The following is a 115,343-nucleotide window of genomic DNA, read 5'->3' as shown; positions in this document are numbered from 1 at the left end:
TTCAGCACTACAGCTACTGCCAGTATTGAACAGGGACGGGCAGAATTTGAAAAAGGCAATCTACGCCTTGCGCAGTCTCTTTTGCTGCAACAGCAGACCTCTGATTATCACAAGCCGATGCTTTTGGCACGTATTGCGCTGAAAAGCGATAAAGATGAAGTTGCGCTACGACATATAGAAGATGCACTCGCTCAGCACCCAAACAATCCAGAGCTCTATTTTGCCCATGTTGAAGTGGTCGCCAAAATTGCCGAGCAAGCAAGTATTTTCAGTGTCTCTGGTTATATTAAAAAGCTCAAAGCATCGTTCATCAAAGCTGTGGAATTGGCCCCGGAAAATACAGAATATCGCACTGCACTGATCAAGTTTTATATCAATGCCCCTTCCATGTTTGGTGGCGATGAACAGGCCGCTCTGACACATATAAACGAATTAGAAAAAATCGCCCCTTCTGAAGCCTTCCTTACTCGCTTGCATCTGTTAGGTAAAACAGGTGAACATGATGAGTTCGCTCGCTTAATTGCCATCGGACAGAAACAATATGCTGCAGAGCCTAGATTCTTTTACACTCTGGGTCAGGTATATCGCGAGCTTGACCAGAGCGAAGAAGCTTTACGCCAGTTCCGCAAAGCTGCGACCATGAAAACAGCGACCACTCAGCAGGAAAAGGCCAGAAACCATTCACTGGTGCTCATTGGTGTACTCAGCCAGCAACTGGGTAAACACCATGATGAGGGTGAAGCGGCATTACGGCAGTATCTGGATGAAGCGTCGCACCACTACGATATGCCAGATAAAAGCCAGGTCAAATTCAGACTGGCCGAAATTGCGATAGATCGCAGCAAAACCGCAGTTGCAAAACAGCTTTTGAACGAAGTCATTACTGAAACACTGAGTGAACGCCTCAAGAAAAAAGCCCGCTCTGCGTTGAAGAAACTGGCCAGAGCATGATGTCACCGACCATCACAGGCTCCATTATGGAGCCTTTTTTCAAACTACAGTAACCCCGATACAAACAGAAACATGGAACCACATCCGGTTAGTATCGCAGGAATGGCGTCTTTGAATGTGTCATATTTGAAATGGAAGTAACATGCACCAACAGAGGTTATCAGGATCAAAGCCGAACCTAGCTGTAGTGCTATTTCGTGATTGGTCAGTATGGCAAAAATGATCAATCCGGCAGCGGTTGATTCAATGATACCAATCCCATACATGTGTCCTCTGCCAAGCCCGTATCGCCTGAAAAATTCACTTTGTATTTTGAACACGGCAGCGCTCCAGGCAAAAATCTTTTGAGAGCCGGCCAGAATAAAGAAAATAGCCAACAGAGTAGCAATTATAACCATTAATATCCTCCTAATAGGGTTAAGGAGATATATTAGAGCATTCCAATTACACACAATGAATAGTATTGTTTACCTAGATGGTATTCCAAAATGGAATGGGTATGGACAAACTTACTTGTATTAAGCTATTTACCGAAGTGGCTAAAAGAGGCAGCTTTACCCACACAGCAAATACACTCAATATGACACAAAGTGCGGTAAGTAAAAAAATCGCCTGGCTTGAGCAACACCTTGGTTTTACTCTTTTCCACAGGACATCTCGCGCTATTTCACTGACCTCGTCAGGAAAGGCATATCTAAAATACAGCCAATCGCTGCTTGATACTATGAGTGAAGTGGAGCACCAGATCCGTGATGAGCAAACACAGATCAGTGGCCATATTAAAATCTCTGCTCCCAGCGCTTTTGCAACGCAGCGCCTGGCGGAGCCGCTTTGTGAGTTTATGCGCCGTTATCCTGAAGTCACTCTGGATATCAGTGTGAGTGATCAACACGCAGACCTGATAAATGACGACGTAGACATCGCAATCCGGGCTTCAGCGTTAAAAGACTCAGGGCTAAAGGCAAAGAAGTTGCTGGACCACAGCGCTTGCTACTTCGCAGCGCCTCAATACCTAAAACGTTATGGCACGCCATCTACTCCGCAAGCCCTTAAAAACCATCAATGCATCACCTATTCTCTCAGTAAGCCCTCTAATATCTGGCAGTTAGATAACAAACACTACACTGTTAATGAACATATCAGATCTGACAGTCCGGAAATGATTGTTAAATTAGCCCTTTCAGGATTAGGCATTGCTGCCATGCCAAACTGGATGGTTGATGCACATCTCGCTGACGGCACGCTCATTAACTTATTTGAAAACAGGCAAGGTCACACACTGCCGATGTACGCGCTCTACAAGAACACCGAGTTTATGCCAACGAGATTGCGCACTATGCTTGATTTTCTTCATGAATATTTTACCAACTAAATTGCCAAATTTTTAATTATCAGAACCGCGCTGGCTCCCTACTCCTTTCACCTACCCGTCAAACCTCCCCACTTGTCTCAGGCCCTTTGTACTTTTGTTAAAGATGAGATTACAATCCGACAACAATCAAGCTAAATACATTTGAGCACCCGCTCATTTTACTGACCAACCGGGGCACACCCCGAATGTCAAAAAGGACAGACATGACAACTCTCAAATTCAGCGCCATTGCAGGTGCGATTATGCTGGCCAGCGCGTGCAGCCAGACCGTGACAGAGCAAAACACAGACACTCAGGTAAGCCAGCAGCAAGTTCAGCCTCCAATTGCACAAAAAATTCCTCACGTCACCCTGATCCATGGCTATGAACTGGTTGATAACTATCACTGGTTACGCGACGACACCCGTAGCTCAGAGAAAGTGCTGTCTCATCTTGAGCAGGAAAACCGCTATGCAGATGCAAAGCTGGCCCCCATAGAGTCATTACGCAAAGACTTATTTGAAGAAATAAAAAGTAAAATCGCGAAAGATGACCGCAGTGTGCCGTATAAACGCGGTGACTACTACTACTTCAGTGAAGTAAAGGGCAACCAGGAATATCGCATTTACTACCGCAGTAAACATGCGGACGGTACCGAACCAACTCAGCTTTTTGATGCCAATCAACGGGCTGAGGGCCAGTCTTACTATGGCCTCGGTGCACTAAGCGTCAGCCCGAATGGCAAGCTCATGGCTTTTGCAGAAGATACGCTAAGTCGTCGCATCTATACGGTCAGTGTGAAAAACCTTGAAACCGGAGAGATTTACACCGACAAACTAGAAGGCGCTGCCGACAGTATCCAGTGGGGCAATGACAACCGCAGTATTTATTACATCAAGAAAGACCCTGTGACTTTACTCGGTTATCAGGTATATCGCCATGTGCTGGGCCAGGACCAGTCACAGGATGAACTGGTGTATGAAGAAAAAGACAATACCTATTACACCTACCTGGAAAGAAGCAAAGACGGCAGTGAAATTTACATTGTCCACGACAGCACAGAAGCCAAGGGCCTGTCCGTTATTGATGCCAACAACGAACAAGCACAGCCGTATCGCCTGCTGCCTCGAACCAAAGGGCATGAGTACAATGTGCTCAAACAAGGCGACTATTATTTTGTCTATACCAACGACAATGCCGTCAACTTTAAGCTTATGAAAGCGCACAAAGATGAAGTGTCGGATAAACGTAAATGGAAGACCATAATAGCCCACAACCCTGAGGCGAAGCTGGAAGACGTTGAACTGTTTGACAATCACCTGGTGTATCAATCGCGGGTTGAGGGCGTAGGCACCCTGAACGTGCTTGATTTAAAAACTCGCTCACATAAAACCCTGTCGTTTAATGATCCGGCCTATATGGCTGAGATGGCTGGCAACCGGGAGCTGGGTAGCAGTTTTGTCAGGGTAAGCTACGAGAGTATGACAACGCCTGAGACCATCTATGACATCGACCTGAAAACACTGGAAAAAACGCAGCGTAAGCAAAAAAAGGTACTGGGCGATTTTAATGCCGATGAATACGCTTCCGAGCGCCTGTTCATTACAGCCAGAGATGGCGTGAAAGTCCCCGTCACACTGGTCTACAAAAAAGCCATGTTCAAAAAAGATGGGACCAATCCACTACTGCAATATGGTTATGGTTCTTACGGTTCAACTCGCGACCCTTACTTCCGTGTCAGTACGTTAAGCCTGCTGGACCGGGGCTTTGTTTATGCCATTGCTCACATTCGTGGCTCTCAGGCGTTAGGCAGACCTTGGTATGAGGATGGTAAAAAGCTAAACAAAATGAATACCTTCAACGATTTTATCGATGTCACTAAGGAATTGACTAAGTCAGGCTATGGCGATCCAAAACGTTTATATGCCCGCGGTGGCAGCGCAGGCGGTCTGCTAATGGGCGCAGTGATCAACCAGGAACCTGAGCTGTACCATGGCGTGCACTCGGCAGTGCCCTTTGTCGACGTGATCAACACCATGCTGGACGAGTCGTTACCACTGACAACCAATGAGTATGACGAGTGGGGTAACCCGAATGACAAAGTCTATTTTGACTATATGCGCTCTTACTCTCCTTATGATCAGGTCAGTGCACTAAATTACCCGAACATGCTCGTCACAACCGGTTTGCATGATTCTCAGGTGCAGTACTTTGAACCTGCCAAGTGGGTTGCCAAGCTTCGCGAATATAAAACGGACAACAACACTTTATTGTTAAAAACCGATATGTCTGCCGGGCACGGTGGCGCATCGGGCCGTTTTAAGCGCATTCATGATACCGCACTGAGCTATGGCTTTATCATTGGCCTGGCTGAGGGCAAACTGTAATACACGCGCTTCCCCGGGTGTTCAACCGGGGATACATGCCATAGCCCGTATCTAAGGTTATGGCATGCCTCTCCTATTCAGATTCGCTGCACTTTTTTTGACAGTCTGTGACACATTCAGGTCCTGAGCACTACTAACCTAATAACATCAACAACAAAAAGCAGGGACATAGTGAACACACAACCTTCATTCGAACAAATGCTCACTGAAAACGACGGGCGAATACGGTATATCGCTTCACGCTATGGCGGCCCCCTAGAGCGCGATGATATGTATCAGGAGATCCTGCTGCAATTGTGGCGCAGTTATGAAAGCTTTTCGGGGCAGTCCTCCATCGGTACCTGGGTGTATAAAGTGGCGCTGAATACGGCCAACACCTTTGTCAAAACCAGAATTAAGCACAATGACATTAAACAATCCGTTTCGAGGCACTTTGGACAGCAACCTCAAGCTGAACATGCCGGCTGTCAGGCCGATATTCTTAATCAATTTATGGACACACTCAGTGATATCGATGCCGGCGTGCTGATGATGTATCTGGATGGCCTCAAGTCGGAAGACATTACACACGTATTAGGGATAAGCGACAACGCGGTGCGCTCGCGGATAAAGCGCATTAAACGTGAGTTCGAACAAAACTTTGTAGGAGACGAGTCATGAAACTGGATGATCTAAAGCACAACTTTGAACAGCAAATTGAAACCAGCAGCTCAGAAGCAAAACTGGCGTTGCAGGTCGATGAGCTTAAGACTAAAACAAAGAAATATCAGCGTGATATTAAAGTGCGCGATTTTATGGAAATCTCCATTTCATTGTTGCTTATCCCTGTCTGGCTGTACGGCCTCACCATTAGCTTAAACTGGGTCCAGTCTTTAGGCTGTGTTCTGGCCACCCTGACAAGCCTGTATATCCCTTATAAACTGCTCAAAGCCCGACGTATTTCCCCCTGCAAAGATGACAGCATCCGAGCATATTTACATCAGGAGCAGCAAAGGCTGGCTCAGCAAAAGCAACTCCTGGAGGGCATAGTATGGTGGTACATTACGCCCATTTTTGTCAGTGTCATGCTGATCACGCTGGGCGCCAATATGGATGACAAAGGGACTATTCAACTCGATACGCACATGCAATTGTATTACCTGATCGTGCTGTTTGGCATGGTGGGGATCTACTTTTGGAATAAACGCGCCGCCGAGAAAAGGTTTGGACCTTTACTGGCGCGCGTCGAACAGCAACTTAGTGAACTCAATGACGAATAAGCACAAGCCCCGAAGTGCTTGCGCAACGGGGCTCAGCTCACTAGATTTCCTGAGCGGGCTCCGTCTGATATGCCCGATGAAGAAGCGCAGATAAGGACTGAGACTCTCTCAGGCTGTGGCCTGAAATTTCTGCCACCGCCACACCCGGTGTCCAGGAGTTCATCACCACAGCGCCGCGCAGCGATGGCAAACTCGCCAATGTCACAGGCTCGGTGCGCTGCTCGATATTAAGTAAGCGTAGTTGCCGCTGGACCATACTCATCATGGTACCTTGCAGTTTTGGAGCCTGTGGCCAAATCACCGCTTCACCATCCCAAAACGCCAGATTCCAGATGGTCCCTTCACTCAGGTAACCCGCGTCATCCACAAATACCGCGTCATCATAGCCCTGCTGCGCGGCCCTATGAAGATAGTAAGTTTTACTGATTTCGCCGACATGTTTAATTTCAGGTAACGGCCGACTATATTCCGTGGCCAGCAGTTTCAGCGGTCCGCCCGGTCCATTAGCAGGTTCACCAGTGCGAACCAGTACATTCGGCTGGCTGTTCATACTTTCCAGGGTGAACTCACCATGAGCAGAATACAAGGTAACCGTTAAAGACAAGTCCGTGCCCGCCGCAGCGATGGCAGCACGAACAGATGTCAGGATTTCGGCATCAGACAATGCCTGACCAAACAATTCGACTGAAGCATGACGTAACCTGTTCAGATGCAGATCCATGCCCTTTACCCTGCCATCACGTACCTGCATGGCGGTAAAATGTGCAAAACCAGAGAAGGCCAGCTGGCTCATCTGTGGCTCCTGAAGTAGCGTGCCGTTGACCACACTTTGCGATGTAAAGGTATTTTCTTTCATACAATTAACTCCCGGTTTGAAACCCTTTTTGGAAGCCAGTACTATAAACCCTGACAGCACTGTGAGAGTCAAGAACGCATAATGAAAATAGGCGAATTATCGAAACAAACAGGGATCAGCATTCGCATGCTTCGGTATTACGAAGAGCAAGGCTTGCTTCATCCCATGCGGACCCAGTCAGGCTATCGCAATTACACACCAAACGATGTACAAACGCTGACCCGTATTCAGTTACTAAGCGCGGCAGGCATGACACTCAATACCATTTTACAGTTTTTACCTTGTATTCGCGGCGACAGACCCATTTTTGAGCCCTGTGACGAACTTAGAAACCTGTTGTACAGCGAAATCAAAGTCGTTGATGAGAAAGCCGCGCGACTGGCTGAAAGCAAAGCAATACTCTGCCAGTTTTTAGCAGAGATTGAGCAGGGGTAAGTCAGCGCCCATACCCATTGTTGTTAAATCAAAGTAGTATGTTATACCAATTTCACTTAATACCTGTTCAATTTGAAGGAGCAAATATGCCGCTAACGGTGTTAAAAATTTCTAATTTAGAACAACTAAATAGCGAATTTTTTGCCTTATTATCGACGATATTTTCTCGCCTCAAAATAGAACTCTTAATTAAGCAAATTGGTATTACTCATCTTGCTCAACGGGAATTGTGAATGAAGTGCCCTGACTGTGCCCAAAACGGGATTTCTCCGCTGCAGAAATCGCTTCTTATCTTTGATACAAAAGTCCGTTGTAAACTATGTGGTTCGCTACTTTATCTTCACAAAGGCGCTTTATGGACGATAACAGGCGCAATGAACCTGAGCATTATGCTTGTATCAATCTTTGCTTTTACCATACGGTCTGTCGACATGATTTTGTTGGGCGCTGTAATAACTCCACTGTTGGCCGCTGTTGCTGCATTGTTGTGCCCGATGAAAATCAAATCCCAAATAGGCACTAAACGAAGAACCGCGCGTCGCATTGCCTATGCGCGGAACAAAACGAAATAAACTCGTTTACGAATTGTCTGCTTAATTTTTGATATCAAAATCCAGCTGCACCTTTTGGTTGGTTTGTCTGACGGGTGCGCCATTTTCAATTTTAGGGTTATATTTCCATTCTTTTAGTGAGCGTATGGCTTCTTGGTCAAATAAACCATTGTGGCTTGACTCAATAATACGGATGTTCTCGGGCCTGCCTTGCTCGTTAATATCGAATTGCATCTGGACATAGCCATTTTTTATCTGAGGATCTGACTGCTGAGTTGACGTGCAGCCACCGATAAAAATAAGGGTAAACAGGGCGGTTAATAAGTATTTCATTTGAAGTTGCTCTTATTATTATGATGAGTTTTGAAAGTCGCAGTGTGACTCGCACACTGCCACAGTACTTTCTACCAGACCATTACGCTTTTCGCAATTGTTTGCAAGATTTTCCGCCCAGATGCAGACGAATAAGCTTCACTATCTTGTCTTTTAACCAGACAGGGCCAAAGTCAGCAATATCATCATGGCGCGCTTTGGGAATGGTCACCACGCAGCTGCCAAGCTCGACTTGCTCCGCTTCGCTGGGCAGCACGCCCGAGTCTGCCGGAAAGTCGCTGGCACGTATAGACAGCACCTTTATATCATTAGTTTTTGGTAATGGCACACGACGATGGTCTAAGGTAATGATCTGTTTAACATAGGGCTTGCCTTCATTACCCAACCAGGCAGAAATATCGCCCCCATTTGAGTGGCCAACCAAAGTTAGACTATTAAAATCGTACCCAGTTATGCTGCTTTGCAATTCACCGTGTAGAAACGCCAGTGTTTTTGCACCACGCTGCCAGTTTTCACTGCGCGTTTCAAACAAATTACCAGAGACAGACAGCGGCGGATCGCCCGGCAACTCATGCCCGATTGCAACCACCAGATACCCATGCTTATTCAGCACTTTGGCTAAGAAGGTGTAATCGGTATGCGACATACCGTAGCCAGCGCCGAGGAACGCCACCGGGCAAGGAGCTTTTTCACTGCACTGTGCCTGAGATTCGGGATAAGTGATCTCAACCGGAATGGCTCTGTCACGGGCTTTATCGTAAACACTGGCAGGTTGAACGTCGGCCGCGGCGGTACTCAGCCAGCAGGCAACTACCAGAGCAAATCCTTTTAACAATTTCATTAAAACTCCTGAACTATATCGTTATAAACTGCCGCATTATGCGGCCTTAAAACGTCCAATGTCACATTTTTGTAACCGGCTCCAAACCTGCCTCCTTTGCTTATGCTGGACATTTTAACAAGTATCGACAAACTTCAGTGTCAGCAAGGTGCTTTGACGGTATTGTGGACATTGAACTGGAAAAATAGGCGCTTTCGTCAAAACTGCATCTTTTGATAGCAAGATTTTGCGCATGTGCTCCCTTTTTGCCGTGCGTGACGATCAGGGAGGCACTTGCGGGAAGAAACAGTTACAGAGTATCTATTTTGTCCTTTATCTGGGCCAGCTGATATTCGTTACCAACGACCTTAGCGACTTCTTTGAGCGCCAGTTTATAAGCCGTATTGAAAGCCGTCTCACTGGTCGTGACTATGTCCGGCTTCACGCCGACACCTTCCCAGTTGCTTTTGGTTATAGGATTGACAGCCTTGGCAATAGGAATGCTGGCCCGGAAACCGTTACCCAGCTCGTAATATTGCCAGGGATTTGCGCCCCCTTTGGTAACTTCACCCACCAACGTGGCTCTGCTCAGGTGCTTCAGGTTGTAGGCAAACTCTTCGGCTGCCGAGAAGGTTTCTTTGCTCGTGAGCACATACAACGGAATGGTCAAATTCGCCTTCGCAGCTACCTCTTTTATGGTGTAAAACTCGCGCGTGGTATTGGTGGTGCGCCAGTAGATGCTATTTAAATGCGTATCGGGCTTTAAAAAATAGCTGCTGATCAGCTGTACCATTTCACCGCTGCCACCGCCATTTTTTCTCAAGTCAACGAGCAATGCATCCGCATTGGCCACAAACGTCATTACCCCTGCCACGGTGCGTTTTGATTCATCCGTAACATTATCAAAGCCCCAGAAGTCAATATACCCGACGTTGCCGGGCAAGATCTCGACCTTGTTAAAGCCAGAGTTGTTGCGCGCCAGTTTAGCGAACCAGGATTCATTTTTTTTCTGTACCACAACACCGCTCGGATCGCGCCACTGCACGCCAAAATGCGGGTCGGTTTTTTTCAGCTCTGTGGACAACAAAGCGGCAAATTCATCCTGAGTAACAGCGCCGTGAAAGGCTGGTTTATCTTGGAGTTGATGCAAACTCTTTGCCAGACCGGGAATTTTGTCTGTTTCAACATAACTGTTTTCAATTTCATTCACTAAAGTGCTGACAACTTCCTGCTTGTTAAGCGCCTCATTGGCACTGCTGATACAAGATAGCATCGCCAGAGGTAAGCCAAAGTACTGAATAAGCCTCATTTGTAATTCCTTCTAATTATTAATTATCAGGCAGTTAAGATGCCCAGTTCAGGAAAACGTTCATTTTTTCTCGCTGTTCAGGCTTTTTTCAGCGCATCGCAGGACTCTTGGACAAAATAAAGGCGCCCCAGCAGGGTTATTGTGTCTTTTGCTAACAGGCATTAAAAAGCCGCATTACGCGGCTTTTCCGTTATTTTTTATATTTTTCGAACCACGCAAGCGTGTGCTCTATTTTGCTGATCATCCGCGAAGGACGCCCGGCGATACCATGCGGTGCACCCGGTATTTTCACCAGCACAGAGTCAATTTTACGATGTTTTAGTGCCTGATAAAACTGCTCTGTTTCAGCCATTGGGGTACGCAAGTCTTCCTCGCCCGTCATCAGCATAGTCGGCGTAGTGACATTGCCAACCAGAGACAGCGGCGAGCGCTCCCAGTAATGGTCAACATGCTCCCATGGCATCCCCGGGAACTGAGTGGGGATCTGCACCAGGCCACTGTCAGCGGTCAATACTTTACTTAACCAGTTGATCACCGGCTTAACAACAACAGCAGCATTAAAGCGGTCGGTCAGGCCAATGGCATAGGCAGTCGCGATACCACCCGCTGAGCCACCAGCGATAAACAGGTTATCCTGATCAATAAAGCCTTTGGCAATCATGGCGTCAACACCAGAGTTGTGATCGGCAAAGTCTTCTTTTGAACTGTACTTGTATTTGAGCAGCATGGCAAAACGCTCACCATATGAGCTACTGCCACGATGGTTGTCGTAAAACACCACATAACCCTGTGCTGCGTAGCGTTGTAACTCAGCCGAGAAATGTGGGCCATAAGCCAGGTGTGGACCACCGTGGATCTCCATCAACAATGGATACTTCTTGTTCGGATCAAAATTTGGTGGCGTGATGTACCAACCCTGGATCTGCTCACCATCAAACGATGATTTGTATGTGATTTCGTGCACTTTACCCAGTGTTTTGTATGCCAGTAAGTCCTCGTTCAGCGCAGTCAGCGACTTCACTTTGCCTTTACTGGTTGTCACTGCGACATCAGCCGGACGCGAGCTTGAGCCCTTAGTAAAAGCAATCTCACCATCAAAATTGGCGCTGAACTGACCGCTCAGATAAGGGCGGCCCAGCGTGGTGCCTGACAGCGTATTGGTAAGATCTTTAATTTTGCCTTTAGTAGTAATGGTGGCCAGTTTGCGCATGCCATGGTCGTCGTAAGCCATTGCCAGCTTAGCGCTGCCTATCCAACTTGGGCTTTGGATTGAACGGTCAAAGTCTTTCGCAATCATGCGAGATTGCTTGCTTTGCCAGTTCATAATATTTAGTTTGTGATTGCGATACGGGTTCAGCTCGCCCGATGAGCTCAAGAACGCCAGCTGCTTGCCATTTTCTGAAAAGCTCGGAGAGTGCTCGCGACCCGGTGCATTGGTCAATTGCGTGATCTTACCCGCGAAGTCAACTTCAAACAGGTCACCCTCCAGGCGCTTATATTCCCAGTCTGCAATGCGGTTTGCCGAGAACACGATGCCCTTTGAATCGCTGCGCCAGGCTAGTTTACCACTGTGGTGATAGTTACCTGAAGTCAGCTGACGAGGCGTGCCGCCTTCACTGGGCAATACAAAGATCTGTCGATATCCGGGCTTAACCAGACCGCGTCCATCCGCCTGATAATAGGCCTTATCAATCACAATGGCCGACTCGGACCATTTTGCGCCTTTCGGTTTTGCCGGCATCTTGGCAATCACCGCTGGCTTTTCCTCAACTTTTTGGCTAAATGCCAGCCATTTACCATCAGGCGACCAGGTCAAGTCACTGATCCCGGCCTGTAACTGAGTCAACAATGCTGTGCGATTTTGCGCAATGTAATGCACGTGCACCTGAGTGCTGCCAGACACATCACTCAAAAAGGCGATCTTGCTGCCATCGGGTGACCAGCGCGGCTGATAGTAGCGGTTTTCGTCTGAGAACAACGGAGACTGTACGCCCGTTTTTGCATCGACCAGCCACAAGTTTTGTCTTTTGGCATCTTTCATCACGTCGTTGCTGTTACGTACGTACACCACTTGCTCGCCGTTGGGCGATATTTGCGGATCGCTTGCATATTCAAGCTCAAAAATATCTTCAGCCTGTAGCCCGGCATTTGCCTGCGCCAATACGGGTAGTGTTGCAATCGCCAGTAAAGAACATTGCAAAGTACGTTTCAGTCCAAAAGGCATGGGCAGCCTCCTATTGTTATCATTTTAATAAAGGCCACATAGTTATTCAGCTCACAGCAGATGTCATCCAATACGCGATAAAAGCAGATAAAAACCCGATGTGTTATAAGGTCACACTGTCAACGGGCTTTCTGACAATCAGTTATACCAGCCATCAGCCAGCACCTCGGCTTGTTCAAGCACGAGTTTTATCGCTTCTTCGGCCATATTTGGCGGGTATTTCCAGCGTCGCAGTAAACGGCGCACCAGGTTACGCATTCTTGCCCGCACACTTTCGCGTTTTTGCCAGTCAACCGTTGCTGATTTACGTAGTTGTTGCGTCAGTTCGATGGCCAGTTGACGCAGGTTATCGTCGCCCAGCGTTCTTACAGACGCTTCATTGGTTACCAGTGCCCGGTAAAATGCAATTTCATCGCTCGACAAGTTCAGCTTATCCATCATCTCGCTATCGGCCTGCATTTCTTTGGCCCACTGGATCAGCTCTTCAATGACCTGAGCGGTTTCGATATTGCGGTTATGGTACTTTTGCAGTGTCGACATGATACGGTCAGAATACTTTTTCTCCTGCACCACATCGTTTTTCATCCGTGCTTTTATCTCATCCCGCAACAACTTTTCCAGCAGTTCAACGGCAAGGTTTTTCTCCTTCATATGCTTTACATCTTCAAGGAACTCTTCTGATAGTAACCCTATGTTCGGCTTATCTAACCCGACCGTTTTAAAGATGTCATCAACGCCATCTGCCACAATGGCGTTATTGAGGATCTGCCTCAGGGCAGAATTGCGTAGCTCGTCGTTACGTTTTTTGTCTACGGTCGAGTGCTTTAAGAAGGCTGTTTTTATCGCACCATAAAAAGCAATTTCACTCTTATATCCGCCCACCTCGTCCAAGGTATTACACAAAGAAAACGCTTTCATCAATGCCGCCATCACATCCAGGAACCGGCGTTTACCATCACGGACTTCCTCGCCTTTGCTGTTGCGATTACAGAGCCCTGAAATATGGTTTACGGCGCCCGGAAGCAGTTGCAGCGGTTTGGTTTCAAAGTCCGGACGATAATGAAAGACTGCCCCATCCACGGGGGTGGCAAACATCCCCCGGATGATATCGACTTTTTCCATAAAGACAGCGAAAGCTTCAGCGGTATCAACGGTTGGCTTGCCTTTGCCCTGACTGTTGGTATAGGTCTTAAGTGCGTTCTTAAGCTCATTGGCAATCCCAATATAGTCAACCACCAAACCGCCGGGTTTATCCTTAAACACCCGGTTCACACGCGCTATAGCCTGCATCAGGTTATGGCCTTTCATTGGCTTGTCGATATACATGGTATGGCAACAAGGCGCATCAAAACCGGTTAGCCACATATCACGGACAATCACCAGTTGCAGCTCGTCACTGGTATCTTTATAGCGTTTTTCGAATAACTTCTTGGTTTTTTTATCATGAATGTGAGGCTGCATTTTGGCTTTGTCGGCAGCACTGCCTGTCATCACAATTTTAATTACGCCTTTGTTTGGGTCGTCGCTATGCCACTGGGGTTGGATGGCCACAATGGCATCGTATAAATCCACACAAATCTCGCGACTCATGGCAACGATCATCGCCTTGCCCGGAAAAGTTTCACAGCGGGTGGTAAAATGCGCGACCAAATCCTGAGCAACTTGCTCGATGCGCGGCTGCGCACCAACCAGTTTTTCAAGCGCTGACCACTGTGATTTTATTTTCTCACGACTTTGCGTTTCTTCGTCTTCGCCTATTTCCTCTTCGACCTGTTCGTTAAGCGCTTCAATTTTATCCTGGTTAATATCCAGTTTGGCCAAGCGAGATTCGTAGTAAATGGGCACGGTGGCACCATCATCCACCGCATCCTGAATATCGTAAACAGACACATACTCTCCAAACACACCCCGGGTGTCTTTGTCATCTTGCGCAATCGGCGTGCCCGTAAAGCCAATAAAAGCGGCATTCGGCAACGCGTCACGCATGTACTTGGAGTAGCCATACACATAACGCTGAGCGACCACATTGCCATTGCCGTCTTTCACATCAACAAGGCGCGCTTTGTTGCCATACTGGCTGCGGTGCGCCTCATCCGACACCACCACGATATTCGAGCGCTCCGAGAGCACCGGATGCGCCATTTCTTCATCGAGCAGCGCAAATTTTTGTACCGTCGTAAAAATGATGCCACCGGACTGACGATTAAGCAGTAAATCGCGCAATGAGTCGCGGTCTTCTGCTTGTTGCGGGATTTGCTTCAGGGTTTCCTGCGCCATCGTGAAGGTGTTAAACAGCTGGCCGTCGAGGTCATTGCGGTCTGTCACCACCACTAAGGTTGGGTTATTCATCTGTGCTTGTTGCAGCAATTTGCTGGCGTAGCAGACCATCGAAATGCTTTTACCACTGCCCTGGGTATGCCAGACTACGCCGGCTTTTTTACTTCCGGGCACCACGGTATTGACATAATTTGCCCGTGGCTCGGCGATTTGGTCAGCGGCTGTAGCCGCAATAACCGTCGCTTTTACCGCAGCACGCACGGCATGGAATTGGTGATAACCCGCGATTTTTTTGATGATGGTGCCTGCGCCCGAGTCGCCCTGGCCGCCATCATGTTCGAACAACACAAAGTAACGAATATAATCAAGCAACAGCTCTGGCTTAAAAAAGCCCCGCACCAGGGTTTCCAGTTGGAATTCGAGCAGTGGTTTATCGTCTTCACTCTCTATGGTCTTCCAGGGCAAAAAGCGCTCTTTGTTCGCAGTCAGCGAGCCAACTCGCGCCGTCCAGCCATCAGAAATAACCAATGCCTCGTTGAACACAAAAAGGTCAGCAATCTCTTCTTTGTAAGTTTGAATTTGATTGTAGGCATGCCAAATGTCGGCATGATCATCGGCAGGGTTTTTGAGTTCAATTACCGCCAGCGGCAAGCCATTGATAAACACCACCATATCAGGGCGACGATTACCTTTGGTGCCCGAGATAGTGAACTGATTGACCACTAAAAATTCGTTATGCTCGCGATTGTCAAAATCAATTAACCGGACATGCGTATGTTTGGTCACCCATTTGTCGTGCTCCATCACCGAGTATTCAACGGGCACACCCTCAATGAGGTATTGGTGAAAAGCTTTGTTGTTTTTAATCAGGACTGGCGTTTGCGCTGTGGCGACCGTTTTCGCCACTTCGATTAAGGTGTCACTGGGGACATTGGGGTTTAAGGTTTTCAGCGCCGCCACTAACCGCGCCACAAGCAAGACCTGCTGATAGTTTTCACGCTCGGGGACGCCCGTGGCTGGATGGAGCGGACCATCCGGTGCCAAATCATAGCCGTTTTGGTATTGATACCCTAACGCTTGAAACCAGTCGAGACATTGTTGTTCTAGTTGGTCTTCTGTGATCATTAACCCTTTATCCTTATTATTTATTCCATGCGCTCTTTATTAACCGCCCGGTTTGGTTGTAAATGCCAACCTGCTCAATGTAATGGTGAAAATCCTTGTTTTCAGCCACGATCCGGTTTGCAGATTGCCAATCTACGTTGACTCGCTCCTGAGCAGGAATAAGTATCTGGCTGTCAAACAAAGATTCGGTATCCAGGAGCAGCACGCCAATCCCGTGCAAGCTCGAGAGCATTTGCAGCTCGCCTTCAACGTCGCTGTTTAAGCCCGTTGCCACAAGGTAGCCAAAGTTAGCCCAGCTCGAATTCGATACCGCCTGAAAAAAGTATTTTCGTACATTACCTTTGGTAAGGTGTTTCTTCACCTCAAAAGACCACAGCCGCACCGAGCTGTGATTACCGCTGCGCACACAACTTCTGACAATTTCATCCCACCCCTGGTCGAGCGGCTCCAGCGCTACCACATCGGGATGTAACCAGTGATTGCCACCGCTGCCATGAGCGTTTTTAGATTTACGCTCATCAATACGCTGACAGTAAAGGCCCAGATCCTTACTGAGGTACTCAATCAACATTGGGTAGAGGTCCTGCTCGCTTAAGCTAGACGGCGCAAGCGGCGTATCGACGTCTGATTCATCGGTGTCGCTAAGGTCGTCCTCTTTATCAGCAGGTTTAGGCTCCTGCTCCCAGTAGTAAACCCGGGGTCTTGGTTTGTCACGTGTAGCAACATGAGAACATACCGCTTTCGCTCTTTGTGTTCGCTCCCCGCCAATTTCTGCCGCCAGCTGGGCAATCAGCTTGTCTTCGGTGTTGTAGCGCGGGTTTTCTTGTTTTTCAGCGATTTCTTGTGGATATCGAAGCACAAATTCTTTGGCTAACTCCCGAGCAGTAAACTTCTTGTCGGGGTTCGCCTTAAGCGTGTCGATAATCATTTCTACTCGGGTTGCCATTATTTGACCTCTGCTAATTCTTGAGTCTGTTCTAACTCGATTTCGCCGGAAAGTAATTTGGGAACAGCTTTGTTACTTAGTAGACATACTTTCCACAGCTTTGCTCATATCTGCGGCTTTTGAAATTAATGCATTTGCTGATGGTGAAATAAAATCATCAGGAAAATTTGTTTTTCTCAATTGTCGACGAACGATGTTTCGCAAACGAGCTAAAACCGGCTCTTTCTTATACCAATCAACTCCCGCCTTTTGGTTTATAAATTCAAGTAAATCATCTACCACATTACTTAGCTCACTAGGCGAAATTTTCCCTCGGATTGATTCTTCAATAATTAGAGACTCGAGCAGTATTGACTTCGTTGTAGTCGACTCTAACCTATGTTTATCCCAAGATGGTGTTGATACACTGACCACTGGTGCTTCAACAATTGCAGAGTTGTCTTCATCTGTTGATCTAGCTTTACGTGCAAGTAATGCCTCTCGAATTAAATCATTGCAATAACCAGAAGCTCCAATCAAATCAGGAAATAGACTTGCGTGATGAATATTCATCTTGTGTAGCTTTTTCAAACATTTATTACGAGTATTAGGCTCATTGGGAATATGAATGCGACAAATATATTCCGATAACACTGCAACTTCATTAGTATCTACACCTGAGTCAATTAAATGCTGCTCTAATGCTGACTCTAAAATTTCACCGTATGGAGCAAAGGTAAACAAGCCAGCCTGATTAACGAGTCGACCATGATCATCTATAGATGGTTCAACGATCTTAAGTACTTCTCCATCTTCGGAGCTCTCTATGTCGTTAAGATCCTGAATAAATGATTTGTTTAGTACAAAAATCGTTCTACTATAGTTAGATACTTCACCATTGTCGTCAATCCATGTTGGATCATCTTCACCTTCAAAAGCAAAAAATAAAGCCACATATGGAGATAAACTCCAGTCTAGTAAGGGGGTTGCTAGTCCATGATGTTGCCCAAGCGCCCACAACTCACTATCATTACGTAATATCGCTTTATCATTGATCCGTCCTCTAGTTGAAAGACGAAAGTTATGCAACTGTTTCTCAGCAACATCTCTGGTCACAGCACCATTTACGAGTCGATCTAACGTCGGCTCTAATTGCCATTTGTAATGTTTCTGCCCTCTAAATACATAACTTCCTTCTGTATCATTATCGCAGTAGTGTTTCACAACTTGATCAAAATCCTCCCAAGACTCAACTCTGCAAGAGGGTATCATTCCATCAATAGTTTTATTATGGATAGCGAACTTAGGCCACAGAGGAAGGTTTAGATAATACTTTTCATCTTGGTCCTCGTAATGCTCATCCGAGGTATATATCGAACTCATTTATCCCTCCTTGGTCACGGTATTAATAAATTTCCAGAAAGCAGCTCTGGCAGAAGTGTGTCGCGCAATAAAGACAGGTTAGTACTTTGAACATTATTAGCGTCTATCTGGCATTGGAAGGACTGCATAATAATATTAAACTTATTGAGTACAACTGGACTTGGAGTTAATACACCCAAGCGGTATGCATTATTGCGGTTTAACCCCGGGACAGCTGCATCAGTATTCATGTTTTTTAACCCAAGATTTTGCAGAACTAAATGGCAATACTTCAGTGAGTAACCTGCTTTGGGCTTAACATAGAATACTGTATCAATTGGAAAAAACGCTTTAGGTTCCCAGTAGACAGAACCAACTGTCCCTTTACGGCCAACGATAACTCCAGGGCCTTCAACAAGACTTTGGTTGTGGAAACCAGTCAATCCGCCAGAGCCATATACAGGCACTTTACCTTCTACACGGTCTGTTTTCTTTAACGCTTTGCCATAGGCCAATTCGAGGATGTCTTTTAGCTGCTTCGGTTCCCACCCCTCAGGAATCAACCCCAGCTCAGATTCAACGAGCTTGTCGGGGAATAGCGAGGCAGTCGCCGCATCCATACCCTCTGGGTGTTCGCCATTCATCTTGGCTTTCACGGGGTCAAAATCGACAAACCATGATTTAAAGATGGTTTGCGCCATTTCTTCTAGGGTTTGGTTTGTTTGAGAATTAAGAATAAGTTTCTTTTCTATATCTCTAATGTTCTTTGTAATTAAATCTCTTTCACTTGCTGGAGGGAGAGGAATTGGCAGCTCTTTAACATCTTTAAGGTTTAGTGTTTTCTGAACTGTTGTGTTCAAACGAGCATCTATTATGTGCTTTGCAGGTCTGCTTAATAACACATATCTAAGCCACTCTCGCAGCTCCAAATTTTTCAACCTTACTACTGCAAGCGCTCGTGCAGCATTCCAGTCTTTCATTTCCTTTGTAACTAAAACGCAATCCCCCGGATTGCCTACCAATGTTATGAGCAATTCAGTTCCGTTTAATCTAGTTCTCTTATACTCTTCATCAACCTCAGCACTGATACAAAAATCTGGTTTTCCAACAAGGACACCATTTTTCACATCAGATACTTTTATTAAAGGAACCCCACCTTCGGTATCAGATCCCGGATACATAACACCTACAGAGACCGACTTTGGAGTTTCGAGCAACTTTTCTAATGTTGTAAAATCCCAATGCGCAGGAGCTTTACCACCAACAAGTTCCCACATTGCACGAACATCACAACTCATATCCCAACCCCGCTAAGTTCTTCTTGTTATCAACTTTTATCACTACCAGCTCAACCTTATTATTCTGCTTCATTGTTTTTTTCCTGCTGTGCCAGTAATGCTTGCTGTGCTTTATCGCGCTCGCGCTGCAATTCTTGTTTAAGCTCTTCTTCGCTTGGTAAGTAAGGGAGATATTTGGCTGCAAACAACTGTTTTTGGTCCGACAGCACCGAGTATTTCACTACCGCTTCGCTCTTTTCGCTGCACAACACCAGGCCGATGGTGGGGTTGTCGTCGTCGCCTTTTAGTTTGTTGTCGTACAAACGCACATAGGTGTCCATTTGCCCAACATCCTGATGTTTGAGCTTGCCTATTTTCAGGTCCACCAGCAAAAAGCACTTAAGTTTGAAGTTGTAGAACACCAGGTCGATATAAAAGTCTTCATCATCAAAGCGAATGCGCTGCTGACGCTCAACAAACGCAAAGCCTTTGCCCAGCTCCAGCAAAAACTGCTGCAAGTTTTCAATAATACGCTGCTCAAGCTCTGATTCCTGATAGGTTTTATCTTGCAGGTTTAAGAAATCCAGCACGTAGGGGTCGCGCAGGTAGTCTTTGGCTGTTTCAGCTAAAGGCGCTGTTTTTTGCGCCGCTTCAGTTTCTACCAGCGCCTTGTCTTTACTGGCAAGCAAGCGCTCGTAATACAACGCGCCAATTTGTCTTTCTAAAGCTCGCACGCTCCAACTCTGCGCGATGGCCTCTTGCTGATACCATAAGCGCGCGCTGTCTTTTTCTATCCGCGATAGCTGGTTGTAATGAGACCAACTCAATTCGAGAGACACTGTCTCTCGTTTTTCAAACGCCAGATAAAACCGGCGCATATTGCGCAGGTTAGTCACATCAAAACCTTTACCAAACTCACGGGTCAGCTGCTCAGAAAGCTGCTTTAACTGCGCCTTGCCATACTCTGCGCGGTTATTGCCTTGCTGTTCATGCTCAACGATTAAACAGCCGATCTGCCAGTAGGCTTGCACCATCGCCGCATTAACCGTCTGTTTAACTTGCCCTCTGGCCTGCTCAACGATTTGTTTGATGTCGTTTAGCAATGATGCACTGCTTAACTCAGAGCTCATAGCCCAGTCCTTTGAGGTTCTTTTTGATTTGAGCTTCCAGCTTTGCAGATTCCGCAAACTGCTCACTCAGTTTAGCGGTTAGCGTTGCCATTTTCTCAGCGAAAGGCACACCGTCATCCTCTTCTTCAGCGGCGCCCACGTAACGCCCCGGCGTCAGCACACAATCGTGTTTTTTAATCTCTGCTAAGGTTGCTGATTTGCAAAAGCCCGCCTGATCTTCGTAAGTCACGCCGTTCACAGCTTCCCCTGTTTTCCAGGCGTGGTACAGGTCGGCGACTTTCTGGATATCATCTGGGGTAAAATCGCGCAGTACACGATCTTTCATATAGCCAAGGTTACGCGCATCAATAAACAGCACCTCGCCTGTGCGATCACGCAGCTTGCGGCCCGACTTATCCGTGCGTGCTTTCTTGTTTTTGGTTAAGAACCAGATACAAGCCGGGATCTGAGTATTGGTAAACAGTTGTCCTGGCAGCGCCACCATACACTCGACCAGATCCTGCTCAACTAAGGTGGCGCGAATGTCGCCTTCGTTGTTGGTGGTTGAACTCATAGAGCCATTAGCAAGCAACAAGGCCTGAGAGCCATCCGGGGCAAGGTGATAAAGCATGTGCTGCATCCAGGCAAAGTTGGCGTTACCTGAAGGCGGTTTGCCATATAGCCAGCGCGGGTCGTTATCATCCACCCCCGTATTCCACTCTTTCATGTTGAAAGGCGGGTTTGCCATGATGAAGTCAGCGCGTAAATCGGGATGCTGGTCATTGGTGTAGGTACTGGCAGGCTCTTTACCAAAATCGTAATCCAGACCACGAATCGCCATGTTCATCGCAGCCAGCTGCCATGTGGTGTAGTTGTATTCCTGACCGTAAATCGAGATCCTTTGTTTTTGCGTAAGCGGGTCGATGTCTTTTTGGTGTGCGCGGCGCTCAATAAACTTCTCAGATTGTACAAAGAAACCGCCGGAGCCCATTGCCGGGTCATACACGCGGCCTTCGAACGGTTCTATCATCTCAACAATCAGTGAAACGATAGACGCAGGGGTGTAGAACTGACCGCCCTTTTTACCTTCGGCAAGCGCAAACTGACCTAAAAAGTACTCGTAAATATGGCCCAGAATATCTTTACTGTTAAGTGACTTATGATGAAACGGAATGGTCGCAATGAGGTTGATCAGCTCGTTCAGTTTTGCCTGATCAATTTTTAAAGCGGCGTAGTGCTTATTGAGTACGCCTTTTAGCTTTTGGTTGTCGCGCTCGATGCCTTCCAGCGCGTTATCAATCAAATGCCCGACAGACGTGATCTTCTTGGTGATTTTTTGCTGGTTTGGGCCATCAAACTCTAACTCAGCGCCCCCAATAACCAGAGGGCCGTTGTCTTGCAGGAACTGCCAGCGAGACTCCGTTGGCAACCAGAATACGTTTTTCTCTTTGTAGTAATCGCGCTGCTCCAGCTCAAGTGCGATTTCCTGCTCAAGCTCCTGCGGCGTGAACCCTTCGGGGTCAAGATAATACTCGTGTTCCGGGTCTGCAAATTCCTGTTTTAGTTCTTGCTGGCGCAGCGAGAAGGCGTCGGACACGTATTTAACGAAAATTAACCCCAGCACCGCATGTTTGTATTGAGAGGCATCCAGTGATGCACGCAGTTTGTCTGCGGCCGTCCAGAGCTTACTTTCCAGCTCTTTGAGAAATCGTTGTTCTTGTTCGTTCATTTCGGGTTTCTTGAGGTCGAAAAATTGACCCTATGATACCAGTAAATCAGCAAACCCAGTCAACCTTAGTATTAACTAAGGCGGGGTTTTAAATACAAAAAATACATTTTAATAAAGGCCACATAGTTATTCAGCTGAATACAGATGTCATCCAATACGCGATAAAACGGAATAAAAACCCGATGTGTTATAAAGTCACACAGATATTGAATGTCGCTTAAGTCAGCCAAACCTATGTCTGGCTGTTAATCGGTTGAGCTTGATACGCTTTTGTTTGTATCCCTTGATGGGCACTATAGGTTCACTACGCTGATTTTTCTAACAAATGGGCAACCACCTTGGCAGCCTCTTCAAATTCAAAATCTTCAATCAAATCAATAAGCCGCTTACTGGTCGTCTCGTCCAATTTATGGCTGGCGGCAAGCTCACGCACCTGTTCAACTGATTGCATATCACAACTAAGCAGCAGTGCTTCAAGCTGAGTAAAATCCTCTTTCGTTACCTTTAAACTAACCACATTTGTTCGCTTAATTAAAGGCGTATCTTCCTGATTTAGTTCACTCAGCTGCTTGTGTAGCCCCCTCAGAAATTCAGTCAGATGCTCTACCTGCTCCAACTCGACTTGCTCACCGCTGCCAATCGCTTTTTCAATCTCTGCGGCGCGTTTTGATAAGTCATCCATGCATAAATTGGCACTTGCGCCTTTCAGAGAGTGGGCAATACGCTCAGCATGTTCCAGATCACCTATGACCAGCGCCTGATTCAAATTAATGCTTTCCTCAATTTGGTTTCTGGCAAATTTCTTAATAATGCTCCAAAACGCCTTGTCATTGCCGCCCAGCCGCTTAATAGCGCGCTCAACGTCCACACCTGCTATTTCGATTTGCTCATCGTTTTTCACTTCCTTACCCGTATCCAGCTGGGCTTCAGTTTGCAACGCAACAGGATCAGTAGGCTCAGATTGCTTATATAAGTGGCTGCGTATTGTTTCTGCCATTTGATTGAAGTTGATTGGTTTGCCAATATGGCCATTCATTCCGGCAGATTGACACTTTTGAAGATCTTCCTTCATAACGTTTGCTGTCATTGCGATAATTGGTAAGGCATTAAACTGACTGAGCTTTCTGATGTACTTTGTTGCAGAATACCCGTCCATAACAGGCATTTGTATATCCATCAGTACAATGTCAAACGCTTGTTCCTTAATCATTTCGACCGCAACCTGACCATTCTCAGCAATACTTACCTGGAGGTTTAACGATGACAGCATTTCTGTGGCGATTTCCTGATTTGTGCTGTTGTCTTCAACCAAAAGTACATGCTGTTGCTCAAATAAAAGCGCGGTGTTGTCGATCTTTCTATATGACTCACTCCCCCCTTGCGGCTCCGACAACTGAAAAGACTCCATGATCGAATTGAGCAGTACAGACGCATTCACAGGCTTCAAAATGACCGAGTCAATCAGTTCATGCACCTCTGAGTTCATGCCAATATCTGTTCCATATGCTGTGACAAGCACATATTTAGGTTCTGTTTCCAACTCTAATGCCCGAATATGTTTAATCGCATCAATACCGCTCATATGCGGCATTTTCCAGTCCATAAAAATAATGTCATAGCCCCCGGCTTGTGCCAGTTCAACGGCGCCTGAACCACTGGCAGAGCACGTCACCTGAAACTTCATTGCTTTAAGCAAATTAGTTAAAATAGCCCGTGCACTTTCATTGTCATCAACAACCAGCGCTTGCTTACCCGCAAGCTGACTGTCAGGGCAAATTACATTAGTGAGTTTAGCCGACTGTAAGCCACTCTTTATGGTGAAAAAGAACTCCGAGCCTTTCCCTTGCTCACTGTGAACACCAATAGAGCCCCCCATGAGCTCCACAAGCTTCTTGCAGATACTCAGACCAAGTCCGGTACCACCATACTTACGCGTGATTGAACCATCTGCCTGCGAAAAAGCCTGAAACAACTTATTTTGCTGCTCGCGAGACATGCCAATGCCCGTATCTTTCACCGAGAACTTTAAAGTTACCTGGTCTTCAATTTGCTCGGCGGTGGTCACGGAAATAGTAATTTCACCCTGCTCAGTGAATTTAATGGCGTTACCACACAAATTAATCAGGATCTGCCCGAGGCGCAGGGGGTCGCCAACCAGGCTAATTGGTACATCAGGGGCGATATCTAGCAACATCTCCAGGCCTTTCTCCTGCACCCGAATCACATTGATGTTGACCACATTGTCCAGGACCTCTTGCAAAGAAAAGTCGATGTGTTCAATTTCAAGCTTACCTGACTCAATTTTGGAAAAATCTAATATATCGTTAATGATCCCCAGCAAACTTTTCGCGGCTTGATCTATTTTATTGATATAGCCCATCTGTTGCGGGGTAAGATCGGTTCTGAGCGCCAAATGGCTCATACCGATTATGGCATTCATCGGGGTTCGGATCTCGTGGCTCATATTTGCCAAAAACTCCCCTTTTGCGGTGCTCATTTCATCGGCTTTATCTTTAGCCAGCCTTAGTTCTTGCTCCATTTGTTTGCGTTCTGTCACGTCAAGCAGCAAACCTACCACGCCTGCCAGCCGATTTTCAGCATTGGTAAATAACGCCTCATACACAATAAAATTTCTGGGGTCGCCTTCTGCATTCTCGATCGTTATTTCATAATGGTGGTTTGACTCTCTGTCGATTAAATCCTGATGGGATTGCTCAAAAACCTGAGCAATTTCATAATCGAAAATATCCTCAGCCGTGGCGTCCAGCACATCGGCATCGAATGTCCCAAAGTATTGATTAAAAACACTATTTACGCCTAAATATTGGCCTTCGCTATTTTTGTAGTACATTGGGCTGGGGATGGCGTCGAGAATCTTCTTATTCAACTCAAGCTGCTCGACAATGCGCTTTTCTGCTTTAGACTGTAGGTCAATATTCTGGGTCAATTGCAAACTCACCGCCAGGTCATTAATAACCGATTTAACCCACTTGTAGTCCTGCTCTGTCAGCTCAACCAGGCTGCCTAATTCCAATAACCCAATACTGTCGTTACTCACCACCAGCGGGAAGTAATACAGCTCACTAATAGAGAGCTTTTGTCCGTTCAACTCGATAGCATATTGCTCTTTTTCAAACTTCATAGAGTAAGGCTTTTGAGTGCTAAGAACATGAAAGTGAATGGAGTCATAATTGCTGTATGTTGTGGCGCAGCTGCTGCTATAGCCTGTTCCGGCAACTCGGTTGAGTGCTTTCTGATCTTCAAACACATATAAGCCAAGTAATGGCACAGATAACCGCTGCTCCAGAAACTGTAACAGCTCTTCACCAAGATCATGCGGACTTTTCTTGCCTCGCAATGCAAGGCCAAAATCCTTCATAATGGTGTTAAACTCAAGTTGCTCAGATAAGTCATTAAGCAGCTTGTTCATAGACATAGAGAGTTCAGACAGCTCCCCTTTTACGGATTCATCGAGCGTAAAATTATAGTTACCTTGCTCCACATTGCTGACCACCTGCTTTTGGATGGAGGCAACGGGATTAATATACAATTTCCACAGCAGATAAAATGACAATGCGATATTAATGAGTAAAATCAGGTTAAATACGTTTCTGAACATATAAGCAGTGCTGAGGCTTTCTTGATGGCTATGCAATTCATGATTAAGGCGTGTTGCAATGGCCCTATGCGCCTCACCAATTGCGGTCATAATTTTGGATTTTTCGGCTAAAAACGTATCGCTGAATAAAATTTTCTGCGCGCTTGTTAAATCGGGCTCCCCGCCTTCCACCCAATTCCCATACTCATCCCGGTAGATCCCCTGAATGGCATTAAAAGCCTGTCTTTCTAACCCCACTAATCCATTCGACGTGGACAGGGCATTTTGCATTTGCAACAGCTCAAAATCTTGTGCCCCAAGTTGTTGGAAACGCTCGATAATATTATGCCCGTTTTCTATCCACTCTAACTCTGGTAAGCTGGCATGAGGTGACGCGAGATTATCCCAATAATCAAAAGTATTGGCGCTTTGCGCTTGCACTTTGCCATCCCGTACAAGCAAAACAAACTGAAACAACTGCTGCCATTTTTCATCGCCGGTTACTGCATAGGCCCGGGCAAAATTCGTTAAGTTATCCGAGCTGAGTTTCAATTCATGGGCAAGTTCCGTAAGCTGAAATAACTGTGCTTGCTTCTGTGATAAGGCATTGACCTCTATCCTGACAAAATGCGACATCAAGCCAATCCCAAAACTCACAACCAGCATCATTAAAAAAGTGATAAAGAAGCTAGCTCTCAAGCTTTTCATTTTACTCAATCCCTATTTGGCGTTTCACTAATAATAGACCTATATTTCTGAGTACGTCGTGCAATCGTGCAACATAGTGGTAACAGAGGCTATGGAAGAACTAAAGACCGTGCTGGTAGTAGATGATGTGAAAGAGAACCTGGCTTTCATGGCGGAAATTATCAAAGACAAATATCGTGTGTTGGCAGTAAAAAGTGGTGAAGCCGCGATTAACCTTGTTGAGAATAATCAGATAGATATCATTTTGCTGGATGTTGTGATGCCACAAATGAATGGCTACGATGTCATCAAATATCTGAAGTCACATGAGTCTCACTGTGAAATTCCGGTCATCTTCCTGACCGCAAAAACCAGCGTCTCGGATGAAGAAAAAGGTTTTATGCTAGGCGCATGTGATTATATCAACAAACCAATTAGCCCCCCCATCCTGTTGGCTCGCCTAAATACGCATCTGCTAAACAAAGAGTCTAAAGATATTCTTAAAAACAAAAACAATTACTTAGAAGAAGAAGTCCAGAAACGGACCGAGCAAATGTCGCAGCTGCAGGACGTCACCATTCAGGCAATGGCAAGCCTTGCAGAAACCCGGGATCAGGAAACCGGTAATCATATTCGCCGTACACAGCTTTATGTCAAGTTGCTCGCCACCATACTCAGTGACAAAGAAAAGTATAAACAGATACTGACCCCCGAAGTCATCAATATTTACTACAAATCCGCACCTCTGCATGATATTGGCAAAGTTGGCATACCGGACAATGTACTACTCAAACCAGCCCGGCTTACAGCTGAAGAGTTTGAGATTATGAAAAGCCATACCGTGTTTGGCCGCAATGCTATCGAAACGGCCGAATCAGCGCTGGGCCAGACCGACAGCTTTTTACAAACAGCAAAAGAGATTTCTCATTATCACCATGAAAAGTGGGATGGCTCAGGTTACCCCGAAGGCCTCAAAGGAGAAGATATCCCACTCAGTGCCAGGCTGATGGCCATTGCCGATGTTTACGATGCGCTCATCAGTCGACGAGTTTATAAAGATGCCATGGAACACAGCGACGCAATTGCGATTATGAAAGAAGGCCGTGGTAGTCACTTTGACCCCGAACTATTAGATGAATTTCTGGCACAAGAAAGCGCATTTTTTAAGATTTCTCAACAATACCGGGACTAAGATCGAACGGGGGACTTATGCCTTACTCAATTTTATTGGTGGACGATGATGAGGTAAACCATGACATCGCAATGACCATGCTGGGCGAAACACATAGCTACGTTTCGGCATTTAATGGGGAAGACGCACTGGCACTGTTCAGTGAACGAAAGTACGATGCAGTGTTACTGGATGTCGTCATGCCAGGAATGAACGGCTACGAGGTTTGTCAGGCAATTCGCAATGCCTCAAGCCATAACGATACCCCGGTTTTATTTGTGTCATCCAAAGACTGTATTGACGACAAACTGGAAGGCTTTAAGGCGGGTGGTGATGATTACATCACCAAGCCATTTGATGCAGACGAGCTGGCTTTCAGAATCGAACGCCTGGTGAAGTACAGCAATGAAATCGATACTTTAAAAGTAAACTGTGAAGCCGCTGAAGAAGTCACTATGACCGCCATTACCAGTTGCAGCGAGCTGGGACTGTGCCTTGAGTTTATTGAAAACACATATCGGTGTAATACACTATCAGAGCTCTCCACAGCCATCCTGGCGCTCTGTCAAAACCTTAACTTGAAAGCATCTGTACAGCTCGGGTTACTGGGAGAGTTTCGGGATTTTAGCAACTTTGGCGTAATTAACCCGCTTGAGCGCGAGTTATTAAAAAAAGGCCGCGAGAGCAAAACCGTTATCAATATTGAAAAGCGGAGCTTCTTTAACAGCGCTTATTGCTCCTTGCTGGTTAAAAATATGCCCACAGACGACGAAGAGAAATATGGGCGCTTCAATGACATCCTGGCTCTGGTCGTCAGAGGAGCGAATGCCAGACTAAAAAGCCTGGAGAGCAATGTTCAGGCTATTCAGGCAAAAAACCAGGGCCTTAAGGAGCTAAGCCAGATTGCCAGCAAAGATTTAGAAAGTATCGAGCACATTTTTAAGCACTATAATGAATCGTGTCAGGAGCTGATTGAACGATTTATCTTTGATATCGAGGAGTCAATGCTAACCTTTGGGTTCAGCGATGCGCAGGAGCGGACAATTCGCGAGACCCTCGACGGAGCAAAGGACGATTTGCAACAAATACAAGCACATTCAGAAGACATGTCGACAACCTTTAATGACTTTTTTATCAAGCTGGATAAGCTAATCGATTAACGTTGAGGGTAATATCAGGGTTAAATGCATCATGGCACTGGGTGTTTTTACATCGAAAGCGAGTGCCATGCTAAGCAAAGAAACCGCATACACCGGGGGCTCAAATCAGAAAAGCGACTTGCTCATTACAGCCACATCCACGCCGCGATAATTAACTCGTTCCTGTGCCTGCCAGCCTAAACGCTGGTAAAGCCCGCCGTCTTGTTGTTCGGTTTGTAAGTGTAGTTCCCGGACACCAAAAGACTGAGCCAACTGCTCGATTTTTTGTACCAGTGCCGATGCGACTTTGTTGCCTCTTGCATGGGGGGCAACATACACCCCACCCAGCCAATGGGTTTTATCCGGATAGATGGTCATTTCATAAAAACGCAGCTGAGCCGCGCCAATGGGCGCATTATCTTGCATCAAGAGTACGATTAAAGGGATAGCATCCGTTTGCAGATACTCAGTGAGCTTGTCTTCAAACGAAGACAAAGAGGCATCGGGCACTAAGGCGCCCCACTGTTCAAAATACCATGTTGCGACCAGCGGCTTAAACTCAGGCCGCTCGGCAAGAAAACAAAATTCCAATGGTGTCATTCCTTGTCTGGATGTTGAGTAAGTTCACTGTCTCAATCTTGGTACAAACATGCAACAGGAAGCTGCTCAGTTAAAGCGCGTGTATAAAGGCAAGTTGTTTATCTTTGATCACTTTTGACTATATGACTTAAATGCGTCTGAACATCAGAATAGCCTGATTTTTATGGTTATTTTCACCTATAGAAACGACTCCGTGTTATAGTGAGTGTTTTTAAACTTGCCGATTAATGCATAAAATAATTCTACCCACACTGCTTATCAGTAATGCCTGTTTTGCCGATATTAGTGTGAATAAACATAGTATTGTCTATCAGGGTACACTCAATGAACCTGACAATACGCAAGTACAACTCCTGCTGGAAACACACAGCTCAATTGATACTTTGGTGATTTCGAGTGGGGGTGGCCCCATAGAGTTAGGTATTGACCTGGCTGAACTCATTCAGAAACACGCATTACGCGTAAAAATCAACGGGTTTTGTTTTTCTTCTTGCGCAAATTACATATTGCTCAGCGGCAGGCCAACAGAAGTGGCTAAAGACGCAGTCATTGGCTGGCATGGCGATGCCAGTTCAGCCCGCTGGAGAAACAGTGATATTGATGCAATGGTTGACAATTTGCAGGGTGAACAGCGTAAACAAAAATGGGCAGAGCTGCGGGCGCACTACGACGCTGTTATAGAGCAATTAAGTGCCAGAGAAAAAGCGTTTTATCAAAGTATGGGCGTGGAGCATACTTTACTCACCTATGGTTTTACTGCCCATATCGTTAAGCAAGCTAAAACGAATCAAGCCAGGGGCTGGAGTTACTCCCCCCAGGCTCTCATGTCTTTTGGTGTGAAAAATATCACATTCAATGACTGGCGACCTCGCTCACCAGCTAATTTCCCTCTGGTCATTATCGACTCGATTAAATAAAACCGCTTAAATGCAAATTAACACAGCTTAATGTGTCGCTGTGCTTACAACTCGACAATCCCCATTGTGGTCAAACACGAATGGGGGTTATCGGCCTCATCCTCTATTCAATAGTATACAAGCCGCTTTATTAAAGGATTTTTAGAAATTCTACCAGATTATCCACCTCTTGATCTGTCATACGGGTGGGCTGGATCAACTCAGAAGTAACAGGAAACATCTTGTCACCTATAAAGCGGCCTCTTGGTTTAGGTTTAAATCCACCGCGATTGTATTGCTCTATCATTGGCCTGAACTCGGTGAACAAGCCATTGTGCATCCAGGGTGCCGTCTTTGAAATCGCCAATAATGTCGGTGTGCGGAATTTACCTACATCAGTAGGGTCCTTGGTGTGCTCGTAACGGCCTAAGTCCTGAAATCGCCTGCCATAGTTATGAAAACCCGTAACGTGGAACTTATTATCGCTAAGCAGCGCACCAGAGTGGCAGGTCATGCATTGTGCTTTTGTCCTGAACAAATGCATGCCTTTCAGTTGCTGCTGGCTAAGCAACCCAACGGCTGCTTCCGGATCCGTATATGCCTCAGAGATAAAGCGCTGAAATAATGACTCGGGTTTATCAATGCTGCGCTCGAAAGCAACGAGCGCTTTAGCCAGATGTGTACGCTCAATTTTGTCAGTTGAAAATGTTTCATTAAACGCAGCAACATAGCTACTGTCACGGTTTAGCCTTACCAGAGCCGTATCAATCGGCAAGTCCATTTCAATTGGGTTTTCTATTGGCATTAGTGATTGCTCTAATGCCGTTTTTGCTCTGCCATCCCAGAAAAAACTGGTCCAGTGATCAAGACCAATAATCGCTGGCGTATTTCTGTTGCCAACCTGGCCGTCTATTCCTTTTGCCTGCCCTATCCCATCAGAAAACGTTTTGCCGTCTATATGGCAACTTGCACAACTCACCGAGCCGTCTCTTGACAGAATTTTGTCATTGAACAGACGCTTTCCAAGCGCGACTTGTTTGATATCCGGATCGGGAAAAAGGTTGCTTAATGGCGCCAGATCATCCACCTTGCGGCCATCCGACGTTTGCACAGCAGGCCATAAACTGGGATGACGTTTATATTGTTCAGCCAACTGATTTTCTACAGAGCTGGCACTTGCATGCCCCCAGGTCAAGCTGCCGATAAAAACTGTGACCATACTAAATTTGTTCATATACTTTTTCACTACTACAATTCCATACCCACTGAAAGCCAAATTGAACGACCCGTTTCAACACCCGACGTACCAACATTGACCGAGTGGGTCCTGCTATTAAACAGGTTGTGAATATCCACCCCAAACTTCACGCTTTTTTCTGAAAAAATCGTCGACTGCCAGTTAAACGATAAATTGGCCAGAACCCTGCTCGGGATTTTCGTTTCCTGGTACACCTCAATAAAGAGTGATTCATCTGACTGGCAAACAGGGCATAGCCTGTCAATCTGGCTACTCTCTCTGGACAGATCGAGCGCAGAAATTGCATGGTAACTTTGTCGGTAGCTGGTATTTAAGCTGGTTGTCAGTGTTTCAGTCCAACTTGCTGTCCAGCCCACATTGAGTGACAATGGCTCACCAAACTCAGCTTCTCTAAGCTCGATATTACTTTTAGTCGTTTCAGTATAGGTGTAACCCTTATTTGGCGTTTCGGTCCTTAAATACACCAGCTCATTTAAGGCTGCAGTTTCAATATCTTCCAGCTGCGTGCTACTGGTATATTGGGAAAGTTGATAAGTCGTATTTGCCCACAGGCTGTGAGCATTCACATTCCACGCCCAGGACAGGGAGACCCGCTCATTGTGAGCATGGCCCAGGTTTGTCATTTGGCGATAATAATAGCCATCTACAGGATTGTATTCTGGCTCACTGAGTTGTCGTAACTGCTTTTTGCTCCAGCGCTTAACGTATTCAACTGAAAAATTGCCATAGTCAGTCGCCTGTTTCCAGCCTAAGACAAGTTCATCACTGTAAGGGGTTTCTGCATCAGTAAAGCGATATCGGTAATCAGTGGCAGAGCTCAGGTCCTGCCATAATTCAACCACCCCCTCTGAATTAATACTGCGCCTTTGCAATAAACTGGGTAGCTGCTGCTCACGGATTTTATAGGTCAGAAGATTACTATCGTAATATCGATTCAGCCCCATCACTAACATAGTATCCTGGTGGCCATTTACCCGATAACCAAAGCTCAACCTGGGCGCCAGGTTGTGATTCTTTAGGAAGTTGTCGTAATCATATCGAAGCCCGGCGCGAAGCGTGATGTCTTTCCACTCTATGTCATCTGTGACATAGGCACTGATATTTTGCACATCCACATCAATGTGTTCTTGCTGATAAACAGTTCTCAAAGCGAAATACTGCGGGGCTGTATCAACAATCTCGCTATAAGCCAGAATATGATCAGGGTTAGAGAGGTCGAGTGGGCTACCAAGCTGTTTTTCCAGCTCGGACACAGACATGCTCGTGGTTAACTCGACACAGTCGAACAATGCAGCCGTACAGTTAAGCTGACTTATTCCGGTGATCGGGGAGTTGTAACTAAAGCTACTATCATGCCGTTTTCGGTCTATCACTTCTTTTTGCAATTGAATACCTACTTGCAAATAGTGCTGAGTCGACATCACCGAAAACTCATCAAACTTAGCGCTAAAATCCCCATTCAGTGACTTTTGAGTTTTATAGAGCGAGCCATAGCCGCCCTCTCTGGATAACAGGGTAAATTCTGCGGCATCACCCACGCCCCAGTCTTTCCCTTTTGCTTTGTACCAGGGATAAAAGTGCGGCGGTCCCTTACGCGAGTTTTCACTGAAGACGTATGACAGCTTGCCAGCAAAGAGGATATCGGCAACTTCTTGCTCCATCTGCAGCGTTGTACTGTAGCCCCCACCTTCACTTGTAAATTCGCTATGCTTGACGTTTTTACTCACATCCCGAGACTCATAAGGTGAGTAATTCAGACTCAGGCTTAGTTTATCCAGCCACAGATCTGTTTGCGTCAACTTTACCAGATAGTTTGCGGTTTCCCGCGTTGTGAGTACAGTTTCGTTTAATGAGATAGTCGATATTTTGCTGTCGGTATAATTGGCTGCGAACAACACACTATGGTGTTCGCCGACTGTGGTGCTGAAGTCTAAATTATAAACGTTTTTCTCGAACACAGGTGCAAGAGGTAAAGCACTGGAGGCCTCATTTTCTTCCTCAGTCACTATGATGTGATACTCGTTCCAGTCACTTTGCGAAGTACGGTAATTAACACCAAATGTGGCGGCGCCCGAATCGGCCTCACGCGTATTTACTTCAACCACACCGCCACTGAATCCGCCATAGTTTGCGGGGATATTATTGGTAAAAACATCTATCGACTCAACGATTTGTTGATTTACATTAAAAGCCTGTACAGCCCCCTGAACATCATTTGGCGTGGATTTTTTGCGATCATATGCACTGGGGTCTTGTCGGCTATTAAAGTTTACGCCATCAAGAAAAAACCCAGTTTGCCATGGCTGGCCCCCTGAAATAGAAACCCGCTTTGCGCCGATTTCAGCTTGTAAATCTGCATCATAGGCATCATCTCCCAGTATAACCCCGGGTAACAGTCCCAATAACTCAGAGATATCACCTGCATTGTGCGGTGTTTTTTCAAGAAAATCACGATCCAGTACGTAACGGCCGTTAACTTCAGGTACTTGTAAACCTATATATTCGCCATGGACTGCAATACGCTCAATTTCTTGTGCTCGTTGCTTGTGTGCAATGCACTCTAACAGTTGCTCGCGGCTTTTTTTATTCAGTGCAGAATCACCCACACATTCAACAACGAGCGCTTTCGGTAATTCGTCTGTCTCTTCAGGGGCGAGTTGTTTTGCAGCCAAAGGAAGACAGATTACCTGAGCCACAGGCAGGAATATAAACCTAATTTTTTTCATCTTTACTACTATTTAGTCTTTGGAAAGGGGTGTGAGATCTTCCGGATCGGGCTTACCATCATTGTCACTATCTTGATCCAGGCTCAATCCTGAGTCTGCCCTTTGCTGCTCAGTTGCTGTCGGCAAAAAGAAGTTAGCAAGCCCGTCTTTGTCCGTATCAACATTGGCGATTGCAGATGCCGGAAATTCATCCTGCGTAGCCTGACTCTGAACAATTGTCAGAAGCAGTTGTTCTTTGTCAGCCTCGGTATAAACAGGGTCCGTTGCCAGGGAGCGTGCCTTGTCATATAGGCCGAGTGCCGAATAATGCTTAATCAGAGATTCGTAAATATCCTGTCGGTCGTTTTCTGACAGAGCGCTTGCTAAAGATTCAACTTTGTCAAAAACCTGAGTGAGTTTGAGTGTGATACTTTCTCTGACAGTGCGATAATCGTCATGGGTACCTGCCCGCTGCATGATTGCAAAGTAAAGCTTGTATATTTTCAGGTATGACGCTTCTTTATCCTGTGACGTCACTAAATTCAGTTGGCCCAGAACATCGTCGATCAACTCAACCAACTTAGCCGTTTCCAGCTCTTTATTCAGCTGCACGAGGGTGTTCTCCAAAGCCGCTGTGGCAACACTCTGACTTTGGCTCAGCTCTGCGCCAGTTGCCAATGCACTGGCAACATAAAGGTGTGCCTTAAGGGAGTCTTCGAAATCAGTAATATCGGCAGCGATCTTTTGTGCTTCAGCGCTCGTGGCCTGCGCTAAATCAGCCCTGTGTCCCTTAGACCAGCCTATTGTCATGGTATTGAAGGCTTCGATTTTTCGCTCTGCGGTGAGCGTGCTATTGTTTTTATATTTCTTCTCAATAATCTCTGCACAAGTTGCGAGCAGGGCATCAGTACGTGCTTGATTGCCACCAAATACAGTATTTAATTCAGCCAACCGCAAACAACCATGATTGCCCACCACCTGGCTAACCACCAGCCCAACATCGTTCTGATACGCCTCACTTTGCAACAATTTGTGTGCCTCATCGATTAGCAGCAATGCCTGCTCTTTGTAGCCTGCATAGTGGAGCAACCAGCTGCCGTAACGCTCCATTGAGTTGGTTGGGCCAAACTCAATCAGGGTGTGGAAAATTTCGGCTTCATTACCCCCTGCAAAGGTTGCATTGAGCTCAGTCAGCGTAGAGGTTAGTGCAAGCCCGGCTTGTGCATTGCTCAACAAAGCATGCGCATACATATGACGATGGGCATAGCGCAGATCTGTACTACTGCCAACCTGCTTAATCAGCTCATAAGCAACATTACCTGAGTAATCTGCGGTTTTGTTCGCAGCTACATACTCTGGGTACAAAGATAAAAACAAACCACTAAAAAACTGCAGTGGCGTGTCAAACCGTGCCAGCGTTGTTGCTGCGTACTGTTCAGCCTCTCGTTTATAGTTAGGGTCATAGGAAATATCAGTATAAAGAGCCAATCCAGAAGCCAGATTAGCTTTGGCAAGCTCAACCGCCTTTTGCTTTTGTGCTCCTTGTGACACCAGGCTTAACAGGTGCGCAAGTTGCGCCGCCTGACGATAGTAATTGGCTCTGTATTTATGTGTTATGCCTCGGCTCGATTCGTCAAAGCTCACAGTGGCGGTAATATCTGACAGATTTTGAATGGCATTAAATGCGTTTTCAAACGTTGTGCCAGCAGCATTGTTAAGGAAATCCTCCGTCATGTTTTGCGCATGCTCAAGATAGGCCCCAACAAACGCGCGATGCGCACTTTTCGATTCAAGGCTTAAATCGCTCAGCTCGTCTGCAAATAAACGCGTTGTTGCCAGCAGCTTTTTAGCTTGCTCATTTTGTTCTGCATCTATGTAATCCCGAGTGACGACAAGATAGAAAAGCGCATTCGACGGCGTAATGTTTTCTGTGCCGATTTCAGCGATATATGTGTTGTACTCAACTGTGGCTTTTTCACGCAATTCATTGGCCAGCACCAGGTTAGATTGCTCGTCCAATGCGGTAGCGACTTTTTGATATGCCTGTGCCTTAACCGTCCTGCTTAAAATGTGCTTTTCAATTATCCCAGTCGCCGTTTGGGTAAAACCGGACTGTGCATAACCTACGGCAATGTCTAAATACCCTAGTCCGGATAGTGCAGCATCAGATATGGCCTCTTTATCACCTTGTTGGTTGACCTCAATTAACGCTATTGCTCTTGCAAGGTGTGAACTGTCAGAGTTGTAGTAGTAGTTGCGTTTGTCATCATTCGTGACAAAAGAAGGCCGGACAAATATCTCAGCCTGGGTAGCTTCGTCTTTTCCGTCACTTACGCTAACAGTAAAGGTATCATCTATCTCAACATTTGAATTTACCTCATATTCAAAGCTACCATCGTTAGTGTTAAGAGTTAAAACCCCTTTTTCAGGCTCTCTTATCACGCTAAATTTTAATGCATCATTATCATAATCGATTGCAACAATCTGACCGACGGCTCTACCTACCTCGCTGACGGCAACATGGCTCGAAATGATAACGGGTGCATCATTAATGTTTTCAACAATAAATGTTATTTCTCTGGTCGTCGTAGCAATACTGTCTGAAACAATGATGTTTGCAGTATCTTCTCCAAAAAAATGTTCTTTTGGCACATATACAAAGCTGCCATCTCGGTTAACCGTAAGTACGCCATTTCGTGGAGACTTCCCCACCCCAAACGCCAACACATCACCATCCGGATCTGATGCATAAAACACACCATTTAAACTAGTATCTTCATCCAAAGCAAAACGGTTTTCGGAAGAGGTAAAAGTGGGTTCCTGATTCCCCTCTTCATTAGTTCCTCCACTACAGGCACACAAAAAAACGCCCAGATTAGCCATAAAAGCTAAATTTAATAGATACTTATTCATATTTCATCCGATTTAAAGTGGAGCTTGCTAGTCGAAAGGATTAGAGTGAAAACTCATTTTAAACGCAGTTTATTTCTCAAAATTAACATAAAAAGCACTGAAACGCGGCGCATATTAATACCAATGAGAATCATAATCAATAAGATCAGTTGATTTTTATGCAAAAAAAGTGGCTAATTAACCCTTGAGATACCAATAAGTGAACATGTTTATGACTTAACTCATAATTTCGCAATTTAAGGCGCTATCCAATGTAATCCCTGCTTGCCCAAAACAAAGTTCAACACCATTAAGTTCAATTTTTTTCAACTAAGATCTACTGCAGACACAGCGCAAAACTTAATCTTCGTGACAATAACTGGAAAACAGGTAATCGGATAAAGGACAAAGAAGGTAAAAAGCAACCTGCCATAAGGCAGATAGAGCAGCAATGCTTTACCCCTTGCTGATGACATTGCTCGGGCAACTTTGTTTATTTAGCAACAGCCATAAATAGTCAGCTCTCACTGTATCGGCTTGTTAGGTCAATATTACTATTTAGTTACATTGCTAACCAAGATTTAATAACCCCTCAATCTCGCGAGTATCAAAAGCACCCATTCCAAATGGGTGCTTATCCTAAACAATGAACGAAAACAGCCATGTTGCTTGGTATGGCTGGGGGATTAATATGACTACTTTACACGCAAGATATAAAACCTGGCTGATTAGAGTCAGTAGCTTAGCGCTGATGCTTGTTAGCCTGGGTACAAAAGCAAATAGTGACTGGATCATTGGCTCTGGGATCTATGATATTACCGGACCGGCCGCCGATCGGGGCATGGTAGGGTATGGCGATGTTGGGCAAACCACCAAAGGGATACATACACGCCTTTGGTCTCGTGCATTTGTAATTGGCAAACCAAATTCCAACCAGCTTGTCACCTTTGTCAGTGCAGATCTGCAAAGCATCACCCAGGGTGTGCATCAGGGGGTGCTCAAAAAAATCGCTAGCGACCCGCTAATTGCGCCATTTTTTAACCAGAAAAATGTAATGCTCAGCGCAACGCATGTTCACGTCGGGCCTGGTGGTTATGATCACAATATTATGCTTAATATGAGTGCATTGGGTTATGACGAAGATAATTACAACACCATAGTCAATGGTATCTACCTGTCCATTCGTAACGCCTATCTGAGCAGAGGCTTAGGCAGTATTCACATCAATCAGGGGCAATTATCCGGCGCGGCAGTTAACCGCAACCTTACCGCCTACAACCAAAACCCAGATGCCGACGAATACGACACTCAGGTTAATGAAACCATGACCTTGCTAAAGCTGGTGAAAAGCAATGGCCAGGAGATTGGGATGATCAACTGGTTTGGCGTGCATAATGTGTCAAGCAACCAGAGTCAGCGCCTTATAACCGGAGACAACAAAGGCGTTGCCGCTCAGTTATTTGAAAAGCAAAAAGGGGCTAACTGGCCACTGTCGGGTCAGTTTGTTGCCGCCTTTGCGAACAGTGAAGAAGGCGATGTTTCGCCCAATGTATGCGGTCCTGAAAATGGTTGTGCGGGTAGCAATGAAGCCAATGTTGCGCTATCGGCAAACAAGCAATATAACAAAGCGCTGAGCCTTTATAACAATGCAACAAACACGCTCAATGGTGCACTAGACGTACGCTTTCAGTACGTAAAATTGCCCGGCCTGAATATCTCAGGGCACTACACGGGCAATGGAGCGCAGTCTTTGTGTGAAGGTGCGATTGGCTTTTCGATGACTGCGGGTGCGACCTATGATGGCCCTTCTGGCCAGTCGGGTGTATTTGAAGGTATGACACAGGATAACGAAGGAACCAGCTGGGATCGCAGTACGGTGATTGGTGCTGTGGGTGGTGCGTTTAAATTCATCAATGATTTTGCAGGCCTGCTCGGGTTTGATAAAAACGTGTTGGGCAGCAAAACCCACGAGGTATGTCAGTACCCTAAACCCACCTTTTTACCCACTCAGCTGGGCGCCGGCGCACACCTGTATACAGATACCTTACCTTTCCAGCTCTTTCAGATTGGTGAAATGGCACTTGTGGGGATCCCGGGTGAGATGACAACCATGGCGGCACGTCGCCTGCGCAGCGATTTACAAACAGCGCTTGCTCCTCGTGGCATCACCACTGTGACTTTTGCCGGGCTGGCTAATGCCTACGGCGGGTACATCACAACCAAAGAGGAATATCAGATCCAGTATTACGAAGGAGCGCACACCTTGTTTGGTCAGTACAGTCTGGCGGCATATCGGCAGATCTTTAGCGGACTTGCCAATGCTTTGGTAAACGGCGATGCCCTTGACTCAGGTCCGAGCCCGCTGGACTGGTCCAATAAACAAAAAGTCTATGCCATTGGTGTAGTGTACGATGATAAACGCCTGTGGGAGTCTTTCGGGCAAACCTGGAATGATGCCAACAGCAGTTACGTGCGTGGTAATACGGTTAAGGTGAAGTTTCGCTCCGGCCACCCTCAGAATAACTTTAAAACCATGTCGAGCTTTATGGAGGTGCAGCGATATGAAAACGGTGGCTGGTCAACGGTTTTAACTGACAACGATCTAAGCACTAAGTTCACCTGGGCTCGCGATACCGCAGCGGATTGTATGGCCTGCTCGTTCGCGCAGCTGGAATGGACTATCAATCCGGCCATGCCCACAGGTACCTATCGCATTAAACACAATGGCCACTGGAAAAGCGGCTGGGGTGGTAAGATACGAAGTTACTCTGGTCATAGCCGCTCCTTTACAGTGAACTAATTCCGTTTATTTTCCGGCCATGTTTTACATGGCCTTTTTCATGCACCAACTTTTACTACACTCAACAGCTTCTGCCGCCATAACGACCTAGCGTCACGCTGCCCCCTCCTCGATTGACACCGCGATATCATGACAACATCGGATATACAAAATTTCTTATTCCCTCTATCATCGCTTTAAAAACTTGAATATTTACTCTACCTGGAAAAGCCTGACGCAGAGTAGTCACATCTCAGAGCTTGCTCCGGGTGAATAAAAGCCATTATGACAACACATATCACTCAGACTGCAAAAAGCACAGAAGCTTTCATCAGCACTCTTTATCGTGAAGCCGCACGCATACCGCCGGATGAGTATCGTGTGTGGGCTTTGGAACAATTATCCAGGATCATCGACTTTGATGCGGCATTTTGGGGCAGTGGCAACAGCGCAGATATTCACTTTCATTATGTTTGCCATATTGGTTTGGATGAACATTATGCCCATCAGCTGCAAAAAACCCTGCCCATCAACCCTATCAAAGACGCCGTGATCAACAACCTCGGCAAACCGGTGAATATGCAGGACGTGATTGCTGATAATGACTTTTACCAGTCTCCGTTATATCAGCAATTGTTTCAGCCTTATGGTATTGAACGTATCCTGGCTGCCGGACATTTTGATCAGGACAATGGCCTGTATTCGCTGCTCAGTTTATACCGCTTTGACAGAGCACAGATATTTACCGAGTACGAACGCCAATTACAGGAGCGACTTGTGTTTCATCTGGTCAATGCCGCCTCACATGCCTTTTTTCTGCACTTACATGCAGGCAATGTGCTCCACACCAAGGAACACGCCGCATCTGCGATATGCGACTTAAATGGATGTTTTCACGAGGTCCAGCCCCGTTTTGTCACTTTACTCAACGAGTATTTTCCCAATCGCTCAGGCGTTACCCTGCCCTTTGCTATTGGCAAAGATAACTCTACAGTGCAGATCAATAACCTGGCAGTCTCTTTTAAAGCACAGGGTGAGCTAATGACAGTGACGCTGAGAATACCGGGCCCCTTAGATTTGTTAAGCCAGCGCGAAGCACAAATTGTGAAATGGGTATGCAAAGGCCTGACCTTTAAAGAAGTAGCCAGACAACTGGATGTTGCTCCGTCAACCGTTTCTAATCACTTATACCGTATTTACGACAAGATCGGGATCAACAGCCGCAGTGAGCTTGCACAACTGGTTGATAGTCAGCGCACTAGGTGAAGTGAATCGGGTCCAGGGCTGAGCGACATCGACGCTAGCCGCTGGATATAAGTACACAGAGCACTTATAACACTTTTTTAATACGCCCGGTTAGAGAGCCGAGTGGCGTTAAGCAGATCCCGGGTCGCAAGCACCCGGGATGACAAGTGTGGCGTATCAGTTAGAGCACTGGCTTTGCAAGCTCAAACCCACATTTGTACTGCGCCTCTCTATCCAAACTGCCACAATGTGATAGTTGAGCGGTTACCTTTGAAAAATCTTTAACGACAGGCTGACCGGTGGTGCTGCGATGACAACTCTCTGCGCGGTAAGCTGAATATGCCACTTTAGGCAGCGCTTCATAAGAATATATATCCGCAACCACCTCGAGCATCTGCTCACCCAATAGCCGCTGTGCAGACATACTCTTTGGATAACCTGCTAATACGTCTTTTGATGGTAAGGGAGCCAGCATTTGTTGTTTGGTTTTCCCCTGGCTTTTGTATGAGAATGCAGAATCTACGATTTGGATCAACTGCATACATACTAACGATGACTGCCTGTTTTCAGCTTGTGCAGCGCCTTGCATTGAAATCACAAGTAAGATGATTGCCAAAAAGTACTTCATTTTTTCCTTTTATAATTGTTCACTAACAAGTGCAGACCAATTATTGTTCAATTGAGCCTTAGTCACGTATACATGAGTTTAAAGCAATGCCGCCTGCCCAACCACAATAGCATGTCGCTGAGCCAGACGTAAATGGTCTTTGTCGTAGCCGCCGCCGATCACAGTTGCAACCGGTACGCCAGCTTGCTGACAGGTTTTAAGCACCAGGGCATCGCGCTGTTCCAAACCGCGCCAGCTGATATCCAGCTTGCCCAGACCGTCGTGCTCCCAGATATCCACACCGGCATCATACAATACCAGATCCGGATTTACGTCTTCGAGCAGGCCTTTCAAAGTGTCTTCTACAATATGCAGGTATTCTGCATCTTTTAGGTTGTTCACCAACCCAATATCGAGATCACTGCTGTGCTTTCGAAACGGGAAATTTTTTTCACAATGGATAGAGCAGGTAAACACATAAGGATTATGCTTTAACATAGCTGCTGTGCCATCACCCTGATGAACGTCGAGATCAAAGATCAGTACATTGTCGACCTTACCCTGCTCAATCAGAGTTGTAGAAGTAAATGCCAGGTCGTTCACCATGCAGTAACCCGAGCCAAAATCATAGTGTGCGTGGTGAGTCCCGCCAGCAAGGTGACAGGCCACACCATGTTGTAAAGCCAGTTCAGCCGTTTTGAGTGTGCCCAGCGGTGCCGTAAACGTCCTTGCCATCAACTGCTCAGACCAGGGCAGGCCAATACGCCGCATGGCCTTCCCACAGAGTTGATTGCGCCAAAGGTCCCACAGGTAGGTGTCACAGTGCACCGTTTCCAGCGGCTCTGGCGAGCCCAGTTGAGGCTGATGCAGGTTGTCGCCAATCAAACCCATGGCCCTGACCTGCTGATACAAGTTTGCAAACTTGCTCATCACAAAGCGGTGGTTTGGATCAAAACTAAACGAGTAATTGGGATGGTAAACCAAAGGTAAGCGAGTATTGAGTGACTGACGGTTTATATACATATCCGGAACAATACAGAACAGGGATAGAGAGAGTGTATCGCATCTTTCCACCCGATGGTTAGTGTGGCACCATGGTTGTCCCTTAACTTTGCGTACTTGTGTTTTATGGAACTGAACTTTGCTGACTTTTCGCCCACCCAGATCTACCACCTGATGACTCAAACAGTGATCCCAAGGCCGATAGCCTGGGTGCTAACCGAGTCCGGCGCTCAAAACTATAACCTGGCGCCCTTTTCTTATTTTACGGCAGTGTCCAGTGCGCCGCCTTTGTTGATGTTTTCGGCCGGAAAAAAGCCCACTGGTGAAATTAAAGATACAGTCAAAAACATCAAAGCAACACGCCGTTGTGTGATCCACATTGCCTCAGAGCATGACGCTGAGTTAGTGACTCAGACTGCCGCAACCTTGCCCCATGGCGAATCAGAAGTCACTGCAAACAACATAGCGCTTGCTGAATTTAACGGTTTTTCAATGCCACGGGTCGCCCACTGCGATATTGCCTACGGTTGTGAACTGTATGAAGTACAGGAGATCGGCGATACACCGCAAAATCTGGTGTTTGTGAAGATAGTCAGCTTGTACCTGAGCGATAAAATCACCGAGCTGGATCACAAACAACGCCTTAAGGTTTTGGCAGATAAAGCCGCCCCTCTGACACGTCTGGGTGGTGGAGAGTACTCAGGGATCACCGCACCATTTGCGAAAGTCAGACCTAAATAATGAATGCTCACAGCGATTGCCCCGAAGCAATCGCTGTGTTGTGCTTCAATAGATTTCTTCCGGTTTTTTTAAACTTCGAATTCTTCTTTATTACCCACAACTATTCTGATGATTATCCCTCGCAATTTACTATAAAAATAGTCGTAAAAATCAGTACGAGACACACCATATATCGAGATAATGGTAAAAAACATCACTGAGACAAACTGTAAAACGTTATCCAGTGTGTCATTTTTCTCAATCTCAAAGTGGGCCATTAAGTATTGGGTCACGTCCAAGTTAATGACAAAGCTATAGTACACGAGTAAAAAAGCGATTAAAAATACGCTATTGGTTAGTACTCGACTTATCTTACCGCAACGTGCTTCGATGCGTGCCAAGTTCATCTCCATATATGAAATTTTAACTCGCCCCTCTTCTACTTTTTTATTGAGCGATTCTGTCAGATAAACATTGTCACTTTCGAGTGATTGTTTCTCACGCTCATATTTGGATTCCATATCACTTAACTGCGACTCCAGCGCTTTTTTCTGTTCTTCATTATCCTCGATGATTGAATTGATGTAGCTTCCTTGTTTGGTAATAATTTCTTTTGCAATACACTCAGCGCCATCTTTACTGGGTGTCGAAGCATACTCGCTTAAAGAAATCAGCTTTTCAGTATAATTATAGAGCTTAACCTGAGCACCTTCTTGCTCAGTTAATTTACCCTCGCCTATTAATTCGCCAATGTGCTTCTGAAACTGGCTTTTTACTTCTTTACTGATAGAGAGGTTACTCATCGCATGAGCCACGATTTGATTCTTCGGTAACTTGTCGAGCGATGTGGGTAACTTAGTCCAAAGGCGCGTCGCAAAGACCACATCTGTCATACAGTGCTGAACTCTGTTTGACTCACCTTCATCTCTGTAGTGATTTTTAAAGAATAAGGTAGCAGTATCCGCAAGCGCTTTGTTTGGAGTAATAAAGATTGCATTACATTTCTCAAGATAGCGTTTTGCCTCTCCTCTTCTTAGTCTGTAAATTGCGCATATAGAATTAACATCGGCGATCCGGGCCTCATCAGACTCCTGATTTAATCGATTGCCCACCATATTGTCCAGATTGGACTCATTAATCGAATTTTCCAGCTCGACTGTCGGGGCATCTTTGATGTCAAACCCCAGCTTTTTAAGCTTGTCATCCAGGTCGATGACATATTCAAGCAACTCTCCTGCGCTAATTCCTCTTTGAAACGCATGATTTGCCAAGTCACCATCAACCTGTCTGCCCTCAACCAACCCAGACGCAACCCGATTAATAATTTTCTTAATCTCTCTGACCGTGTGGCTGAAAATACAAATTTTCGCGTCTAGTGATTTGCACAGGTTAATAAGCTCGTTTGTACTTTTTTCCATTTCATCATTTACATAACCCAATACGCGCAACACCAGCTTAGTATCAAAATATACCTCAACACCTTTCATCTTTGACTGGAAGGTTACAATGGCAGATTCCATGTCTTCACTAGATTTATGCTTGTCATACTCAGTTATTTCAGTAATCGCCCGTAATAATGCATCCCCCAGCGCGACATCCGTGAGATCCTTGATGAAGGTTTTGCCATGCGCCTGGTCGTTAATTGCTATCGCGATAATTCTATTTATTTCCGAGTCACGATTACTGATGTTTGAGGCGGGAGCCTTGCCACCAAGAAAGCTAATAGCTGACTTATCCAACCATTCTTCAAGCACTTCTTCTACTTCAAACTTAAACTTGGAGTACTCTTCGATCACATCAAATAGAATCGCTTTTATCCGCTTAATCTGCTCCTTTGACTCACGTTCCATGTTTAATACATCTTCAATGCCTTTCTCACTTTTGGTCCGCTCATAAATAAAAGTCGTCTTATTTAAGGAAATAAGATCAGTGTTTGCAGAGATATTTTTAAATGTATAGCGGATAACGTTGAGCGGAATTTCAACGCCAAAGTACTTTTTTATCGCAGTCTGAACTTTAGCTTGTTCGAATTGACCATGTTTAAGGTCCAGTAAAGCCCTTTTCACCAAAGGCTCGACTGCATCGATAGGGTTTTTAAGGCCTCGTCCAAAGGCTGCTTTGAGAAATGCGTATGCCAGAACAGATGAACTCATTGATAACACCATTTTTATTCTATTTAAGATTTAAAAGCGCAAAAAAGAAGAAAAAGTTACAACAAAATGAAAATAATAGTATCACAACATTAATTATTTGAAACAGAACTGAATAGAACCATGAGGTAATATGAAACTGAGACTAAAAAGCGCCAGCGAGCAAAGCTCTACCGCCACAGCAAGCATCGAGATGGCAGCCAGTACACCTGTTCGGCTAACTTCTCGATGAGTGTTTATGTATACTAGCCGCTTTTAGTTCAGCAGAAGAATAATAAGATGATTGGAATAGGCGAAGGTGCAGCCATCAGTGCTGCGTTTGTTTGGGCGTTTTCAACCCTGTTGTACAAGCGGTTTAGTCACCATCTGAGTCCATTCGAGTTAAATGTCAGTAAAGGGGTGATTGCATCTGCACTGATGGCACTATGCCTGTTCATTGCACAAGACACTCTGTACCCAGCGCAATCATCAAGCTGGGCCTGGCTGATTGCCAGTGGCATATTGGGTATCGCCATCGGTGACAGTGCCTACTTTGCAGCTCTCAGAAATATTGGCCCGGCACGCACCTTGGTGATTGAAAGCCTGGCTCCCGCTATTGCCGGCATTCTGAATATCCTGGTTCTGGGCGTTTACCTTGGACCTGTCGCCTGGCTTGGCATCGCTGTGACCACCTTTGGTGTTATTCTGGCTATAAAACCCAATAAAGCCCAACCGCTCCCGGACAAAACCCATTATCTGCTGGGCGTAACTTTTGCGTTGACGGCAGCAACTTGTCAGGCCGCAGGTATGGTGCTTTCGAAAGGCGCATTAATCAACGAAGACATCAGTAGCTTGTGGGCCGCATTGATCCGTCTGGCATCCGGCACCTTATTTGTTGCTTGCCTGGTTGCCTGCCTGAAATCTCATAGCCTTAATAAAGCACTGACATTAAAGCAAATATCAGGAAAGCGCTGGTTGTTTATAGCGGTTTTCTTCGGCACCTTTATCGGGTTGTGGTTGCAACTTGTATCCGTGAACAACACGGACCCGGCAATCGCACAAACCATTTTTGCAACTGCCCCACTCATGGTGATGACCCTTAGTTTAATCAGAAAAGAAGCCGTTACCAAAGCCATGTTATGCGGCGGCGCAATTGCACTATTTGGCGTGTTTTTGCTGTTGCAGGGGTGAGACTGCGTAGCACGTACAGATCTCCTCTGTCGGGTTAACGGAGAAGCTGGGACAAAGTACTTGAACAATATCCTTTGTACCAGCTGATATTTCTGACTTATCTAGATTTGCGATGCCAGGTGCACTTTGTAAGCTTTTACCCACTCCTTTTCGACAAACCAGTCATCACCGTTTTCTTCGATCTGCCGGATGATTTCATGTGGTGTTAGCGTATCAGCCCATTTAAAAACATACTCTGCGGTGTTTATCATCGCCTTTTTCAGCAACTCTCTGGCCTCTTCTTCAGTAACGATATCGGCACCACGCTCAGTGATCCAGCCACGAAGTAACCCCTTTGGCATTTCCCATTGTTTTTTAATAAAAAACCCTTGTTTTATAGGCTCCGCTTCAATAAGTCCACCATAGTACAGAGGGAAATAGGCAGATGTTTCTCCACGACTATTGTGCGCATTGGTATACTGCCACTGTTTATACTCAGGAAGTTGCATGGGATTTATCTGCACCGGACCATAGTGATCAGCATGCTGCATCGGCTGCATCGCCTGAAAATCCGATCGCTTAACATAATTATAGAAAACCACCGTCAGATATTTAAGAAAAATGTTTTGGGAATGAGATATATTGGCTAACTCAAAGGCCAACATGTACTTGTCATTAGCGAAGTACCAGCCGCCATTATTGAACTTGAACCCGAGCGGTAATTAATACTCACTGCCCAGTTCTTTTGAAAGACTATAAAATTCATTGGCTTTCACTTTGATATATCCTTATTCAAACATGCATAATTTAGCTAAGTCGCGGACATAATAGCGTAACAAACAGCGTGATAAAACATGAGGCCCAATAGTTACAGGAGCAAAAACGAAATCAGAAAGCGGTTGCACGTCATTGAGCCAAGCCAATACGACTTAACTCCTCGATGTAAAGACTCCAAATCGAGGGCCCCTCACAACCCACTCAGAGTAAACCTCATAGCAGTCGCATACGTATAGTGCTCAAGTTGTATAATTAATGGAAATGAGACATGGCTAAGAATGTACTGGGTGGTGAACTAAAGTCTTGCTGCACCGATCACAGAGGACTTTTTAACCTTTACTAAGTCCAGAGGCAACGACTTAAGCACGCCCTACCCAGCCTATAATTTTCCAGGCTTAAAACCGGGCGATGGTTGGTGTTTATGTGCGCTGAGATGGAGAGAAGCCTGTGAAGCCGGGGTGGCACCACCTGTCAATCTAGAAGCAACACACGAAAATGCCTTGGAGCTTATTTCGCTTGAGGTACTTCAGGCGCATCAAAGCTAGTTCACCTGCACATTAACTAGAAGAAACTTAATGTACAGATGACGCATATTAAAACCAAAAGCCCCGCAATATTGAACTTGCAGGGCATTCTAAAATACTGCTACTCAGCCAAGTCTGGCGTAAAACAGGGTGAGTCTAATTTAACTGTCAATTACTTCTAAGACCTTCACTTTGCACCAGTTTGATTTATCACCTCTGTCAACGTACGAAATATTGACCTTTTTCTTGCCCATTAATGCGGCCAATGCCGACCCATGCACTAATGAACTGTTGGTCCATAACTCACAGGTCACTTCCGGGTTTTCGGGATTAGGCCCGATCCTGCCACTACCATTAATGTGCATCCAGACACTCACAGAGTCATCGTTTGTTTCATATACTTTCAATGACGTCACCGTGGCATTTGACACAAGCCGTTCTGCCGAGAGCACATCGCAGGAAATCAGTAAAAACAGCATAAAAAATACTTTTTTCATCATATCTATCTCTTTTATCAATCTATCAATTAGAATACTATAAGTGTTCCAAAGTCCTAGAGCTGATTTTCAGCTTGAAACTTTATATTCTGCTCTCTTTTGAACCAAGTTGCTGTTCTTGAAACCATTAATCCCACTTGGTTTTTCGCCACGCTAGCTAATGGCTAAACGCGCTATTGTATATTAAACAAATATTTTTTCAAAATCTTATCCAACTCGTCGGTCTTAAACGGCTTTCCAAGGTGATCGTTCATACCAATGCTCAGATATTTATCCACCTCGCTTTGCATTACATTGGCAGTTAACGCAATAATCTTAAGCGCTTCCTCACTGTAAGTTTCTCGCACAATGCGAGTGGCCTCCATACCATCCATTACCGGCATCTGAATGTCCATAAAGACCAGGTCGAACGCGCCATCACATGCCTTGATTTCATCAACGGCTTGCTGACCATTTTGTGCAATCACAATCTCTACATTGAACCGGTCAAGTAGTTTAGTAGCCACAATGCGATTGATATCATTATCCTCTACCAGCAGCACACGGAATGTGTGGGTCTGTGTAATACCTGCGGTGTCGCCTGATAGCCTGGATGCCATCTGCTCTTGTGTTGCCACGTCCTCGTTGGAGCTATCTGTAATAAACAGGCTGATCAGATCTCTTTTTAACAAGGGTTTATACAATATAGGGTAATCAACTTTAGGCGTTATACTTTGTTCTGTGTGAGCCGTGTAAATCACCACTTTGGCGGGCAGTATCGCAAGAGCCTCAAGTCGCTCCAATAATTCATTGGCTTCACAGTCAGGTAGCACCCAGTCAAGCAGTAACATATCAAATGTTTCGGCCAACAGCTGCGCTTCGGCTTCCATCCCTGTGTGGGCACGCGCAACCGTCAGCCCAACTGAAGTCGCAATATTAACACTGACTTCCATATATACTGGATCGTCTTCCACGATGAGTATTGAGCCGTCCAGCATGATTTTTTCATTTGTTTCCGTTGCCTGAGGAGCGTGATCCAGTGTTGCCATCGGCAAGCGGACCATAAACGTTGAACCAACACCTACTTTGCTGGTAACGCGTATTTCACCTTGCATCAGCTCAGCAAGTAATTTACATATCGTCAACCCCAGTCCGGTTCCTCCATAGCGCCGCGTGGTCGAGGATTCGGCCTGTGTAAAACGCTCAAACAACAGCGCGATTTTGTCCTCTTCTATGCCAATGCCCGTGTCGCTCACCGAAATTTCAAGCCAGTCACTGGCTGCATCTTTAGGGTGCCTGTGTACGGCTAACGTAATGGTGCCCTCGTCAGTGAATTTTGCGGCGTTAGAAGCAAAGTTAAGCATAATCTGATTAATTCTAACCGGATCGCCGACATACCATTCATTGAGGTTTGGGTCGATATCGAAAATTAACTTCACCCCCTTAGTATTGGCGATGGGCGTGATCAGCGACCGCAAATTATCCAGCAGCTCCTCAAACTGGAAGGGAATTTGTTCAATATTGAGTTTTTTGGACTCAATTTTCGAAAAATCCAGAATATCATTAATGATGGTGGTTAGCGCATTTGCCGAAAACCTCACTTTTTCCAGGTAATTCCTTTGTACGCTGGTCAACTCGGTGGACAGAAGAATATCCGTCAGCCCCATAATGCCATTCATCGGTGTTCTAATCTCATGAGACATATTTGAGAGAAATAAAGACTTGGTTTGGGCTGCCTGATTAGCTTGTTCATTGGCACGCTTTAAACCACTCATAAGCCTTAATAAAACGATTAAAATCAGTGTAAATACCAGTAACAGAAACCAAAATACGGACTGTGTCATCTGCCAGTAAACGCTATCTACCTGGTTGTTGAGGTGCTGTGTTTCCCGCAAAATAGCGGTTGATAAACTGCTGTTTTGAATTGGCACTAACAAATTTGAGGCCATCAGCGCATTTTCCAATATAAACTCTATATGCAAACGCATAACCCTGAAGGTACGTCCTTCCTGCTCAAGCTGGGTGAGTGTAACCATAGACTGCGCAAGTTGCTGACGGACCTGTTCAATAACCCTATGCGAGTTTGTCACCTGCAGATTAGACACCAGTGCCGCACTTTTGCTGACAATGAGCTGTGCCTGTGGTGAAAACGTATCGCTTTCCAATTCTTGTTTTGCAATGTAACGGTATGATGTTTTGAGCATAGAAGCGAGCTGCATGTATGTGCCAATGGCATCATGAAAGCGCGATATAGCTTTGTTCATCTCATCACTCAGCAGCTGCCGTGATACTAACTCATTATAAACACTTTCAAACTCAAGCTGCTTCTGCGCATGCTTGTCAAAGTGATAAATATTGCTGTCCATGGCTGACAGGGTCTCAAGCGATAACTCAGTTGTGGCTCTGTTGAGCCGCTCTTTCAATGCCAGTGTAGCCTTTACGTCCCGTAGTTGATGGTATTGGTCAATTGCGTTTGAACCGAGCCACCAAATCAGCAATAGGGTTATCCCTTCAAGTATGTATTTCACTCTTTCAATGACCTCGGTAGTTCCCCTGAAAATGCATGCAGCAAGGCTTCCAGATCAGCGATGTCCTCCTCGCTGAGTTCCAAACCCAGCTGCCCTCGTGCCATCAGCCTTATTGCATCCGACAAATTAGCCACTGAACCATTGTGAAAATAAGGCTGGGTATTGGCGACGTTACGTAGACTTGGGACTTTGAATACAAACTTGTCCTGCTCGTTACGGGTTAACTGATAACGACCAAAGTCATTCAATAATTCATTGGGCATACGTTCCAGGCGACCCATTTTCTGATAGATATTGCCGCCAATATTGCGACCCTGATGGCAGGTCACACACCCCAGCTCAACAAATTTACGATAGCCACGCTGTTGTTGTGCCGTTAAAGCGTTCATGTCTCCAAGCAAGTAGGCATCAATGGGGGTATTTTCAGATACCAGTGACATTTGGAATGCAACAATAGCTTTAGTGATATTTTCGGGTGTGATCCCTTCATCTGACACCGCACTGAAACTGCTGACAAAGTGCGGCTGCTGCTGAAGTTTTGCAATGACCTGAGACCAGTTACTGGCCATCTCCAACGGGTTATGAATAGGTAAAGGCAACTGACTGGTCAGGTCGACACTTCGCCCATCCCAAAACTGCCTGAAGTTAAACACTGCGTTGATCACGCTCGGGGCATTACGGCTGCCCAATTGCTGATTTATCCCAACGGAAACCGGAAAACCATCGTCTCCTCCGTTGTACAAATCATGGCAAGATGCGCATGAGGTTGTATTGTCCGCTGAAAGTAACGGGCTTTTAAACAGTGCTTTACCAAGCTGAACCCAGCCAACATCATACTGTTCAATACGTGGCAGAGGCTGAATCGCGGCATCGACCCATTGCGTAGAATAAGTGACCAACTCAATGCTGCTGTTCACCGCGGTCTCACGGCTACGACTGCCATCGTATAAATAAAATTGTACCGCAAGGCTCAAAAACACAGCCGCCAGACCACCGAATACAATCACCACATAGTTGGTACTCATACAGTTCACATCCCTGACGCGTTTCTCAGACCCCGATAATGAAAGTAAGTATAGACCACTCAAACAAAAAAACTTTCCAGGCGACTGAGGTATAACCAGCAAGACTCTGCTATGAGGTTAAGCAAGATAAACGACCTCAACCACCCCGGGTTTTCGGGAAATAAATATTACGAGACGAAGGGCAAAACCTATAAAAAACACTCGTAAACAAATGAATTTAAATACTTTATTGCTTTACTTTGTGTGCTTAACAAGTAGTATTCACACTTAAAAATAACAACCTTAATTAAGGAAAAACATGCTAAAGCGACTCGGGCTAAGCTCAATTGCTCTTCTTACATCCATCAATGCTCACGCATTCACGCTTATCGAAAATGTCACTGTTACCGATCATAAAATCACTATTCCAATCAATGGCTACTCTGATCCTGTGATATTTTCTTCTGTACCTACATTTAATGATCAGGATGCCGGTGTTATTTCCATCTCAAATGTCACTGATACCAGCTTTGATGTTCAGTTCATGGAGTGGCCATATCTGGATGGCGCACACGGTGATGAGCAGGTGTCGTTCCTTGTAGCAGAAAAGGGACGCCATACTCTGAACGATGGCAGTATCTGGGAGGTGGGTGAATTTGCCATAACAGGTGGCGCCGCACATCAATTTTTCCAAGAGAGTTTTGCACATACACCACATGTTATCTTGAGTGGTCAAACTCAAAATGACCCGGATGCTTATGCATTACGGGTGTCCAGCACATCGGCACTGACTTTTGGGGCAACACTCACCGAGCAGGAATCCGGGAACAATCACAGTGAAGAAACGATTGGATATCTGGCAGTCTACAACAACAGCAATGCCGGATTGACCGATACGGGTGAAGCTTACAACCTGACTCAACAAGCAGTCAATCAGCAAGGTTTTCAAACCATCAATGGTAAGCTAGTCGTTCAGGAAGAGCAGTCTAAGGACTCAGAAACCAGCCATTTACTGGAAGTTATTAATCTCTTGTCAATCAAAAACCAGTTGTTTGCTCAGGATATTACCCATTATGGTAAGGACACCATGGCTCTGCGCCTGGATACTGGAAGTGAATTTGCCATTGATCCGGGTGAAGCCACTGGTCAGCATGGTAATATCGCCTTAATTGGTACTAATGGACTGACAGAATCGTCTTACACGGCCAGTCAAAGCTACGGACTGGATAGTGCAGCTGGTGCCTTTGACGGCTACAACTCATCAAGCAAGATTAACCTTGATGCTGGCGCAAAAATTAAACGCGGCATTTGGCTATCTACTTATGCGCAAGACCATTGGTTGCAGGTCGCCTTTGAGCGTCAGGCGTATATTACTTCTTTCCGGGTTTTTCTCTATTCCGGCGCGTCGGACCCTGGTATGGGCGTCAAAAACGTAACGCTTCAAGTGTCTCAGGACAACATCAATTATGTTGACCACGAGTCTTTTTCACTTGCAAAAAGCCTCGACCAGCTTGTGACCCTGACCGAGCCCGCGATTGGAAAGTATATCCGACTAAAGATAACCAGCACTCAGGGGCACAGCTACAGAGCGATCGGCGAATTGGAATACTACGGAGGCTTTGTTTCTCATGACCCAGTGACACCGCCAGAAGAACCCACCCCCACTACTGGCACGACCTGCGCGACCATCAAGCAGCAGAATCCTGACGCCACAACCGGCCTGTACCAAATTGACCCAGACGGCAACGAGGGCACACCTGCCTTTTATGCCCATTGTGAGATGACTTTAAATGGGGGAGGCTGGACACTGGTTGCACACCATCAGGACGGCTTAGATACAATTTTCGAAACCACCCCGGTCACTCAGGCCAGCACTGGTGCACTTCCCGCCCAACAATGGCAAGCAGTCCAACAAGGTATGACTACGGGAATGATGTTCGTAGATGAATATGCCCGAGTAGCTCAGATCAGCAAATCAAAGCTGACCAACGGAAATTGTGTGGCCGTACAACACACTGCAGACCTGACTCAGCCGCAAGTACCCTATGACATTGGCGTATTGTGGCAGCAAGAAGGAACGGGTTGTAGCCTTTCAGGGTTGGATTATTCATTTATCAGCCTGAGCACCAAATCGACCAGTCGGGGAGATGGATACCAAAGAGCCGGTGCTTCTTTGTACCAACACAATGTAAAATTTGACCTCTGGCCCTACAACAGTGGGGTATACAGTGGTGCGGAGCAAAATACCCTGCTCTACTATGTGAAATAGACACCCGCTGTTATGGTTACACCGGGGTAAAGCCCCGGTTATCTGGTAAGGTGTTCGCCCTGTCGTTGAGCGTGTATGACCGTCATAAAGTCGCGCGCACCAAAACAGCGAAAACGGTAAAAGCCATAAGGTGTTGTCAGTACGATAATATTGGTCAATAAACCTGATTCAAGACTCATGTCCATAATATGTGATAATGGTATGGACAATGAGTAATCCCCTTTATGAAAAATTATATTTATCAGGTTGGGAGAGAACTTGATATGGCGTGGGGTCAGTATGACAACGCCTCCTACCCAAAGCCCGTGATGAGCTTTGCGGTACTTATCAAGCGCCGTTTCTGCAGCCCAGTCATGGAAGTGTACATCCTCAAGGTAAGTCAGGCCATCTGCCAGTCTGAAATCTGCAGCAGCATTTTCAATCAAAAAGTTACAGAGCTTTTTGGCAACGGGTTTGTCGGACATCTGATTTCCTTTCATATATCACAATCAACTGGACGGAATTTTTTCATACATAATGTACTGCGGTCCTGCAGGTCCACCCAAGTACTTATCATCACAAACTGCCAACCCGGCTTTTAAATAACAAGCGTAAGCCCCCAGATTTTGGCAGTTAACCCCCAAATACAACCATGGGTAAGACGTATAATGGACAGACAGATAAACCAGCAGCGCTTTTACTGCCGCAGTCCCCAGCCCTTTGCCCTGATGCTGTTTATCAATTACAAATGCACGTAACCCCAAAGCGCCAGCCGGGCAATACTCATATTTTTTGTCATAAGCCAAATCGAGCTTAAAGTAACCAATCAGAGTATCATCACGCCTGATCACGTGTCGGTGTGTGGTGTCACATTCGTCTTCTAAAAACTCATCTGAGGTGCCTGCAAAACGGATCTGTTCTGGTGCCAGTTGTATCGTTTTAACAGCAGCTATGTGTGATGGAGACAATTTTTCAATGACAACCATACCTATCCTTTTATCGTTATGACCTATCAGTCTCAAGTGTATTTAACACCAATTTGGGAACAAAAAAAGTATCGAACAATTGTTCAGAGATCAAGCAAACCGGACGATTGAGTATCATACACTGACAAAGCGCTGAACCACATGATGGGTTTAATTGGGCTGAAATGGCAGATCTGCCTTTATTGCATGCGCCGGGCATGCAAAAGAATAGAGTACTTTTATCTGCACTTATTGGTTCCCCAGCTGCTTCAGAAATGCCAGTTTTTGTCGTTCCTGTTCAGTGGGTGTATAGGGCACTCTGCTCAATTCAGATAGATCCACGCCATCAAGCATATAGGTATCCACGTTGCTGCGGCCATAGCGGGCTTTCTCCTGTGGCGAGCCAGACATACGCTCTACCACAAAGGTTGTCAGCTTGAGTGCTGAAGCCTGTTGCGGCAGGACGCTTTGGTGGATCTTAAGTGGCAATAATTGCGTTCCTTCACTCAGGCGTTTTCTCGCCACAACATGAGACAATGGCTGATCACCCGAAAACAAGTTGGCTCTGATCCGATAAATCCCTGCCTCCTGGACTTTAAGCCTGGCATATACAAGCAGGTCACTCCCCTGTACCGTCGGCTGTTCCAGGTTAAGTAATTCGGCACTCGGTTTCATATAGTGGATCTGCGCCACCAGTGGAATTTCGTCTCCTCTGACGTGAGCACGAACAGTCAGTTGCAGTTCCCTCGGAAACGTTTTCTTTCCCTTAATACGCGATGTGTAGCTGCCTTCTTGCTCTATCAGGCTTTGGGTAGTCAGCACTTTATTGCTGTCGACTTCGCTGACCGTGACTGTGGCGCTGTATATATCGCTACCCGTTAGCACTAACTCTATCGGCTCTGGGTATACGAAACGATATTGACTGAGTTTGAGTGTCAATACCTCGTCTATATTCTGCGTCGGGATAGTGACAGGATAAAAATGATTAGGCGTGAGTCTGTCAGCATCTGCCGCTGTCAATGGCTGCGAATAGGGCGCAAACTGCAATTGCTGTTCATAATGCTGAGCAATGTGTTCTGCGGCTTCCGTCATTTGCACGGGAATATGTCTGTCTCGTTTTTGCGGGAGTGTTGTTTGTGGTGCCACCTCAGCAGCTGCTTTCGCTTTTTTAACAAGTGGCGCTTTCGCTGGCGTGTTTTTGTTAGTGTCGGTTTGAACCTGAGCAGGCTCAGCGTCACCGCTGAGCCACCAGTAACCAAGCCCGATTGCCACAAACATCAGAATAATGAACATCCGGGGCTTCATATATTTCTCTCCTATTGCATCGCATTAAGCATTAGACGAGACAGGCTGTTATTCCCTGAGTTTTCAACGTAACGATAGGTACTCTTCCAGAACCAGGCACCCGTTTCTTCGGTGTATGTATTGAAGCTTACAGTGTTACCATCAAGCAGCTGTCTGCTAGTCTGAGCGGCGGTCACTTTGCCTTCTGCACGATCATTGATCACAGAGAAATGGTCGTAGTTATCGCTCATCAACATTGGGTAGTGATATGGCATGAACCCACTAACAGCATCACTTTGAGACGCGATTTTTCCGCTGGTAGCGATACTTGTGCTACAGCTGCCAAAGTCGTCGGCACGACTTGCGCCACACGCGGAGTGTGTTGCAACAACACTGTCGTCTGTTCCTTTCAGGAAAAGCTTGGTTGCACCGAGAAACAGTGTGCCATCCGCAACAAAACGCAGTCTTGGTGTTCTTGCTTCTGGTAGCGCAGCTATTTGTCTGGCATTGTTCACTTTCAGGTCATTCAGTACACCTAACCGGCCTTCAACAGAGCCACCCAGCCAGGCTCTGATCGCCGCTTCAAGAAGTGGGTTCAGACCAGCAGTTCCCTGTGCGACACTCACAGCCAGGTCGGCCAGCTCACTACCACCACCGGCTCCGGCAATGTCAAAGGTGGCAACAATATTCAGCGGCGTAAGACCTGCATTTTCCAGCCAGTTCGCCTGATTATCCAATAAGTAACGCGCAACCAAATCGCCCGTTGAATGCGTAACAAGAATACAGCCAGGCTGACAGGTTCCCTGTTGAGACATTTGCTTTAGTTTTGGCCAGACATAGTCACTGGCTATCTTGCCTTCAATGCGCTCTAGAGCAGGCCAGTCAATGCGAACATCAGCGTGTTGACCCCAGAATTCTGACCAATATGACTCACCATCGCCCGTTACATCAATTGGGTAGCCAGAGGTCACTTGACTGGTCTGAAGACCATGAATAAGTACAACTTTATAACCACTTGCAAACGTATTAAATGCCACCGAACTCAGCAGGAAAAGCCAAGACAGGCGCAGGTAGTATTTGATTTTGTGCTGCATAATTTCCTCTTTAATCCTATTAAAATCATTGTGTTCTGTGACCAGCCTTCAGATTTCTATCCGCTGGCAATTTGCCATACCACGACACTCGCTACTGGCGAAATTGCACAAATATGACACTCATCTGACGTCTGACCTTTTGGTAAAGCGAATAATAAGCTAATGAGTATATGATCAAAAATCAACCACAAAATGAATGAAAATTAAACTTTTGTTAACGTATGTAATTTGGGGAATAATATATATGAGGAAAGTTGATGTATTTTTTAGTGGCAAAAATCGTTACACAAGCACTGTATGCTGAGCCGGCTAACCGGCTACTTCTACCCTGTCACGGCCATGTGATTTGGCCAGATATAAGGCCCTGTCTGCCAGCTCAATAAGCGTTTGCCAGGGTGCGCCTTCTTTATGTAGTGCAATGCCAAAACTGGCGGTGATCTGTCTGATGGGGTTACCCGTTTTCTTGTCTTTTACCGATAGTTTTCGAATATCCTGACGGATCATATTAGCAAAGCTGACCGCTTCACTGACACTGCTGAGTGACAATGTCAGACAAAACTCTTCACCACCGTAGCGATAAGCATCACCACGACCTTGCGCGTGGTGCGCCAACTTTTCAGCCACTTTACGAAGAATATCGTCACCTTTTTGATGACCAAAGTCGTCATTGAATTGCTTGAAGTGATCAATATCTACAAACACCAAGACCTTTTGCTTACTCATCGGATGAGTGCAGAAATTGACAATATCTTCGTCAAATTTACCACGATTCAACAGGCCAGTGAGCTTATCTGTGTTGGCCTCTCGTTGCGATGCAAAAAGTGCTTCTTTTAGTAATTTGATTTCGTCATAGGCCACCTCCAGCTTATTCTGAAAACCTAGCGCATTTTGCTGCATCATGACTGCTTCGCGCGTCAATCTGGATACATACTCCAGTACTTCGTCGTACGCACGAGGATCCTGCTCAGATCCCTGCCTTTTCAAATTGTGCAATCCATAGTGGCATTCGGATAAAAACGCTGAAAAATCCTGTGACGTCTCCAGTGTTTGCGATATTTCGCTCTGCACTTGATCTATGGTGCCCTGAAATGAATGAGATATTTCATGAAACAATGCCAAATCTTGCTGTGAAAGATATTTATCAAACAACTCTCTGGCTAAATGAGGGGGACAACTCTGATAGCGCGCCAAAATCTGATCTAACTCTACATTCAATTCAGGTTGTGAGCCCACGACGTAGCAGTAGCAAATCGAATAATTTAACGGAGTCAGCGGGATCCGATAACGGATCATGATCGGCAAAGCCTGTTTCAGGTAGTGCGCAGAGCGCGTCAGTGTTGTTTCAAATTCCATATAGGTCCGTCAAGCCACATTGTCGGGGCAATGTTTTATTGCTTAATTATTGTTCTACTTTTGGAGCCAAGCGAATGCAATACTAAATAATTAGAAAAAATTAATCAATGATATCGTGTCATTTACAATTAAATTCATGTTACCCTTTCTAAAACATAAAGTATTCTTGCGATTAGATTCAGGAAATATATTATTCACTGCCCCAGAAAAAGTAGATAAAATGTATTTAATTAAGGAACACCCCAACCTTAATTGTTGCTTATTACCATATAATGAATTTTCATTTACTCAACACTAGCCGTGCTGATAACACAATAAACAAAGAAACCTTTCGTCGACATGCTTATTGAGATACGTTTTTAATCATCCCGCCTGAGATCATTAAATAACCCAAGTTGCCAGGGGCGCATCGCCATGAATAACCCCACACTCTGACGCTTGTCCAGAGGTAACCGTGCATCCTGTTGGTTAAGCTGAGCAACTTCTTTGGTGAGCTGCTCAAGACGACGCCGTACCACACTGATGGTGGCATCACTGTAGCTTCCGCGTAAATAAAACCGAAAGCTATCCTCACGGTTAAAATCTCCCTGTAAAAACTTGGTCAACACCTGCTGTTCGATAAACCGCTCAAGCGGGCCGCCGGGGATCCAGCGAAAATCCTGGGCTACTAAAGATTTATAGCGATTGTTAGGCAACAGCTGGATCATATTCAGATTATCTAATCGCGCCAGCAAGCGGATGCACTCAAGTTCATCTATCTGATACTGAGAAATGATGTCTTCAAACTGCCAGCCATCACGTACACACACAGCCACCAAAAACAGTTTCGGATTCTCCATCAACTCCTGCTCCTGTGCCTGCGTGAGCTGGCTGACCAGTGACTGCTTTTGCTCCCCAAGTGCAAACAAGTCCGCCAAAGACAATTGCATCAGATCACAGATCTGCTCAAGTCGCTGCAAGCTAAACTGCTCGCTGGCAAAGACCCGCTTCACATTGGCCTCGCTCATATCCAGTGCATTGGCAACCTCTTTATAGGTCAGTTTGTGTTGCTTCAATAGCTGTTTAAGCGTTGAAGTAATTAATGGGATCTGGCTCAAAGTATTAAATTCCTATACTTATAGTCTCTAATTACTATACATATTAATTTTGAGTATACAAATTCAATCCCTCCGGTAAATTAGAAAGCAAGTCAACGCAAGCCACATGGTTTGCTTATCAGGAGGGAAAGATATGACTCACTTACTTCGTTCAGTTTTATGTTCAGCACTATTCGGTATGGTTTGTACGCAGGCAGTGGCTAATGACAGCCATGCATCACAGGCCAGCCATCATGGCAGTCAGGCCAGTAAGTACAGTGCACTTAGCGTTGGTGAAAGCGCCGTTGAAGGCGCAAAAGTGTCTATGATTGCAGTTTCTATCCCCGTTGCAGTAGTCGGGTTCAGTGCAATTTCAGTAGGTATGGCCAGTACCAAGGCCGCAGCAGACTTATCTGACGCCGCCAGCCCAAAACCTTTGCCTATTTGTGACGATGTATTAATTGCAGGACCTGCACCGGCACAAGCCCTTAACGAGGAGCTGTAATGATGAACTGGATACAAGGATTGTGCGTGGCCGCAACAATATGTGCCAGCACACATACGTTTGCAGGCAGCCAAAACAGTGGCGAAGCCCGCTTTGAAGCTAACCAGATTGCTCAGTTTGCCAAACAGGTTGAGCGCTACAGCGCACAACAAGGCGCGCACGTATTTGTTATCGGCCGGGTCGGTCGTCCCGAGGGCGACTTACCTGAGGGCATTGAATTTACTCATGTTGCACTGGCGGTCTACTCCGAACTCACGACCACAGAGGGTGAGAAAAAGCAGGGTTATGCCATTCACAATTTATATCAGTTGAACGACGACCCCGGCACCAGCCAGCTGATAGTAGATTATCCAACGGACTTTTTCTGGTCAGTGCATGACCTCAAAGCGGCCATTGCAATACCCACGCGGGCATTGCAACAAAAATTGCTGGATGCGTTTGCGCAGGGAGTACCTGCCAAGGTCCATAATCCGCGTTACTCGGTGGTAGCCAACCCATTTAATAACCAGAAGCAAAATTGCACCGAGCATACACTGAATGTGATCAACGCGGCTTTATATAACACCACGGACATGGCACAGCTAAAAGTGAATACGCGGGCCTATTTTGAGCCGCAAACACTCAATGTCAGCCGCTTTAAACTGGCGCTGGGCTCGTTCTTTAACGATGGGATCGACAGTAGTGACCACCAGGGTAAGGTGAAAACCACCACTTTTACCTCTATTGCCCGATATCTAAAGAACAACCAGTTGCTGGCCCACAGTACCGTGCTGACACCGGATGGCCCGGTTGAATTGAAATACCCGCTGTAGGAGAACGCAATATGACAACGACCACTCCCTATGCACCGAGTAAAGCATTTAGACTGGCCTCTGTAGCAGCCCTGCTGATTGGTATTGCCTGTTACCTGATTGGCCTGTTCAACGCACAAATGGCCTTAAATGAAAAAGGCTATTACCTGATTGCCCTGCTCTATGGCCTGTTTTCCGCAGTATCACTGCAAAAGTGTATTCGTGACAGGCAGGAGCAAATCCCGACCTCAAACCTCTATTATTTATTGAGCCTGCTCTCCACCGTGCTGGCCATCGTCTTACTGGTATTTGCCCTGTGGCGCGCCGAGTTACTGCTCAGTGAAAAGGGCTTTTATGGTATCGCGTATCTGATGAGTCTGTATGCCGCTATTGCCGTTCAAAAGAACGTTCGGGATAGTCAGAGCTTAGTGCACGATACGCCCGAACCATCCGCGAATAGCACGGAAGGAGAGGAGTAAGCTGAGATTATAAGGCCGCACAGTGCGGCCTTATAACATATAAGGATTTTCTCCTCTTGGTTCATTACTGTCAGCAGGCGCCAGCTGCAAATTATCAAGCTTATCAAGGATCTCTGTGAGTTGCGCCCGCAACCCCGCATCATTACCCTGCTGTGACGCCTGATGCATTTGGCTCAGTAACTCAGTGACCGCTGCTAACGCCTGGGCGCTGGCATCATCACTGTAGTTGTCTACCTGTACATTAGCCGACTGAATGCGTGCCAGCTGCGCCGTTAAGTCGGCGATAAGTACCTGCTGGGCATCACTTTGTTTCATCTGTTCAGATTGTTGCTGACTGCTCAGTGACGCCAACACGTTATCCAGCGCGCTCTGATGATGTGCTAACCCTGCAACGGACTGCGCCAGTGCATTCGATACATCCTGAGCCTGAGCCGACATGTTGGTTTGCTGCTGCCTGAGCACTGAGTCCAGCGCTGAGAGCAGCGTTGCCTGATTGCTGGCAGCAAGCTTATCGCTTTGAGCCAACGCCTGACCAACCGTCTCGCTCAGTGTCTGCACCAGCTCACTTTGCCCTGACTGTTGATAAGCCACCAGCACTTCGAGTACTTCTTTGAGCTCAGCCTGCCCCTGACGAGTGGCACTGCCACTGTTCTGCGCCGCCGAGTTTATTGTCTCAGTGATGGTCTCCAGCCAGTGCGGTAGTTGCTGGTTTTGCGCCTTGTGCTGTTCAGTAAGTTGCTCCAACGCCTTCAGGATCGCTGGCTGCTCAGCCTGTCGGGACAGTTGTTGCAGCTGTGCGGTCACGCCCTGTTCACCAAGAATGGCTCGCAATCCTTCAAACTGCTCACTGTAATTGTGACTTAACTGTGATTTATCCAGACGAGAGGCTATCTGTGACAACGCACCGCTCACTTCGGCTAACTGCTCAACCGCCAGCAATGCCGGACTTCCCGCGTCATTAGCCCGATTAAGGCGCGCATAGTCCGCCTTGATCTGAGCCCAGCGCTCATTTTCCTGTGCTGTCAGGGTATTGCGCAATTCTCCCAGTTTAAGCAGGTTTTCTTCACTGCCCTTACTCAGTGTTTGCGCTTCACCCCGGTAGTGATCCTGGATCAGGTTTTCCAGTTCTTCCTGATTCATGGCGGCGACTACCTTTTCGGCCATTTTGTTCATGTTGCGGTAACTGCCCTGCAACTTAAATGGTGGCTCAGTACGATAATTATCGTCCTGCGCAGCCGAGGCAATATATTGGGCGTTTACTTTAAGCACGGTTTCGCGAATGACCAGCAGCTTCTGAAGTACCGCTGTAATTTCATTCGCCTGGGCCTGAGAGTAACCATATTCCAGCTCGTTCAGAGATATGTCTTCCCCTTGTGCAATGCGCACCAGCTTGTACAAATCAGCCATATTGCGGTTTGCCAGTGGCGCCAACACGGCATTGGAAGTGAGTGCGTTCTCCAAAAAGCTCATGGCAAACTCTTGCTCACACCCGGCCAGTGTATCGCCCAGATTGTAAATGTCAGCCCGGTTCGCCAGCATGTCCGGGATCTTAAAGCTTTCACCCGATTCGGTATACGGGTTACCCGCCATCACCACCGCAAACTTTTTACCACGCAGATCGTAGGTTTTACTCTTTCCATTCCATACCCCGTCAATGCGCCTTGAGCCGTCACACAGCGAAATAAACTTCTGTAAAAACTCCGGGTTGGTATGCTGAATGTCATCCAGATAGAGCATTACGTTGTTGCCCATTTCGAAGCTCTGGTTGATCTTATCTATCTCTTTGGCGGCTGTCGCATTGATCGCCTGTGACGGATCTAAAGAGACCTGATCATGACCAATAGACGGGCAGTTCACCTTAACAAAGGTCAGCCCCAGACGGTTTGCCACATATTCAATCAAAGTGGTTTTACCGTATCCCGGCGGCGAGATCAGCAACAACATGCCCATTAAGTCGGTACGCTTAGCACTGCCTGAGGCACCGATTTGCTTGGCCAGGTTATCGCCAATGATCGGAAAATAGACCTTATCAATGAGCTGGTTACGCACAAATGAGCTCAGCGGTCTGGGCTTAAACTCTTCCAGTTGCAGGCGCGCTTTTTGCGCCTGCAGCACATCCGCTTTTAACTGCTGATAGCGCTGATAAGCTGGTAAAGCCTGCTCAATGTAAGCACTGGTACGGGCCAAAAATTCAGCATAATCAAGCGCCAGAGTCTGCTCTTCAATACGCAGGTGTTGCCCCATCAAACCGGATACGTGCGTCTGCGTCTGAACATCCTGCACCTGATAACTAAGTGCCTGGTGCTCCACCAGCAACAGGTAGCTCGCCGCTTCAATCTGACAATCGAGGTCCGCATTGTGTTGCTCGCCATAAGCGTTCAGCCAGCCGGAAGCCAGGCGGCACTTCTCTGACAAGCTGGTTAACTCAGCAAAGGTCTCTTGCAGCGTCTGCCAGAAGCCTTTGGCTTTAGCCATACTCTGGAACTGCTCAGCCAGTTTACGTGCCTCTGCCTGCACTTCAAACTGCGGCAGGCCGTTACGGCCTGCCAACACCTGAATGAGATATTCAGCGCTCAACTGCGCAGAATACTGTGCCAGACTCTTAGTGTAATCACCCAGCTGCGCTGCAAAATCACTCATCTGCTCACTTAGCTCACCAATCAGTAACTGGTTAAAGCGCGGATCGTTCAGCGTCGTGGCCATCAATTGCGCCTGAGTGGCTTGTTGCTGCAACGGTTGTAATTTCTCACGCTCTAACGCAGAGACAAACAGCTGCGCCATCACCCGGCAGCTGGCGGGATAGATCAGCAACCCCAGCTCGCTTTTCTGTTTCAGCAACGCACTCAGGATCCGGGTTGCATCAAAGTCATGAATGCCTTTTTCATAGCCTTCCTGATATCTGGGCTCAGCAAACGCTTGCACTAAAGTCAGTAACGAGTCTTCTTGCTGTGCACGCTGGAGCTGTTCCATCGACAAGCCAGACTCACCTCGTTGCGCCGCACGCAGGATCTGCGCAGCCAAAAACTCACCGCGATAAATCTCTGCACTTTCGGAAGGCAAGGTTTGCGCCCAGTAATCCGCGGCCTGTGCCAACTGTGAACGGGCTTGCTGATCGGGAATAACATCGAAGTACTCGGTACCGGTCAAGTGCAGCATTAACTCGTCATCGCGAGGCAACAACGTCAGGTCCAGCACCTGTTTATTAACACTAAAGCCATGCTTGCCGATTTTGACGGTTTTGCCACCATCGCTATAGATATCCTGTTTATCTCTGAGCGAGCGGATCCCCTGATCTTTACTGGCTTTAAGCTTAGCGGCAATGTCATCAGCTTTAACCTCGTCGCCAAGCTCTTTTAGCTCCTGAGTCAGACTGCGTAATTTACTGATCATAGGATCAGAGGCAAAATAACTGTTTATCTGGTCCAGCTCAGTAAAGCTTTGGGTGCGCCGGCTTACCCCCTGCAAAATCCGCTCGGCTGCGGTAGCCAGATTCAGTGCCCGACGTTGGCGTTCGTCAATCAGCTGCTGTTTATGCGCTTCAAAGCTTTCGTAAACATCATCCCGTTTTGCCAGGATCTCACCCAGAAACTCATCATATTCGCTGAACTGGGACTCCAGCTCCTCAAGTTGGATCAGCAATCGAGATAGCTGCTCGTCACATTGTTCAGGCGTTTTAGCGGCGCTCAGGGCGCTGGTGATGCTCTGACTGAACAGCTTAAAGCGCGCGGCAAATTCGGCCTTGGCCTCAACACTCCCGAGGCTTTTACGGCGGATCTCAACGGCCGCTTTAGCACGGTTAACCAGCGCATAGACGCCGCTCACGTCTTCAAGAATTTGTGTTCTTACCCGGCTGTCTTCAATCTCCAGGTCCAGCATAGTGTGGTTGAGCAGATCCAGCTCACCGCCCAGCGTTTCCAGTGAGCCAAGGTACCCTTTGAGCTCAGTGACACTGTCGCTTTGCTCACTTTTCTCATTAATCTCCTGCAACTGCTCATGATAAGGCGCAAGAGCTTTATCCTGCTGCAGGAAAATCGCCGTGGCATGGCTGAGTATGCGAGTCTGCTCATCAATATTGGCTTGAATGGTACTGAGTACATCCAGATTAATGTATTTCACTTCCTCCAGACTGATCACTTTCCCTTTGAGCAGTTTCAGCGCATCCAGACTGGCCACAAACTCGCTGGCCAGTTTAAAGCTGTCAGGGCGTACCTCACGCAGTACCTGATGGCTTTCCTGTTCAATATCCGCTTCGGCTTGTCGGGCACTTTGCTGGATCTGGCTGACTTTTTCAAACTCGTCCAGCACCTGTTCTGAGGTTTCAAAGATGTCATGCAGCTGCGAATTAATGGTGCTGAAATCCGCTTCTGCCAGCCAGTGGTAACGGTCAAGTATTCCACGGGTATGAGAGATCAGGTCCTCGTAATGAAAGACACTGGGGTTTTGTTCACTGATGGCCTTACAGACGCTGTATAAATCAGAGATAGCTCTGACCAGATCCGGGTTGCCTATACGGCCAAGGCCGCTTGTGGGTGCCGGCGCATTGGCGGCAAACTCTGCCGAACAAAATGGGCTTTGCCAGATCTGGATGGGATGAACCCGCTCAGCTTCTTCCTGCTCCGCTTTAAACGTCAGCGTTAAGCCGTCTTCATAAATGCCATAGCCATGACAATAAATGGGGTTTTGCAGATTCTTTTCGATGATGTTGTAAGCAAACAGCGCATAGCGACCTTCGGTAGGCTCATAAAAAACGTACAGCACGTCTTCACCATTAGGCGATTTCAGCTGACGATGAAACTCCAAGTCCTCTATTTTATCTTCAAAATAGCGCGTCTGTCCGGATTGCAAATAGTATCCACCCGGGAAAATGATACCGTGGTCTTCAGGCAACTGGACACACGCCTGACCGATGGCATCCTGTCTCACTACCTGTTGACTGCGGCAATTATAGATAAAGTAACGCCACTGCTTTTCGCGATAGGGTAATACTCTGAGCAGGATCAACTCCCCCACCTGAGCATAATACAACTCACAGTCTGCCAATGACTGATTGCTGTCTTCTACCGGCTCGCTATAAATACCTTCGCCAGTTTCCGTATTGTTCTCTATTTTGATAGTCAGGTCGCCACCAACGGTTTCGACAAACACTTTGTCGAGCACATTAATGTGCGGGTGTCGGCCTTCCTCATGCTGGGCACGGTCGGTCTTAATCCATTCAAAATCAAAACCGCTGTGCGCTGAGATGTCTCGTTCACCACGGTTGTCGATATAGTCGAGCGTATTGTCCGTGGCAATTTGCCAACGGAATACCCTGACATCGCTCAGCCTGTCACCAATCTGGAACAGCGCAAACAGCTTGCCGCCCTGTACAAACAGGTGCTGCAAACGGGTTTCTTTGTAATAGGTATAAAGCTCTTCAAAGTCTCGCAAAAAGCGGGCGTCGGTCAGAAACTTGGTCTCTGAAGGGTAAGGTTCAACCTCATAGTGGTCATCCTGCTGCACCAGCTTTTGCACACTGAATACATCACTGACGTGGGTGCTTTGCTTGAGGCCCATAAAGACGTTGTATGCAAAGATCAGTTTGTCGCCAATCAGTACTATGTCTCTGGGAATACAATTGTGCTCAGTGCGAACCCGGGCACGGCCCTGTACTTTCAGCTCAGTGCTGCCAAACGCATCAACACGCTGGCTATTGAGGTCATCCACCTGAGTGCGTAGCTCACTACCGAAGTTACTCAGACGGCGCTTTATCAGTTGATAGGAGCCCTGCTCCAGCGCGCTGTGTGATGCAGTGTCCTGGCTTGTTGGTTCCGTCATATCACTTTCCTGTAATCATATCCGGTGCGCAATACCGGTTCGTTATCGCGCACCTTAAAAAACATTGGGGCAGCGCCCCGTTGCAGGGTTTATTCCTGTGTAGTGTTTTTAGCTGAATTACCGTTCAGTGAATTGCCAAGCAGGCTAAGCAATTGCTGTTTTTCGGCATCTGATGTGTTGCTCAGTTGCTGGAAAAACTTACTCATATTGATGTTCTTCAGGGTCTCAGACGAAGCATTGGCACCTGCCAGCACGCCTTTGAGGTCATCCATCAGATTCCGCTCACCGTTAAGGTGGTCTTTAAACACGGTCTGCATTGTCTGGCTTTCGTTAACCAAACCATCGATAGATTTACCCAGAGTAATGGCGTTCATAAACTGATTGAAGAACTGACCGTCACCCCCCATAAAGTTGATGTCTGCATCGCTCAGTGCCTTAGCCAGCACTTGTGCCTGGTGAGCTGCAATGTCTTTGTTCGCTTCCAGCTGTGCCAGCGTCAACTCTTTTTGCTGGTTCAGTTGCAGCGTAAAGCCTTCGTAGTCACGGGCGTCTTTATCCATGGCGTTCAGAGCCTGTAGTTTCTCTTCCAGACCTTTGGCTTCGGCTGACATTCTGCGCTCAAGGTTAATCGCTTCCGCTTCACCCTGTTTCTCCATCGCATCTGCCATGGCAGTTTGTACTTCGGCATCTGCCAGGCCAATATCGCGCTTACCGTGCGCTTCTGCTTCCATCTTCTGCTGTAGTACTTTGGCGTCTGTTTCACCCTGCAATGCATTGGCTTGTGCTTTAGCCTTGATCACATCGGCTTCCGCCAGACCTGAAGCAGCCGCTTCAACCTGCGTTGCTTCTGCGAGAATTTTCTTCGACTCTGCCTGCTGGTTAGCGATACGCAGCTCAGCTTCAGCCATTTTTTCCATTTCACGGGCTTTAAAATCAGCCGCCTGCTCTTGTGCTTTTGCCGCTTCAATGTCTTTCACCAAAGCTTCTTCTGCTTCAGCCTGGGCACGGATCACAATGGCTTGCTTGTCACGCTCGGCAGCAGCCAGTGTCTGCACGTCTTTAATGCGCTCTTGCTCTTGGGCTACGGTTTTCTCAACCGCAACACGGTCACGTTGCACGTCAGCAATCTCTTTACGCTCCACTTCCAGCGCTTTTTCTTTGTTAATGCGCAGGATCTCGGTTTCTTTTTCACGCTCAATGACTTCAATTTCACGCGAACGGGCGACTTTTTCTTCTTCAATGGCCAGCACACGCAGACGATTTTGCTCAGCAATATCGACTTCACGCTGCCTGTTCTGCTCTGCAATCTGGATTGCTTCATCGGCTTTAAGGCGCGCTTCTTCAGACTTCAGGCGCTCTTCTTGCTTGACGCGCTCAGCTTCTGCTTCTTCGCGTGCCTGAACGGTTTCAATCTCACGCTTTTGCTTCGCTTTGGCATCTTCTTTCTGACGCTCAATTTCCAGCGTTTTTTCCAGTGCCGCCTGATTCTGGATCTCTATTTGCGCCTGCTCGTCACACTTTAACTGGTTGGTTTCAACGTTTTGCGCTGCGGTTTTTTCAGTGATACGACGAATACCTTCCGCATCGAGAATATTGCTCGCATCCAGTTTATGGATTGAGGTTTGTTCCAGATAATCAATGGCCACATCTTCTAATGTATAGCCCGACAGGTCCTGACCAATCACTTCTTTGATACTGTCGCGGAACTCATTGCGGTGCGTGAACAGCTCTTCAAAGTTCATCTGCTTACCCACGGTTTTCAGTGCTTCAGAGAACTTGGCTTCAAACAGTTCTTGCAGTGTTTCCGGCTCAGACGCGCGAGCACACCCTACCTGTTTTGCTACCCGCAATATGTCTTCTTTATTTTCGTTCACGCGGATATAAAAAGTAATGGCAATGTCGGCGCGAATATTGTCTTTACAGATCAAGCCACTGCTATCGCGACGCTCCAGTACCATGCGCTTGGTCGAAATGTCCATCACTTCCATCTTGTGGACCACCGGATAAACAATGCCACCTGTAGTTGTAACATCTGGCTCATTCTTCATTTTATTGATGATCAGGGCATGGCCTTGTTCCACCTTTCGATAGAATTTACCAATTAACATAATGACTGCAAAAACAACGGTGATGACCAAACCAGCGATAGTCAAAACAGGTCCAAGGTTATTTAAAAATTCCATATCTCTTCCTGATAAGTTTTATAAGTTATTCCCGGGCGCTTATCCGGCGCCGTTTAAAGTTGAGCCATCACCAGGGGTTGGTGACGATTGTATAGCTATGGGTTGTTGCGTTGTGTTCAATCAGCAGTGCTTTATCACCCTGAGTAAACGTATTTTCTTCATCACATCTGACTTCGACTAACTGCTCGCTTCCCTCATGGGACACGCGCGCCTGGCCAAATGTCGCGGTGACTTTTCCGGTAGCAATCACACATTCCAGTCCGACTAACGCGTCTTTACTGCTTGTTTGCTGACTTTCAAATAAGCCACGCAGAGGTCGCACGGCAGCTGCAGCCAACGGCAATGCCACGAACAGGCTACCCAGCATAAATGCGCCACCAATCAGGTAAAACATCACACCATCGCCAAGCAGGTACGCAAATAGCTTTTGAGCGTAAAAGCTGACCACCCAGCTCAGTGCAACGATTAAACTGATCGACACAGTTAAAGGCACGCCGCCAAAGCCCATTTGCCACAACGAGCTACCTTCAGCACCGCCCTCAACTTCGATATCGGCATCGCCGTCGAGCATATCGGGGTCGGCAAAGCCTGCCAAAGAAATCAGCCAAAACAGCAGTACTATCAGCAGTAATGTAGAGTAGACCACTGTGGGAAAAGTGAAGGCCGTGTTTAAAAAGTCCATATTTCCTCCTTACACGGGCAATTATTGCGTTTATAAAAACGAAAGAAGCATAGCGCGGTAATGGCAATCATAACACCAGCTAAACGCCAGCTTGGTAAACAAACGTAAAAAGGCCGCTTTGAATAGCCAAATAACCACAGGTGAAACTGGGGTAGCATATACCCAAATACAAACAGCATACCTATCCATGGGAAGATTCTTTCGCACCATTTAAGTTAGAATCTTCAGACACTTATTTGACAGGTTCAAACATCAATGATGTCTGTTTACCACACAGTCAATCTGCCATAGCAAGACATAATATGTCAAACTCTTTGTTGCATAATTCAGAGATTTGACTCGCTCCTATACTTCTTTTACTTGCATTTCAGCCCTGTTAAGTTTAAATGACAGGAACAAGGAACTGATATTAAGAGACACGTATGGAACCATTACCGGCTAGTCGTAAATTGCTATTGGTCGCACTGCTGCAAAGCTTTTTTCTGATCATCCTGCATCAATCTGTCGACTTCGAATTTTGGCCCGGACAATCACCGCACTGGCTGTTTGCCGCCTATTCGTTGGTTATATTTCTGCCCTCAACTCTGATTTTCTCAAGCTTTACTCAACTTAGAGACTCGTTTTATATCCAGCTGGGTGTTTATGCACTGATATTTACTCTGTGTGGCTTTTATCTGGGCAGCCAGCTGCTTCCTGAACGCGCGTCTTTGCCTTCTCAGGCCTGGCCTTACCCACTGATCGTATTTTTGGCCTCGGTATTACTGGTGCCATGGATAACCCAAAACAGTAGTGCAAACTGGTTGCCCGGTTACGATATGCTAAGCGCCTCGCTGGGCCGCTTTTTATTAGTTTTCGCTGCAGCGCAATTATTTACGCTGTCTGTACTGATGTTGTTGATGTTGTGGGCCAGTTTGTTTGAAGTCATTGAAATCGGGTTTTTCACCGATTTGTTCTCTGAGCCCTGGTTTTTCTACCCAGCCATCACACTAAGCCAGGCCATTGGGGTTATCCAGGCGCGCAGTCGCAGCAATTTCGCCAATCAGCTGTTCGCCATTTGCCGAAATTTTGCCACCTTGCTTTTACCTGTGCTGGTCACTGTGGCCATGCTGTTTTTCGTGGCTGTGTTATTCAATGAGCTAGACACACTCTGGCACAACGGCGGAAGTAGCCTGATTTTTGTGCTGGTCGGGGCCATTATATTGTGCTTAAACCTGTCGGGAGACGCTTTAACCCAGCGCCTGTGGTATCGCCACTTCATCGCAATAGGCTTGCTCTTGTTACCCTGCTATCTGGCACTCAGCGGCTGGGGGTTATATCTCAGAATTGATCAATACGGTCTGAGCCTGGCACGACTTTGGGCAATATTGATTGCAGGCGTTAGCATGGTTGTGTGCATGGGTTATGTATGGCAGCTATTCGTTCATAAAGCCGACTGGCACAAGCGACTGAGCGCAGTTAATCGACCGGTGACTTTGTGTCTGCTTGGACTGCTGATAACAACCCAGACGCCGTTGCTGGATTTTCGAGGTCTGAGTGTTAACTCTCAGATAAACCGCCTCAATGCAGGGATTGCCCAGCCTGCGGACTTCGACCCTCGCTATCTGGTGAATGAGCTGGGACGAAAAGGACTGATTGCACTCGAATCGCTACAACATGAAGTCAGCGACGAGCAACTAAAGCGGCGGATCCAAACTGCACTGACCCTGGAAACACAACCACTGACAACGCAAACCTTGCTGGACCTGATTGAAATGCCAGAGCAAGATAAACAATCTCTGCCACAGGACTTAGTGACCGCACTGGAGACTTTTGCCAGACACAATACGCATTTGTTTGACCACGCCTCAGCGCTGATGCTGCGCGCCATTGAGCTCGATAATACACCTGAGCCTGAATACCTGTTTATTGCCAAGAGCCAGCGCAGAGTTGAGCTCAGGGTGTTCTACCTGGGCACTGTCAAAGGTGTGCAAGGCTGGCAAACGGGCTATCTGGATCAGAAAGTCTATGGTGAGCAGTCGGACGACCTGCTGGATGCCATTAAGTCAGGTAACTTTGATATTGTAGAGCCCAGATTTAAGGACATTCAGATTGGTGAGCATCGATTTGAGCTTCACAGCCCGTTTTAACGGGCTGTGAGTTTCGCTTTAAGGTGGTTACGCACCGCAGGCCACTCAGAGGCCAAAATGGAATAAACGGCGGTATCACGAACAGAGCCATCCGCCAAAATCTGATGGCTTCTGAGCACGCCATCCAATTTGGCCCCTAAACGTTCGATTGCTCGTCGTGATGCGTGATTAAAAAAGTGCGTTTTAAATTCCAGTGACAACGCACCACATGTCTCAAACAAGTTTGCCATCAACAAAAGTTTAGCTTCCGTGTTGACCGGTGTCCGCCTGACCGCTGCGCTATACCAGGTATAACCAATCGAAGCGCGTTTATGCTCGGGCTTAATGTCGTAATAACGGGTAGTACCAACAATGTGCCCGCTTGCTATCGATCTTACAACGAAGGTCACCTGATCATTTGCGACCTTACGCAACGCTTTTTCGACATACTCTTGCATCTGTTGGGGTGAAGGCACATTTGCATACCAGAGCTTCCAGCTTTGGCCATCCTCAACGGCTTCTTTAAGGTCATCAACATGCTCAAGAGCCAGGGGCTCAAGCCTGATGTACTGACCTTCCAGCGGCGTATTCTTAATCCACATTTTTCGATTCCTTTTCAATTTGGGTTAAAAATAGCCCAGCTTAAACTGCGCGTATTGCTCAGACTGAATAAACCCGCTGTCACCACTGAAATCCGCCAGTTCCTGTTCGGTAAATTGGATTTCAAAAGTCTTTTTAATAAAAGCAAGTAGCTCTGTCGAAAATTCATGCTCGCCTGAGAACAGAGAAACCTGTAGTAACATCAAGTATCCATAGGAGTGGGACGACGCACGATACAAAGCATCAAGCGCAAGGGCAAAGCCCTCCTGTTTGTTACCCTGACGCGCCTGTAAAACAGCCTCTTCCATTAAAATTGGCGCGCTGCTACGTATTGCTTCGGGCACTTGCTCGTACTCAGACAATGCCTTGGCATACTCGCTGAGGTTGCTGTACAAATTTGCTCTTAGCAGGCCCTGATACTCATGCTGACTGTCGGATAAAATGCGGTTGCAAAATGCTTGATATGCCTCTGCATTGCAACGCTTAATAAATCGAAACAATGATTCATGTACGACCCCAAGCATACGCACCTCTTCGGGCAAGGCCAGATAATGTTCCAGTGCTGACTGTGGATCATTATTCTCTATCTGCTCTTCGATTTTAGAAAGTGCGTCATCGTAGCCTTTTTGTTCAATATGTTTTTCATATTCGCCCAGATAATTGACGACACTGGAACGAAACACATGATTGTGGACATCCACCAGCTTCTTGCCCTGCCTGGTCAGAACCAAGTCTACCAGAGCATAGCTGCCATTGTTATTTGAAAAGATATAATGGCTGTACCAGTAGTTCCCCTTTGCCTGACTGTGTGAGTATGCAACATGATCAAAACGACTTAAGCCCTTCAGCGCTGCAACTGAGATGATGGCGCTGTTCAGTGCAAACTCAGGATTGCCGATGCCTATCTCATTTTTGGCATAGGTTTCGCTGGCTTCTTTGTCTATCAAGTCAAACAACATGCGGTCGTCGGGATCATTTAACACGTGTTCCAGCGTTTTATTTGCATCATAAATAGACTGTTTGTCGTTAAGTAGCACAGTTTTTTTGGTTGATGCACATCCGGACGTAATCAAGATCAGCAGCAATGTTCCAATTAAACGCATCATAATGACTCTCCAACAAACTTCATCTTAGTCGTACGCTCCATCTGTTCCACAAAATCTCTGAATACGGTGTGATTAGGATTGGTCGTAACCTCGGATACCGAGCCACCAAATCCAGTGAACTTGCTGGCCTGCTTTAATTTGCTCAGATGAGCGGGTACCGCTTCAACCGGTACATATTCTGCGAGCGCTTCGTACTGGCCGTGAAAAGTCACGCGGCGGCGGTCATATTCCATAGCGCTGTGAATGCGCACATACGGGTCTTCGAACGTTTTTTGATAAGCCAGGGCACTAAAATCAACGTCCATAGGCATTAGTAAAGTAACCCGTTGAGATGTTGTCATTGGGTATACTTTTGCCAGCGGTTGTTTGCGACGCACCGTCTGAGGTAGTTTGACGTACTGGCTGACATTGCCTGCACCAAGATAAAATTCAACTGAGCCGGCGTCTCCTGATTGCCAAAAATCGGGCACCCAATAGGACTCAACAACCGTGATCACGTTATCGCGGCGATTATCCGAAAAAGAAATGGGGGTTTTAACCTGAACCCCGGGATAAAACTGCGCGTAGTAATTCAGTGAATGTTCCTGAAGTTGCTTCTTTTGCGAAGAAGCCAGCTGGTAACGCAGGCGCTCGGCCTGCCAACCATAATAGTGTGATTCAATGCGCCATTGCACTGGTGAAACATAATCGGGAGCAATGATCATTTCATTGATATCGATACCGTGGCGTGTTGCTTTGACATCGACTTCTTTCAAAGCGCCTGATTGTGCATCGACTAACAAGGCACTGCCGTAATCGGGCTGATATAATGCGTTCAGACTGTTTCCCTGATAGCTTATTGTCGGGTCTACCCAATACTCCTGCCCGTTCAGGGTAAAGTAAGTAATGACATGATTAAACGCGCTATGCGTCGGTAAAAACTCATTAATATAGTCTCGCTTTTCGGTAGATACCAATGCAGGTTGCGCTTCGATTTCGAGTGCCTGAAGCAGGGTATTCAGCAACAGGGTTTTATCTTTACAATCACCAAAGCGTTTCTCATAAACCTGATGTGGCATATTAGGCTGATGCGAGTTCACGCCAAGCTCTAAGCCAAGATATCGGATTTCATCCTGAACAAACGTAATCGCCTGCTCAATAGCCTGTTCTTGAGGCAGTGCTTTTAGCTCATTGATATAAGCCTGTAACGGAGGGCTCAACTCCGTATCCACTTTAAATAATTCCGCCGCCCAGGATTGTACTTCAAGCCACGAGTTGAACTCAGTAAACTGAATATAAGGGAAAGGGCTAAACCAGCCAGGTAGTTCATTTTCGACGGTGTGCGCTATGCTGTTCTCCACACGTACCGTGTAGGTTTGCATGGTATCGCTTTGTTGGTGTTGCACCTGGGCACTTGAGTCGCCGAACACTTTATACGCCACTTTTTTATCGCCGGGCAGTGTCAGTTTAAAGGTCAGTAAATCCACCGCGACGCCCCACCCCAGATTATCGAAGTAACTGAAACGCTCTCCCAGGACCGGGTTTGTACCAGACAAGCTATAACTCACATCCAGTTCATCTCCAACCCGCACATCCTGAAGCAAAATCAGTGCATCAAACAAGCCTGAATACATGTTGTTTTGCTGATCATCTTCTGCATTGATCACTTTAATATCTTGCTGGTTTAGCTGATAAACTGCCTCACCTTCTCGCAGTATCGTGACGTTGTGAAATACCAGCTCCTGAAACGCAGGGTTAAACCGCACACGTACTGTGCTCCCTTCCTGCACCCCAGCAGCATCAGTAAATACATAGCGATTATGAGAAAAAGACGTCTGCTTTGTCACATCGTTCACCTGCTTGTCAACCAGCCGATAATGAAGTGGTTTATGCAGAGTATCTGGTAATTTTGCCAGAGCTTGTTTATCGGCCCAGTCAGGTGCAGGCATGATAGTCACATCCGGACGCTCACCCAATGCCCGGGCAGGGCTAATCCAAACCATCAAAACGATAGTCAGAGTGGTAAATAGCTGCTTCATAATACTCAACTTATTGTATTTTAATTAATTACTTCTGACCAACACGGTTTTCTGAATAGGCCTGAGTCCCCCACAGTGGCACGGTCGATAAGCTGTGCTTAAAGCTCCCTGAGGTCTCTTTGGTTGTATATGACAGGTACATCAGGGTTTGATGCTCAGCATCATAAATCCGTCTGACCTTCATGGATTTGAAAAACACGCTTTTAGACTGTTTGAACACCACTTCACCAGATTTGCTCTTATCTATTTGCGCTATCATTTGCGGTGTAATCTCCCCGGTCTGACGACAAGCAATGGAGCTATCGCTTGGGTCCGACAGACTAAGATCGGCTTCAATACTAGCAACATGGCAAGTAACACCGGTAACAACCGGGTCTGTCATGGAGTGCAACTTGATGTCTTTGAGTGTAAATAAACCAAGGGATACATCGCCGACTTCACTGTCTGAGCAGGCGCCTAGCAAGGTAATTAGAGGAAGCAACAGTAGTCTTTTTTTCATCATCTTTCCTGAGACGTGTGTGTTTCTAAAGTCTACCATTGTTGCACAAACCTGCTATCAAAAATATCACTCGGATTTAAATGTACTGGTATTTACCCAATACTGGTCTAACTTTATGAATCTATTCATCATAGCTCAAGGTAAACCATGGAACTGACAACCCTCTCAAAAGGCATTGCGCAAAAGCTCAAACTGCTCGTAGAACGTATTGAGCAAAGTGATATTCCGCCATCAATGCTGGACGAAACCCTTAACATCGCAACCTGGAATATTCGTGATTTTGGAAAGCGACCACGTAGTGAACTGGCGATTTCACTTATAGCGCGTACTTTGTATCAATTTGATTTAATTGCAATCACAGAGCTCAGAGATGACTTAACGGATTTTAAACGGGTGATGCGTCTGCTAGGGCCCGACTGGCAATTTGTGATCAGTGACTGGCAAAGTGACTTTGGTGGTAACTGGGAGCGCACCGCCTTTGTCTTTGACAAACGCATGGTGCAGTTTACCGGTCTGGCAGCCGAGGCGCAGCCCGACAGGCAGAAAATCGAGGGCCAATATATCAGCGAGCAATCCTGGTGGCGTGCGCCTTATATGGCTTCTTTCAAAGCGGGCAATTTTGATTTTATGATGCTGGCTATGCATGCGCGTTGGGGTACACGCCCCGGCCGGGAGCAAGAGCTTGCCAGCTTTGCTGAGTGGATCAAAAATCGCTGGATCGATAACGCAGATAGTGTATTTGATGAAGATCTCATTGTGGTCGGTGACTTTAACATACCCCGAATCGGTGACCGTTTTTATCAGGCACTTACCCACGCAAGTGGATTACAGATGCCGCTGGCTCTGGCCGATATCCATGACACCGCCGCAAGTGCCGGGAATAAGCGCTATGACCAGATTTTACACTGCGCCAGGCAAGCGTTTAGTTATGCCGATAAAGGCGGTGTGATTGACTTTGCCGCCGACGGTCTGATGGCTACGTTATTTGAAGAAAGTGGCATTCCCGAGAGCAAATGGACCTATGAGTTGAGCGATCACTTTCCACTTTGGGTGCAGATCAACACTAATAATGAGCTGGCCATACTGAACAGTATTATTCAGAGCGAGTAACAATACATTACCTGAACAATAGACAAGTATTTCATTTAATAGCACAATGCATTTTGACGAATGATACCCGTCTGCTTAATCGCGTTGTCAGCATTGAGGTATGGAATACTGTAGATGGCGCAGTAAATTGTGCCAGTACCTGTTTACAGATAAAGTGCCGAACGATGTATCTGGTGCTTTTGGCAGATCCCCCCCCAGACAGGCAGGATATTAACGCACTGTGTTGTGGTATTTTCGTTAACCAATTATAAGTGTACCCATGACTTCAATAAGGAAGAAGCAATGAATAACACGAAAACCTTCACATTAACTCTGATCTCGGGCGCGCTGGCGCTATGTAACATCCCTCAGGTACTTGCTGGCGCACAGTGTGATGTCGTCATTCCTTCAAGCCACCACTTAGTGGACGGTGACACACTCGGTATTGTTGCCGGCGATACGGTCTGTTTGGCTGCCGGTGAACGTGGCCCATTGCGCATTCGTAATGTGCATGGGGAAGCAGGCAAGCCCGTTTTGATCCGCAATGAAGACGGTACCGTCACAACGCGTCCATACGAGTATAGTATTGCCGTTGAGAAATCATCTCAATTGCGCATTACTGGTAGCCGCGATGAATCAGGATACGGTATGCGCCTTGGCGGTACGGTCGGAATTGGTGGACTGAGCGAGTATATTGAGATAGATAACCTTGAAATTTATCGCGCACGGTTTGCCGGATTGTTGATTAAAACCGATCCAACCTGTGACCCGGCTACCTGGCAGGAAAATTTCACTATGCGTGGGCTGCGCGTTCACCACAACTATGTTCATGACACTGAAACGGGCGAAGGTATGTACATCGGCTATACAGGGAAGAGCCGCAAGCTGGAGTGTGATGGTGTTGCAACCACAGTCTATCCTCATAAGTTGACCGATGTAGATATTTACAACAATACTCTGGAAAACATTGGTGCCGATGGTATTCAGCTCAACTCGGTGGCAGGCGATGCGACAATCCGCAATAACAAGATCTACCGTACCGGCGTCAGCCCGTTTGACCCTAAATATCAGAATACCGGCATTCAGGTTGGCGGTGACCATGTAGCGGTGACGGGTAACCTGATCTATCGCAGCGGTGGTAACGGTATGATGCTAGATGGTGATGGTCTGACAATCCATGATAACCGCATTCTGTATGCCGGAGAAAATGGTATTTTTGCTCGTAACCCTGCTCAGCAAGACAGCACTATAACCGGTGGTGACGCACACGTATACAGTGAAAATCTGATAGTCCATCCTGGCAGTTATGGCATCAAATTGTATGCAACGAACACGCAAACCCCGAACCTGATCAAAGAAAATACCATCGAGAACCATGGTCAGGTTGATGCAGCCAACCGCCCGATGACTTACTCTTATCTGAACAATAACGTGCTCAGACAAGAGCTGAACAATCGCCATTACGTGGTTGAGCAATAATCTATCTGTTCCTCTGAGTAGAGCATGTCCCATGCTCTACTTTGTTAAAGTCACAATTAATCCGTGACAGAGCTATTGGTAACGTATTGACCAAGTTCCGGGGTTTGATGAACCTTTGCGATCGCTTTTTGCAAACGGGCCAAGTCATCGCCTCTCAGGCGCTGCTGCTCAACATGTCTGAGCGACAACGGATTAATCGGTTTGCCATTTTTGTGCACCTCATAATGCAGGTGGCGAGCTTGCGACAATCCGGTGTTACCCAGATACCCAATCACCTCACCCTGTTTGACGCGAATACCCGGCTTCATGCCTTTTGCAACGCCTCTGAGATGTGCGTATAGGGTGTCATAGCCATTGGCATGACGGATCACCACTCGATTACCAAAACTGCCGCCCCACCCCGCTTTTTTTATGGTGCCATTACCCGCGGCAAAAATTGGCGTGCCAACGGGTGCGCCAAAATCCAGACCCGCATGCAAGCGGGTATAGCCAAGTATAGGGTGTTTGCGATTGCCGAACTTAGATGACAAACGCGCGCCATTTAACGGTGTTTTAAGTAAAAAACTCTGCGCAGGTCGGCCGTCAGCAAAGTAGAAGCCACTCAGGCCATTGCCCTCGTCATGATGATATACCGTTAGATCTTCACCCTGATTTTGTAGTCTGGCAAAGCGTAACTGACCTGGTTGCTCAAGCTTTTGATGTAGCCCATCTTTGACAACCAACACAGCCTTGTCAAACATCAGGGTAAGCACATCACCATGATGTATTTCACGCTGAAAATCGACAAAGTGGGAGAATACAGTAATCGCCTGATTCACTACATCCAAAGGCACAGCATCATTTACAGATGACTCGTATAGGCTCTGAGTAATGGCGACATCATGAATAGCCTGAGCTGAATGAGTATCAAGCTCATACAGACGCTTCTGCCATTCTCCTTCCATAGAAACACCCAGACGCTGCGCAAATCCGGTTGCCAACGTGACAGAACTCAGCTGACCCGCAGTCAGTCCGATTTTAACCTTTTGCCCAGTCGGAAGCTGGCTCAGATTAATTTCTGGCGCCATCAATTGCTGCAACTTAAGCGCCTGGCGCTCCTTCAGTCCGAAGGGTTTCAGCAAAGCAATAAATGACTGACCGGCTGCAAGCGTCAGGATCTTGTACTCGACCTCTGGTGCACTGTCACGCTCACTAGGTTGCACAGTCACGTTTCGATCAGTGGTGATTTGCAGTGCGCCGGGTTTGGCTTGTGCAATAGCCGACGTACATGCTGGCCCATTTTGTTCGCTCACCTGTAGCGGTAATTCAGACACAAGTGTGCTTAGCACCATACCCACAGGTATGGCGATCATCAGATGGTACTTCATGATTTAGTCCTTTGAAAATATGCTCAGCGGGTCAAGGCGCTCTCCGTCAGCCAGTATTTCCAGATGCAGATGTGCTCCTGTAACACGGCCACTGTCACCCAAAGTACCAACAATCTCTCCGGCTGAGACCCAGTCACCTGATGACACCGAAATACTATCCAGATGAGCATATAAGCTTTGATAGCCATTGCTATGCTGGATAAGCACAGTTTTGCCATAGTTTGCAGCCAGGCTGGTGTCATCTGCGACCAACACCTTACCCGTGGCCAGCGCACCCAGCGGGGTGCCTTTTGCGGCCACTAAGTCGAGTCCGCCGTGGGGTTTATGATTGCGAAAAGCCGACACATGACCAAAGTGAGCACTGATTTCATAGTCACTCATCGGCCACTGCCAGTTCGGTGCCTGAGGGCTAAGCAAAGGCTTAATCTGGTAAGAGATAAACGCGCTAAACACGCCTACCAGTAGGACATTTACAATGACAAAGCGGTGCCGCGCTTTAACCGGCTTCATTATTTGCACCAGCCGGTTTTTATAGTCTGCCAGCGACAGTGCCTCTGATGCAAATCCCGCTACAGCGTTTGGCGTTTTGTGTAATGTGCTGTGCTTCAGTGCATCCAGCAAAGTCGCCGCATACTGCTGGCGGCTAATGCCATAGTGCTTTATGGTCTGGGCATCACAGCGCGCTTCCATGGCATTGATGAATGCCGACTCCATTTTGCCAATAGCCGGATTGAACCAAAACAAACATCTCACTAACTGCCACCCCATAATGGCAATATGGTCTTTGTGGGCAAGGTGCGTGACCTCATGCAACAGCAAGGTCTGCTGTTTGTGCAGAGGTAAAGTAGTGAAATACCGGGGCATGACAATCACTGGCTTACGCACGCCGGTTGCAAACGCCGTGCAATTAAGCGGTAATACGTAAACAGGCACTTGCCGACCATTAACACGTGATAAAGGTGCAAGTGGTTCACAAAGGCTCGCCTGAAGTGGCTCAGCACTGGCCATTAAAGCGCGCAAACTGGCAAGCCTGTTAAGCAACTGCGCTCCGTTTCTGATACTTTGCATTGCAACCAGCAATATCAGTGCAATAAACACCCACAGCCAGTTCCATTCGTATTCAGAATCCAGTAATAGTTCAGTGCTTAGTTGCAACTTTCCCGTCTGTTCACCAAAGTCATGAAGTATCACAGGGATCGTTCCGTTTAGCGTCATATCTGGCAGCGGTATGAAGGGCACAAAACTCAGGGCCAGCAAAGCCCACCATAAACCGGGAGATGCCGGGTGATAGCGAGTTAAAAAACGGCCAACCTTTACCAGGGCAGCACTCACAATACACCATAGTAGCAGTGACCCTAAGACTGCAAATAACATTGCCAAAGTCATACTACTGTCCTCAATTATCCTGCTTAGACAAAGATTCCAGCAGATGCTCCAATTCGTCTAGCTCCTGTGACTCAATCAGACGACTGTCGGCAAACATGGCTACCGGCAACGGCCCATCCAGTTCAAGTACATTTTTGGCAAATTCCTGTGCATAGGCTGCCAGCGTGGGCACTTTTTCTACCCTGGCTGTGTAGGATTTTTTATTGCCTTGCTCTCCGATGGCCAGCAAGCCTTTATCACCCATGCGCTCCAGGGTTTTACGTGTTGAGGAGTAGGACCAATTGAATCGCTCTGCGATAGCATCGTGAATTTCTTTAGCGGTGCGAGGCTCCTGTTGCCACAGCAGTTTGAGGATTTCTAATTCAGTGGTATTGGGTTTCATATTGTGCTGTTTTTCTTTTTATGTGACATATGTCGCACTTTAACAACAAAAAAGGTGCGACACAAGTCGCACATTGATTAATATACCTTAAATAATGCCTATTTACTGAAAAGTCGCGGCGTGTTCATTTTTCTGCACCTGCTTGCGATATTGATTTGGAGTCGTCCCAGTCACGGATTTAAAGGCTCTGGTGAAAGGTCCAACTGAAGCAAACCCACTTTCCAGTCCGATCACCAGTACCGGCCAATGTTGATTTTCAGGATCCTGCAACAGTTTTTGTGCATGCTCTATTCGCAGCCGATTGATATACTGGTTAAAGTTGGCTTCTTTTAGTTGCGGTTTAAGTGCACGGCTCACCCTGTACTCAGGCACATCAAGCGCTCTGGCCAAATCAGCAACTTTCAGGTTAGGTTGCAGATAGCACTGCTCCTCATGAATAAGCCTGTTAAGCGTATCAAGTAGCGGGCCACCGTCGTCGCTACAATTTACCGATCCTGTATTAGATACGGCACGAGACTCTGACACTGAACCAGATTGACCGTGATTTCCGGATAAACCAAAGCGCCACAACAACTGAACTTGCGTGCTAACAAGAACAAACAGGGTAATGATTGAGATAGTCCAGTCTTTTAACTCCGGCGATTGAATAAAGTAAGGCTGCATCGATTTGCTCACCCCCACAGCCAGACCAAAGGTGGCCAAAAATAACATGCGCTGTGCCTTTTCCGCTCTGGTGCTATCATTAAAGCCCCTACATCCCTCCCAGAAAGTCAGTACCAGTACGCAAGATGAAAGCAACGTTGTGAGCTCAGACAATACGCCGGTCAATACCGTGAAACGGCTCTCGACAAACAACCATTGCGCATTGGCAAATAAGTAACCCTGCTTAATCACCACCAGCAACGCAATGACTACAGCCAGAGCGATGTGGACCAACCCAATCGGTTGGTGTTTACGAAACATACTGCGGGCCAGCAACCAATAGCAGTTACACGTTGCGCACGCTCCCATGCCGATGAGATATTGGTAGGCACCGACCGAATGGCCGGTAATTTTCTTCGCGGCAATCATCGCCAGCGAACCACAAAATACAGCGAACAGTATATGTGCCGTTTGTTTGTGTTTGACACTGAGTTGCATCAATAAGCAAGTCAGGCAGGTTGCCAGTGCCAAATAATGAAAAGATACCAGGGTCATAAATGAAGTACTCAATGTGATGCGCTATAGTGATCATAATTACTTCACCCAGATGCTTCAATGTGCGGTTGTAAGAAAACATTACAAAGCGCATATTTAAACTTCGACAAAAATAGTCAAAACCATGTGCCGACTTTCAAATACGGTGCGACGACTCACGAATAACATGCCACATTAGCACTTAAATCAAACAGTTAAATTGTGGTGATTAACATGCTAACCTTATTAAAAGAACAGATCGTGCCGTCACTTTCGGCAGATAACGCCCTTCAGGGATCCCTCAAAACCTGGATTGTGATCGCGCTTCTCGGCCAGTGGGCCTTCGCGATTTATATTCTCAGTCTTTACGCACTTCCTTTGCTCATTGGGGCAGCAGAACAAGCCGACAAAGTTTCTCCGACTCAGGGGTTTGACAGTACAGGCAGTTTTAACTCTTTTATGTTTTTTGGCCATATCATTCCAGCTGCGTTTATGGCTATCAGTGGTATTTTCCAGCTGTCTCCCGGTGTGCGTAAGAATTACCCTCGTTTTCACCGGTACAATGGCCGAATGTTTTTGTTTTTTGGTTTATGTGGAGCGCTGACTGGTTTGTATCTTTCCTGGGGAGTGGGTATCCGCCTCAGTGACATAGGTGCACTGGGTGTCACACTCAATGGCCTGTTGATACCCGTATTTATCCTGCTCGCCTGGCGCAGTGCGGTAAATAAACAGTTTGCGGCGCACCAGCGCTGGGCCGTCCACAGTTTCATTCTGGTTAACGGCGTCTGGGCATTTCGCCTGTTTCTGATGGGCTGGTATGTGATCAACCAGGGCCCCAATGGTAACACCCGTAATCTGGATGGCCCGGCGGATATTACCTTGTCGTTTCTGTGTTACCTGTTACCCATGTTCATTGCCGAGCTCTATTTCTGGGCCAAAAAACGCCGCACAGACACAGCTAAATGGCTCGCTACGGGTGCCATCAGCATCGCCGTTGTCATTACATTGATTGGCGTGGGCGCCGCGACCATGATGATGTGGAGCCCCCGAGTCATGATGATTTTCAATACTCTGTTCTGACAACCAGCTTAAACCGGGTAACTTGACTTTACCCGGTTCTGCTTATATCCCTAAATACATGTGTTCGTTTAAAAAATTGACCTCCGACAATGACCCTTTTATCAATCTTGGTACTTTTGATGGAGGTAAAATTAGGTGGCCAGCTCGTGCCTTAAGCAACATGCCACCGCCATGGGATTGAGTATGATGGATACACTGCAACTCATAGGTAGCCTTCTTGGCGGCCTTGGAATTTTTCTCGTTGCCATAGGCATGATGACTGACGGCCTGAAACTTGCCGCAGGATCATCGCTACGTAAAGTACTGGCCACCTGGACCAAAACACCACAGCGCGGTATTGCATCTGGCTTTTGCATGACCGCACTGGTGCAATCGTCCAGCGCGGTAACCGTTGCCTCACTTGGCTTTGTTAATGCGGGCCTGATCACGATGCACCAGGCGCTGGGCATTGTTTATGGCGCTAATGTTGGCACAACCATCACAGGCTGGCTGGTTGCCGCTGTCGGATTTAAATTTAACATTCAAGCCATAGCCCTGCCGTTGATTGGCATAGGCGCACTGATGAAACTATTGCGCCCGCAATCCAGGCTTGCTTCAGCCGGCCTGGCGCTGGTTGGCTTTGGCTTGTTTTTTATTGGTATCGATATTCTTAAAGGCGCATTTGAACATGTAGTTGCTACTTTTGATCTGAGCCAGTTCACTGCCGAAGGACTGACTGGCATGCTGGCGTTTTTACTGGTTGGCATTGTGGTGACCACCCTGACTCAGTCATCCAGCGCGTCCATAGCTTTGACCATTACGGCAGCAGCCAGTGGCATGATTGGCCTTTACGCAGCCGGCGCTATGGTGATAGGTGCAAACATTGGCACTACCTCTACTTCAATACTCGCTGCCATTGGCGCCACATCCAACGCCAAGCGCGTCGCCGCTGCACAGGTTATATTTAACGCGCTCACCGCTCTGGTGGCCTTTGCCATTTTACCTGTGCTGTTTTATCTGATCACCGAGATCACTGGCTTTTTCAATCTGACCGCCGATCCGGCGCTGTCACTGGCGCTGTTCCATACTCTGTTTAACGTGCTGGGCGTGATGCTAATCTTTGGGCTCAACAACCGCCTGGCAGGCTTCTTAATGAAGCGCTTTTGCAGCGCCGAAGAAACCGCCTCCCGACCACGATTTTTGGACAAAACCATTGCACAAACACCCGCCCTGGCAACCAACGCATTGCTCCTCGAAACCAAATTAGTTGCCGATAAAATACTGGCGCAGTACGAAAAGTCCCGTCAACCTCTGGATAGCCTGGCCATTGAACAAGCGATCCAAACCATTCAGAAGCTCTGTCAGCATATTGGCAGCTTTATTGTCACCGTGGAGCAGTCGGCCCTGTCGGAAGAAACCACTGGCCTGCTGGCAAAGCTGATGCGCGTTGAGCACTACCTGTTTACCTGTAGCCACTGTGTTGAAAAACTGGCCCACCTGCAGCCACAAAGACAACTGGCCGAACACCCAGAATTACACGCCCAGCTTCAGGAATATCAGTCGCAACTGGGGCATTTTATGAAAACCAGTCTGACAGCCGAGTCGATGAGTGAAAGCACCTTGAACACCGCACTTGAACAGTTGCAGCAGCTGCATGACGACGTTAAGGACGATCTGATCCTTGCCGGTACCAACGCGACCCTGCCAATTGACAATATGGTGGTCAACATCAATGGCCTGTCCGATATGTGGCAGCTGACACAGCAATGGCAAAAAGCCATGTTATTGTTATATTTGATAGAAGCGCAATTGAGTCCGCAGAAAGGCACCAGCAGTACGGGGACTTAAATCCCCCTCGACGGAGTACGTGCCTGGCAAACGTCGTAGCAACAGGAGCAAGGCATGGCATGGCATGGCATGGCATGCCATGGCATGGCATCAGTATGGGGAGAGTATGCGGCTTGGGCAGGCATTGTCTTTTGCCTGTGTCAGTCGGCGATGTTTTCGGGGCTGAACCTGGCGTTTTTCAGCCTCAGTCGGTTACGCCTTGAGGTAGAAGTTGCACAGGGCAACCCAGCGGCAAAAACCATCTTAACACTGCGCGAGGATTCTAATTTTCTGCTGACAACGATTTTGTGGGGCAATGTCAGCATCAATGTGTTGCTCACTTTACTGTCGGACTCTGTGATGGCGGGTATGGTGGCCTTTGTGTTTTCCACCGTGTTTATCACTTTATTTGGCGAGATTGTGCCGCAAGCTTATTTCAGCCGTAACGCCATGCGTATGGGCGCGCTGCTGGCACCTGTACTTAAGTTCTATCAGTGGCTGCTCTATCTGGTTGCCAAACCTTCAGCCGTGTTACTGGACAACTGACTCGGCAAAGAAGGCACAAATGGGTGATCCTGGCCAATGAAGCCCGTCAGCCTTTGCTGGTGATGGATGCCGATGGCCTGCTGCGCGCCGCGCTGTTTAATACAGAGCAGCCCTTCGAGCCCTACGAATTTTGCCTCAGGCCCCTGATTATCCACAGCAATGACATGAACCTGGGCGATGTGCTTAAACATCTTAAATCTGCCGAACCCCTGGACCCGGACCACGACGGTGACATAGAAATTGACGTGGTGCTGGTGTGGACCGACCAACCCCGCATCATCACCGGCACGGATATTCTTGGTCGTTTATTAAAAGGCACTGGAGAAGTGGCAACACAGACTCAAATTGAGCCAGCTACAAGGCGTCACTATCTGTCTTGACCTCAGTTGGCCTGTGCTGATGCGACCCAAGACAACTATAAACGTTTATTTGCAACTTTATGCCCAGTCCAACCATTCCTTACAATCAACAGAGTGCTTTTTAACCAAAAACACCACCATCACTGTCATGATGGTGGTGTTTTCATTTTCACAGGGAAAAATAAATTTCCTTAAAGGCTAGTGCTTTCTGCGACGGGTGAACAACACCAAAGACATCAGCATCAGCGCGAATGAGCCAACTGAACCACTGTCTTTTTCTGGCTGCTTAACTGTCACTTTGATGCTTTCCGTTGATGATGCACCCAAGGAATCCGTGACGGTAACGGCAAACTCAAGTACTTCGTCCTGATTGACTGAAGGTGCCGAAACGCTCAGTTTCGTATCGCTACTCGATACACTGACACTTTTGCCAGATAACTGCTCCCAGCTAAATGTTAGCGTATCTCCTTCTGGATCGACTGAAATCGCGTTCAGTTCAATGTTCTCGCCCGATGTTACCGAAGTAGACTCAGCTGTTAATGTAATCTGAGGTGCCTGGTTTTCAACAATCGCAACAGCGACTCGTCGTCTTGATTCTCCACCCAACTCATCTTCTACAACGAGTTCATAAATAAAAGTTTTCCCAATATCCGCTTTATCAGCCTTGAGCTTTACAATGGCTGTCTCGCCAACATTTATTGGCTCCCCCCCTGTGCGTCTCAACCAGGTGAAAGATAAGGCATCGCCTTCAGGATCTGTGGTGCCACTTGCATCTAAGGTAAAGTCAAAGCCGCCTCTTACATCGAGTTTCGTTTGGGCAACCTTAAGCACCGGGAGCTTGTTTTCGTCTATGGTGACGGAAACGCTTTGTTTAGAGGTTGCACCATATTCGTCGGTGGCTGTTACCTGATAAATACGAGTCTGCGTTTCGCTTACAGCAGGCGCGATAGCTTTAAATACCTCGTCTGTACTCAATACCACCTCAGGTGCCGTCATGTCCGTCCAGGCCAGGGTATAGCTGTCCCCTTCGGGGTCCATTGTACCCGTTGCATTAAAGTTGATGCTCATCCCACTTCTTACCCTGAAGCTGGTTTGTGCCAGTTTGATAGACGGGCTCAGGTTTTCACGCATTTTGACGTTGAATGCTTTCAGTGCAACATTATCAGTACCTTCACTAACTGAAGCATCTTTAACGTATTCAAATACCACTGTGTTGAGTCCAGGATTGAGATCAAACGATGCTTTGTCATAAGCGAAGTACTGACCTGAACTCTTCAAGACTCGCTCACCGTTAATGTAAACACTGAAAAAGTCATAGGCATACTCCGATGACAATAGGTATTCGAAATCAATACCCAATGCTAAACCATGGTCAATTTCAGCGATCAAGACTGACTTTTGAGACGATTCAGTCAGGTTGGGGTTTTCTTCTTGATCTGATATGTCACCACTGATTAAAAGTGGTATTTTAGCGCTCCCCCCAGCATCATCTTCGCCGAGCAACCAAGGTACATCACCGCCAGTGTACCACTGTGTTGTGGGCTCAGAAGACATATGCGTATTAATATCGGCATCGCTCGCAGGCACTTTCACATAATTAAAGGTGCTGCTTCTCGATGCTATGTCCTGACTTGCGAGCTCCGCGACCAAGGTGAATTGGCCTTCTTTGGTACTGTCTGATGGCATTATTGACACATGACATTGCTGACCTGGCTCTACCAGCTCTGCAGTACAATTTTCTGATCCAATAAACATTCCGTCATTGTGGTCTGTGAGCTGAAAACCTGTAATTTGCACTGGGTCTTGCGACTTGTTCTTTAAGCTAACAGACACGTTGGCACCCGGTTTATCCGCAATCATTGTCTCTGCAAATTCAAACCCTACATAATGCTGGTTTAGATTTACCCAGGTGTTTAGCATGGCGACATCAGCGTATACACCAGGCTTATTTGGGGCAGCACATCCTTCTCCCCAGCTGACAACTCCTACCTGAAACCACTGATTGTTCCGGTTGACGATGAGGGGGCCACCACTATCCCCCTGACAAGAGTCTTTGCCACCTTCATCAAAGCCGGCACAAATCATATTTTCAGAAATACCGCCATTGTAGTGCTCAGCGTCATTACAGACGTCGTTTGAGATATAGGGTACATCCACTTCATGCAATTGCTCTGGTGATGGGCCACCTGAGTACAATGCCCCCCACCCCATGACTTTAAAGGTCTCCCCCACGACATAACTGTCTTTAAGCGCATCATCAGCCAGCTGGATTGGCTCGATCCCCTGAACTGGCTTCTCAAGGGTCAATATGGCAATGTCATTGTTATATGTGTAGGTATCATGATACCGCTCATGCATTACGATGTCGGTCACATTATAGACCTCCCACTGGCTCTCAACAGTGAGGTCATGACCGCCAAATTTGACCGAAAAGTCACTGATATTCCATGCCTCAACACAATGTGCTGCGGTCAGCACTTTATTCGGTGCGATTAAAGATGAGCCGCAATGATGACCACCGTAAAGCTGCAGACTGCCCATAAAAGGGTAAGCAAATGGTGTTGTTTCTCCACCACCAACGATACGAACATCATTCATTGCGCCACGCAGTTTTAGTGGCTGCTTTTCCTTAATTGCAGCAACTCCACTAAATGTTGCTGATGCTAACGTGACTAAGAGTATTTTTTTAATTGTCGATTCCATGCAATTTTCCTATTTTCCTGATTTGAAACTTCTTATTACTTTAAGTCTGCCTTCAACAAACTATCACAAAAAGTTCCTAAATTTAACACAGAATACCTGCCCGAACCTAGTCAGGTTAAGAAAACAACCAACACACCAGTGATATTCGCAATCTGCGATTGATAACGACTCTGTACAACTCATATCAACTTCACCCTATAAGGTGCTGGCCCCTGCCATTGACTCAACTTTTGCTCGTATCCAGTAAATAGTTTCAATAGCACCATGGCTGACAAGCCCAGAAACTTTCTGTCAAAGCACGAAAACTGAGTTTTTCATGTTATTATTTTGTTGCATTTTGTATAAGCCGAGGTCACCAAAATAAGCCTTACAAAACCTCTAATGGATATACAGATCTATGCAACAGGGTTACTCCGTTCACTCAGTTAAATGTAACGGCTACTTTCTCATTGATTAAAGGAATAGAAAAAATGAAACAAACCGCACGACATCTGTGTTTAATGTTACTGATTATGGCCAATGGTGCACTGGCCAATGTAAGCTCAAGCAGGCTCGTCGCCTACTGGCCTGGTACGACCGGGAACGACGCCTCAGTTAACAATCATTACGCCTATTTACAGGGCGGTAGCGCTTTTCAAGCAGGCAAATATGGCATGGGCTTTTATTTTGACGGTGTTAACGGCCACGTCAGAGTCGAAGACAGTGATGCCTGGCACTTTGCCGATCATGACTTTACGATCAGCTTTTGGCTTAACCCCTACGCCTATAATTCAGCCTACACGCGTATTTTAACGCAGTGGCAATGGAACGGAGGGAGTAACCGGGCCTGGGAAATGTATATCCACAATAGCAAGCTGACGTTTTCTGCCAATGGTGCCTTTAGTCTTACATCCAATCGTACCATTGCACTGAATCAGTGGCAGCTCATTACGCTTGTTCGTGAAAATGGCGTCGCAACGCTTTACATCGATGGCGTTGCAGACACCAACGTGAATAACGCAGGCGCAATGATGAATAACTCCGCAACCGCTCTGTTAATGGGTGCGGTTATGGACAGAGATGGTGTCACCGCACATGCTGGCGACATGTTCAGCGGAAAAATGGATGAAATACGCGTTTATCACAGAGCGCTAAACGAGACGGAGATAGATTCACTGGCTAACCCGTACCCCGCAGACCCTGTTTCATGGCAGCCAGAACCCAATACCACCTCACACTATTATCCAGCTGCAACCAATTGTGATATGGAATACGAAGCTGTAACGCCTATCGCCCATGCCTATCGTGGCAGCTATAAAGTACAACGTGGCAGCACTATGTCCTGCGTTTTACCTGTTAACCCTGGCAAATTTGTCGAGCGAATAGTACTGGACCACAACCCTCACGAGATGGCCAGTAAACTGTGCCGGGTCGGCTTTATGCATGCTTCCTATGCCACCACAGCACAAAATACGAATGCAATGACACTGACAAAAGACGGTGGGATCGTAGATGTCTGGGTGTACGAAGATCTAGGCTCGGAAACAGGGTATAACAATGGCCACCCACATAATGCGCTCGTTTTAACCTGCTATCACGAACCTTTTACTGGCGATTCCTGGATCCGCTATGGCGTGATCCGGGTAGATTACGCCGTCGAGTAATGTTATGAACCTGAGCCCAGTCTGGCAGCTGGGCTTTATCCTGATGGAAACTTGCCACGCATCTCTCAAAGCTCGCAACCCCTTCGCGTTTTATGACGCTCGATTCGGAATGATGTTAATCTCTACTCTGCGATTTTGTGCTCTGCCCTGCTCAGTATCATTGCTGGCAATAGGTTGAGACTCCCCTGCACCTTGAGTGTGTATACGGTCAGGGTGTATCTGAAGGGGCAATAGCGACTGTTTCACACTGTTGGCACGCTGTTCAGAGAGTATCTGGTTAAACCCCGCAGCGCCTGTTGAGTCAGTATGACCAATAATGGATAGCAAGGTCTTGTCGTATTTGTGCATTACTCGAGCAATTCCTGCCAGTGTTTTTTGAAACCCGGGGTTAATAACTGACAGACCTGTAGCAAAGGTGATATTTGAGGGCAACACCAGGCGTATTTGCTCGCCATCTCTGACTACTTGTACCCCCGAGCCCTCTAGCGCATCATTAAATGCGGCCTCCTGTTCGTCCATATAGTTTCCAATTGCCGCACCGGCAATGGCCCCCACAGCTGCGCCAATGACAACACGCTTATCCTTGTGATTACCAGTTGCTTTTCCTAGCACTGCGCCTGCCGCTGCACCTATCGTTGCACCTTTACCTGTGTTGCTCATTTCACATCCAGATAATGCGATTATTACGCCACCGCCTAGCAGTATTTTATTCATTCTCATGCTCATTCCTGACCCACTTTATTGTGCGAATTATCACAACAATAAGTTAACTCGTGCTGAAGCGGTGGTGAGCAGAAGTACAATTCGCATTTTCGCAAAATCGTATCCAGGTATCTGTTTATACATTGCATGATAACCAATGAACGACGACGCAGCATGATGAGGTTTACTGGCCAAAACATGCTTTTCGAGACAGAGAGTAACGGTTTTGCTAGGATGTTGCCTTTGCCTGCATAACCACTGGAAAAAGCCTTTGAAATTGCTATTTGTATCTCGCCTGACTGCATTATTAACGCTGCTATTTACGATTGCAGGTCAAGCCGCCCCTGTCTATGTTCAGGCAGGGCCCGGGAGCTTTAATCACGCAGCATTAGATTTGCTTGAAAGCCGTCATGATGATGCTTACCATCGTCTGTATTCCGGTACACCGGAAAATACCTATGCCGCAGCAGTAACGGAAACGGCCTGGGCTTTCAGCGCGTTGGCCAATTCAACCATCAATGGACAGCTGGTCCCAGCCATTGTTAAGGCGATGCGCAACTACAAGGTCACCGAACTCAGCGCGGCGGTTCGCATGCCCATTGAAATGTGTGTCTTTGGCGTAGACCAGGCAAGTCCAATAACACATGTGGCCTCTCACCCTGCCGCCCTGAAACAAATTGGTCAATGGCTTAACACACATCAACTACAAACCATTCCCGTGCCCAAAGGCACCAATGAAGCAGCCCGCTTGCTGGCACAAGGCCTGTTTGAACACGGAACTGTGGCCGTGGGCAGTTGCGCACTTAATTCGGTCTACCCTGAGCTGACCCTGCGCGAAGTGGGTATTCAGGACAACGCAGACAACCACACATTATTTGCACTGATGAAGATGGAAACAAGGCCTGAGCAAATCAGCGAGGACGAAGCGCGTTCAGCTTTGGCACAAGTCGTAAATCAGGCGAATGTACTGGTTAAAACACGGACAGACTCTGCTCAGGTACTGTTCTCACATATCAATCGGCGTCTTGCTCAGATGCAGAGCGTGGCACTGTTTAAAGCACACAAGCAAAGATCCATTGAAGATTTATCTCGTGAAGCCGTGGTGCTTTCTAAAGCGCAGGAACAAGCCCGTCAGCAATGTCTGGACACAGCCAGCGTGGAAGCGTTTTTCCAGGCACAAATGGACGCAGCCAAGGCTATTCAATACAGATACCGAGCGCAATGGCTAGCCGAGGGTGTACCCGATAAAGACGCCGATCTGGTTCAACTGAGAAACACTCTCAATCAGTTAGGCGCGGCCATACTTGAAGTGCTGACTCATCACCTTGCTCAACACGGCAATCTTACCCCGGAACTAGGGCCCATGTTTAATGCGGAGCTGGTTACAGCCAACCTGTCCAAACACGATAAACGAAAGCTCTACGAAGCACTGCAAAACGTGCGCAGAATTGAGAATTGTCAGGCTACGAACTAACCTGAAAGCGATTTTATCTTCTACAGGCCCGATTAACGGGCCTGTAGTGGGGCTAATTAAAGTGTATCATCCAGCCATTTGAAGAATTCACGCTGCCAGACAATGCCATTTTGTGGTGACAGGACCCAATGGTTTTCTTCCGGGAAGTAAAGAAAACGACTTTTCAATCCACGCAATTTTGCAGCCTGGAATGCCTGGATCCCTTGTTCCAGTGGTACACGATAGTCTTTGCCGCCGTGGATAACAAACATAGGGGCATCCCACTTATCTACATAGCTGATTGGGTTAAAGGCGCCATAAGTTAAATCGGTCGCGGCGTTTTTATCCCAGTATGCACCACCGAATTCATGATCAACGAAAAACACTTCTTCTGTACTGCCGTACATGCTGCGCAAATCAAAAATACCACAGTGTGCAATAAACGACTTGAAGCGACCATCGTGATTACCCGCTAAGTAAAAAGCCGAGTAGCCACCAAAGCTGGCGCCCACTGCAGCAATGCGCTTTTTATCTACATAAGGCGCTTTTGCCACTTCATCAATGGCATCAAGGTAATCCTGCATTACTTTACCACCCCAGTCCTGGGTGATGTCTTCGTTCCATTTAACGCCATGACCCGGCATGCCACGGCGATTTGGCGCAACCACAATATAACCTTGTGACGCCATCACCTGAAAATTCCAGCGGAAAGAGTAAAACTGCGACAGCGCCGACTGCGGGCCACCTTGCAGATACAGTAAAGTCGGGTACTTCTTGGACTCATCAAAGTTTGGTGGATAGATAACCCAGGTCAGCATATCCTGGCCATCTTTTGTCTTAACCATCTGCTTCTTAACCGTGGGCAGATCCAGACCCGCATAAAACGCGTCATTCACTTTGGTCAATGCGGTTAGCTTTTCGCTCTTCAGATCAAAACGATAGATTTCTTTCGCTTGGTTCATGCTGTTGCGCGTTACCACTAACTGCTTATCCAGTGCCGCTACAATGCCGTTAACATCGAACTGACCTTTGGTGAGCTGTTTAATGGCTGGCCTGGCTTTAGGGTTGGTGGTTACTGAAACCCGGAATAGCTGAATGGTGCCATCGGTTGGTGCCACAAAGTAGATGTGCTTACCGTCATGACTCCATTTAAAGCTGTTTACTGTGCCATCCCAGTGTCTGGTCAGGTTAATATCTCTATTTTTAACTCTGACGATGATGTCATTCTTATCAGCTTCGTATCCTGGTGTGGTCATCTGTAACCAGGCAAGGTGGCCTTTTGGCGAGAAAGCCGGATATTTGTCATAGCCTGGGTTATCTTTAGTCAGGTTTATGGTCTGTTGACTTGCCAGGTTATAACGATAAATGTCGGTATTGGTGCTGGAAACATACTCAGCGCCAGTGAGCTTTTTGCTCACATAATAGATATTTTCGCCTTTAGGACCCCAAATGTAGTCCTTCGCACCACCAAATGGTGAAGTCGGACTGTCAAAGGGCTTTCCTTTCATGATGTCGACTTTCTGCTCAGTTTTTAAATCCTGATAGAAAACATGCTTATAGCTACCATCTTTCCAGGTGTCCCAGTGACGATAGTTCAAATCGTCAAACACGTACGCATTTGCCTGAGTGAGCGCTTTGTGCCTGTCGCTTGCCAGTACTGCCTCAACTTCCACAACTTCGTGGAACAATTTTTTACTGCCATCAGGAGAGATCTTGTCGTCTGACAACAGTCCCTGATAGGCGTCTAAAAGCTTAGAGGCGCCCCCTCTTAACGGCACCTGATAGACCTTGCTGGCAAAATTATTCTGCTCGACACTGGGCATTGTCACTTTATAAATGACATGCGTTTTATCTTTGTTGAGCCCCAACGCACTGACACGTTTTACCTGCCAGAGTTTTTCCGGCGTCATCACCTCTTTGGCGGCAACACCGGTTGTTACTGCCAGCCCCAGACCAGCACATACAAGAATTCGCTTCATCGCGACACACCTCCCAAAATTGAATCCGCTGTAGACTACCTAAATCAGCAGAAACTTAAAAGGGATAGCGATAAGCGGCACTCGCCACAACAGCCAATACATCTGGAAAACACAAAATATGGCAATCCAATAACACCTGGCTATATTGAAAGTGCGCTTGTACCTGTAATCTGCGCCTTCCCTCCGACTAAGACTTTAGATACCCTCAGTCCATTTGACTCAACCGATGCCGTAATGCGCGAGGGACATCCCATCACGCGGCCCTGTTCAAAGGTAAAGTGATTGGACTGACTGGGATAAACATATTTAGTCAGATAGCACGCCAACGCACCACAGGCACTTCCGGTGGCAGATTCTTCGGGTATCGCAAATAAAGGCGCAAAATTGCGACAGCGTGCCGTGAACGTCTCACCTTCATCGCACAACTCAAACGCATGTAAGCCAATGACGTTATGCTGACGAGAAAAGTTGCTAAGCGCTTTATCATTGACCTTGAGCTTATCGAGATGCCCACTAGGTACAGGCACTATAATGTCCGCCAAGCCAGTTGAAATAGCCTCAATGGGTAACTGAGTCGACGCTAATATAGACGTATCAAGCCCGATTAAGGCTGATATTTCGGCATAGTCGAAGCGCTTAAGATACTGCGGCAAATTTTGCGCCATCACAATGTGCCCATCAGGCTCTATTGTTACACCAAGCTGACCTGCTTTGGTGCTTTGCACGTAATGCCCCTGAGTGATCAGGCCCTGCTCCAACATCACAGAAAACGCGGCCACGGTAGCATGACCACAAAAATCGACTTCAGTTGCGGGTGTAAAGAAAGTCACTGTAAAATCAGCGTCGCTGGCTGCTGACACAAAGGCGGTTTCCGAAAAACCCACGGACTGTGCGATGGCCAACTTTTGCTCGTCTGTCAGTCCATCGGCCTGCAACACCACGCCAGCAGGGTTTCCTCCTGCGCCTTGCTCTGTAAAGGCATTAACCAAATATACGTTGAGTTGATGCAATCGACTTCTCCCTAATTTAAGGGGCGGGCACTGCCACACTCTGTTACTGCCCCAGTTACTTAATCATTGAATTGCGCTCTGGTCACCCACCAGCAAAGCAAAGAGCCTGCGGTCACCATGCACACCCCCTGCATAAAACTCTGCGTCAGTACCAGCCCAAGGATCAGCGAAGACAAAGCAGTTGAAAGTACCGGGGTGAAATAAGATAGGGTCGCCAGCAAAACCATGTTGCCACCAATAATGGCATAGTTCCATAACGCGTATCCACTGCCCAGTGCTACTCCTGATATCAGGAGTAAACCAACAGATTCCATGGTCAACACCATAGGGGTTTCACCGCTGGCTGTATACTTGACCCACAAACTCATCGCCGTCAGCAAAAAGAACAAAGTAATCGCGTTTTGTCCATTGGCAATACGTTTGGTTAAAACACAGTACACAGCCCATAGAAATGCACCGGTCAATGCCATTGCATAGGTCGTTGGATTTGATGCAATATTTGCCATTAGCTGTTCAGGTGTCATACCTTGTTCACCCGTGATACTCCAGGCAACTCCAAAAAAGGCCAGCAAGATCCCCGGATATACCCAGATACTGCTCTTTTTGCCGCTGGTAATGACCGCCATCAACACCGTCAGTGCAGGCCATAAGTAGTTGATCACCAGCATCTCCAGCGCCTGCTGGCGGGTGTTTGCCATTGCAAGTGCCAGCGCCAGGCAAATTTCATAGGCAACAAACAGGCTGCCCCCAATCAATACGTAACGCGGCGAATATTCACGTAATCTTGGTACACCCATGACCAGAACCAGAAATACAGCCGCGACGGTGTAGATAGAAGCTGCACCACCTACCGGACCCAGCATTTCAGTCACTGCACGAACCAATCCCATAACGGCGCTCCATAAAACAATCGCAGCGACGCCCGCCAGCGTGTATTGATATGACCTATTCATGATTTTGATATTTAAAGCTCCGAAGCTGAAATTGAAATGCACCTGCACACACTGACGTCTCGAAACCGCGTCAGGCTAAACAACAGGGCGAAAGATACCTTGCCACACTTGCAGATATCAAACTTTTTAATGCCCAATTTCCCGGCACTTAAGTGAAACATCGGATAAATTCGCCCACTTACCGCGTATCTATTCCAAAAGGTGTTACAACATATCATAAATAGGGTTTGTACTGAGAGGCTGTTTAACTCGCTCACAGGTGTGTGAACGGCCAACAACAATAACGAGTAGAGTACTAAGCCAATGACTAAGCTTTCGATTTTGACGTCTTGTATCGCACTTGCCCTGACAGGTTCGGTATTTGCAAAAGGACCCGGCGAGCAAGAGATAAATAACACGCTCACCTATCAGGATATATTCAACATTGAATACGCCGCCAATCCCGTGGTCATGCCAGATGGTAAACAGGTTGTCTATGAGCGACGCAGCATGGATATCATGACTGACAGCCTGAGAAGAAACCTGTGGACCGTGTCTCTGGACGGTAAAAAACACTTACCTTTGCTATCAGATACCAAAAACCACTTCAACCCGGTATTTTCGCCGGATGGCACCAAGATGGCATATCTGTCCAGTAAAGAAGGAAAAGTTCAGATCTATCTACGCGACCTGGAGTCTGGCCTTACTGCACGAATCACAGATGTCAACATGACGCCAAGTAACATGAGTTTCTCTCCTGATGGTAAGCAGCTGGCTTTTTCAATGTTTACGCCTGGTAAGTCTGCGCCACTATTTAGCCTGGATTTTAAACCAAAAGGCGCCAAGTGGGCTGATAATGCACAATATATTGACAAAACTCTGTTCCAGCGCGATGGTGCGGGCATGAAACGCCCCGGAAATATGCAGGTTTATGTGGTGCCAGCAATTGGTGGTGCACCCAGACAAATTACTTCAGGTGCCCATGATTACGCTGGTTCATTGGCCTGGACACACGACAGTAAACAGATCATCGTGTCGGCCAATACCCGCGAAAACGCGGAGTTTGATGTTTTCAATAGCGATTTGATGGCCATTGATATCCTGAGTTCAAAGGTCACTAAGCTGACCGATATGTCAGGCCCCGAAAGTGGCCCTCAGATGAGTCCGAATGGCAAGAAAGTGGCCTTCACAGGCTTTGAGGACAATGGCAAATCCAATCAGATTGTCGAATTGTATGTTATGAACCCGGATGGTTCTGACATCAAGCGACTCACTCCCGACCTGGACCGCAGTGTTGGCAATGTAAAATGGGCCGATAACAGCAAAGGGCTGTATTTTAGCCACGATAATGATGGCAAAAAACACGTCGCTTATGTGTCGCTGTCCGGCAAAATCAAAACCAAAACCGATGCATTGGGCGGCATGAGCCTGGGACGCCCCTACACATCAGGTCATTACGATGTGACCGACAATGGCCAGATTGTTTATACTCAGTCAACCGGAGTACGCCCGGCCGATCTGGCAGTCGTCAATAAGCGCGGTAAAGTGACACAACTGACCGATCTGAACAGTGACGTTTTCGATCATAAAACACTGAATAAACCCCAGCTGATGGAAGTAAACAGCAGTGTGGATGGCAGACGCCTGCAAGCCTGGATTGTGACTCCACCTAATTTTGACCCGAGTAAGAAATACCCACTCATCCTGGAAATTCACGGCGGACCACACACCGCATATGGCCCTGAATTTTCAACCGAAGTCCAGTTATTCGCAGCCGCAGGTTACGTCGTGGTTTACGGAAACCCAAGAGGCTCTACCTCGATGGGCGCTGACTTTGCCAACCAGATTGACAAGAACTACCCGTCAGAGGATTACAACGACCTGATGGACATGGTCGATGGCGTCATTGCAAAAGGGTATGTTGACGAAGAGAACTTATTTGTCACCGGTGGCTCAGGCGGCGGTACATTAACAGCCTGGATCATAGGTAAAACAGATCGCTTCCAGGCATCGGTTGTTGCAAAACCCGTGATCAACTGGACCAGTATGATAGGTGCGTCCGACATCTACACCTTTATGACCAAATACTGGTTTAGCGACCTGCCCTGGAACGATTACCAGCAATACTGGAACCGTTCACCACTTTCTCTGGTTGGCAATGTCAAGACGCCCACTATGGTACTGACTGGCGAGCTAGATGTCCGCACACCGATGAGCGAAAGTGAGCAGTATTATGGGGCGCTGCGACTGCAAGGCGTAGACAGCGCTTTTGTGCGTATTCAGGGCGCCTACCACGGCATTGCCGCCAAACCCTCCAACCTGGCACGTAAAGTGGGTAATATCCTGGCCTGGTTTGAGAAGTACAGAACCGACAACAAAGAAGACTAAATCTTTGCAGCCACCCGCATGGCGGGTGGCGTTTAAACTTGGCAATCAGTCAACTGGGTTTCCTCACCCTATGAGGTGCTTTTATAAAAGCGGCATTCACTTTTTATAAGTAGTTACTCTGGTCCAAATCGGTTCACAATTATGGATCAGGGTTGTGCGCTTCACTCTCAGTCTTTTCATTTGGTATTAATGTCCCCTCACTCTCAAATAGTTCAACGTCAGGGTATGCAGTTACTTGTGCTTTATGGATAGATTCAATAAGCCTTAACGTGACCACAGCAAGTAGTATGGCAATCACCTCTGCAACATGTGCAACAAGGTTTGCTGTGATAAACTCTGAAAGCTCTTCCGCATCCAATGACAAACGGAATGAAAGTTGGCCCACGATAGTAGACGTGATCCACAAAAACCACCATATACCTACAATCGAGCCTACTCCCTCGAATACCCAGTTTGTAGGGTTATGGCTGGTTTTCCAAATCTCTTTCATCGCCTGATAGGGTTTCCACAGAGACAGAACAGGGATAAAGAAATACCCAATTGACCAGCCTGGAGTAAATTCCATTTTCTCTGCACCCAACTGACGCGCGTTATAATTGGCCCGATGGATCCATTTTAGAATTAAGAATCCAGATATACTAAAAACCAGTAAGTAAAAAATAGCTACGATTTGTTGACGTTGATCATTTGCTTCGTCTGCTGCTATTGCCCGCTCTTGAGAAAAATACACCCCTTCCTCATAATCAGACAATAAATGGAACTCAAGATTGTGAGACACTAATGACACTATCGCCATTAAAATCTGAGCCAGCAGCATATAACGTACCCACTTTGTTAGGCGAGTGGCGTCCTTGAAACTTTCATTTTGCATAATAACTTCTCGATATTATTAGTATTTTTTGAAGCAGCGGTTTGCGCTGAGCTTGTGAATGACTAGGTATTCTCTCATTCTTTGATAGTGAAATACAAAATAGCTGTGCCAATATAAAAGTTTAAATTATTGTGAATAAAATAAAAATATCCCTATGAGCTTTCCGCAAGCCCCCACCCTGGCATATCTGGCATATGAAGGGGTAATATCTTCGCTTAGTGTAGGAAGTATCAGGCTAATTATAAAGAAGGCTGAATCTGTGCAGTCCCTATTCACTCTAACGGTAGGCTTCACACATTTCCATCGTCAAACTCAACAACCCCATCGCTTGATCTGGCTCCGCACTCGACAGCTCTACTTCTAACCGAAAAGGCTTGGAATTGACCCTTTTTGCAGAGGGCTCTTGTGTCAGCTTTTTATAAAACACAGAATTCGTACATATATAGCTGCGCACTTTGTTTTTATAAAAAACTTTCCTCTGTTCGAATTCATCTTTATCAACTGGCATATTATAAAAGCTGATACTAAGTACGATCCGGGAATGATCATCAAATATCCTGCCCAGTTCAGCCTGTTCTGGAAATCCTGTAGTTAGTTGACTGACCTCCTCAGCTATAACCTTCTGGGTATTAGCTGAGTTGATATAGCCAAAGATAATGGAAACTACCAAACTCACGGCAATCAATAGAACTCGAATTAAGCTCGATTTATCCGCATTCGCTTTACCCATTACACAACGCCCTTAATTTGTTCTTCAATGCTGCGATGACAATCGGAAAAAAGTGGACAAACATCCCAGTCGCCGCGCCGACTGGGAGCGCTTGCCCCCTCCAAGCCATAAAATTAAACCTGTGTAGCCTTGAGATTCACTCAAATAGCCCTTTTGTAAAACATCTAAAAACATCAATCCGTTCCAATAGCTATCAAGACACACCTGATCTTCATCATCACATAAATCGGGGACAGCCACCATGAAGTAGCGCAATATTAAAAGAATTTACTCGTTTTTTTTCTGTGCTAAAATCGCCCGCTTGTACATTCTTGGGTAAAATACGGAAACAAACATGGACTTCCCTTTGGCTGAACTGAGCTACTTCGGGCTCTTTCTTGTGGTGCTATTTGTCGCAAAATGGCTCTATAACGCGACTACTTCGTACAACACCTTCACAGAAATTGAACAGAACAAAAACCTGGCTTTGGCAACATCAATCAGTGGTTTCTTAATTGCAGTCACTATGATGTATGTAGCAGTCCTTCAGGGACCGAGTAAAGGCCTGCTGACCGACCTCATCAATGTAAGTCTTTACTCACTGGTGGGGCTTGGGTTATTGGTGGTAACACGAGTGATTAACGACAAGCTGCTGTTGCCTAAGTTTTGTAACACCACACAACTTATCACTCATCAGAATCTGCCGGTTGGAGTCGCGCAATTTGCCAGTTACATCAGCGCCGGATTAATTATCGCAGGGGCTTTGAAAGGTGAAGGGAGTTTTGCCTCGGCCATTGTATTTTATTTGCTCGCTCAGCTGGTTCTGCTGGTAGCAAGCAGACTATATGATGCCCTGACGCATTTTGACCTGCACCAGGAGCTGCAAAACAACAATATGGCGGCGGCCGTCAGTTTTGCTGCAACCAAAATTGCCACCGGTATTATCTTGTTTCACGCACTGCGCGGCGCTTTCGAGAACTGGTCACACAGCATTACACTATTTTTTATCGACGCAGCCATTGCGCTGGTGTTACTCCCCGTAGTGCGCTTACTGACTGATTTAGTGCTGATGCCAGGGGTGAGAGTCAATAAGGCCATCGCCCAGGGCAATACCGCGGTTTCTTTAATTGAAGCGAGCGTGGCCGTATCGGTTGCCGTGGCAATTTTCTACACACTTTAAAAAGGACATTTTATGAGTGTGATAAAAACCTTTTTCCTGGCCCTGGTGATTTTTATTTTATGCTTCATTAGTCGAACGATGCTAGAAGAACCTGTCGCTCAGGTGCCTTTTGCCAAGAGCACAGAGTATACCAATCAGGATAAAGCCTATCAGTTCGACGTACCTGAAGACGGCCAAATGATGCGCTTTGAAATCAGGGGCATGATGAAAATGAACTCCTGGAAAGCCATGGATATGGAAGTCTATCAGGCCGATGGCACTTACCTGTTTAGCTATCAGGATGAGCTGTGGTCTGAATCTGGCAGAGATTCGGAGGGACACTGGACCGAAAGAAAAACCGCTGCTTCATTTGAGATCCGCTTTGCGAACAAAGGCACCCACCATCTGTACCTGACAGACGCTAGCAGCTATAGCCAAAAATTGAACAACACCCGATACACCTTTCGTGTGGTCCCCATTCGGGGAGATGCAGATACCTTGCTTCCTCTACAATTTATTGCAGGGATTATCGCTGTTGGCTGCCTGGCACTATTAATCAATCGCTATGAAAATGATGAACCCTTGTCAGGCAAAACAACCTGTAACAAAAGGCCCTATGGTCACAACCCGCTTGGCGATCAAGCCCGCCCCTCTCGTGCGCCTCTGTACGCCTGGTGTTTCTCCCTCGGACTATTTGCCTTGATGTTCAGCTGGGCGTATAAAAATGACGATGACATTAATTACATCAGCTATGCCTATGGTAAGTCCCAAGTGACGGTTGATCGCAGTATTCGTCAGCAAAGCTTATCCGGTGCTAATCTCCGTGGTGGCAGTGGCCGGGGTGGTAAATAAGTGCTCAGAGAAAGCCATATTCTGCTGTTTAGCATCTTTATTGCCGGCTTATGCTCTATTGTCTATGAGCTACTGATTGCGACGACGGGTGCCTATTTTCTTGGCGACAGTGTGACGCAGTTTTCCATTACCATTGGCGTCTATATGGCGTTTATGGGCGTGGGCTCGTACCTGTCTAAGTGGGTCACTGATAACACACTGCTGACGCAATTTATTGTGTACGAGCTTATGCTGGCGCTGGTTGGTGGCAGTTCAGTGCCCTTACTGTATTTTTGTTATGCTCAGGGCTGGCATTTTCAGAGCATGTCGGTTGCGCTCACCGCTCTGATTGGGATTTTTGTGGGCCTTGAAATTCCGCTGCTGTCACGGCTGATGGAAAAGCACTATACCTTAAAGGTGAACCTGGCGAATGTGTTGTCTATTGATTATCTGGGCGCGTTAATCGCCACTCTGGTTTTTCCGCTGGCACTGCTGCCCTGGCTTGGCGTGTTCAAAACATCACTGCTGTTTGGTCTTATTAATCTGTCTATCGCCTTAACTTTACTGTGGTATTTTTACGCTCAATTTCCAAAGGGGCAGGCAAGCCTGTTGAGGTGGCTCCTGATCCTGGTGTTACTGACACTCGCAGGGTTGATGTTATTCAGTAAAGAGTTAAATCATCACTGGAACGAAACCGTGTTTGAAGACCGTATTGTACACAGTGAACAGTCACGGTATCAGCAGCTTATCATGACTAAACACAAAGAGGACGTACGTCTGTATTTAAATGGCGGCTTGCAGTTTTCTGCCATTGACGAGTATCGCTATCATGAGTCACTTATCCACCTGCCAATGCAACGGCAAACAGCAACTCGGAACGTCCTGATCTTGGGCGGTGGTGACGGCCTGGCAACCAGGGAGCTGCTCAAGTATCCTGATATTGAATCCATTACCCTGGTTGACCTGGATCCGGCGGTAGCTGCGCTTGCCCGCAGCAATTTTCATCTCAAACAGCTTAACCAAAACGCCTTGCACGACCCCAAAGTAACAGTGATCAATCATGATGCGTTTGTCTACCTGACAGACACACCCGACAAATACGACCTGATTGTGGTGGATTTACCGGATCCGAAAACCATTAGTCTGGCCAGGTTATACAGTAAGCAGTTCTATACCCTGGTAAAGCACCGTCTTGATGCACATGGAATTATGGTTACTCAGGCAACCAGCCCCTATTTTGCCAGGCAGGCATTTTGGTCAATTCATAATACGGCAGCGTCGGTGGGTTTTCACTCCGTCACCCCTTATCATGTGGATGTCCCTTCATTTGGCAACTGGGGGTTTATCATGGCCTGCAAAGCAGCTTGCGAATTACAACCCAATGCGCTGCCCGATACGCGCTTTTACAATCCTGATATTGAACCCTTATTATTGACGTTTCCGGCTGATATGCATAACACCCACAGTAAGATCAGCAGTCTGGATCAACCCCATGTGCTCTACTACTACCTCGATGGCTGGAAATACTGGAACTAGCTAAAACGGCCAGCAATCACAAGACAGATCTGCCGCATCACAGCTTTTCCCTCTGCCACCACAGCTGGCAATATCACAACCCGCACTTGGGTCGCAGCAGTCGCAACGGCTCTCGTCTTTTTTTCGCCTGTCTTTTGACGCTGATTGCTCAAGCATGAGATAAGCTTGCTTACATGCGCGCATCCGTGCCCTTATCTTGCGATACCCTCCCCAAAGGCCATCTTCTTTTACAATGGTCAACACAGCATGTGAGCAACTCTCACCCCGGTGGACAGCCGCATGGGCACACCGAAACCCTTTATGTGGAGAAATAAAACGTTGATAAAATCGGATCAATAATATTGTCAGGTAATCCATGGCAGTTCCCGGACTATTACTTACTCTTGGCGACAAACGTTTTAGTCACAATTCGCCAAGCGCCTTCACGCTTATACATCACCAGATAATCTATATAGTGCGTTTTTGGTGTATGAAAATCCATCTTTACTATAGCCATTTTATTATCCACGATATCGACAGATAAAATATCAGCCTCCCATTTATCCTTGGTCGCTTTCTTAAAATAGCCTGAAAACTCTTTCAACGGGACCGTTCTGATTGTCTCTTCTTTGGTCTCACTGTCTACTCGGATCATTTTGACATGACCAAACTCCTGATCAAAGGCTTTTGCCAGCATGTCCTGGTCGCCCTTCGCCGCACCATTAAAATACATGTAAGCCGTATCTACAACAGCCTGATACTCTTCCCCGGTAATCGCTTCACTGCGGCTAAATGATGAGAAAAGTAAAGCAAACGCTGCCATGGTTATTGAAAATAACTTCATTGTTATAAATTCCTATTTTAGAGTGTATAGTGCTTAGATCATGCATTTAAAAATACTTGTCGGTTTCATAACTGAGTACGAGTCATACGATCTTTTTTAAAATCATTGTCAAGCAACTGCGTACTGGTTTCTCCGAACTACAGCCAGATTTGCAACGAAAAGTCACAGCCTGATTGTGTCTAAAAACCTAACAGCAAAGCCGACACTGCTCAAGCTTGTATGCGGTAAAAGGCATTAACTATACGCCAATGGGAGTTAACGGTACTTTGAAATAGATATTGCCTTATCTCATACACATCGAAGGTCATTGGGTCGAAACGTGTAAATGTATCATCTTTAGGCTTTTTTGGCTTTCCGCTCCCCTTTCAACCTGCCTGTCACTTTACATCTGACAACCTTAACCAGCAGCGCCTTATGCACCAAAAATACAACCATTGATTTTTACGAATACGAGCATCTATAAATTCCATTAACAATTTTGCAAACCCGTAACTATACTCGCTGAGAATTAAGTAGATGTACTGACGGCTGGGTAGGGTTTGGCTGGTCGGCAGGCGTTTTAAAAAAATAAGGTAACCACTATGACCACAAAAATATTTCAAAAATCAGCATTGGCTGCGCTGGTAAGTTTAGCGGTAACGGGCCTCAGCGCCTGCGCCAGCAACGACGACTTGCAACAAGGCGGCCAGTCTAATGGCGAGATCAGCAAACCGAAAGGTGCTGTTGGAAGCGGCACTGTACCTATGGGCGTGGCCAAATCCAATCAGTTTTGGTGGCCGGATCAACTTGATCTGTCTCCTCTGCGCGACCACGACGGCCGCTCCAACCCGCTTGGTGAAGATTTTGACTATGCCATGGCATTCAATCAGTTAGACATGGCAGCGCTGAAGCGTGATATGAACGCGCTGCTTACCACGTCACAAGACTGGTGGCCAGCTGACTGGGGCAACTACGGGCCACTGTTTATTCGCCTGGCCTGGCACAGCTCGGGTACCTATCGTACATTAGATGGTCGTGGTGGTGGTGATGGCGGCCAGATGCGCTTTGACCCGCTCAACAGCTGGCCAGACAATGGCAATCTGGATAAAGCCAAGCGCCTGTTGTGGCCGCTTAAGCAAAAGTATGGTGAGCAAATTTCCTGGGGCGATTTGATGATTTTGGCCGGCACCGTTGGCCTTGAAAACATGGGCTTTAAAACTTATGGCTTCGCCGGTGGACGCACGGACGACTGGGAACCGGACTTAGTCTACTGGGGTCCAGAGGTTGAAATGCTTGCCAGCGATCGTGAAGAAAAAGATGGCAAATTACAACGCCCGCTTGGTGCAACACATATGGGCTTAATCTACGTGAATCCGGAAGGCCCTAAAGGCAAGCCCGATCCGGCAGGCTCGGCCAGAAATATCCGCGTGGCGTTTGCTCGTATGGCCATGAATGACGAAGAAACCGTGGCGCTGATCGCCGGTGGTCACACCTTTGGTAAAATGCACGGCGCGCATAAAGCCAGTAAATGTGTGGGTAAAGAACCCGGTGCTGCAGCGATTGAAGAGCAAGGCCTTGGCTGGAAAAACAAATGTGGTAAAGGCCACTCCGAAGATACCGTCACCAGTGGTCTGGAAGGCGCCTGGACTCAGGCACCGACCCGCTGGACCACACTCTACCTGCAAAACCTGCTGAACTTTGAATGGCAGAAAACACGCAGCCCGGGTGGCGCAATTCAGTGGATCCCAACCGATGAAGCGTTGCATACCTCAGTACCCGATGCGCATGTTAAAGGGAAGTTCAACTCACCGGTAATGACCACGGCCGATCTGGCACTCAAGTATGACCCTGAGTATCGCAAAATTGCCGAGCGCTTTTTGGCCAACCCGGAAGAATACCGCCTGGCCTTTGCCAAAGCCTGGTACAAACTCACACACCGAGACATGGGCCCGCGTGCCCGCTACCTGGGTAACACCGCGCCTGATGAAGCGTTAATCTGGCAAGATCCCGTCCCGGCAGTTGATCATGCTTTAATTAATGAAGCCGATGCCAAAGCAATCAAACAGGATATTCTGCAAACGGGGATCAGCGTACCTGCACTTATTCGCACCGCCTGGGCCTCTGCTGCCAGCTTCCGTGCCTCGGATATGCGCGGTGGTGCCAACGGCGCCCGAATTATGCTGACACCGCAAAAAGACTGGCCAGTTAACAACCCAGACGAACTATCGTCAGTTTTAAATCAGTTACAAGCTGTACAGGCGCGCTTTAACCGCGCGGCAGGTGGGGCTAAGCAAGTCTCAATGGCCGATGTGATTGTGTTGGCAGGCGCCGCCGCGGTTGAACAGGCAGCTAAAAACGCCGGTATTACGGTGTCTGTGCCCTTTACCCCAGGGCGCACAGATGCGACCCAGGCACAAACCGATGTGGAATCATTCGCGCTGCTTGAACCAAAAGCGGATGCGTTCAGAAACTACTTTGACGTGAACGCCAGCTATCGCTCACCAACCGAGATGCTGGTTGATAAAGCCGATCAGCTGAACCTGACTGTACCAGAAATGACGGTACTTCTGGGTGGGTTACGTGTACTGGGTGCCAATGCGATGGGCTCTCAGCACGGCGTATTCACTGACAAAGTAGGCACACTCAGCAACGACTTTTTCGTCAACCTGTTGAGCATGTCTCATCAGTGGCAAAAAACCAGCCAGGCAGGTTTGTACGAGAGCATAGACCGCAGCACGGGCAAAAAGCGCTTTACGGCCACCAGTGTGGATTTGATCTTTGGCTCAAACTCAGAGCTGCGCGCCGTAGCCGAAGTCTATGCCTATGACAACGCCCAGAAAAAGTTTGCAGAGGACTTTGTCAAAGCCTGGCATAAAGTGATGCAGCTGGACCGCTTTGATTTGCGCCATCAGCTATAATTACACCCCAGTTGTCAGTGCCTGTCATTACAGGTACTGACGCTTAAGCTAGCCTCTATCTGCTCTTGAATTTTGCTGAGTTGCAGACACAAAAACCCACATTTTGCTTAACAAATAGTTCGCCTTCGCTCCTAAAATGACGCCAAGCAAAAACGCAATCTGACTGGACTGAGATAAGCTCACCAGATAAAAAGCACTGAGATTCATTAATCCCGAAACATGGCCACTGAGAACATGGCGGACAAACTGAGCCCACTTTGCTCCGTATACTCTGAACGTATATAGCCGGTTACCAAACCAGGTAAATCCCATCGCGACCCAAAAAGCGAGTAGCCTGGCCACCAATAGCTCTACTTTGAATAAGAGCAGCAGCTGAAAAAACAGGAAATCAACCACACACCCCAGTGTGCCTATCACAAAGAACCTTGTTAATACCATACCATCCCCTTTTCCATCACGGGCATTGTAACTATGGGCATGTCCAAAAAAGGTCGTGTCAATGTGGACATTTTTTAGACCTGACCGGGTTTAGACTGCTGTTGACTAACTAAAGGAGGCACACCCATGCAACCACTGTCACTGGCAGAGTACAGAACCCCTCGATTCAAAAATAGCCATAGCAACACGGCACATGCAGATTCGGATAAGCCCAAGCACTTAATCAGCCTGGTCGTTCCTCTTTATAATGAACAAGCCGTACTGGCAGCACTTCACCATAGAGTCAGCGTTGTCATAGCCTCACTCAGGCACGTCCGGTTTGAAATCGTATACATAGATGATGGCAGCATCGACGCCTCATGGGACATTACACAAAACCTGGATAACCAATACTGTGATGTTCGCGCTATCCGTCTGAGTCGTAACTTTGGTAAGGAAGCTGCACTCACCGCCGGGCTCGAACATGCTCAGGGAGATGCGGTGATCTTGCTTGATGCCGACCTGCAAGACCCGCCTGAACTGATCCCCAGCATGATCAACAGCTGGCTTGAAGGGGCGGATATTGTCAATATGAAGCGGGCATATCGGCATGGCGAATCTTGGTTTAAAAAAGCCAGTGCACATGCCTATTATCGATTACTAAACTGGGTGTCAGATAGCCCGGTGGAGAAAGATGTGGGTGACTTTCGCTTACTCTCCCGCACTGTCGTTGAGGCTATAAAACAATTGCCTGAACGCAATCGTTACATGAAAGGCTTAATGAGTTGGCCCGGCTTTAATCAGGTGACTTTAGAGTTTGAACGCCCCGAACGCATTGCTGGAGAAACAAAGTGGAGTTATTTTCAGTTGGTCAGGTTAGCATTGTCTGGAATTACTTCATTCAGCGTTAAACCGCTGAGGTTTGCTACCTGGGTCGGTGCTCTGATCTCATGTTATGCCTTTTTATTCGCAACCTGGGTGGTGATCAAAACAGTCGTCTTTGGTGAGGCCGTGCCCGGATACCCCAGTATCATGCTCACCCTGTTGGCGCTTGGCGGCGTTCAGCTGATCGCCATTGGCATTCTGGGTGAGTATATTGCTCGGCTCTTTACAGAAGCCAAACAACGTCCAGTCTACTTGGTTATGACAGATCATTTCCGTCCCGCTCCGACGCAGGAGAATATCCATGAGGCCTAGTCATGCGCTACTTTTATGTGCAGCAGTACTAATGCTGATCCGTTTATTCACACTAGGTCTGTATCCGCTCTATGACACCACGGAGGCCCGTTATGCAGAGATTGCACGTCTGATGGTGCAAAGCCAGGACTGGATCACCCCCTGGTTTGAAGTAGGTATTCCTTTTTGGGGCAAGCCTCCAGCACACACCTGGATCACGGCATTAAGCTTTGAGCTGTTTGGCATTCATGAATGGAGTGCACGCTTTGCACATTGGCTTATGGGGCTGATGAGCACCCTGCTGATTTACGTTTTTGCCAAACGACAGGCTGGGGATCAATACGCTACCAGCAGTGTGCTCATTCTCACCAGCTGTTTTGGCTTCTATGTCGCGATTGGCATGGTTATGACTGACCCCGCTTTGTTATTTAGCTGCACCCTGGCCATGACCAGCTTCTGGCTCAGTTACAGCGAAAGAAACTATGTTGCTGGTCTCGTGTTTTTCTTTGCCTGTGGTTTAGGCATGCTTATCAAAGGTCCTGTCGCCGTCGTTATTATTGGTATTGCCTTGTGTGTTTGGGGTCTCTGGCAAAGATGCTTACTACCCGCTTTATACTCTCTCCCCTGGTTAACCGGGCTGGCCATATTCGTGATGACCTGCCTACCCTGGTATGTACTAGCCGAATTGAAAACTCCCGGATTTATCAACTACTTTATTGTAGGAGAGCATATTCAACGCTTTTTAGAACCTGGCTGGCAGGGAGACTTATATGGAAGTGCCCATGTCGAGCCCAAAGGTAAGATCTGGTTGTTCTGGCTGCTAGTTGCCTGCCCCTGGTCTTTTATTTTGATCTGGCACTTATTCACACGCCCACAGCAGCTAAAAACAGACTGTCAAAATGAGTTCAGCCGCTACCTGATAGGCTGGGCCGTTGCACCTATGCTGCTGTTTACCTTTGCCAGTAATATACTGACAGCATATGTTTTGCCAGGTCTACCCGCATTTGCTTTACTGATGGCCAAGTTTATAACGCAACGTGCTCTGTTGCTGAACATCGGTCTTGTTTGTACTGTGCTCTACACAGGCGTAACCACTCTGGTTGTTTTCGACTCAGGAAACAGGCATTCAGAAAAGACGTTGTTATCACTGATCGCCACACCGTGTCCAACAATGCCAGTGTACTACCTGGAAAAACGCCCTTTTTCTGCACGATTTTATAGTTGCGGGCAAGCAAAATTGATTGCCAATAAAGCTGAACTAATGGCTAAAATTAAGACTCAAAAGCACAACTATCTTGTACTTACCCATGAGCAGCAAGAGGAGATACAACTGCCTCAGCGTCATAACTGTAAGACCATCAATAAAAGCCAACAAGGTATATTACTGACATGCTCCCCAACAAACCTGTGAACATATTACTGATTGAAGATGCGCAGCAAGTCGCAGAAACCCTATTCGACTATTTTGAAGCACCTGATTATGTGATGGATTACTCATCCAACGGCCTGATGGGTCTGCAGCTGGCTACTACAGGCGACTACGACTGTATTATTTTGGATATCATGCTGCCTGGGTTGGATGGCATAGAAGTATGTCAGCGGTTGCGCCAGCAGGGTACCAGTACCCCGATTATTATGCTTACAGCCAGAGACACACAACAAGACACGCTCACCGGGCTGAACTGCGGCGCGGATGATTATATCGTTAAACCATTCGACCTGATGCTACTCGAAGCACGTATAAAGGCTGTGCTCCGCCGTACTCATGGTGGAGGATATAAAACTCAACTTACAACCGGTACTTTGCACATTGACCTGCCTAACCGCGAAGTAAAGCGTGCTGAGCGCACAATTAAGCTCAACCCGAGCGGTTATAAAATTTTGGTCACACTGGCTGAACATAGCCCAAACCCGGTGAGCCGAGAATTACTGGAACGTACCTTATGGCCAGATGAAGTCCCCGATCACGACCTGCTAAGGCGACATATTTATCAACTCAGAACAGCACTTGATAAACCTTTTGCATTCGACATGCTGCAAACCGTCCCAAAATTTGGTTATAAGCTGATATCTGATGAAGACACTTAAACGACAATTATTTCGGGCGACCTGGCTTGGTGCCGTGCTACTAATTTCTGTGTATTCGCTCATACTCAGCACGATTATTATGTACACCGAGAACCGCAGTAGTGAACACCGCTTGGCGATTGTTGCCCCTTATCACTTAGACAAACTGGCAAAAGTGCCTTTCACACAATACCAGGTGAATCCACTACTAACCCTGTACGCAGGGTTCGACATATTGCCGTCCAAAATTCAAACTTCACTGAGCCCTCAGTGGACAGGTATCACTACACTCCAGCTTGATGATGAAAGTGAGTTCAGTATCCTTGCTTATTCAATTGATCATGAGGCAGGTGAGCAAATCTATTATGCCGTGGAAGATGTTAACCCGGTAGAGTGGGATGACACAGAACTCATATTTGTCGAATTCGGTATCGCCACCGCAGGCATCCTGTTGTTTCTGCTCGCCACCTACCTTATTCGATTACAGGCAGAACACCTCGCCAAGCCGCTTCAGGAGTTAGTGCATCACATCAGCGACCATGATAAAGATGATTGTGATACGGATATCGTCACGAGAAACAGCTGTCTGGAGATCTATCAAATTGAAACCGCGGTGAATCACTATAGACACCGTATGAAACAGATGCTCCACAGAGAACAAACGTTTACTCGCTACGTCAGCCATGAATTACGCACACCTATGATGGCGATTAAAGGGAATGTCTCCGTTTTGCAAAAACGCAGTGGCAACAATAAGCAACTGAATGGGATCAACGCAGCACTGGACACAGTCAATGAGCTCATCCATACCTTCTTATGCCTGGCACGGCAACCCGAAATCACTCACCAATCTATTGAAGTAGATGATGATTGGGTGTCGGACATGACTATGGCTTTGCAAAAAAAGTGTGAGGCAAACCAGGTGCACTTATCCTGGAAGCTCCTGCAGCCCTGTCAACTTGATTGCGAACCCGTATTGCTTAGAACACTTATTCATAATCTGCTGGATAACGCGATAAACTGCACACTTGGTGGACAGGTTGACTTATTCGTCAGCCAGTCCAGCATTATAGTTGTTGACTCCGGCATTGGACTGACAGACAAACCCAGAGGCTACGACGGTTTCGGCGTAGGATTACAAATTGTGGAAGACATTTGCGCTAAATATCACTGGGAGTTTAGATTGGAAAACAACCCTTCAAAGGGCTGTAAAGCAACCGTCCTCATAAATAAGCACGCTTAATCTTGCGACATACACCTCATTACTACTTTATTGGTGCTCAATCAGCACCATTATCTGGTGTGATAACCCGGTTCAATCAATGGGGCATGTCACGTGCCCTACACCGACAATCTGACCTTGCTGACGAATTTCAAACTTCGTACCCATTTTTACAGCCATAGACTTACTTAGTCTGACGGTTACATGTAACTCATCGCCTGGCATCATCATTTCAATGTTCCGAGGCCAGCCCGCCGTGCCTGCCACGTCAAGGTAGTGGAGACTAAAGTCAGCTTCAAAATCATTGTGTAAAAGGGTTCTGCGTCCGCCCTCTTTGCTGGTCAAGCAATAAACCCGTGCTTCAAAACGTTGACATGATTTCAGCGTCCCCGATTTACAAAGCACCATCCCTCTTTCAATATCAGAGCGTGGGATCCCTTTGAGGCCTATCGCCGCACTATCCCCCGCACTCACCCTTTCTTGCGGGTGGGCCCCAATATCAATGCTTGAGCAACTTGTCTGTCGTGTATCTCTGATACCAACCAGCTCAATTGGGTCATGTACTCTTATGGTCCCCGTCTCAATTCTGCTATAAGCTTGCGTATCTCGACGCGGCGAGGTAAATATATCTTCGACAGGCATCACAAAAGGCTGGTCTTTAAATAATACAGGGTCTATAAAATAGTCATCCATCGTCCTGATTAAGTCTCGTATTTTATTTTCCCAAACGGGCACGCCTTCAAGCGCTTGCAATGCCGAGCCATAAATCACGGGTGCGTTGTCACCATCAAACCCGTAGCCATTAAGCTGCTCTCTTACAAGTGACTCGACAAGCCCCGTTAGCTCGTCGTACTGCTCCAAATCGCACTTATTAATAAATACTATGATGTGACTGACGTCGAAATCTCGCAATAACATCAGGTATTCGTCGCATGCTCTGCTAAAATCGGGGTCCTGACCACGGCGGGATCACACTTTGTAAAAAGGCTTTAACACCCGCCGCTTTTCTGATCTAATAACGCCCACTTTTATCACCATTTACTTGTTAATTATGTCATTATTTAGCCACCTTGAACTTGTTGAAGATAAGCGTTCTTCTATCAATCAACATCATGATCTTACTGATGTTTTGTTTCTTATCATTTCGGCGGTTTTATCCGGTTGCG

86 protein-coding genes and 2 pseudogenes (1 of these 88 running past the window's edge) are annotated in these 115,343 nt (G+C 46.9%); 36 read left to right on the top strand and 52 right to left on the bottom strand.

All coding sequences use genetic code 11. The features are described 5' to 3' along the window. A protein-coding gene (locus NH568_RS11200; protein WP_253047245.1) for a hypothetical protein crosses the window boundary here: on the top strand, positions 1–951 show its 3' portion. The gene continues 39 nt to the left of window position 1, outside the view; 951 of the gene's 990 nt are visible here — the last part of the coding sequence; its start codon lies beyond the left edge, outside the window; its stop codon occupies positions 949–951. 44 nt (positions 952–995) lie between these two features. Here the strand turns inward: NH568_RS11200 and NH568_RS11195 are convergent, their stop codons facing one another. After that, entirely contained in the window at positions 996–1,349 is a 354-nt protein-coding gene (locus NH568_RS11195; RefSeq protein WP_253047241.1) for a DoxX family protein, read from the bottom strand. 101 nt (positions 1,350–1,450) lie between these two features. Between NH568_RS11195 and NH568_RS11190 the strand changes: the two genes are divergently transcribed. The 4 genes from NH568_RS11190 (at position 1,451) to NH568_RS11175 (ending at position 5,948) form a co-directional block, all read left to right on the top strand. Next, entirely contained in the window at positions 1,451–2,323 is an 873-nt protein-coding gene (locus NH568_RS11190) for a LysR family transcriptional regulator (RefSeq protein ID WP_253047238.1), read from the top strand. A 203-nt stretch (positions 2,324–2,526) separates the two neighbouring features. Then, positions 2,527–4,689, top strand: coding sequence for a S9 family peptidase (locus NH568_RS11185; RefSeq protein ID WP_253047235.1), 2,163 nt, complete (start codon positions 2,527–2,529; stop codon positions 4,687–4,689). 171 nt (positions 4,690–4,860) lie between these two features. After that, the gene (locus tag NH568_RS11180) at positions 4,861–5,349 is read left to right on the top strand and encodes a sigma-70 family RNA polymerase sigma factor (protein WP_253047232.1); all 489 of its coding nucleotides are present in this window, start codon (positions 4,861–4,863) and stop codon (positions 5,347–5,349) included. Next, positions 5,346–5,948 (top strand): hypothetical protein, encoded by a 603-nt coding sequence (locus tag NH568_RS11175; RefSeq protein WP_253047229.1) that lies wholly within the window; start codon positions 5,346–5,348, stop codon positions 5,946–5,948. Before NH568_RS11180 ends, NH568_RS11175 begins: the two co-directional genes overlap by 4 nt. 40 nt (positions 5,949–5,988) lie before the next feature. Here NH568_RS11175 and NH568_RS11170 read toward each other — a convergent pair whose 3' ends face one another. Then, complete coding sequence (locus NH568_RS11170; RefSeq protein WP_253047226.1) at positions 5,989–6,804, bottom strand: aminotransferase class IV family protein; 816 nt, start codon at positions 6,802–6,804, stop codon at positions 5,989–5,991. A gap of 81 nt (positions 6,805–6,885) precedes the next feature. On the opposite strand from NH568_RS11170, the gene NH568_RS11165 reads away from it, so the two are divergent. Then, positions 6,886–7,239 (top strand): MerR family transcriptional regulator, encoded by a 354-nt coding sequence (locus tag NH568_RS11165; protein WP_253047223.1) that lies wholly within the window; start codon positions 6,886–6,888, stop codon positions 7,237–7,239. A gap of 593 nt (positions 7,240–7,832) precedes the next feature. Here the strand turns inward: NH568_RS11165 and NH568_RS11160 are convergent. The 11 genes from NH568_RS11160 to NH568_RS11110 form a co-directional block, all read right to left on the bottom strand. Further along, positions 7,833–8,123: an energy transducer TonB gene (locus NH568_RS11160; RefSeq protein ID WP_253047219.1), complete on the bottom strand. Its 291-nt coding sequence runs from the start codon at positions 8,121–8,123 to the stop codon at positions 7,833–7,835. An 82-nt stretch (positions 8,124–8,205) separates the two neighbouring features. After that, complete coding sequence (locus tag NH568_RS11155) at positions 8,206–8,964, bottom strand: alpha/beta hydrolase (RefSeq protein WP_253047216.1); 759 nt, start codon at positions 8,962–8,964, stop codon at positions 8,206–8,208. A gap of 289 nt (positions 8,965–9,253) precedes the next feature. Further along, a complete protein-coding gene (locus NH568_RS11150; RefSeq protein ID WP_253047213.1) occupies positions 9,254–10,252 on the bottom strand; it encodes a S41 family peptidase in 999 nt (332 codons plus the stop codon). A 190-nt stretch (positions 10,253–10,442) separates the two neighbouring features. Beyond that, on the bottom strand, positions 10,443–12,476 hold the full coding sequence (locus NH568_RS11145; protein WP_253047210.1) for a S9 family peptidase: 2,034 nt from the start codon (positions 12,474–12,476) through the stop codon (positions 10,443–10,445). 138 nt (positions 12,477–12,614) lie between these two features. Next, on the bottom strand, positions 12,615–15,878 hold the full coding sequence (locus tag NH568_RS11140; protein WP_253047207.1) for a type I restriction endonuclease subunit R: 3,264 nt from the start codon (positions 15,876–15,878) through the stop codon (positions 12,615–12,617). 16 nt (positions 15,879–15,894) lie between these two features. Then, on the bottom strand, positions 15,895–16,824 hold the full coding sequence (locus NH568_RS11135) for an HrgA protein (protein ID WP_253047204.1): 930 nt from the start codon (positions 16,822–16,824) through the stop codon (positions 15,895–15,897). Between the two features lie 72 nt (positions 16,825–16,896). After that, the gene (locus tag NH568_RS11130; protein ID WP_253047202.1) at positions 16,897–18,186 is read right to left on the bottom strand and encodes an FRG domain-containing protein; all 1,290 of its coding nucleotides are present in this window, start codon (positions 18,184–18,186) and stop codon (positions 16,897–16,899) included. 14 nt (positions 18,187–18,200) lie between these two features. Further along, a complete protein-coding gene (locus NH568_RS11125) occupies positions 18,201–19,463 on the bottom strand; it encodes a restriction endonuclease subunit S (RefSeq protein WP_253047198.1) in 1,263 nt (420 codons plus the stop codon). Between the two features lie 59 nt (positions 19,464–19,522). After that, positions 19,523–20,572 (bottom strand): PDDEXK nuclease domain-containing protein, encoded by a 1,050-nt coding sequence (locus NH568_RS11120; RefSeq protein ID WP_253047195.1) that lies wholly within the window; start codon positions 20,570–20,572, stop codon positions 19,523–19,525. Continuing rightward, positions 20,562–22,280: a class I SAM-dependent DNA methyltransferase gene (locus NH568_RS11115; RefSeq protein ID WP_253047192.1), complete on the bottom strand. Its 1,719-nt coding sequence runs from the start codon at positions 22,278–22,280 to the stop codon at positions 20,562–20,564. Before NH568_RS11115 ends, NH568_RS11120 begins: the two co-directional genes overlap by 11 nt. Before the next feature lie 304 nt (positions 22,281–22,584). Further along, positions 22,585–26,586, bottom strand: coding sequence for a response regulator (locus NH568_RS11110; RefSeq protein WP_253047189.1), 4,002 nt, complete (start codon positions 26,584–26,586; stop codon positions 22,585–22,587). Positions 26,587–26,677: 91 nt separating this feature from the next. Here NH568_RS11110 and NH568_RS11105 point away from each other — a divergent pair, with 91 nt between their 5' ends. Then, complete coding sequence (locus NH568_RS11105) at positions 26,678–27,757, top strand: two-component system response regulator (protein WP_253047186.1); 1,080 nt, start codon at positions 26,678–26,680, stop codon at positions 27,755–27,757. 17 nt (positions 27,758–27,774) lie between these two features. Then, a complete protein-coding gene (locus NH568_RS11100) occupies positions 27,775–28,896 on the top strand; it encodes a response regulator (protein ID WP_253047183.1) in 1,122 nt (373 codons plus the stop codon). A gap of 105 nt (positions 28,897–29,001) precedes the next feature. Here NH568_RS11100 and NH568_RS11095 read toward each other — a convergent pair whose 3' ends face one another. Continuing rightward, positions 29,002–29,475, bottom strand: coding sequence for a GNAT family N-acetyltransferase (locus NH568_RS11095; RefSeq protein ID WP_253047180.1), 474 nt, complete (start codon positions 29,473–29,475; stop codon positions 29,002–29,004). Between the two features lie 227 nt (positions 29,476–29,702). Between NH568_RS11095 and NH568_RS11090 the strand changes: the two genes are divergently transcribed. Further along, a complete protein-coding gene (locus NH568_RS11090) occupies positions 29,703–30,392 on the top strand; it encodes a hypothetical protein (protein WP_253047178.1) in 690 nt (229 codons plus the stop codon). 130 nt (positions 30,393–30,522) lie between these two features. Here the strand turns inward: NH568_RS11090 and NH568_RS11085 are convergent, their stop codons facing one another. The 3 genes from NH568_RS11085 to NH568_RS11075 are packed head-to-tail and all read right to left on the bottom strand — an operon-like array spanning position 30,523 to position 37,247. Further along, positions 30,523–31,605 (bottom strand): cytochrome c peroxidase, encoded by a 1,083-nt coding sequence (locus NH568_RS11085; protein ID WP_253047175.1) that lies wholly within the window; start codon positions 31,603–31,605, stop codon positions 30,523–30,525. Between the two features lie 14 nt (positions 31,606–31,619). Further along, entirely contained in the window at positions 31,620–34,355 is a 2,736-nt protein-coding gene (locus NH568_RS11080; RefSeq protein ID WP_253047172.1) for a TonB-dependent receptor plug domain-containing protein, read from the bottom strand. A 12-nt stretch (positions 34,356–34,367) separates the two neighbouring features. Continuing rightward, on the bottom strand, positions 34,368–37,247 hold the full coding sequence (locus tag NH568_RS11075; protein WP_253047169.1) for a cadherin-like domain-containing protein: 2,880 nt from the start codon (positions 37,245–37,247) through the stop codon (positions 34,368–34,370). A 670-nt stretch (positions 37,248–37,917) separates the two neighbouring features. Here NH568_RS11075 and NH568_RS11070 point away from each other — a divergent pair. Together NH568_RS11070 and NH568_RS11065 are read left to right on the top strand one after the other, a co-directional pair. After that, positions 37,918–40,026: a neutral/alkaline non-lysosomal ceramidase N-terminal domain-containing protein gene (locus NH568_RS11070; protein WP_253047166.1), complete on the top strand. Its 2,109-nt coding sequence runs from the start codon at positions 37,918–37,920 to the stop codon at positions 40,024–40,026. A 264-nt stretch (positions 40,027–40,290) separates the two neighbouring features. Further along, entirely contained in the window at positions 40,291–41,271 is a 981-nt protein-coding gene (locus NH568_RS11065) for a helix-turn-helix transcriptional regulator (RefSeq protein WP_253047163.1), read from the top strand. Between the two features lie 160 nt (positions 41,272–41,431). Here NH568_RS11065 and NH568_RS11060 read toward each other — a convergent pair whose 3' ends face one another. Further along, positions 41,432–41,878: a hypothetical protein gene (locus NH568_RS11060; RefSeq protein ID WP_253047160.1), complete on the bottom strand. Its 447-nt coding sequence runs from the start codon at positions 41,876–41,878 to the stop codon at positions 41,432–41,434. 78 nt (positions 41,879–41,956) lie between these two features. Beyond that, on the bottom strand, positions 41,957–42,880 hold the full coding sequence (locus tag NH568_RS11055) for a histone deacetylase (RefSeq protein WP_253047157.1): 924 nt from the start codon (positions 42,878–42,880) through the stop codon (positions 41,957–41,959). A gap of 105 nt (positions 42,881–42,985) precedes the next feature. On the opposite strand from NH568_RS11055, the gene NH568_RS11050 reads away from it, so the two are divergent. Next, entirely contained in the window at positions 42,986–43,600 is a 615-nt protein-coding gene (locus tag NH568_RS11050; protein ID WP_253047154.1) for a flavin reductase family protein, read from the top strand. Positions 43,601–43,668: 68 nt separating this feature from the next. Here NH568_RS11050 and NH568_RS11045 read toward each other — a convergent pair whose 3' ends face one another. Further along, complete coding sequence (locus NH568_RS11045) at positions 43,669–45,732, bottom strand: hypothetical protein (RefSeq protein WP_253047151.1); 2,064 nt, start codon at positions 45,730–45,732, stop codon at positions 43,669–43,671. Positions 45,733–46,008: 276 nt separating this feature from the next. On the opposite strand from NH568_RS11045, the gene NH568_RS11040 reads away from it, so the two are divergent. Continuing rightward, on the top strand, positions 46,009–46,899 hold the full coding sequence (locus tag NH568_RS11040) for a DMT family transporter (protein ID WP_253047148.1): 891 nt from the start codon (positions 46,009–46,011) through the stop codon (positions 46,897–46,899). Between the two features lie 101 nt (positions 46,900–47,000). Here NH568_RS11040 and NH568_RS11035 read toward each other — a convergent pair whose 3' ends face one another. Next, positions 47,001–47,429, bottom strand: a complete 429-nt coding sequence (locus NH568_RS11035; protein WP_253047145.1) for a hypothetical protein — start codon at positions 47,427–47,429, stop codon at positions 47,001–47,003. A 540-nt stretch (positions 47,430–47,969) separates the two neighbouring features. On the opposite strand from NH568_RS11035, the gene NH568_RS11030 reads away from it, so the two are divergent. Beyond that, a complete protein-coding gene (locus NH568_RS11030) occupies positions 47,970–48,200 on the top strand; it encodes a DUF2237 domain-containing protein (RefSeq protein WP_253047555.1) in 231 nt (76 codons plus the stop codon). A gap of 140 nt (positions 48,201–48,340) precedes the next feature. Here the strand turns inward: NH568_RS11030 and NH568_RS11025 are convergent, their stop codons facing one another. From NH568_RS11025 to NH568_RS11015, 3 genes are all read right to left on the bottom strand, one after another. Further along, positions 48,341–48,679: a hypothetical protein gene (locus NH568_RS11025; protein WP_253047142.1), complete on the bottom strand. Its 339-nt coding sequence runs from the start codon at positions 48,677–48,679 to the stop codon at positions 48,341–48,343. A 170-nt stretch (positions 48,680–48,849) separates the two neighbouring features. Continuing rightward, positions 48,850–51,153, bottom strand: a complete 2,304-nt coding sequence (locus NH568_RS11020) for a response regulator (protein WP_253047139.1) — start codon at positions 51,151–51,153, stop codon at positions 48,850–48,852. A 26-nt stretch (positions 51,154–51,179) separates the two neighbouring features. Next, positions 51,180–52,208 (bottom strand): cytochrome c peroxidase, encoded by a 1,029-nt coding sequence (locus NH568_RS11015; protein WP_253047136.1) that lies wholly within the window; start codon positions 52,206–52,208, stop codon positions 51,180–51,182. Positions 52,209–52,506: 298 nt separating this feature from the next. Between NH568_RS11015 and NH568_RS11010 the strand changes: the two genes are divergently transcribed. Further along, positions 52,507–54,456 (top strand): fibrinogen-like YCDxxxxGGGW domain-containing protein, encoded by a 1,950-nt coding sequence (locus tag NH568_RS11010; protein WP_253047133.1) that lies wholly within the window; start codon positions 52,507–52,509, stop codon positions 54,454–54,456. Positions 54,457–54,494: 38 nt separating this feature from the next. On the opposite strand, the gene NH568_RS11005 is transcribed toward NH568_RS11010, so the two are convergent. The 6 genes from NH568_RS11005 to NH568_RS10980 all read right to left on the bottom strand — a co-directional run bounded on the left by NH568_RS11005 (position 54,495) and on the right by NH568_RS10980 (position 60,228). Then, the gene (locus NH568_RS11005) at positions 54,495–54,920 is read right to left on the bottom strand and encodes a hypothetical protein (protein WP_253047130.1); all 426 of its coding nucleotides are present in this window, start codon (positions 54,918–54,920) and stop codon (positions 54,495–54,497) included. Positions 54,921–54,944: 24 nt separating this feature from the next. Continuing rightward, positions 54,945–55,421, bottom strand: coding sequence for a GNAT family N-acetyltransferase (locus NH568_RS11000; RefSeq protein ID WP_253047127.1), 477 nt, complete (start codon positions 55,419–55,421; stop codon positions 54,945–54,947). A gap of 228 nt (positions 55,422–55,649) precedes the next feature. Beyond that, on the bottom strand, positions 55,650–56,705 hold the full coding sequence (locus tag NH568_RS10995) for a hypothetical protein (RefSeq protein ID WP_253047124.1): 1,056 nt from the start codon (positions 56,703–56,705) through the stop codon (positions 55,650–55,652). An 11-nt stretch (positions 56,706–56,716) separates the two neighbouring features. After that, positions 56,717–57,778 (bottom strand): hypothetical protein, encoded by a 1,062-nt coding sequence (locus NH568_RS10990; protein ID WP_253047122.1) that lies wholly within the window; start codon positions 57,776–57,778, stop codon positions 56,717–56,719. Positions 57,779–58,087: 309 nt separating this feature from the next. Next, positions 58,088–59,131, bottom strand: coding sequence for a GGDEF domain-containing protein (locus tag NH568_RS10985; RefSeq protein WP_253047119.1), 1,044 nt, complete (start codon positions 59,129–59,131; stop codon positions 58,088–58,090). A gap of 359 nt (positions 59,132–59,490) precedes the next feature. Next, a complete protein-coding gene (locus NH568_RS10980) occupies positions 59,491–60,228 on the bottom strand; it encodes a helix-turn-helix transcriptional regulator (protein WP_253047116.1) in 738 nt (245 codons plus the stop codon). A gap of 133 nt (positions 60,229–60,361) precedes the next feature. Here NH568_RS10980 and NH568_RS10975 point away from each other — a divergent pair, with 133 nt between their 5' ends. The 3 genes from NH568_RS10975 to yiaA are packed head-to-tail and all read left to right on the top strand — an operon-like array spanning position 60,362 to position 61,982. After that, positions 60,362–60,712, top strand: a complete 351-nt coding sequence (locus NH568_RS10975) for a hypothetical protein (RefSeq protein WP_253047113.1) — start codon at positions 60,362–60,364, stop codon at positions 60,710–60,712. Next, on the top strand, positions 60,712–61,524 hold the full coding sequence (locus NH568_RS10970) for a DUF2145 domain-containing protein (protein ID WP_253047110.1): 813 nt from the start codon (positions 60,712–60,714) through the stop codon (positions 61,522–61,524). The genes NH568_RS10975 and NH568_RS10970 overlap by 1 nt, the downstream gene beginning before the upstream one ends. 11 nt (positions 61,525–61,535) lie before the next feature. Continuing rightward, on the top strand, positions 61,536–61,982 hold the full coding sequence (gene yiaA / locus NH568_RS10965; RefSeq protein WP_253047107.1) for an inner membrane protein YiaA: 447 nt from the start codon (positions 61,536–61,538) through the stop codon (positions 61,980–61,982). A 30-nt stretch (positions 61,983–62,012) separates the two neighbouring features. Here the strand turns inward: yiaA and NH568_RS10960 are convergent, their stop codons facing one another. The 3 genes from NH568_RS10960 to NH568_RS10950 all read right to left on the bottom strand — a co-directional run bounded on the left by NH568_RS10960 (position 62,013) and on the right by NH568_RS10950 (position 70,661). After that, positions 62,013–67,796 (bottom strand): DNA repair ATPase, encoded by a 5,784-nt coding sequence (locus tag NH568_RS10960; RefSeq protein WP_253047104.1) that lies wholly within the window; start codon positions 67,794–67,796, stop codon positions 62,013–62,015. An 89-nt stretch (positions 67,797–67,885) separates the two neighbouring features. After that, positions 67,886–69,979: an SPFH domain-containing protein gene (locus tag NH568_RS10955; protein ID WP_253047102.1), complete on the bottom strand. Its 2,094-nt coding sequence runs from the start codon at positions 69,977–69,979 to the stop codon at positions 67,886–67,888. Between the two features lie 67 nt (positions 69,980–70,046). Beyond that, positions 70,047–70,661 carry an OB-fold-containig protein gene (locus NH568_RS10950; protein WP_253047099.1) on the bottom strand — a complete coding sequence of 205 codons (615 nt, stop codon included), beginning with the start codon at positions 70,659–70,661 and terminating at the stop codon, positions 70,047–70,049. A 422-nt stretch (positions 70,662–71,083) separates the two neighbouring features. Between NH568_RS10950 and NH568_RS10945 the strand changes: the two genes are divergently transcribed. After that, on the top strand, positions 71,084–72,787 hold the full coding sequence (locus NH568_RS10945) for a DUF4153 domain-containing protein (protein ID WP_253047097.1): 1,704 nt from the start codon (positions 71,084–71,086) through the stop codon (positions 72,785–72,787). Here NH568_RS10945 and NH568_RS10940 read toward each other — a convergent pair. The 4 genes from NH568_RS10940 to NH568_RS10925 are packed head-to-tail and all read right to left on the bottom strand — an operon-like array spanning position 72,784 to position 76,989. Further along, a complete protein-coding gene (locus NH568_RS10940; protein WP_253047095.1) occupies positions 72,784–73,368 on the bottom strand; it encodes a GNAT family protein in 585 nt (194 codons plus the stop codon). The two genes, NH568_RS10945 and NH568_RS10940, sit on opposite strands and share 4 nt — an antisense overlap. Positions 73,369–73,392: 24 nt before the next feature. Next, positions 73,393–74,472, bottom strand: a complete 1,080-nt coding sequence (locus NH568_RS10935; RefSeq protein ID WP_253047092.1) for a hypothetical protein — start codon at positions 74,470–74,472, stop codon at positions 73,393–73,395. Further along, positions 74,469–76,490 (bottom strand): DUF3857 domain-containing protein, encoded by a 2,022-nt coding sequence (locus tag NH568_RS10930; RefSeq protein WP_253047089.1) that lies wholly within the window; start codon positions 76,488–76,490, stop codon positions 74,469–74,471. Before NH568_RS10930 ends, NH568_RS10935 begins: the two co-directional genes overlap by 4 nt. Positions 76,491–76,518: 28 nt before the next feature. After that, on the bottom strand, positions 76,519–76,989 hold the full coding sequence (locus NH568_RS10925) for a CreA family protein (protein WP_253047086.1): 471 nt from the start codon (positions 76,987–76,989) through the stop codon (positions 76,519–76,521). Positions 76,990–77,136: 147 nt separating this feature from the next. Between NH568_RS10925 and NH568_RS10920 the strand changes: the two genes are divergently transcribed. Together NH568_RS10920 and NH568_RS10915 are read left to right on the top strand one after the other, a co-directional pair. Continuing rightward, a complete protein-coding gene (locus NH568_RS10920; protein ID WP_253047083.1) occupies positions 77,137–78,099 on the top strand; it encodes an endonuclease/exonuclease/phosphatase family protein in 963 nt (320 codons plus the stop codon). A 282-nt stretch (positions 78,100–78,381) separates the two neighbouring features. Further along, positions 78,382–79,557, top strand: coding sequence for a right-handed parallel beta-helix repeat-containing protein (locus tag NH568_RS10915; protein ID WP_253047080.1), 1,176 nt, complete (start codon positions 78,382–78,384; stop codon positions 79,555–79,557). A 56-nt stretch (positions 79,558–79,613) separates the two neighbouring features. Here NH568_RS10915 and NH568_RS10910 read toward each other — a convergent pair whose 3' ends face one another. From NH568_RS10910 to NH568_RS10895, 4 genes are all read right to left on the bottom strand, one after another. Then, positions 79,614–80,924, bottom strand: a complete 1,311-nt coding sequence (locus NH568_RS10910) for a M23 family metallopeptidase (RefSeq protein ID WP_253047077.1) — start codon at positions 80,922–80,924, stop codon at positions 79,614–79,616. Between the two features lie 3 nt (positions 80,925–80,927). Further along, the gene (locus NH568_RS10905; protein ID WP_253047074.1) at positions 80,928–82,310 is read right to left on the bottom strand and encodes a M23/M56 family metallopeptidase; all 1,383 of its coding nucleotides are present in this window, start codon (positions 82,308–82,310) and stop codon (positions 80,928–80,930) included. 10 nt (positions 82,311–82,320) lie between these two features. Then, the gene (locus NH568_RS10900) at positions 82,321–82,692 is read right to left on the bottom strand and encodes a crosslink repair DNA glycosylase YcaQ family protein (RefSeq protein WP_253047071.1); all 372 of its coding nucleotides are present in this window, start codon (positions 82,690–82,692) and stop codon (positions 82,321–82,323) included. A gap of 102 nt (positions 82,693–82,794) precedes the next feature. Then, positions 82,795–83,889: a helix-turn-helix domain-containing protein gene (locus NH568_RS10895; protein ID WP_253047068.1), complete on the bottom strand. Its 1,095-nt coding sequence runs from the start codon at positions 83,887–83,889 to the stop codon at positions 82,795–82,797. A gap of 213 nt (positions 83,890–84,102) precedes the next feature. On the opposite strand from NH568_RS10895, the gene NH568_RS10890 reads away from it, so the two are divergent. The 3 genes and pseudogenes from NH568_RS10890 (at position 84,103) to NH568_RS10880 (ending at position 87,680) form a co-directional block, all read left to right on the top strand. Continuing rightward, positions 84,103–84,948 carry a DUF2306 domain-containing protein gene (locus tag NH568_RS10890; RefSeq protein ID WP_253047065.1) on the top strand — a complete coding sequence of 282 codons (846 nt, stop codon included), beginning with the start codon at positions 84,103–84,105 and terminating at the stop codon, positions 84,946–84,948. 186 nt (positions 84,949–85,134) lie between these two features. Further along, complete coding sequence (locus NH568_RS10885; protein ID WP_349288008.1) at positions 85,135–86,775, top strand: Na/Pi symporter; 1,641 nt, start codon at positions 85,135–85,137, stop codon at positions 86,773–86,775. 84 nt (positions 86,776–86,859) lie between these two features. Beyond that, positions 86,860–87,680: pseudogene (locus NH568_RS10880) on the top strand (DUF21 domain-containing protein). Between the two features lie 177 nt (positions 87,681–87,857). Here NH568_RS10880 and NH568_RS10875 read toward each other — a convergent pair. Next, positions 87,858–90,362, bottom strand: a complete 2,505-nt coding sequence (locus NH568_RS10875; RefSeq protein ID WP_253047060.1) for a trypsin-like serine protease — start codon at positions 90,360–90,362, stop codon at positions 87,858–87,860. Between the two features lie 470 nt (positions 90,363–90,832). Here NH568_RS10875 and NH568_RS10870 point away from each other — a divergent pair, with 470 nt between their 5' ends. After that, positions 90,833–92,005 (top strand): LamG domain-containing protein, encoded by a 1,173-nt coding sequence (locus tag NH568_RS10870; protein ID WP_253047057.1) that lies wholly within the window; start codon positions 90,833–90,835, stop codon positions 92,003–92,005. A 90-nt stretch (positions 92,006–92,095) separates the two neighbouring features. On the opposite strand, the gene NH568_RS10865 is transcribed toward NH568_RS10870, so the two are convergent. Continuing rightward, positions 92,096–92,725, bottom strand: coding sequence for an OmpA family protein (locus NH568_RS10865; protein ID WP_253047054.1), 630 nt, complete (start codon positions 92,723–92,725; stop codon positions 92,096–92,098). 253 nt (positions 92,726–92,978) lie between these two features. Here NH568_RS10865 and aroQ point away from each other — a divergent pair, with 253 nt between their 5' ends. Then, positions 92,979–94,181, top strand: a complete 1,203-nt coding sequence (gene aroQ / locus NH568_RS10860) for a gamma subclass chorismate mutase AroQ (protein ID WP_253047051.1) — start codon at positions 92,979–92,981, stop codon at positions 94,179–94,181. Positions 94,182–94,237: 56 nt separating this feature from the next. On the opposite strand, the gene NH568_RS10855 is transcribed toward aroQ, so the two are convergent. From NH568_RS10855 to yddG, 3 genes are all read right to left on the bottom strand, one after another. After that, entirely contained in the window at positions 94,238–96,139 is a 1,902-nt protein-coding gene (locus NH568_RS10855) for a S9 family peptidase (RefSeq protein WP_253047048.1), read from the bottom strand. Between the two features lie 140 nt (positions 96,140–96,279). Then, positions 96,280–97,149, bottom strand: coding sequence for a PhzF family phenazine biosynthesis protein (locus tag NH568_RS10850; protein WP_253047045.1), 870 nt, complete (start codon positions 97,147–97,149; stop codon positions 96,280–96,282). Between the two features lie 59 nt (positions 97,150–97,208). Further along, complete coding sequence (yddG, locus tag NH568_RS10845; RefSeq protein ID WP_253047041.1) at positions 97,209–98,102, bottom strand: aromatic amino acid DMT transporter YddG; 894 nt, start codon at positions 98,100–98,102, stop codon at positions 97,209–97,211. A 303-nt stretch (positions 98,103–98,405) separates the two neighbouring features. Between yddG and NH568_RS10840 the strand changes: the two genes are divergently transcribed. Beyond that, positions 98,406–100,469, top strand: a complete 2,064-nt coding sequence (locus NH568_RS10840) for a S9 family peptidase (RefSeq protein WP_253047038.1) — start codon at positions 98,406–98,408, stop codon at positions 100,467–100,469. Between the two features lie 139 nt (positions 100,470–100,608). On the opposite strand, the gene NH568_RS10835 is transcribed toward NH568_RS10840, so the two are convergent. Both NH568_RS10835 and NH568_RS10830 read right to left on the bottom strand, forming a co-directional pair. Further along, positions 100,609–101,340: a DUF4328 domain-containing protein gene (locus NH568_RS10835; RefSeq protein WP_253047035.1), complete on the bottom strand. Its 732-nt coding sequence runs from the start codon at positions 101,338–101,340 to the stop codon at positions 100,609–100,611. A gap of 277 nt (positions 101,341–101,617) precedes the next feature. After that, positions 101,618–102,070 (bottom strand): hypothetical protein, encoded by a 453-nt coding sequence (locus tag NH568_RS10830; RefSeq protein WP_253047033.1) that lies wholly within the window; start codon positions 102,068–102,070, stop codon positions 101,618–101,620. A 334-nt stretch (positions 102,071–102,404) separates the two neighbouring features. On the opposite strand from NH568_RS10830, the gene NH568_RS10825 reads away from it, so the two are divergent. From NH568_RS10825 to NH568_RS10815, 3 genes are read left to right on the top strand one after another with little or no spacing between them, the layout of a single operon-like run. Next, positions 102,405–103,229, top strand: coding sequence for a DUF350 domain-containing protein (locus tag NH568_RS10825; protein WP_253047030.1), 825 nt, complete (start codon positions 102,405–102,407; stop codon positions 103,227–103,229). 12 nt (positions 103,230–103,241) lie between these two features. Then, positions 103,242–104,060: a hypothetical protein gene (locus NH568_RS10820; protein WP_253047027.1), complete on the top strand. Its 819-nt coding sequence runs from the start codon at positions 103,242–103,244 to the stop codon at positions 104,058–104,060. Then, positions 104,061–105,575 carry a polyamine aminopropyltransferase gene (locus NH568_RS10815; RefSeq protein ID WP_253047024.1) on the top strand — a complete coding sequence of 505 codons (1,515 nt, stop codon included), beginning with the start codon at positions 104,061–104,063 and terminating at the stop codon, positions 105,573–105,575. It abuts the gene before it with no gap. On the opposite strand, the gene yidD is transcribed toward NH568_RS10815, so the two are convergent. Both yidD and NH568_RS10805 read right to left on the bottom strand, forming a co-directional pair. Beyond that, positions 105,576–105,932, bottom strand: coding sequence for a membrane protein insertion efficiency factor YidD (gene yidD, locus NH568_RS10810; protein WP_253047021.1), 357 nt, complete (start codon positions 105,930–105,932; stop codon positions 105,576–105,578). It abuts the gene before it with no gap. Positions 105,933–105,948: 16 nt separating this feature from the next. Continuing rightward, positions 105,949–106,398, bottom strand: a complete 450-nt coding sequence (locus NH568_RS10805) for a nuclear transport factor 2 family protein (RefSeq protein ID WP_253047017.1) — start codon at positions 106,396–106,398, stop codon at positions 105,949–105,951. A 581-nt stretch (positions 106,399–106,979) separates the two neighbouring features. Between NH568_RS10805 and katG the strand changes: the two genes are divergently transcribed. Then, positions 106,980–109,295 (top strand): catalase/peroxidase HPI, encoded by a 2,316-nt coding sequence (katG, locus tag NH568_RS10800; protein ID WP_253047014.1) that lies wholly within the window; start codon positions 106,980–106,982, stop codon positions 109,293–109,295. Between the two features lie 48 nt (positions 109,296–109,343). Here the strand turns inward: katG and NH568_RS10795 are convergent, their stop codons facing one another. Beyond that, positions 109,344–109,733 (bottom strand): GtrA family protein, encoded by a 390-nt coding sequence (locus NH568_RS10795; RefSeq protein WP_253047011.1) that lies wholly within the window; start codon positions 109,731–109,733, stop codon positions 109,344–109,346. 126 nt (positions 109,734–109,859) lie between these two features. Between NH568_RS10795 and NH568_RS10790 the strand changes: the two genes are divergently transcribed. From NH568_RS10790 to NH568_RS10775, 4 genes are read left to right on the top strand one after another with little or no spacing between them, the layout of a single operon-like run. After that, positions 109,860–110,909, top strand: coding sequence for a glycosyltransferase (locus NH568_RS10790; RefSeq protein ID WP_253047009.1), 1,050 nt, complete (start codon positions 109,860–109,862; stop codon positions 110,907–110,909). Positions 110,910–110,940: 31 nt separating this feature from the next. Beyond that, complete coding sequence (locus NH568_RS10785; protein ID WP_253047006.1) at positions 110,941–112,299, top strand: glycosyltransferase family 39 protein; 1,359 nt, start codon at positions 110,941–110,943, stop codon at positions 112,297–112,299. Then, positions 112,296–112,976 carry a response regulator transcription factor gene (locus tag NH568_RS10780; protein ID WP_253047552.1) on the top strand — a complete coding sequence of 227 codons (681 nt, stop codon included), beginning with the start codon at positions 112,296–112,298 and terminating at the stop codon, positions 112,974–112,976. Before NH568_RS10785 ends, NH568_RS10780 begins: the two co-directional genes overlap by 4 nt. Further along, entirely contained in the window at positions 112,963–114,198 is a 1,236-nt protein-coding gene (locus NH568_RS10775; protein WP_253047003.1) for a HAMP domain-containing sensor histidine kinase, read from the top strand. Before NH568_RS10780 ends, NH568_RS10775 begins: the two co-directional genes overlap by 14 nt. Before the next feature lie 72 nt (positions 114,199–114,270). Here the strand turns inward: NH568_RS10775 and NH568_RS10770 are convergent, their stop codons facing one another. Beyond that, entirely contained in the window at positions 114,271–115,095 is an 825-nt protein-coding gene (locus tag NH568_RS10770) for an EF-Tu/IF-2/RF-3 family GTPase (protein ID WP_253047000.1), read from the bottom strand. 133 nt (positions 115,096–115,228) lie between these two features. On the opposite strand from NH568_RS10770, the pseudogene NH568_RS10765 reads away from it, so the two are divergent. Next, positions 115,229–115,343, top strand: a pseudogene (locus NH568_RS10765) (ISAs1 family transposase); the annotation flags it as partial.

It is taken from the genome of Pseudoalteromonas sp. XMcav2-N (assembly GCF_024124545.1).
Lineage (GTDB): Bacteria > Pseudomonadota > Gammaproteobacteria > Enterobacterales > Alteromonadaceae > Pseudoalteromonas.
This window is presented reverse-complemented; position numbering and strand designations above follow the sequence as displayed.

Excerpts from the sequence above, each read along its gene's own strand:
- NH568_RS11075 (WP_253047169.1), bottom strand. The coding sequence starts at position 37,247 with ATGAATAAGTATCTATTAAATTTAGCTTTTATGGCTAATCTGGGCGTT.
- NH568_RS11195 (WP_253047241.1), bottom strand. The coding sequence starts at position 1,349 with ATGGTTATAATTGCTACTCTGTTGGCTATTTTCTTTATTCTGGCCGGC.
- NH568_RS11135 (WP_253047204.1), bottom strand. The coding sequence starts at position 16,824 with ATGGCAACCCGAGTAGAAATGATTATCGACACGCTTAAGGCGAACCCC.
- NH568_RS10790 (WP_253047009.1), top strand. The coding sequence starts at position 109,860 with ATGCAACCACTGTCACTGGCAGAGTACAGAACCCCTCGATTCAAAAAT.
- NH568_RS11080 (WP_253047172.1), bottom strand. The coding sequence starts at position 34,355 with ATGAAAAAAATTAGGTTTATATTCCTGCCTGTGGCTCAGGTAATCTGT.
- NH568_RS11055 (WP_253047157.1), bottom strand. The coding sequence starts at position 42,880 with ATGTATATAAACCGTCAGTCACTCAATACTCGCTTACCTTTGGTTTAC.
- NH568_RS10990 (WP_253047122.1), bottom strand. The coding sequence starts at position 57,778 with ATGCAGCACAAAATCAAATACTACCTGCGCCTGTCTTGGCTTTTCCTG.
- NH568_RS11085 (WP_253047175.1), bottom strand. The coding sequence starts at position 31,605 with ATGAACAAATTTAGTATGGTCACAGTTTTTATCGGCAGCTTGACCTGG.
- NH568_RS10950 (WP_253047099.1), bottom strand. The coding sequence starts at position 70,661 with ATGGACTTTTTAAACACGGCCTTCACTTTTCCCACAGTGGTCTACTCT.
- NH568_RS11060 (WP_253047160.1), bottom strand. The coding sequence starts at position 41,878 with ATGAAGTACTTTTTGGCAATCATCTTACTTGTGATTTCAATGCAAGGC.
- NH568_RS10955 (WP_253047102.1), bottom strand. The coding sequence starts at position 69,979 with ATGGAATTTTTAAATAACCTTGGACCTGTTTTGACTATCGCTGGTTTG.
- NH568_RS10865 (WP_253047054.1), bottom strand. The coding sequence starts at position 92,725 with ATGAGAATGAATAAAATACTGCTAGGCGGTGGCGTAATAATCGCATTA.
- NH568_RS11105 (WP_253047186.1), top strand. The coding sequence starts at position 26,678 with ATGGAAGAACTAAAGACCGTGCTGGTAGTAGATGATGTGAAAGAGAAC.
- NH568_RS10890 (WP_253047065.1), top strand. The coding sequence starts at position 84,103 with ATGCTAACCTTATTAAAAGAACAGATCGTGCCGTCACTTTCGGCAGAT.
- NH568_RS11140 (WP_253047207.1), bottom strand. The coding sequence starts at position 15,878 with ATGATCACAGAAGACCAACTAGAACAACAATGTCTCGACTGGTTTCAA.
- NH568_RS10995 (WP_253047124.1), bottom strand. The coding sequence starts at position 56,705 with ATGAAGCCCCGGATGTTCATTATTCTGATGTTTGTGGCAATCGGGCTT.
- NH568_RS10870 (WP_253047057.1), top strand. The coding sequence starts at position 90,833 with ATGAAACAAACCGCACGACATCTGTGTTTAATGTTACTGATTATGGCC.
- yiaA (WP_253047107.1), top strand. The coding sequence starts at position 61,536 with ATGACAACGACCACTCCCTATGCACCGAGTAAAGCATTTAGACTGGCC.
- NH568_RS11035 (WP_253047145.1), bottom strand. The coding sequence starts at position 47,429 with ATGCAGCATGCTGATCACTATGGTCCGGTGCAGATAAATCCCATGCAA.
- NH568_RS10920 (WP_253047083.1), top strand. The coding sequence starts at position 77,137 with ATGGAACTGACAACCCTCTCAAAAGGCATTGCGCAAAAGCTCAAACTG.
- NH568_RS10930 (WP_253047089.1), bottom strand. The coding sequence starts at position 76,490 with ATGAAGCAGCTATTTACCACTCTGACTATCGTTTTGATGGTTTGGATT.
- NH568_RS10785 (WP_253047006.1), top strand. The coding sequence starts at position 110,941 with ATGCTGATCCGTTTATTCACACTAGGTCTGTATCCGCTCTATGACACC.
- NH568_RS10895 (WP_253047068.1), bottom strand. The coding sequence starts at position 83,889 with ATGACCCTGGTATCTTTTCATTATTTGGCACTGGCAACCTGCCTGACT.
- NH568_RS11070 (WP_253047166.1), top strand. The coding sequence starts at position 37,918 with ATGACTACTTTACACGCAAGATATAAAACCTGGCTGATTAGAGTCAGT.
- NH568_RS10970 (WP_253047110.1), top strand. The coding sequence starts at position 60,712 with ATGATGAACTGGATACAAGGATTGTGCGTGGCCGCAACAATATGTGCC.
- NH568_RS11025 (WP_253047142.1), bottom strand. The coding sequence starts at position 48,679 with ATGATGAAAAAAGTATTTTTTATGCTGTTTTTACTGATTTCCTGCGAT.
- NH568_RS11050 (WP_253047154.1), top strand. The coding sequence starts at position 42,986 with ATGGAACTGAACTTTGCTGACTTTTCGCCCACCCAGATCTACCACCTG.
- NH568_RS10905 (WP_253047074.1), bottom strand. The coding sequence starts at position 82,310 with ATGACTTTGGCAATGTTATTTGCAGTCTTAGGGTCACTGCTACTATGG.
- NH568_RS11100 (WP_253047183.1), top strand. The coding sequence starts at position 27,775 with ATGCCTTACTCAATTTTATTGGTGGACGATGATGAGGTAAACCATGAC.
- NH568_RS10840 (WP_253047038.1), top strand. The coding sequence starts at position 98,406 with ATGACTAAGCTTTCGATTTTGACGTCTTGTATCGCACTTGCCCTGACA.
- NH568_RS11150 (WP_253047213.1), bottom strand. The coding sequence starts at position 10,252 with ATGAGGCTTATTCAGTACTTTGGCTTACCTCTGGCGATGCTATCTTGT.
- NH568_RS11190 (WP_253047238.1), top strand. The coding sequence starts at position 1,451 with ATGGACAAACTTACTTGTATTAAGCTATTTACCGAAGTGGCTAAAAGA.
- NH568_RS10985 (WP_253047119.1), bottom strand. The coding sequence starts at position 59,131 with ATGGAATTTGAAACAACACTGACGCGCTCTGCGCACTACCTGAAACAG.
- NH568_RS11160 (WP_253047219.1), bottom strand. The coding sequence starts at position 8,123 with ATGAAATACTTATTAACCGCCCTGTTTACCCTTATTTTTATCGGTGGC.
- NH568_RS10960 (WP_253047104.1), bottom strand. The coding sequence starts at position 67,796 with ATGACGGAACCAACAAGCCAGGACACTGCATCACACAGCGCGCTGGAG.
- NH568_RS10855 (WP_253047048.1), bottom strand. The coding sequence starts at position 96,139 with ATGAAGCGAATTCTTGTATGTGCTGGTCTGGGGCTGGCAGTAACAACC.
- NH568_RS10805 (WP_253047017.1), bottom strand. The coding sequence starts at position 106,398 with ATGAAGTTATTTTCAATAACCATGGCAGCGTTTGCTTTACTTTTCTCA.
- NH568_RS10795 (WP_253047011.1), bottom strand. The coding sequence starts at position 109,733 with ATGGTATTAACAAGGTTCTTTGTGATAGGCACACTGGGGTGTGTGGTT.
- NH568_RS11000 (WP_253047127.1), bottom strand. The coding sequence starts at position 55,421 with ATGGTTGTCATTGAAAAATTGTCTCCATCACACATAGCTGCTGTTAAA.
- yidD (WP_253047021.1), bottom strand. The coding sequence starts at position 105,932 with ATGGATTACCTGACAATATTATTGATCCGATTTTATCAACGTTTTATT.
- NH568_RS11010 (WP_253047133.1), top strand. The coding sequence starts at position 52,507 with ATGCTAAAGCGACTCGGGCTAAGCTCAATTGCTCTTCTTACATCCATC.
- NH568_RS11110 (WP_253047189.1), bottom strand. The coding sequence starts at position 26,586 with ATGAAAAGCTTGAGAGCTAGCTTCTTTATCACTTTTTTAATGATGCTG.
- NH568_RS11095 (WP_253047180.1), bottom strand. The coding sequence starts at position 29,475 with ATGACACCATTGGAATTTTGTTTTCTTGCCGAGCGGCCTGAGTTTAAG.
- katG (WP_253047014.1), top strand. The coding sequence starts at position 106,980 with ATGACCACAAAAATATTTCAAAAATCAGCATTGGCTGCGCTGGTAAGT.
- NH568_RS10975 (WP_253047113.1), top strand. The coding sequence starts at position 60,362 with ATGACTCACTTACTTCGTTCAGTTTTATGTTCAGCACTATTCGGTATG.
- NH568_RS11120 (WP_253047195.1), bottom strand. The coding sequence starts at position 20,572 with ATGAGCTCTGAGTTAAGCAGTGCATCATTGCTAAACGACATCAAACAA.
- NH568_RS11005 (WP_253047130.1), bottom strand. The coding sequence starts at position 54,920 with ATGTCCGACAAACCCGTTGCCAAAAAGCTCTGTAACTTTTTGATTGAA.
- NH568_RS10925 (WP_253047086.1), bottom strand. The coding sequence starts at position 76,989 with ATGAAAAAAAGACTACTGTTGCTTCCTCTAATTACCTTGCTAGGCGCC.
- NH568_RS11045 (WP_253047151.1), bottom strand. The coding sequence starts at position 45,732 with ATGAGTTCATCTGTTCTGGCATACGCATTTCTCAAAGCAGCCTTTGGA.
- NH568_RS10830 (WP_253047033.1), bottom strand. The coding sequence starts at position 102,070 with ATGGGTAAAGCGAATGCGGATAAATCGAGCTTAATTCGAGTTCTATTG.
- NH568_RS10775 (WP_253047003.1), top strand. The coding sequence starts at position 112,963 with ATGAAGACACTTAAACGACAATTATTTCGGGCGACCTGGCTTGGTGCC.
- NH568_RS11155 (WP_253047216.1), bottom strand. The coding sequence starts at position 8,964 with ATGAAATTGTTAAAAGGATTTGCTCTGGTAGTTGCCTGCTGGCTGAGT.
- NH568_RS11165 (WP_253047223.1), top strand. The coding sequence starts at position 6,886 with ATGAAAATAGGCGAATTATCGAAACAAACAGGGATCAGCATTCGCATG.
- NH568_RS11115 (WP_253047192.1), bottom strand. The coding sequence starts at position 22,280 with ATGAACGAACAAGAACAACGATTTCTCAAAGAGCTGGAAAGTAAGCTC.
- NH568_RS10935 (WP_253047092.1), bottom strand. The coding sequence starts at position 74,472 with ATGATGCGTTTAATTGGAACATTGCTGCTGATCTTGATTACGTCCGGA.
- NH568_RS11065 (WP_253047163.1), top strand. The coding sequence starts at position 40,291 with ATGACAACACATATCACTCAGACTGCAAAAAGCACAGAAGCTTTCATC.
- NH568_RS11145 (WP_253047210.1), bottom strand. The coding sequence starts at position 12,476 with ATGCCTTTTGGACTGAAACGTACTTTGCAATGTTCTTTACTGGCGATT.
- NH568_RS11175 (WP_253047229.1), top strand. The coding sequence starts at position 5,346 with ATGAAACTGGATGATCTAAAGCACAACTTTGAACAGCAAATTGAAACC.
- NH568_RS10940 (WP_253047095.1), bottom strand. The coding sequence starts at position 73,368 with ATGTGGATTAAGAATACGCCGCTGGAAGGTCAGTACATCAGGCTTGAG.
- NH568_RS10820 (WP_253047027.1), top strand. The coding sequence starts at position 103,242 with ATGAGTGTGATAAAAACCTTTTTCCTGGCCCTGGTGATTTTTATTTTA.
- NH568_RS11015 (WP_253047136.1), bottom strand. The coding sequence starts at position 52,208 with ATGAGTACCAACTATGTGGTGATTGTATTCGGTGGTCTGGCGGCTGTG.
- NH568_RS11090 (WP_253047178.1), top strand. The coding sequence starts at position 29,703 with ATGCATAAAATAATTCTACCCACACTGCTTATCAGTAATGCCTGTTTT.
- NH568_RS10945 (WP_253047097.1), top strand. The coding sequence starts at position 71,084 with ATGGAACCATTACCGGCTAGTCGTAAATTGCTATTGGTCGCACTGCTG.
- NH568_RS11040 (WP_253047148.1), top strand. The coding sequence starts at position 46,009 with ATGATTGGAATAGGCGAAGGTGCAGCCATCAGTGCTGCGTTTGTTTGG.
- NH568_RS11130 (WP_253047202.1), bottom strand. The coding sequence starts at position 18,186 with ATGAGTTCGATATATACCTCGGATGAGCATTACGAGGACCAAGATGAA.
- NH568_RS10910 (WP_253047077.1), bottom strand. The coding sequence starts at position 80,924 with ATGAAGTACCATCTGATGATCGCCATACCTGTGGGTATGGTGCTAAGC.
- NH568_RS10770 (WP_253047000.1), bottom strand. The coding sequence starts at position 115,095 with ATGTTATTGCGAGATTTCGACGTCAGTCACATCATAGTATTTATTAAT.
- NH568_RS10875 (WP_253047060.1), bottom strand. The coding sequence starts at position 90,362 with ATGGAATCGACAATTAAAAAAATACTCTTAGTCACGTTAGCATCAGCA.
- NH568_RS10835 (WP_253047035.1), bottom strand. The coding sequence starts at position 101,340 with ATGCAAAATGAAAGTTTCAAGGACGCCACTCGCCTAACAAAGTGGGTA.
- NH568_RS11185 (WP_253047235.1), top strand. The coding sequence starts at position 2,527 with ATGACAACTCTCAAATTCAGCGCCATTGCAGGTGCGATTATGCTGGCC.
- NH568_RS11170 (WP_253047226.1), bottom strand. The coding sequence starts at position 6,804 with ATGAAAGAAAATACCTTTACATCGCAAAGTGTGGTCAACGGCACGCTA.
- yddG (WP_253047041.1), bottom strand. The coding sequence starts at position 98,102 with ATGAATAGGTCATATCAATACACGCTGGCGGGCGTCGCTGCGATTGTT.
- NH568_RS10900 (WP_253047071.1), bottom strand. The coding sequence starts at position 82,692 with ATGAAACCCAATACCACTGAATTAGAAATCCTCAAACTGCTGTGGCAA.
- NH568_RS10825 (WP_253047030.1), top strand. The coding sequence starts at position 102,405 with ATGGACTTCCCTTTGGCTGAACTGAGCTACTTCGGGCTCTTTCTTGTG.
- NH568_RS10915 (WP_253047080.1), top strand. The coding sequence starts at position 78,382 with ATGAATAACACGAAAACCTTCACATTAACTCTGATCTCGGGCGCGCTG.
- NH568_RS11125 (WP_253047198.1), bottom strand. The coding sequence starts at position 19,463 with ATGAGTTGTGATGTTCGTGCAATGTGGGAACTTGTTGGTGGTAAAGCT.
- NH568_RS10885 (WP_349288008.1), top strand. The coding sequence starts at position 85,135 with ATGGATACACTGCAACTCATAGGTAGCCTTCTTGGCGGCCTTGGAATT.